The sequence below is a fragment of the Pantoea sp. CFCC18179 genome, assembly GCF_059412405.1.
Window position 1 is genome coordinate 573,697 of record NZ_JBNBPM010000001.1, and the last position, 115,343, is coordinate 689,039.

The following is a 115,343-nucleotide window of genomic DNA, read 5'->3' on the forward strand; positions in this document are numbered from 1 at the left end:
GTGACGCCCTCATTAAATGCGCTGTACGCATAATATTGCATCCGCATAATTTGCGCAACACGCTTTGCGAGTGACGCATAAATGATTTCAAATGTGCTCATGAATGTTGGAGACAAAATTCGCCAGATCCGCAAGGCGAAAAAGATGACCCTAAATGAACTGGCATTGCTGGCGGATAGCGATGTAGGGAACCTGTCGCGCTTAGAGCGTGGAATGCAGGGGTACAGTGACGCTCAAATCAAGAAAATCGCGGCTGCGCTTGAAGTGCCGCCTTCCGAACTGTTTTCTTCTAATGACATAAGTGATACTGTGGATTCATACAGTGTTGGTTCGCTTGTCGAAGCGAGGAGGAAAGATGTGTATCGGGTTGATGTACTTGAAGTATCTGCAAGCGCCGGTAATGGCTCTCCATCAAGGGATGTTGTGGAAGTCATTAGATCCATTGAATATGAGCCAGAGCAAGCGAAGTTAATTTTCGGCTCTGCACCTCAAGATATGGTCAAGCTAATTAACGTTCGTGGAGACAGCATGCAGGGAACCATTGAACCCGGCGACCTGATATTTGTGGATCAACGAGTAAATCATTTTGATGGTGATGGTATCTATGTTTTCGACTTTAACGGAGATACCTACGTTAAGCGCCTGCAAAAAGTAAAAACGGATTTGATCGTCATCTCCGACAACACCAAATATCGTGAATGGACAATAAATCCTGAGGAAGCAGATATGCTTCACGTCTCAGGCCGTGTGATGCTTAGCCAATCGCAGCAATTCCGCCGCCACGGATAACCTCCCCGCTCCAACATCATAGCCCGCTTATGCGGGCTTTTTTGTTTCTACCGCAAAAAATTATCAATTTTTAATCTGAGACAATTCAGAAAGTTAAACCACTTTTCACTTCTCCTTCCCCTAAAACCCCAGGATATGCGCTTGACGCATATGCGTTTCACGCAATATATTTATCTCACAGCACGACGCAGCCCACCGCAGAAAGCTGAATCGCTCTTTAACAATCAGGTAGTCGCACACCGGGTACTCAATCGCATCCCTGGCAAACTGAATTTAGCGGCCATCCCTAACCGACCTGGGATGAGTCAACGAGGCGCAATGCGAGCGACGGACCGGTGTACAGGCCAGCGACATATGTCGGCCTGATTTGAATGTTCCGGGCGACCGGCGCGGCCACTGCGACAGTGTGGCAACAGTTTCTTTTGAGCTGCGCCCATAACCAGCGAGGCAGTCATAGCCGGACGGCTCCGCCGGGACTTAGGCTGATAGAGTGGAGGGCGCAGCATCAAAACGAACTGGCGGCATGGCGCCGCAATGGAATGAGGTAAACGCATGTCTGACAGTAATGAAACTCCAGATCAACCAGTTGAGCTTTTAGCAAACTCAACACTTGCAGAAGTCCTTACGTCACGTATCCAGCATATTTCCACCAGCCCTAAAATGCTGGAAATCATCGACAAAAAAATCGAAACCTGTCTTAGCGGGGTTGTTGATGAAGCTTTCGGGCGCTGGAGTGATTTCAGTAAGAGTGCTGAGAAAGCTTTCAAATCGGCCCTACCCGGCAACATTGAAAGCGTAATTGAGCTTGGTCGTTACAACGAAATGATCCAGCAGCGCCTGCGCGAAACCTTCGCGAGCAGCGGCATAGCAAATGACATGATTGCTAAAGCTGAAGCCGCGTTGAAAGAAGCGATGGATGATCAGTTGGTTCCACCAGTCATCAAGTTGAGCAACCTGTTGGAAGCTTTCATTGAATGTCACGCAAGCGAAGCGCGTGAAAATGGTTGGGAATACCCTGATTTCCGGCTGATTGAGAGTGAGAGCTGTCTTGGTACTGATTATCAGCATTTCTATTTTGATGAAAATCGAGAGGAAAGCTCCCGATACAGCAGCGGTCGCAGCCAATATGAATTGGCCAATTGTCTGGACATGCGAGCCATCAAAGGTGAAAAAATCGAGGGTAATCAGGTCTATGACGTTTATAGCGCGAAACTTAAAAGTGAATTTATTCAACGACTGATCAGCAGCGGGCGTCTCTATTCCAAGTGGGAAAAGATGGTGTTCGCTCTCTACTACGGTCAGTCGAAAATATGTATCGACTGTGATCCGGATGATTATTGCTATCCAGGTTACGACTAATTACGCCTCACCAGGGCGGGCCCGGAGTACCGCAGCAGCACGTTGGGCTTAAAAGTAAAGGCGGTGGATAAGCCGGGCATCATCCCGGCGCGCTGTAAGGAGCGGTTAATCCTTCAATCTCGTTCCGGGCGAGTTCAACCCGGATGACAGCCGGAAGAGACGGCACGCAATGGTGAGAGCTCTGAGCGGTGAATGACAGATGACGCCGCACGCCTGGTAAGCCAGAGCTCTCAGCCATTGTGGTGAATTGCAGTCCATCGAGGCAACCAGAAGATAAGCACCTGGCGCCACAATCCCATAAATGCTGTGTGTAGTCGTTGGCCCCCTTCAATGGGGGCATTTTTTTGGCTGCAATCCAGCGCACCGAGGAGTTCCCATGCAAATCATTCCCAAATTAACGCGGCAGCGCCTCGGCGAACTGCCAGCTGGCACGCCGATCCGCATTGGTAGCCGGGTAGTAATTTTCGACGGTTGCAGCATTGACCCCGACTACAAGGGCAACGACGAGACGTTCGTCAATTACATCGATGAGCGTGGCGATCGCCAGCGTTACTGCGAGTGGACGGTGCTGCAATCCGCTACCGAATTCACCGATTCAGAGCTGTGCAGCTACTGCGGTCGTTTCCGCCATCCCAACGACACGAAGGTGGGATGCATCCGCTTCTGGAACCGCTACGAAAACAAAACTTTCTGCGCTGATAACGAATGCGAACTTCGTTACCAGCAATCATTCCGCGTTCGGGCGGCCAGCCAGAGCAAATCAAGGAGACGCGCCTCATGAGCCCTATCGACCGTATGCAGTTCCGCCACCGCCTGACAGGTGCCGACTTCCACCCGCGCCGCCGCCACTGGCTGGCACCCGTAATCGTGGCCGCGCTTGTCGTGGCGGGGATGTGTGCCGGATGGATGTAGACACCATTATCCCGACCGAATTTGCGCTGAACGAAGCGATGCGAACATTGGCGCTAAACACCGTCCTCGCGATTTGCGAGCAAAACCAACTCAGTCCGGCAGATCTGCATCAGCTGGCAAACCAACTAGCGCAGCGCGAAGCAAACGCTGACGCCAAAACAGGAGCCCTGAATGTCCACAATCATTCGCGTGATCGACACTGAGACCACCAGCTTTGAAGGTGGCATCTGTGAGCTGGCAAGCATCGACATTGTCGATGGCAAACTGTGCAACCCCATGAGCGACTTCGTTAAGCCGCCTGAGCCAATCACTGTTGGCGCCATGGCGGTACACCATATCACCAATGAAATGGTCGCCGACGCGCCGCCGATTGATGATGTGATAGACCGTTATCAAGGCGCCTCTGTTTATGTCGCACACAACGCCGCGTTCGACCGCCCCAAACTACCTCAAATCACCGCGCCGTGGATCTGCACGCTAAAGCTGGCGCGCAAGCTCTATCCAGAGCTGGAAAGCCATTCGAACCAGTTCCTGCGCTATCACTTCATGCTCGACGTTGATGTGCCGGAAGGTCTCCATGCGCACCGCGCGCTTTATGACTGTTACGTCACCGCGGCGCTGCTGCTTCGCCTTAATCGTGATGCGCGATTCACCATAGCGCAGATGCGTGATATCTCCTCGCGCCCTTCCCTGCTACACGCTATGCGTTTTGGGAAATATAAGGGCATTCCGTTTGAAGAATGGGTTTTGGCTGATTTCAAATATCGGCGGTGGTGTTTTGACAACCTGACCGACGATGAAGATATCCAGTTCACCATCAGACATCACATGCAACAGACCGGAGGGTGATATGGGAACTCCAGTTCTGATTCTGGGGGACAGCGGCGCGGGAAAAACGTATAGCCTGCGCAACGTTAAGCCCGACAACACCATTTTGTTGCAGTGCATACCTAAATTGCTGCCATTCAAAGCCACCGGCTGGAAGCTGCACGGCAAGGTGCTGGATGACGGTTCACGCCAGCAGGGAAACATTTTCCGCTTTGATGACTGGAACCGGATCGGTGAACTGATCACCCGGTTTGGAAAACATCCCACAAAGCGCGTGCTGATAATTGACGATTTTCAGGTGGTCATGCAGCACGAAAACATGATGCGCGCCTATCAGACCGGCTTTCAAAAGTTCACGGAAATGGCCGATCACGTATGGCAGCTCATTACCGCAGCTACCGTGTTACCCGATGATTTCCGCGTTTACTTCCTCTGCCACACAGAGGAGAGCGACGGGAAAGTTCGCATGAAGACAATCGGCAAAATGCTGAATGAGAAATTAACGCCCGAAGGCTATTTCTCAATCGTGCTTCGCTGCATCAAGAAAGACGGGAAACACGTATTTCTGATCAAAGGCGATGACCACGACACCGCTAAAGCGCCGCCCGATATGTTCCCTGCTCTCACCGAAATGGATAACGACCTTCACGCGGTAGATACCGCCATCACCGAATTCATGACCGATTTATAAGGGGTTTATCAATGAATCAGCAACCTACGCCGATGGGCTTCGTGTGGAATGCCGAAGCCGCAGAGCTGGCTAAAACCGCAGGCTCGGCCGGCGGTATTTCCGAAACCGGCGCTTATGAGGGGGTAATCGCCTCCGCTGTGTACCAGTTCGGCAAAGACGGTAGCCAGTCGCAAGCGCTGGAACTCAGTCTGGACAGTAATGGCGCAAAAGCCAATTACCTCCGTATTAATTACTTCGGCAAGGATGGCGCGCCAACGTTCGGGCTTGGCCTGGTGAGCTCTCTGCTGTGGGCATGTCAGGTGAAAGACGCGCAACCAATGCAACAGCAGACCCCGGAGGGCATCGTTTGGACTAACCCTGCTCTCGTGGGTAAGAAAGTGGGCCTGATGTTGCAAAAGGTTCTCTACACCAAAAACGATGGCAGCGACGGCTATAAATTCGAAGTCCGCCATGTATTCCAACCTGGCACCCGCAAAACTTATTCAGAATATGCTGCCAACGAACCGGCCAATGTTATCGATCATCTGTGTGAAACGATGAAAGACAAGGACGATCGCCAGCCAAGTGCTGGAGCCACGATGAATCGTGGCTGGGGCCAGCCACAACAACCGACTCACACTGGAAACGTATCAAGGCTTGCTCAGAACGCTGGCAGTAATGGCGCTCAACAGCAGTCGGAGCCAGCTTGGGACGACGACATCCCGTTCTAACAAATAACCGGTCATCACAACCGCCTCGCCTGAGGCGGTTTTCATTTCTGGAGCGCCTCCATGAATAAATCCTACGCGTCACTTTCTGCCGAGGCGGTGAGCCTGGAAAAGAGCGGCGAATTCTTTAAGGCAACGCAGCTATGGCGCCAGGCTGAAAAACTTGCGCGCGGAGCGAACACCGAATGGTCGAATCAGCGTGCCAGCTTTTGTCATTGCGCTTACAAGCGCAGCAAACAGGAAAAAAAATCATGAGCTGGATCATCACTCAATCGGGCAAACACTTCGACTTCCTCGACATCTCGCCCGATGCGATTTGCATAGAAGACATTGCCTGCGCGCTGTCGAACCTTTGCCGCTTCACCGGCCAGCTGCAGGAATTTTACAGCGTGGCTCAGCATTCGGTGCACGTGAGCTACTTAGTGCCGCCGTCGTTCGCCCTTGATGCCCTGCTGCATGATGCGGCTGAAGCATACATTGGCGACTGCTCGTCACCGTTAAAGGCGCTGCTACCTGATTATCAGGAAATCGAAAAACGCGTTGAGCTGGCGATAGCGCGTAAGTTCGGGATCAGGACGTTAGGCAAGTGGCCGGAGGTGAAGCATGCGGACCTGGTGATGCTGGCGACTGAGCGGCGCGACCTTGATCTGGACGACGGCACGCCATGGCCGATGCTCGAGGACATTGAGCCAGCACCTATGCTCCTCGCCCCATTGAATCCACGACAAGCGCGCGTGGCATTCCTTCATCGCTATAACGAACTTAAAGGTGATCGCCATGGCTGCGCAGCGCGCGCCGTGGCGCGAGAACGGGGGCACTAATGTTTACTAAATGTGATTGTTTGGAAAAAGCGAAAGTTAAGCTTCATGAGCATCTTATGGAAGGTGTTCCTGAGGGTAGCGAACTCGGTAGTCGTTGGGATGGTTGCGGTTGGGATAACGAAGTTCTGATGTTTGGCAAAAATAGCGGCATAGCGGTGATGCTGAAGTACAAACTGGCTTTCCGTGCAAGAAAGAAAAATGGCGAGTTAGCCAAGAATTACACCCGAAAAGAATGCTCTCTGAAAATGACTTACTGCCCGCTGTGCGGTACCAAGCTGGAGGATGCATCATGAGTCAAAATCAGCAGCTGATTGAGCACTGCCGTGAAATTCTGGCGGAAACAGAGAACCACGAACAGTGGGCGGTTGATATGGCGATCGCTGCGTTGGCTCACCTCGAAGGTGACCAAAGTACCCGCATCCCTCCACCGATCACCGAAGAGGAAGGCTATCGCCTCAATACGTCGTGGCATGCAGGCGCTATTTTCCGTGATGGCGCGAACTGGATGCGTGATCGCGTAATTAAGTGGCCAGCTGGTGAGCAGGAGGATTCATGCTAATCGGCTTCGTTCTGCTTCTCGCCTCAGCAACCGTTGAGCTAATGCCAATCAACGAGCGCATTTATCCCGACAAGGTCTCTTGCGAGCGAATAAAAAAGCGATTGCTCGAGCGCCGGCCGATGGCTCAACTCGAGTGCTCCCCTGTTTACCGATAGCCGCGAAAGCGGTTTTTTTTACGCCTGTTTATAGAGACTTACTGCAAAAAAAATTATTTGAGAGGCCCACATGCCAAACCACGTTACAAACGAAGTGACCGTCATTGGTGGCACCAACAAACAGCGCGCGGCGTTCATTCGCGCAATCACCAATAAGCATGGCCGTATTGATTTCAATAACATCACTCGTATGCCAAAAAGCATGCTGATTGATGAAAGTTCCGATGTCGAAAACTTAGCCTCTGCCTTGTTGGGGAAACCTGCCGGTCGTTTTTTCTTCGGCGATATCGAAAACCCTAAAGAAGTTATTCGCAAAATGCGTGAGCGAGGTGCAAAACCTTCACACATCAAAAAGACCAAAGCGCATGCTTTACTACGTATCGAAAACATGCAGCGGCACGGCTATTGGTCTTGGTATGACTGGTCTTGTGATAAATGGGGAACAAAATGGAATGCATACGATGTTGAGATGCCTGTTCCAGCAGTTAAGGAGCGCGTTAAACATGGCTATCGTTACCGAAAAACTCATGTCACAGCTTATGCAAAACGCCTGTTTAAAAAGCGTCTAAATCGTCACGCTGAATCAGGTGCTGAATTGAAGATCCGCTTCGATACTGCATGGGCTAGCCCCGACCCAATTTTCGAAGAGATGGCGAAGCGCTTCCCTCACCTTGAATTCAGCATCCGGTACGCAGATGAAGATACCGGTTCGAATTGCGGGCAGTACCACATTAAAGGCGACCTCATTCACTCCAGCGAAATTGCGCCAAGATGGGGAGACCAATCGCCAGATGAAAAGCGCAAATGGACTGAATTTGCCTTCAGGCTTAGCAGACCAGATGTCGATCCCAAAGAGTATGGTTACGACGCTAACTGGAATTACATCGAAGACTAGCCCGCACCAAGCGGGTTAATTTTGGTTACCACTCCATGAAAAATCGAATCCGCGCGCATTACGCGCGCCACCAACCTTTCTATGACGTCGCCGCCATTGGTGGCGCGTGGATCCTGCTGCTCATCGCGGCGTTAAGTGCAGATCTCTATCTCAGCTGAGGTGATGTTATGGAAACTCAATTGCCAGCGGGAAAGCCTACTGGAGCGGCAGCCAGGTTACCTGCTGCTGTTCCGCATATGACTTTCCGCACCGGTTCAGCGGTGGCCGGTGCAATGGGTATCACATGGCTAAAAACTGCTTCGAAAACCGGCTTGGTTGCCTGAACTGCAATTGCCTTCATGAAGGCGGCTGCGATGTCATCAACGGAACTGAAAGCCCCGCCGAATGCCCCTACGTACTTGATTTTTGTACGTACTATCAAATCGATATCACCCAAACGAAAAAGTGCTGATCTGAGGTGCCAATATAATGACCGGTCATACAATTAACCCCTACTGCGCGGCGCTTGAAGCGCTTCGTGCGCAGCCAACTCACCAGCTCAAGAAAATCGGCGACCAGTGGCGATCACCAGACCGGCTTTGGTGGGGAATCAATTCGCTGTTCGGTCCGTTCGTGCTCGACCTATTTGCCGACCGCGACAACGCCAAGTGCGAGGCATATTACAGCGCTGAAGATAACGCATTAACCAAGAATTGGTCTGAACGCTTGGCAGTACTGAACGGCGCGGCGTTCGCCAATCCGCCATACAGCCGCGCCAGCATGCACGATGGTGTTCACATCACTGGTATGCGCCAAATCATGGCTCACACGCTAGCAATGCGCGAATTAGGCGGGCGTTATGTGTTTCTGATCAAGGCCGCAACTGGCGAGGTGTGGTGGCCGGAAGGTGCGGATCACATCGCCTTCGTACGTGGCCGCGTCAGTTTTGATTTGCCGATCTGGTATCGCCCTGAAGACGGGCAGCCTGCTGAATCATCCGCCGGGTTCGGCGCGGCGATCGCGGTGTTCGATAAAACGTGGCGCGGGCAAAAGTTTGATTACATCAGCCGCGACCATCTGGAAGCACGTGGCGACGGGTTCATGGCGCAGATTGAGCGCGCTGCAGCCAAGTTGGCACAACAGATTCAACCGCAAATTATTCCAGAAAATATTCCTGAAACCTCGAATGCGGTTTGGCCGGCTGAAGTAACACTCATCGCAGATCAGATTCCAGGCCTTCCCGCTATAAAACAAGACCACCAGCGTAAGGTTATGCACCACATAAACCGCATGCTGCTGGAGCGCCAGCCATCTGCCGAAATCATTGCTTCTGCCCTATCACTTACCGCCACCTTTGGAGTGCACGCCCAATGAGGGAAATCATCGTTGATAATTTTGCCGGTGGCGGCGGCGCCAGCACCGGCATTGAAATGGCTACCGGTCGCAGCGTGGACATTGCCATTAACCACGACCCAAACGCAATCGCCATGCACACCACTAATCACCCCGACACGCTGCACTACTGCGAATCGGTGTTTGATATTGACCCGGTGGCGGCGACCTGTGGCGCGCCGGTGGGCCTAGCCTGGTTCTCGCCAGACTGCCGCCACTTTAGTAAGGCTAAAGGCAGCAAACCGGTAAAAAAGGAAATTCGCGGTTTAGCGTGGATTGTCATTCGGTGGGCGCTGGCGAAGCGCCCGCGCGTTGTGATGCTGGAAAACGTGGAAGAGTTTAAAACGTGGGGGCCGCTGCTGGCGGATGAAGACAGGCCAGACACATCGCGCTCAGGCGAAACGTTCGCCGCGTTCGTGGGCATGCTCAGCACTGGCGTAGCAGATGATCACCCCGCGCTGGATGAAGTGTGCGAGTTCTTGCAGATTAACCGGCACAGCGCTGACGCTCGCCGCCTTACCACCGGTCTCGGCTACGCTGTTGAGTTTCGCGAGCTGCGCGCCTGCGATTATGGCGCGCCGACAATTCGCAAACGCTTCTTCATGGTGATGCGCTGCGATGATCAGCCGATTGAGTGGCCGCAACCTACACACGCTGATCCAAAAAGCCTGGCTGTTCAATCCGGGCATCTAAAACCGTGGCGCACCGCAGCGGAATGTATCGATTGGTCAATTCCCTGCCCCAGCATTTTCGAACGCAGCAAGCCGTTAGCAGAGAATACGCTTAAGCGCATCGCGCGCGGCATTCAGCGTTTCGTGATCGATAACCCAACGCCGTTCATCGTGAAGTGCAACCACACCAGCAACCAAACTAAATATGATTGCTTCCGGGGACAGTCGCTTGATGATCCGCTTCAGACGATCACTAAAACGCACGGTTATGCAGTTGTCGCGCCAGTGTTTGCCGGTACCGGCGGTTCAACATTTCAGATGAAGCCGCGCCCGGTCGACAAACCTTTCTTCACGCTGCTGACGCAGAACCGCACCAACGTGATCTGCCCAACGTTGATTCAGGTTGGATACGGTGAGCGACCTGGGCAGGCACCACGCATCCTTAATTTGCACAAACCAGTGGGCACTGTAACGGCTGGCGGTAACAAGTTTGCCCTCGTATCTGCATTCTTGGCTAAACACTTCGGCGGCAATTACACCGGACCCGGCGCCGAGATGGATGCGCCAGCGCATACGGTTACTACTACCGACCACCATGCGTTGGTCACGTCGAACCTGATTAAGTTTCGCGGTACCAACACCGGACAGCCTACAGATACGCCGCTGCACACTGTCACGGCCAGCGGCACGCATTTAGGCGAGGTGCGCGCGTTCCTGATGAAGTATTACGGGAATGAAAAAGGCGGCGTTGGCCTAACTGAACCGCTCGGCACCGTTACAACGAATGATCGCTTTGGTTTGGTCACGGTCGATGGTGCCGATTATCAAATCGTTGATATTGGAATGCGCATGCTACAGCCGCATGAGCTTTACGCGGCGCAGGGCTTCCCTTCCTGGTATGTCATCGACCGCGATTACCGCGGCAATAAATACGCCAAAGATAAGCAAGTGGCGCGGTGTGGCAATGCGGTACCGCCGCCGTTCGCAGAAGCGCTAGTGCGCGCCAACCTTCCTGAAATGTGCTTACCGCTGTCTCAAGAGAAAATTGCTTAACAAAACGCCCCTGATTGTTGCTATATGATAACAATCAGGCGTTATGGAGAGCTTTGTTGCTATATACCGACAAATTAGAGGAAATAACAATGACTGACTCTGCGCTGATCAAAGAAGAAGAAGTGATGAACAAATTGGACATCACGTCTCGAACCACGATGTGGAAATACTGCAAAAAGCACAATTTCCCGAAACCCGTTAGAACTCACCCAAAATCTTATCTGCGCCGCGATGTTGATGCGTGGATCCTCAACGGTGGAATCAACCAGCAGATTTCCTGATGTGCCAGAAAAGCTTATCAGCATGCAACTCATATGCCCTTCTCTGGTCCTCAATCCAATCATGTTTGTTATACACCGCCATCACGCCGCCCAATTCGTGCCCCAGCATTCTCTCTGTAACATGGGGCGCGATTCCTTCCTCTGACAACCTCGTCACCAACGTTCGCCGGAAATCATGCGCGCGCCAATAGCCAAGGTCGACTCCCTCGCGGATTCGGATGATGTAGCGGTTAGCTGCTGCGATGGTTATTGGCGCTTCTGTAATCGCACCGGGGAACAGTATTTGATCATACGTTTCCATCGCTTTTTCCAGCAGCGGTTTAATCTGTTCGAAGATTGGCCGCCGGATAACGTTTTTCATCTTGCTGTGCTCTTTCGGCACCGTCCAGACCCACTCTGATAAATCAAACTCAGCCCTTTCAGACAAACGCAACTCAGATACCCTAGCACCCCATAACATTAGCATCTGGTGCAAAAGTTTATTTGACGTGGCCGCCCTGCTTCTATCAATCGCAATCCAGATCTTAGCCAGTTCGCTGTAGGTCATTACCCGGCTGCCTGTTTCAGCGCGCACACCAACATCGCGCGGAGCTATACGCATTACAGACGCGCTGTCGATAACCTGCCGGCGAATGCACCATCCGATCGCAGTTCTGGTTTGTGACAGCAATTGCCTGGCGCGCCTGGGATTGATCTTCTCTTCCTTTGCAAAGAAATCGATCCATTGTTTAACGGTAATGTCACCGATCGCCCGTCCGGGAAATGCGCCGGATATGTTTTTAATTACGGTAGATTTGTATAGCTCACGCGTTTTTGGTCGCAGAACGACATCAACATATTGCTCTTGCCAGTAGGCCAGGCAATCGCCGACGGTCATTTGCGATTCACCAGTGACTTTTTCGAAATAACTGCGCGGATCTTTGTTACCGTCGTACAGAAGTCGCAGCTCTCCGGTAAGTGCTCGAGCGTCTTTAAGCGCCATCGCCGGATAGCGACCGAGGCCAAGCCTTTGAGGTTTACCGTTCCAGCGGTACCGGAACTGAAAGGTGATCACGCCCTTCGGAGAAATGCGCGCGCTGAGCCCATCAGCATCTGAAACTTCTGACGGGCCTGAATATGGTTTACCATGTATGGAACGTAGTTTCGTGTCGCTCAAGGCCATAATATTTTCTGTACGCAGCAAAAAGTGGGTTTTGTACCAACTGTGTACGCAATATTACATGGACAAGCGTGAACATCAATGAACACATGTGAACATATACAGTAGTTTTTAGGCGGGAGTTTAGAGGTTAATGCTTCTGATTCAGTGGGTTAATGAACAAATATGAACGGAAATAAACTTTGAAGAACGATCCCGAACAACCTACCTTCCTCTTCCACGATTATGAAACCTTCGGTAAAAGTCCATCGCTGGACCGTCCGGCGCAGTTTGCTGGCCTAAGAACCGATAAAGAATTCAATGCAGTAGGTGAACCGCAGGTGTTTTATTGCCAACCTGCTGACGACTATTTACCGCAGCCAGAAGCGGTGATGATCACCGGCATTACGCCGCAAACTGCCAAAGCGCGCGGCGTGACGGAAGCGGCGTTTGCTGAGCGCATTCACGGCCTGTTTAGCGAGCCGCAAACCTGTGTGATTGGTTACAACAATGTGCGTTTCGATGATGAAGTGACGCGCAATATCTTCTATCGCAACTTCTTCGATCCGTATGGCTGGAGCTGGCAAAACGGCAATTCCCGCTGGGATTTGCTGGACGTGATGCGTGCCTGTTACGCGCTGCGCCCGGAAGGCATTGAATGGCCGGAGAACGACGATGGTTTCCCAAGCTTCAAGCTGGAGCATCTCACCAAAGCCAACGGCGTGGCGCACGAACAGGCGCACGATGCGATGTCTGACGTGTATGCCACGTTAGCGATGGCAAAGCTGGTGAAAGAGAAGCAGCCGAAGTTGTTTGAGTTTCTGTTTACCCATCGCAACAAACAGAAACTGATGACATTGATTGATATCCCGCAGATGAAACCGCTGGTGCATGTTTCTGGCATGTTTGGTGCGGCACGCGGCAACACCAGCTGGATTGTGCCGTTGGCGTGGCATCCCGATAACCGTAATGCGCTGATTGTCGCCGATCTGGCTGGCGATATGTCGCCGCTGCTGGAGCTGGAACCCGATGAACTGCGCGAGCGTTTATATACGCGTCACAACGAGTTGGGCGACCGCACCGCGGTGCCGATTAAGCTGGTGCACATCAATAAGTGTCCGGTGCTGGCACCGGCGAATACCTTGCGCCCGGAAGATGCCGACCGGCTGAATATTGATCGCCAACACTGTCTCGCCAACCTCGCGCTATTGCGCGCGCATGCCGAAGTGCGCGAGAAAGTGGTGACGCTGTTTGCCGAAGCCGAGCCGTTTACGCCATCAGATGATGTGGATGCGCAGTTGTATGACGGCTTCTTTAGCGATGCTGACCGCGCGGGCATGAACATTGTGCGCCAGACGCCGCCGCAGAATTTGCCGGCGCTGGATTTGACCTTCGAGGATAAACGTATTGCCAAGCTGCTGTTCCGCTATCGTGCGCGTAATTTCCCCGGCACGCTGGATGATAAAGAGCAGCAGCGCTGGTTGCAGCATCGCCGCGAAGCGTTGAACGCCGAGCGCGTGCAGGCGTTTCTGTTGGAATTGGAGTCGCTGGCAAGTTTGCATGAAGAGAATGCCGAGAAGATGGCGCAGTTGAAGACGCTGTATTTGTATGCGCAGGAGCTGGTGTCGTAATTGAAAAAAGGTCGCCAAAAATAGCGACCCTACGGGTGAATGGTTTTGTAGGGTCACCATTTATGGTGACCCGGCAACCTTAAATCATCGCCCACACTGCCCACGTCAGGGCGAAACCGCTCAAGCCCATCACCGTGGTCAGCACCGTCCAGGTCTTCAAACCATCGGCAACAGACAAGCCCAGATAGCGTGTCACCACCCAGAAACCAGCGTCATTAACGTGCGACAAGCCTAACCCGCCGAAACACGCCGCCAGGGTAACCAGCACGCGCTGCATATCCGTCACATCGCCCACCGCCTGGCTTAGTAATCCGCTGGTAGTCAAAATCGCGACCGTGGCCGAACCCTGCGAGGCACGCAGCGCCAGCGACAGGATAAACGCGGCTGGAATCAGCGGCAGATGCAAGGTTTCCAGCGTCAGCGCCAGCGCTTTGCCCACGCCGGATTCCACCAGCACTTTACCAAACGCGCCACCGGCACCAGCGACCAGAATCACGCTCGCAGAACTCGGAATCGCACGACCGGTAAGATCTTCTAGCTTCTCTTTGCTCCAGCCACGGCGCACGCCCAGCAGCCACGCCGCCAAACCCAACGCAATCAGCAGCGCAATCGGCGGCGTACCAATTACCGTCATCACCGAGCGCAGCACGCTATCTTCCGGCAGCATGCTGTGCGACAGCGTACCCAGCACAATCAGCAGAATCGGTACAATAATCAAACCGGTAATGGTCATCGCGCCTGGCGCTGGCGCATCGTTTTTTGCCGCGCCTTCTGGCTTCGCCAACTGCAATTGCTCCAGCACATCAACCGAAAGATGGTACTGACGCAGGTTCATCGCTTTGGCCACGAAATAGCCCACCACGCCCACCGGGATGGAGATCAGGATGCCGAGCATCATCAGCCAACCCATATCGGTATGCAGAATACCGGCCGCCGCAGCAGCACCCGGATGCGTCGGCAACGCCACGTGCACCGTCAGCATCACACCGGCCATCGGCAGGCCAAATTTCAGCGGCGATACGCGCGCCACTTTGGTGAAGCCGTAAATCAGTGGGATCACGATGATAAAGCCGACTTCGAAGAACACCGGAATACCCAGGATAAACGCCGCCATGGTCAGCGCTGCAACCGTGCGCTTGATGCCCAGCGATTTGCTGAAGTGCTGCGCCAGCGATTCGGCACCGCCCGAGGCTTCAATCACCGCACCTAACATCGCGCCCAGCACGATGATAATCGTGATGTGACCCAGCAAATTGCCCATCCCGCTAAAGATGGTTTCCATGATTTTGTCGGCCGGAATGCCGGTCGCAATCGCCACCAGCAAACTCACGATCAGTAAAGCAACAAACGGGTGAACTTTGGTTTTAATCACCAGCAACAGCAAGATCACAATGCTGGCGGTAGCTATAGCAAGCAACAACGCAGTTGACATCATAAACCTCTATTTTATAAGTATTTTCGGGTACAGCTTTCTCTGGTATTGGCGAAATTAGGTAAGACTTCACCGGCACAGCGCAAAGTGCACTGTGCGGGGCACAACAAAATCACTTATTTAGCGTACGGCGCGAACCAGCCCAGACCGGCTTCGGTGCGGCCGCGCGGGATGTATTCGCATCCCACCCAACCGTCGTAGCCCACTTCATCCAGCAGATTGAAAATGTAGGCGTAATTCACTTCACCTTCGTCCGGTTCATGACGATGTGGCGCAGAGGCGATTTGGATGTGACGATAGCGTCCAGAATATTCCCGAATCAGGTGGGTGAGATTGCCATCCACCAGTTGCGCATGGAACAGATCGAGCTGCGTGAACACGTTCGGGCGATCAATACGTTCCATCATCGCCAGCGTTTGGTATTGGCTTGAGTACAGGTAATTCGGCTTGGTCACCGGATTAAGCGCTTCCAGCAGCAAGCGAATGCCGTGCGGCGCAAACTGCTCGCTGGCATAATGCATATTGCGCACAAAAGTGGCTTCATATTCGGCACGATCGGCACCGTTCGGCACCGTTGCCGCCATCACGTGCACCTGCTTCACATTCAGCGCCAGCGCATATTCCAGCGCACGGTCGATATCGGCACGCGCATCCGCTTCGCGCCCCGGAATGGCCGAAACGCCCCACTCGCCCGCTTGCACGTTGCCCGCGGCGGTGTTGAACAGCACCAGTTCCAGTTGATGTTGTTCCAGCTCGGCTTTGATCACGTCTGCTGGATAATCATAAGGAAACAGGAACTCCACCGCGCGGAAACCGGCATTCGCCGCCGCGGCAAAGCGTTCGATAAACGGCAGCTCACCGAACTGCGTGGATAAATTGGCTGCAAACTTTGGCATTAGAAATTCCTCAATTCCGCAACTTCGCTATCGGTGAGATAACGGATCGAGCGGTCGCCGAGCGTAAACATCAAACGCGCGGTCTCTTCCAGTTCTTCGGTGTTATTGGCGGCTTCACGCAGCGATTTCCCCACCACCACCGGACCGTGATTCGCCAGCAGGAAAGCGTTGTAGCGCGACGCCAGATTGGCTAAATCATCCGCCAGACGCTGATCGCCGGGCTTGTAATACGGCACCACCGGCACATCACCGACGCGCATCACCACGTACGGCGTGAACGGGCGAATGCAGTTTTCGCTGTCGAGATCGTTGAGGCAGGAGAGCGCAGTCAAATAGTGGCTGTGCAGATGCACCACCGCTTTGCACTCGGGATTATTCAGGTACAGCGCACGGTGAAACGCCACTTCTTTCGACGGTTTGTCGCCAGAGATCCACTCGCCTTGCAAGGTCACTTTTGACAGGCGATCGGCCTGCAATTCGCCGAGGCAGGAGCCGGTTGGTGTTGCAAGCAGGTTGCCATCTTCCAGCAGCAACGACAGATTGCCCGCCGAACCGGTGGCGTAGCCGCGCTGGAAAAACGAGGCGCCGAGTTGCACCATCTCTTCGCGTGCTTGTTGTTCGGTCATGCTGAAAACTCCGTTTGTGCGCGGGCAAAGAACTGTTCGTCGCCAAAGTTGCCGGATTTCAGGGCCAGCGACAGCGGTTGATGGATATCACGCACCCACGGCACGCCGGGCGAAATCATCGGCCCGATATGAAAAGCGGTCACGCCGAGACTCTGCGCCACCACGCCGGAGGTTTCACCACCTGCCACAATAAAGCGCTGCCAGCCGCGTTTTTGCAGTTCACGCGTCACGTTGGCAAACAGTTGCTCAACCGCCTCGCTGCTGCGCGCCGCGCCATATTGTTGCTGAATCGCCTGCAACTGTTGCGCATCGGCGGTAGCAAACAGCAGCGGAGCCAGGGCCGGTTGATGATGGGCTTCCACCCAATCGCACAGTTGTTGTGCGTAACCGGCCGCATCTTCAAGGCAACGTTCCACTAACACTTCATGTGATGGCGCTTGTTGGCGATATGCCGCCACCTGGCGATTGGTCATTTGCGAGCAGGAACCGGAAATCACCACCGCACGTTCGCCCTGCGGGCGTCCAGCTTGTTCAGCATCGCTATTCTGCTGCTGCGTGGCCCACGCGCGCGCAATGCCAATCGCCAAACCGGAACCGCCGGTCACCAAACGCATGGCTTTCAACGCTTCACCTTGAGTCAGCAAATGCTGTTCATGCAGCGCATCAAGTACCACATAGTTGATGCCCTGCACTTTCAATGCGTCCAGCTGCTCACGTACCGCGTCGGCACCTTTATCCAATTGCGCAGCATTGATCACCGCGGCCTGACCTTGGGCCTGGCGCGTCATCAAACGCACCAGATTGCTGTCGTTCATTGGCGTCACTGGATGGTGGCGCATGCCTGATTCGGACAGCAGCTGGTCGGCGACAAACAGATAGCCCTGATACACAGTGCGACCGTTGACCGGCAGCGACGGCGAGATCACCGTTTGCGTTTCGCCCAGTGCCGCCAGCAGCGCATCGGTAACTGGGCCGATGTTGCCCTGTTCGGTGCTGTCGAAAGTCGAGCAATATTTGAAGTAGAAACGGTCGCAGCCCTGCTGTTGCAGCCATTTTAATGCCGCCAGCGATTGATCAATCGCCTGTTGTGCCGGGCAAGAACGAGACTTCAGGCTGATGACAATCGCCTGCGCGCTCAGTTCATCGTGCTCGGCAGGTACGCCGTTGAACTGAATGGTCGGCAACCCGTTTTGCACCAGAAAACTGGCGATGTCGGTCGCGCCGGTAAAGTCGTCTGCAATTACGCCTAAACGCATAATTACTTCTCCTTGCCCTGCGGCAGCGTGATGCCGCTGAAAATCTTGATCACCGCGCTGTCGTCTTCACGGCCGTGACCGGCGTTGCTGGCTTCGGTAAACATGTTGAGTGCGGTTGAGGCCAGCGGCAGCGGGAAATGCAGCGACTTGGCGGTATCCGCCACCAGATTGAGATCCTTAACGAAGATATCCACCGCGGATTTTGGTGAGTAATCACCATCGACGACGTGACGCATGCGGTTCTCAAACATCCACGAGTTGCCCGCCGCGTTGGTCACCACGTCATACATGGTGTCGAGCGGAATGCCCGCGCGCGCCGCCAGCGCCATCGCTTCCGCACCAACGGCGATATGCACGCCCGCCAGCAACTGGTGGATGATTTTGACGGTGGAACCGAGGCCGATTTCACTGCCAACGCGATAAACCTTCGCGGCGACCGCATCCAGCACCGGCTTGAGCAACGCAAAGGCTTCATCGCTACCCGAAGCCATCACCGTCATCTCGCCCACCGCCGCTTTCGCTGCGCCGCCAGAAACCGGAGCATCCAGCATCAACAACTGGTGTTGTGTAAGCTGTTGTTCAATCGCCTGCGCATCTTGTGAAGAAATGGTAGAGGACACCATCACCACTGTGCCCGGCTTCAGTTGCGCGGCAACACCGTTTTCACCAAACAGAATCGCTTTCACTTGCGCGGCATTCACCACCAGCAGCAATACGGCATCGAGCTCTGCGGCAAAGTTGGCTGCGGAGGTCTGTGCATCACGCGCACCGGCCTGACGCAAGGTTTCCAGCGCCTGCGGATTGAGATCAACACCCCAGGTATTTAATCCAGCGCGGATACAAGACTGCGCTGCGCCCATGCCCATGGAACCTAAACCAATCACGCCGATGTTATTCACGGTTGCTGACACAGCAAACCTCCATTGTTAATTAAAGTGATAATTTGTTCATTGGTGTTAAGTCTGCCGCAGAAACTGGTCAGGAAACGTGCGTGACATCACAAAAATTAACTTATCCAATGAACATTTAACATCCTTTCACACCTTGAGTTGTTAGCAACAACCTCAGCATTGACGGGATTTTTGCTTAGTTTACGGCAAGATAAATTGTGCTGCGGCCTGTGAATCGATGATCTACAATGTGAAAAAATGATAATTCAGGGAGAGCATCATGATTCCGGTTGAACGTCATCAACAGATTCTAGCGTTGGTTGCTGAGCGCGGCGTGGTGAGCATTGCCGAGTTGACGGAAAGATTAGGCGTGTCGCATATGACGATTCGCCGCGACGTGCAGAAGCTGGAGGAACAAGGCGCGGTGTTGTCGGTTTCGGGCGGCGTGCGTTCAGCAGATCGGTTGGCGGCGGAGCCTTCACATCTGGCGAAAACCAGCATGTACAGCGGCGAGAAGATGGCAATCGGGCAATATGCCGCGCGCCATATTCCGCGTAACAGTTGTATTTACATTGATGCCGGCACCACCACATTGGCGCTGGCGCGAGAGTTAGTGGAGCGCGACGATTTGCTGGTCGTGACCAATGATTTCGTGATTGCCCGCCTATTGATGGAGAGCAGCGGCTGCAAGCTGATTCACACTGGCGGCACGGTGTGTCGTGAGAACCGATCCAGCGTCGGTGAAGCCGCAGCGCGCAGTTTGCGCCAGTTGGCGATCGATATCGCGTTTATCTCAGCGTCATGTTGGGGCCCGCGCGGCTTGTTTACGCCGGATGAAGATAAGGTGCCGGTGAAGCTGGCGGCGAGCGATGTCAGCAGCAAGCGCGTATTGCTGAGTGATAGTTCGAAGTACAACAAAATTGCTACGCATCTGGCGTTGCCGCTAGAGCGCTTTGATACTTTGATTACCGATGCCGAGTTAAGTAAAGCCGGGCGTGAGACGTTGAGCGCGGGGAGTTGGGAGTTGGTGTTGGCGGGTTAGTATTTTGCGGTTTTAAACCAGGTCGCCATAAATGGCGACCCTACATTGTAGGGTGCGCGCGATTCGCGCACCTAGTTATTCACATCAAACTTCTTCGCTGAACTGCGGCACTGGATTGCGGAAGGTGCGGGTAACAAACGCGAGGTAAATAATACCAATCGCTGCCCACACCAGGCCGAGCACCATTGAGGTCTCTTCCAGGTTAATCCACAACGCACCCACCGTCAGCGCGCCCATCACCGGCAGCACCAGATAGTTCAGGTGATCTTTCAGCGTCTTGTTACGCTGCTCACGGATCCAGAACTGGGCAATCACCGACAGGTTCACAAAAGTAAACGCCACCAGCGCACCGAAGTTAATCAGCGCGGTTGCCGTGACCAGGTCGAAGTTGATCGCCAGCAGCGCCACACCACCCACCAGCAGCACGTTCAGTGACGGCGTGCGGTAAGTTGGGTGGATGAAGCCGAAGAAACGCTGTGGGAACACGCCATCACGGCCCATCACGTACATCAAGCGCGAAACACCGGCGTGCGCCGCCATGCCCGATGCCAATACCGTCACCACCGAGAAGATCAGGATGCCGATTTGCAGCGCTTTACCCGCAACAAACAGCATGATTTCTGGCTGTGAAGAGTCCGGATTGGTGAAACGTGAGATGTCCGGGAAGTACAGTTGCAGGAAGTAAGAGACACCAATAAAGATCACACCACCAATCAGCGCGGTGAGGAAAATCGCGCGCGGGATAGTGCGTTCAGCATCTTTGGTCTCTTCCGACAGCGAACTGATGCCGTCAAAGCCGAGGAACGAGAAGCAGAGAATGGTCGCGCCGGTAATCATCGGCACCACATGTGCGTTCTCAGACCAGAACGGTTTCGTGCTGGTCAGGGTTCCTGCGCCAACACCGTGTGCCACACCGTAAACCACCATGCCGGTAATCACGACCATCACCACCACTTGCAGCACCACGATCACGCTGTTGAAGTTGGCAACGGTTTTGATTCCGCGCAAGTTGGAGATGGTCATAAAGGCCACCAGCAACACCACGAAAATCCACGACGGAATGCCCGGCACCAGCGTTTCAAAATAGCTTTTCGCCAGCAGGATGTTGATCATCGGCATGAACAGGTAGTCCAGCAGTGATGACCAGCCAACCATAAAGCCGACGTGCGGACTGATAGCCTTCTGAGCATAGGTGTAAGCGGAGCCCGCAGATGGGAAGCGGCGTACCAGCTTGCCGTAGCTCACGGCAGTAAACAGAATCGCAATCAGGGCGAAAGCATAAGCGGTGGCGACGTGGCCGTCGGTCAATCCTGACACGATGCCGAAAGTATCAAACAGGGTCATTGGCTGCATATACGCCAGGCCCATCATGACAACCGGGATCAGGGTCAGAGATTTTTTCAGGTGTGCACGCTGAGGTGCGGCAGAGGTATTAAGCGACATGCTTCAGGCCCTCGTTGAAAAGGACGCTGCGCACTGTGTTGCAGTGAGAAGTGGTATAAGTGTTTGCGATTGTTGCGGCGCCGTAGTCGTCACGGAAGCGCGCGCCAGCCTGAGCTGGTGCAATGGTAAACAGTCCCATCTTTGTTTTCCTCAAATCTCACGCACAACGCGTGTTATCAGTATCTATCTATCCGGATGCGTGTCCGGCCTCGTTTGAATGTCAGTGAGTACATCATGCAAAAAAATAACCGACGGGATAAGCGTCGGTTATGTTTCTCATTTTGCAGGGCGCGTATTTTGCCCCAAATTAGGCCATCGGCACAAGACGTTAGATCAAATCTCTCCGCACTTAAGCGTTCTTCAGCATCCAATCAATCTCAGTGGCGGTGATTAAGCGCTCAAACTGCATTAATTCATACTGTTTGCAGCTGTGCCACACGCCGCTGAAACGCTCGCCCAACAGCTTTTGCAGCGGATAGCTATTCTCGAATTCGTACAGCGCATCGCTCTGCCGAATCGGTAGTGCTAGCCCTTCCGCCTCATGTCCGTTGCCCTTTACTGCATGCGGTAAGGGTAGCTGATTATCCAAACCATGCAAAATTCCGGCAAGAATTGTTGACACCACCAGATAAGGATTTGCATCCGCACCGGCCACGCGATACTCGATGCGATGATTATCGGCATCGCCGCAAGGAATACGTAAGGCTACCGTACGATTATTATGTCCCCATGACGCTTGCAGCGGCACATAGGATTCCGGCACAAAGCGGCGATAAGCATTTACATTCGGCGCCAGCAACGCCATCGAAGCCGGCATCAGATCGATCATTCCCGCCAGCGCACGCTTCATCAGCGGCGAATCACTGCCATCATCCAATGAAAACGCGTTGTGGTCGGCGGCATCCATCATGCTGATATGCACGTGCATGCCGCTGCCGGCGTACTCTTCATACGGCTTGGCCATAAAGGTGGCGGTCATTCCGTGATTTTCCGCTACCTGACGGATCAAGCGTTTCAGCTGAATCGCGTGATCGCAGGCTTTCAGCACATCGCGGGTGTGATGTAGGTTGATTTCGAACTGGCCGGGCGACGCTTCCGCCAATGCGCCATCCGCCGGAATGCCCTGCTGCTTGGCAAGATTATCGATATCACGCAGAACGTCGGCGAAATGGTCGAGATTATCCACCGAATATACTTGGCTCTGCATATTACGTTCATCGCTACCCGGCGCACATGGCGGTTGGATGTACCCTTCCGCATCTCGATGCTTATCCACCAGATAGAACTCCAGCTCTACCGCTACCACCGGGAATAATCCTCGATTGCGCAGCTGTTGCCACAAGCGATTGAGGACATTACGGGGTTCAACGTCAAAGGGAGTGCCATCTTGGTTACACATGGTCAGCAGCAGCTGGGCGATGTGAGTGGGATCCGCAGCGGAAGGTATCAAGGTGCCGGGAACCGGCGTGCAGAGGTGGTCGGGTTCGCCAAGTGACTGTCCTAGTCCCGCTTCTTCGACCGTGTTACCGAGAATATCCATGGCAAAAACCGAAGCCGGGAAATAACAGCCTTTTTCCAGTTTGGCTAATGCGGAGATGGGAATGCGCTTACCGCGAAATACCCCATTTAAATCATTAAGAAGAATATCGACATACTGCGTTTCAGGATGGCGTTCCAGCCAGGTTTTCACCTCCAGCTGGAACGCGCTTGTTCGTTTTTCTTCACTGTGTCGCGTGAAGTCTTCTACTTCTACGAGGTTCGTCATGTTCCCACCCGCCCTTTACCGTTTAAATTTGGTGCGCGCAATGCTCAAAATAACAGCCACTCTTCTAACATAGCTCTAACGCAAAAAGTGTGCAAATGTAACAAATCTGTTTGAAGAACGAACATGTGGTTGCTAGATTGACAAAATATTGCACACTTTTAAGTCTAGCCGCGCAATTTCGGTGAAAATATTGAACAGCAACGTGGAGACGTTATGGGCATTATTTTTGACAAGCCCTTGATTGGTGTAGTGATGTGCCAAAACTTCATCGGCAGCCATGTAGGGCAAACGGTTCACAACAAATATCTCGACGCTATTGTCCTGGCTGGCGGCGTGCCGCTGCCTTTGCCACATCAATTGATGCACGCACCTCATCTATTAGAAAACAGTATGACCTTGCTGGATGGCATTTTGCTGACCGGCAGCCCCAGCAACATCGAGCCATGGCATTACGGTGAAGATGGTAAAGAAGCGCATGCCGATCCAGCGCGCGATCGCCTTGCCTTTGGCTTGATCACTCACGCGATTGGCAAAAAGATGCCGATGTTTGGCATTTGTCGCGGCTTACAAGAAATGGTGGTAGCCAACGGCGGCGCGCTGCATCGCCAACTGCACATGACCCATCTTTATCAGGAACATCGCGAAGACGACTCCTTACCGTTAGATCAGCAGTACGCGCCGGTGCACGACGTGCAACCGGAAAGCGATGGCATGTTGCGTGAACTGCTGGGCAGCGATGCGCCGTTTGCCGTGAATTCTCTGCACGGTCAGGGCATTCGCGAAACTGGCCCGCAGCTGCGCGTAGAAGCGCGTGCAGCGGATGGCTTGGTTGAAGCGGTCAGCCTGCGCCAGCATCCGTTTGCGCTGGCGGTGCAATGGCATCCGGAATGGCATTCTGAAGACGATCCCATCTCACGTCGTTTGTTTGCGGCCTTTATTGCCGCCGCGCGCAGTTATCACAAGGGAAAGCAGCCATGAATGATGCCACTCTGGCACCCGGACGACGTTTGTCGCAGATCCGGCAAGAGTTGGGATTGTCTCAGCGTCGCGTCGCTGAGTTGTCAGGTTTAACGCACAGCGCCATTAGCACCATCGAACAGGACAAAGTCAGCCCGGCAGTCAGCACCTTGCAAAAGTTGCTGAAGGTTTATGGTCTGTCGCTGTCGGAGTTTTTCTCTGAACCGAAAATCAACGCCACGCCGCGCGTGATTGTGCGTCCGGAAGAGTGCGTGGAGATCGGCAGCCTCGGCGTCTCGCTGCTGTTGGTGGATAACGGTGCCGCACGCCGCGCGCTGGCGATGCTGCTGGAGAGCTATGAACCGGGCGCCAGCACCGGCGAGAAGATCCGCCATCCCGGCGAAGAGACCGGCACGGTGCTGGAAGGCGAAATTACCCTGGTGGTGAATGGTCAGAGCTACCATTTGTATCGCGGTGAAAGCTACGTGATTGATACCGGTTTACCGCACAGTTTTACCAATACCTCAGATCAACCGTGTCGCATTGTTAGCGCGCATACGCCCGCCAATTTCTAGGTTTCGCGCTTAAGGAGGCTTTGATGCAACATGTGGGAAGTTTTTACGCCGCAACCGCCAACGCTCATGCACCGTGGCCAGAATTGCAGGAATCGGTGCAGTGCGATGTCTGCATCATCGGCGGCGGCTTTACCGGACTCTCTTCGGCGTTGTTTCTCACTGAAGCCGGTTACGACGTGGTGGTTTTGGAGGCCGCGAAAATCGGCTTTGGCGCCAGCGGCCGCAACGGCGGTCAGGTAGTGAACTCGTATAGCCGTGACGTGGATGTGATTGAGCAGCGCTACGGTAAGCAAACCGCGCAGATGCTAGGCAGCATGATGTTTGAAGGCGCGGAAATTATCCGCGATCGCATCGATCGTTATGCTATCGCCTGTGATTATCGTCCCGGTGGCATTTTCGCCGCGCTCAATCAGCGCCAAATGGGCCATTTACGCAGCCAGAAAGCGCTGTGGACGCGTTATGGTAATCACGATTTAGAACTGCTGGATGAACGCGGCATTCGTCGTGAAGTGGCTACCGACCGCTATGTTGGTGGATTGCTGGATAAGCGTGGCGGGCATTTGCATCCGCTCAATCTGGCGCTGGGCGAAGCCGAAGCCATTCGTCGTCACGGCGGCCGTATTTACGAACAATCGGCGGCGCTGGAAGTGAAGTATGGCGCGCCGCATCGGGTAAAAACCGCCAAAGGCGAGGTGACAGCCACCTTTGTGATTTTTGCGGGCAACGCCTATTTACCGTCACAACTTGAACCGCGTCTGAGCCGCAAAAGCATGCCGTGTGGCTCGCAAATCGTGACCACCGAACCGTTAACGCGCGATCAGGCGCTGGGTTTGCTGCCGAACAATCATTGCGTTGAAGATTGTAACTATCTGCTCGACTACTTCCGCCTCACCGCCGATAACCGCCTGCTGTATGGCGGCGGCGTAGTGTACGGTGCGCGCGAACCGGATGATATCGAAGCGCTGATTCGCCCTAAATTGCTGCGCACCTTCCCACAGCTGCGTGATATTAAAATCAGCCATCGCTGGAGCGGCAACTTCCTGCTGACGCTATCGCGCATGCCGCAGTTTGGTCAGGTGGAGAAGAATGCGTTCTTTATGCAAGGCGATAGCGGGCACGGCGTCACTTGTACGCACCTTTCCGGGAAATTGATTGCGGAAGTGCTACGCGGGCAGGCGGAACGGTTTGACGCGTTTGCTAAGTTGCCGCACTTGCCGTTTCCCGGCGGGAGAAGGTTTAAAGTGCCGCTGACGGCGATGGGCGCGGCGTGGTATGCGTTGCGGGATCGATTGGGGGTTTAAGATTGACCAGGTCGCCATAAATGGCGACCCTACGGAGCATTCCCGGTAGCAGGGAAATCACTCCAGCGGCATTTTCATCGGGTCGTCATACGTATACTCAAACCCCAACTCGTTGGCGATCTTCGAGCCATCGATCACCTTCCCCGCTGAACGCTCAACTTCGTTAGCAAACGTCGGCGGCTCCAAACCCAACTGTTTCGACACGCTCGGATAGAAACTGTCGCGTGACGGATGTTTCGAAGCGCACAGGTTGTAAACGTGCCCGCCTTTAGGCGTTTGTAGCAGCAGCACAATCGCATCCACCACGTCATCAAGATGCACCAGATTCACTGCGTGCCCGCCATTCTCCAGCCCGGTTTTTCCGGCGAGGAAACGGCCGGGATGGCGGTTAGGCCCGACTAATCCGGCCAAACGCACGATATCCACGCTGGTGCCCGGCAGATCGTGCAGCCAGTTTTCCAATTCCACCAGCGTTTTGCCGGCGACGGTTTCTGGTTGCAGCGGGCTGCTCTCTTTCATCACGCCATTGCCGCTGCCGTACACCGATGACGAGCTGGTGAAAATAATGCGCGGCACTTTTTTCGCCAGCGCGGTATCCACCACGTTTTGCACCGCTTGCAGATAGGCTTCGCCGCCTTGTACCGTGCGGCTGGCGGGCAAAGTCACCACCAGCGCGTCCACCGCCATCAGCCGCTCTAAATCTTCCGCTTCACACTCCAGTTCTGGCGTGAGCACCAGTTGAAACGCATCAATGCCGCAGCGACGTGCCGCGTCCACACCATCCGGCGAGGTTTTGCTGCCGGTCACTTGCCAACCGCGTGCCGTTAGCGCCATCGCCAGCGGCATCCCCAGCCATCCCAGACCTACAATCGCGACCTTTTTCATATCGACTCCTGATACACGGCTCGTTGAAACTTCATCTTAGTGCCGGGAGATGTGGCAAACCAGCGCAAACTGTTTCGGGAGATTCCGGAAATTGACGGTTAAAAAAGGGTTGCCAAATTTCATCATCTTGGTTAGGTTAATCAGCACGCAAATGAATACTCATTCAGCAACGGAATTTACTATGACACGCGTTCAGTTCAACCACCATCATCACCATCATCCTGACTAGTCTTTCAGGCGATGTGTGCTGGGAGACGATTAGGATCTTCCAGTGGTGCGAACGCAAAGAGAGCCCCCGGAAGATCATCTTCCGGGGGTTTTTTTATGGGCGAACGCAACCCGACAAGTTCAAACAGGATTGAATAAGAGGATAGGAACCATGTTAGATAACACCCGTATTCGCATAGCTATGCAGAAATCAGGCCGTTTAAGCGATGAATCACGCGAATTGCTGGCGCGCTGCGGTATCAAAATCAACCTTCAGCAGCAGCGTCTGATTGCGTTTGCGGAGAACATGCCTATCGACATCCTGCGTGTACGTGATGACGATATTCCTGGCCTGGTGATGGATGGCGTGGTGGATCTCGGTATCGTCGGCGAAAACGTGCTGGAAGAAGAGCTGCTGAACCGCCGTGCACAAGGCGAAGATCCGCGCTACTTCACGCTGCGTCGTTTGGATTTCGGCGGTTGCCGCCTGTCGCTGGCGATGCCGGTTGATGAAGAGTACACCGGCCCGCAATGCCTGAATAACGCCCGCATCGCTACCTCTTATCCACACCTGCTGAAGAAATACCTCGATAAACAAGGCGTCGCTTTCAAATCTTGCCTGCTGAACGGTTCTGTCGAAGTGGCACCGCGCGCCGGTTTGGCCGATGCGATTTGTGACCTGGTTTCTACCGGCGCAACGCTGGAAGCCAACGGCCTGCGCGAAGTAGAAGTGATTTATCGTTCGAAAGCGGTGCTGATTCAGCGCGATGGTGAGCTGCCTGCCGCCAAGCAAGAACTGGTCGACAAAATGATGACGCGTATTCAGGGCGTAATTAAAGCGCGTGAATCCAAATACATCATGCTGCACGCGCCAAGCGAGCGTCTGGAAGAAGTGATCGCCCTATTGCCGGGTGCTGAGCGTCCAACCGTGCTGCCGCTGGCGGGTGATGTGAGCCGCGTGGCGATGCACATGGTCAGCACTGAGACGCTGTTCTGGGAAACCATGGAAAAACTGAAAGCGCTGGGCGCCAGCTCAATCCTCGTATTGCCAATCGAAAAAATGTTGGAGTAATACGATGAACAAGCTGATGACGCCGATTGATTGGCAGCAGTGTAATGAAGAACAGCAGCAAGCGCTGCTGATGCGTCCGGCGATTTCAGCCTCGGAAAGCATCAGCCAGATCGTGCGTGACGTGCTGGTTAAAGTGAAGAATGAAGGCGATGCGGCGCTGCGTGAATTCAGCGCGCGCTTCGACAAAGCGCAGGTGGACAATCTGCGCGTTAGCGCCGAAGAGATGCAAGCCGCCAGCGATCGTCTGAGCGACACGCTGAAGCAGGCGATGGCGGTGGCTGTTGGCAATATCGAAACCTTCCACAACGCGCAAATTCTGCGTGAAGTGGATGTGGAAACCCAGCCTGGCGTGCGCTGCCAACAGATTACCCGTCCAGTGAAATCGGTTGGACTTTACATTCCTGGCGGTTCCGCCCCGCTGTTCTCCACCGTGTTGATGCTGGCGACGCCTGCGCGCATTGCTGGTTGTGGACGCGTGGTGCTGTGCTCGCCGCCGCCGATTGCCGATGAAATTCTCTACGCTGCGCAACTGTGCGGCGTGAAGGAAGTGTTTCAGGTTGGCGGTTCACAAGCGATTGCCGCCCTCGCCTTTGGCACCGAAACCGTGCCGAAAGTGGACAAGATTTTTGGCCCAGGCAACGCTTATGTCACCGAAGCCAAACGTCAGGTCAGCCAACGTCTCGATGGCGCAGCAATTGATATGCCCGCCGGTCCATCCGAAGTGCTGGTGATTGCCGATGAAGGCGCAACGCCAGCATTCGTGGCATCAGATTTACTGTCGCAGGCTGAACACGGCCCGGATTCACAGGTGATCCTGTTGACGCCTTCTTTAAAGCTGGCTGAAGGCGTGGCGCAAGCGGTGGAAGAACAATTGGCGCAACTGCCACGCGCGGTGACTGCACGCCAGGCGCTGGAAAGTAGCCGCCTGATTGTGCTGCGTGATTTGGCGCAATGCGTGGAGATTTCCAATCTGTACGGCCCAGAGCATCTGATCATCCAGACGCGTCAGCCGCGCGAATTAGTGGATGACATCACCAGCGCCGGTTCGGTGTTCCTCGGCGATTGGTCACCGGAATCGGCGGGCGATTACGCCTCCGGCACCAACCATGTGTTGCCAACTTACGGTTACACCGCCACCTGTTCCAGCCTCGGATTGGCCGATTTCCAGAAACGTATGACGGTGCAAGAATTGACGCCACAAGGCTTCATGAATCTGGCCGCAACCATTGAAACGCTGGCCGCCGCCGAGCAGTTAGAAGCCCACAAAAACGCCGTGACCCTGCGCGTTGCCGCATTGAAGGAGCAAGCATGAGCCTGAATATTGAAGATTTGGCGCGCGCCAACGTGCGAGCCTTGACGCCGTATCAATCGGCGCGTCGTTTGGGTGGCAACGGCGATGTGTGGCTGAATGCCAACGAATTTCCGCTGCCGGTGCCGTTTGAATTGTCGCAGCAAACCCTGAACCGCTATCCAGAATGCCAGCCAAAATTGGTGATTGAACGTTACGCCGCTTACACCGGTTTATCGCCAGAGCAGGTGTTGGTCAGTCGCGGTGCCGATGAAGGTATCGAACTGCTGATGCGCGCGTTCTGCGAGCCGGGTAAAGATGCGATTCTGTTCTGCCCGCCAACCTACGGCATGTACAGCGTCAGCGCCGAAACCATCGGCATTGAATATCGCACCGTGGCCGCGCTGGAGGATTGGCAGCTCAATTTACCGGCTATCGCTGATCAACTCGACGGCGTGAAAGTGGTGTATATGTGCAGCCCGAACAATCCCACCGGCAATCTGATCAATCCCGACGATATCCGCAATCTGCTGGAGATGACCGCCGGTAAAGCGCTGTTAGTCGCCGATGAAGCCTATATTGAGTTTTGCCCGGAAGCGACGCTGGCGGGTTGGCTGAAGGATTATCCGCACTTGGTGATTCTGCGTACGCTGTCGAAAGCCTTTGCGCTGGCGGGTTTGCGCTGCGGCTTCACTCTGGCGAACAAACCGGTGATCGATCTGCTGATGAAGGTGATTGCGCCCTATCCGCTCGCCACGCCGGTTGCCGATGTGGCCGGACAAGCGTTGAGCGAGCAAGGTATTGCCTTAATGCGTCAACATGTGGCGCAACTGAATGCCAATCGCGCCTGGCTGTTTGAGCAGTTGCCGCAGCTGGATGTGGTGCAGCAAGTGTTCCCGAGCGAAACCAACTATATTCTGGCGCGTTTCACTGATTCGCCAAAAGTGTTTAAAACGCTGTGGGATCAAGGCATTATTCTGCGCGACCAAAACAAAAACCCCGGCCTTGCGGGATGCCTGCGCATCTCCATCGGCACCCGTGAAGAGTGCGAGCGCCTGATCGCCGCGCTGCAAGCCTTATCAGTGGAGTAAGCATGAGTCAGAAGATCCTTTTTATTGACCGCGACGGCACCATCATCTCTGAGCCACCTACCGATTATCAGGTGGATCGCATGGAGAAGCTGGCGTTTGAGAAGAACGCGATCCCGGCGCTGCTGGCGTTGCAAGCTGCGGGTTATCAGTTGGTGATGATCACCAACCAGGATGGCCTCGGCACCGATAGCTTCCCGCAGGCGGATTTTGATGGCCCGCATAATCTGATGATGCAGATCCTCAGCTCGCAAGGTATCAACTTCAGCGACATCCTGATTTGCCCGCACATGCCGGATGACAACTGTGATTGCCGCAAGCCAAAAACCAAAATGGTTGAAGCCTGGCTGGCCGAAGGCGCGCTGGATACCGCCAACAGCTATGTGATCGGCGATCGTCTGACCGATATTCAGCTGGCGCAAAACATGGGTATTCAGGGCCTGCGCTACGGTAAAGAAGGCGAAGATTGGGATGCTATTCAGGCGCGTTTAACCAAGCGCGATCGCTATGCGCTGGTGCAGCGCAATACCAAAGAGACGCAGATCAAAGTCGAAGTGTGGCTGGATCGCGAAGGCGGCAGCAAAATTAATACCGGCGTCGGTTTCTTCGATCACATGCTGGATCAGATTGCGGTGCACGGCGGTTTCCGCATGAACATCGACGTTAAAGGCGATCTGTATATCGACGATCACCACACCGTGGAAGATACCGGTTTGGCGCTCGGCGAAGCATTATTGAAAGCGCTGGGCGACAAGCGCGGCATCGGCCGTTTCGGCTTTATGCTGCCAATGGACGAATGTCTGGCACGCTGCGCGCTGGATATTTCTGGCCGCCCGCACATCGAATTCAAAGCCGAATTCAGCTACCAGCGCGTTGGCGATCTCAGCACCGAAATGGTTGAGCACTTTTTCAGCTCCCTCTCCTACGCCATGATGAGCACGCTGCACCTGAAAACCAAAGGCCGCAACGATCACCATCGCGTCGAAAGCCTGTTCAAAGCCTTTGGCCGCACGCTGCGTCAGGCGATTCGCGTTGACGGCAACACCTTGCCGAGTTCGAAAGGAGTGCTGTAATGAACGTGGTGATCCTCGATACCGGCTGCGCCAATTTGTCGTCGGTGAAGTGGGCGATTGAGCGCCTCGGCTATACGCCGCAGGTGAGTCGCGATCCCGATGTAGTGCTGCATGCCGACAAACTGCTGTTGCCGGGCGTTGGCACCGCGCAAGCCGCGATGAATCAGTTGCAGGAACGCGACCTGATCGATCTGATCAAAGCCTGTACGCAGCCGGTTTTAGGCATTTGCCTTGGCATGCAGCTGCTCGGACGCGGCAGCGATGAGAACGGCGGCGTCACCACGCTTGGCCTGGTGGATGAACCGGTTTCGCTGATGGATACCCAAGGTTTGCCGCTGCCGCACATGGGCTGGAACCAGATCACCGCACAAGCCGGTCATCATCTGTTCCGCGACATTCCCGACGGCAGCTATTTCTACTTCGTGCACAGCTACGCCATGCCAGTGAACGCCGCCACCATCGCCCAGTGCGATTACGGCCATCCGTTCACCGCTGCCTTGCAGAAAGATAACTTCTTCGGCGTGCAGTTCCACCCGGAGCGTTCGGGCAAAGCCGGCGCGCAGTTGCTGAAAAATTTCCTGGAGATGTGATGATTATCCCCGCATTAGATTTAATCGACGGCAAAGTGGTGCGTCTGCATCAGGGCGATTACGGCCAGCAGCGCGACTACGGCAGCGATCCACTGCCACGCTTGCAAGATTACGAACGCCAAGGCGCGGAAGTGCTGCACCTGGTGGATTTAACCGGCGCGAAAGATCCGGCCAAACGTCAGATTCCGCTGCTCACCACCTTACTGCGCGGCGTGAACGTGCCGGTGCAAGTTGGCGGCGGCATCCGCAATCGCGATGATGTCGCGGCATTGCTGGCGGCGGGCGCGACGCGTGTTGTCGTCGGTTCTACTGCTGTTAAGCAACAAGAAGAAGTGAAAAGCTGGTTCAGCGAGTTTGGTGCCGACGCCATTGTGCTGGCGCTGGACGTGCGCATTGACGCCAATAATCGTAAAGAAGTGGCGATCAGCGGCTGGCAAGAAGCGGCGGGCGTGACGCTGGAAGAAGTGATTGGCTGGTATCAACCGGTCGGTCTTAAACACGTGCTGTGCACCGATATTTCGCGCGATGGCACGCTGAGCGGCTCCAACGTCGAGCTGTATCAAGAAGTTTCTGCGGCCTTCCCGGACATTGCGTTCCAGTCTTCTGGCGGCATTGGTTCACTGGATGACATCGCCGCGCTGCGCGGCAGCGGCGCGCAAGGCGTGATTGTGGGTCGCGCCTTATTGGAAGATAAATTCACCGTAGCGGAGGCAATCGCATGCTGGCAAAACGGATAATTCCTTGTCTTGATGTGCGTGACGGACAAGTGGTGAAAGGCGTGCAGTTCCGCAACCACGAAATCATCGGTGATATCGTGCCGTTGGCGCAGCGCTATGCGCAAGAAGGTGCAGATGAATTGGTGTTCTACGATATCACCGCCTCTTCTGATGGTCGCGTAGTGGATAAAAGCTGGGTGTCGCGTGTGGCAGAAGTGATTGATATTCCTTTCTGTGTGGCCGGCGGCATCAAAAGCGAAGAAGATGCCGCGCGCATCCTGCAATTCGGTGCCGACAAGATCTCCATCAACTCGCCAGCATTGGCCGATCCGACGCTGATCACTCGCCTTGCCGATCGTTTTGGCGTGCAGTGCATCGTGGTGGGCATTGATACCTGGTTTGATGAAGCCAGCGGCAAATATCACGTCAATCAGTACACCGGCGACGAAGCGCGTACCAAAGTGACCACGTGGGAAACGCTGGATTGGGTGCAGGAAGTACAGAAACTGGGCGCCGGCGAAATCGTGCTGAATATGATGAACCAGGACGGCGTGCGCAACGGCTACGATCTGGTGCAACTGAAGAAAGTGCGCGACGTCTGCAAGGTTCCACTCATCGCCTCCGGCGGCGCGGGCACCATGCCGCACTTCCTCGAAGCCTTCGAGCAAGCCAATGTTGATGGCGCGCTGGCCGCTTCGGTGTTTCACAAACAAATTATCAATATCGGCGAGTTGAAAAACTTCCTGATCGACAACGGTGTGGAGATTCGCGCGTGTTAACAGCAGAACAACTGACCAAACTGGATTGGGTCAAAACCGCGGGCATGATGCCTGTGATCGTCCAGCACAACGTTTCCGGCGAAGTGCTGATGCACGGTTATATGAATGAGGAAGCGCTGCAAAAAACCCTCAGCGAGGGCAACGTCACCTTCTTCTCGCGCACCAAGAATCGCTTGTGGACCAAAGGCGAAACCTCTGGCCACTTCCTGCAAGTCGCCAGCATTACACCGGATTGTGATAACGATACGCTGCTGATTTTAGCCAACCCGATTGGCCCAACCTGCCATCTCGGCACCTCCAGTTGCTTCTCACCTGCGGCACCAGACTGGACGTTCTTGTATCAGTTGGAGCAACTGCTGGCTTCACGCAAAACCGCCGATCCGGAGAGTTCGTATACCGCGAAACTCTACGCCAGCGGCACCAAGCGCATCGCGCAGAAAGTCGGTGAAGAAGGCGTAGAAACCGCGCTGGCCGCCACGGTCAACGATCGCCACGAACTGACCAATGAAGCGTCAGATCTGCTGTATCACCTGATGGTGCTGTTGCAGGATCAGGAGCTGGATTTGAGCACCATCATCAATAATCTGCGTGCGCGTCATAAATAACGGATTGTGCAACATACTGCTCAAAATTGGCTTCTACGGCTAATTTTGAGCAACATACTTCTCAAAAAATCAAATGCGAACTAGAATTGAGCAAGATACTGCTCAATAGGCTCTCGCATGCTTACCTTACAAATCTATCTTGATGGCCGTTGGCAAGATGCCGCACTGCTCGATTGCAAAGAGCCGCTCAAAGGTCGCGATAGCGAAGCCTTACTGGCTTACGACTTCAATTACGCCGTTGACCATCTGGATCGCAACGATATTGCCAGTTGCAGTATCAATTATCCGGTGATGCTGATTGGCAGCCACTTCGCCAAACCTTGGTTCGGTTTTCTTGACGACATTATTCCCGCCGGGGCAAGCAGACGTTACTGGATTACGCTACTTGGTCTGCAAGGTAAAACCGCCAGTGAGCAGGATTTTGCGCTGTTAAAAGCGGGTACTATCGCGCCCGTTGGCAACCTACGTATTAAGGAATCCTTACCGCAGTTGCCTGCAAACAGTCAGCTTAAAAGTCGGCGCTTCCCCGCTGAATGGGCGATCGAGCGTGATACTGATTTTCTTGAATATGCGCAGCAGATGGGCGCGGCGAGCGGCGGTGCAACGGGCGCTGGCGGTGAAGCACCAAAACTATTGTTGCGCCGGAATAGCAACAGCGAAGTATGGATTGATACCTGGCAGGATGATCCGCTAAATCAAGACACTGCCTATCTGGTTAAATATCCGCGCGGTGCACGTAGCCCGATTGATTGCGATATCCTGCGGGCGGAATACCATTTCTATCATGAGTTACATGCGCTGGGCGTTGAGACTATCGACACCCAACAGATGTTGCTATGCGAAGGTGAACGCTATCCTTCGCTTTGGTTGCCGCGTTTTGACGTGGATTTTAGCTCTGGCCAAAAAGTGCTGTATGGATTGGAATCAGTTTATTCCATCATGCAAAAAGCGCCCGGCAGCTATCTCAACCATTTTGAAGTTCTGCAATCTTTGGTAGATAAGCTGAAACTCGATGCTGAGCAAACTGCTCAACTGATAATCGAGTGGGTTAAACGTGACATGCTGAATATCGCTTTCGGCAATTCAGATAATCATGGCCGCAATAGCGCCATTCTCAAGAAACCCACGGGAATGGGCTTGTCCCCGGTTTATGATTTCGCCCCAATGAAAGCCGATCCCGAAGGCATAGTGCGTACTACACAATGGGGCTCGCCTTTCGAGGAAGGCGGCCATTATCAATGGCAGCTGATTGCCCAACAGCTTAATGACTTGGCTCCCCATGATGTTTTGCTCGCGGAATTGGGTGCGCTGGCGAAAAAACTGAAAGGATTGAAGGCGCGTTTGGCGGCGCGTGGCGTGCCGACGTCAATACTGGAAATGCCGGGCATCGGTTTTAATTATCTGGATGAACGCATCGCAGGATGGCAATTATGAAAAAAAACCTGTCTCCTTTTGAGCGTGAGGCAATGCTGCTAGACCTGTTGCAACAGTTCATCGAAGAGAAATTCACGCAAGGGGCGTTATTGATGCAATTGCGTAAAAAGGTGTTGGGCTTCTCGCAAGATCGCTACGCGGCACTGGCTGGAATCAGTCGTCGCACACTCTCTGACATTGAACAGGATAAAGAGAGCATCACGTTGACGACATTAAACCGGGCATTCAAGCCATTAGGATTAAAGCTGGGTTTATTGCCGCGCCAAACGCATATGATGCAAGCGCTGCTGACCCAACTTGCTAAACAAGGAGACCGCCATGACCACTCATGAAAAACTGCTCGCCCTGCTCGATCAACATCAAGCTCGATATCGTGTGATGGAACATGAAGCGACCGGTAAATGTGAAGCGGTGGCAGCGATTCGTGGTACGGAAGTGGGTCAAGGCGCGAAGGCGCTGGTGTGCCATGTGAAAGGTAACGGCATCAAACAGCATGTATTAGCCGTGCTGCCCGCCGACCAACAAGCCGATCTCAGCAAAGTGGCTGCCGCAGTGGGTGGGCGTCGCGCATCGTTGGCTTCTCCGGCAGAAGTCGATGCGCTGACCGGCTGCGTATTTGGCGCCATTCCCCCGTTCAGTTTCCACGCCGATTTAATGTTGGTGGTCGACCCACTATTGTTCGAGCGCTATGACGAAATCGCCTTCAATGCTGGCCTGCTGGAGCAATCGGTGGTGATGGATGTGGTGGATTATCAAGCACTGCACAATGGTAACGTGATGAAAATAATCCAGTAATTGCCTTGATTAGCCCTGAGCGGTACTCTTCGTGCTTCCACATCACGTAAAAGAAGACCGAATTTATGGCAAGTTCTTGTTTTACCGCCCGCCTGCGTCAAACGCTGGCGCTGGCTGTGCTGGCAGGTTGCGCATTTGGTGCGCAGGCAAAAATTGATCAAGTGCGCTTCGCGGTTGATCCGACCTACCCTCCTTTCGAATCCAAAACCCCACAAGGCAAACTGGTTGGCTTTGATATCGACCTCGGCAATGCGCTGTGCGAGCAGATGCAAGCGAAATGCGTGTGGGTCGAGAGCCAGTTTGACGGCATGATTCCGGCGCTAAAGGCACGTAAATTCGATGCAATTTTGTCCGATATGGGCATCACCGAAGAACGCCTGAAGCAGATTGACTTCACTGTGCCGCTGTACGACACCCACACCCAGCTGATTGCGCGCAAAGGTTCTGGCCTGCTGCCGACCGCCGAATCGCTGAAAGGGAAAACCGTTGGTGTTGAGCAAGGTACAGTGCAGGAACGTTATGCGCTGGCCAAATGGCAGCCGCACGGCGTGCAAGTAGTGCCTTATGGTGACCAGGCACAAGTGGAAAGTGACCTGATTTCTGGTCGTCTTGACGTGGTGTTTACCGATGCGGCGCAAGCAGCAAACGGCTTTCTGAAGCATCCACAAGGCAAGGATTTCGAGTTAGCTGGCCCGATTGTGCAGGATCCGATTATCGGCCCAGGCACGGCGATTGGCCTGCGTAAAGGCGATACCGAGTTGAAAACCGCGCTGGATAACGCCTTCGCTGAAATCAAAAAGAACGGCACTTTCGACAAGATCCAGAAGCAGTATTTCGCGACGGATATCTCCATTCAGAAATAATAGATATTTTGCGGTTCATCAACAACTAATCGACATGATTCCAAATGAAATAGGGCACCATTTAATCGCCCTATTTTATTTCTTAGAAAAGTATATCGATAAATAAACTGATAAATCACAACAATGACGTTTATTGCCTCAGGTAAGCATACCTTGTATAATCGCAAAAAATCATTATCAGGATCGCGCACATGTCATTGTTAGAGAAAATATCAAACAAGCTTGGATATGTTATTCAACCGGCGGATAAACATCACCAAACAATTAGTGAATTAAACTCATTAAAATCGAAGCTCAACGAAAAAAACGATAATAAAACTGAAGACAACACTCAGCACCTGTACCAGATAATAAATGAACGAGATATAGAAATAAAAAACCTGGCACAGGTAATTCACAGGAGAGATGAACTAATTAATCATCTAAGACTTCATCTTCCAATGACTGATGAAACGTACTTGTTGCGTGATGAATTTAAACAGTTGCCCTATTCTGGCGCGGCGGTTCAAAAAGCATTAGATGATTATGATTTTAAAACTGTTCTTGATATTGGGGCTGGCGCGATGGCCCATTCAGAAGCATTTGCTAAGCATGGTAAATCAGTGACAGCAGTCGACTTTGGTGTTTCCATTTATTATCAGAAACACACTTTAAAGTCAGGCATTGAAATAAACCAAATAATTGGTGACTTCAATCTAATTGATTTCCCAGAAAAATACGATTGTGCCTGGGCATCACATGTTTTGGAACATCAGCCTAATGTCGATGGCTTCCTAAAAAAAATGGTTAGTCTGGTAAATGAAAACGGTGTCATTGCTATTACAGTCCCACCCCTCAAGCATGAAATTGTTGGCGGGCATGTTTCATTATGGAATGCAGGCTTAATATTATATCGTTTAGTTCTTGCTGGAGTTGACTGCACTTCTGCATCTGTCCTTTCAACAGGCTATAATATTAGTGTAATTGTCACTAAAAAATCGATAATTCCAGAAGGTATTGAATTCGATAGTGGCGATATTAGAAGAATAAAAAAATATCTCCCTGAAAACTTAGATTTCATTCCCAATGAAAATGATGATCCATTCAATGGCAACATTACTCGATTAAATTGGTAAGCACTCAAAACATCTGGCAATAGACGTGTGCTTGGGTGTTTGCAGTCGAGTTTCAGCTTGCACCATGAGGAACTATACTGCTGTGAACTCGAAAAGATTCTTTGTGCCAATTCATTTAAAGGATAACAACACGGTATGCAACAACAACATCACCCTTTGTTAAGCGCCTCACTGGGTACACAGCGTGAAATTGTGAGCTTCCATTTTGGCACTGATTCCCACCAACGCGTCTACATTCAGGCCGCTTTGCATGGCGATGAACTGCCTGGCATGGCCGTGGCGTGGTACTTGAAGCAGAAACTATTGGCGCTTGAATCGACTGGGTCATTGAAGGCTAAAATAACTTTAGTGCCCGTCGCCAATCCTCTGGCGTTGGGTCAGCATTGGCATGGAACTCATCTTGGACGTTTCCATACCCTTTCTGGACAAGATTTTAATCGCCGCTTCCCGGCTCTGGGTGATATTTTGGCCGCAGAGTTGGTAGATTCGCTCACTCAGAGTGAATTTGAAAACAAAAGACTAATTCGTGATGCCATTGATCGGCATTATCGCGACCTTATCGCACGTACAGAATTGGATGCACAACGCTTTACATTGATGCGAATGGCCAGTCAGGCTGATTTAATGATTGATCTGCATTGCGATTGGGATGCGCTACCGCATCTCTATACCACACCTCACGCATGGACGGATATTGAACCACTGGCACGCTGGTTAGGTAGCGAAGTTCAGCTATTGGCACAAATATCTGGTGGCGAGCCATTTGATGAAGCTTGTTGCGAACCGTGGATCACTTTAGCGGAGCGATTTGGCAAAGAATACCCTATGCCGCGCGGTTTATTGCCAGTGACATTGGAATTACGCGGTGTAGCTGATGTATCGCCTGAGCAGGCAGAGAAAGATGCGGACGCCATTATCAATGCTTTGATTGAAGGTGGATATATTGCAGGTGAATCTAATCAGTCCCCGGCCCTAATCAATCCGGCAACATCGTTAGCGGGATGTGAGTATATTTATGCCCCACATTCTGGACTGCTACTAAACCGTCGGAAATTAGGTGACATTATAAAGGCGGGCGAGGTGGTCGCGGAAGTTGTTGATCCCATCACAGATTTTGTAACGCCGTTGGTTGCAGAGTTTGGTGGGGTGCTTTATGCAAGGAATCTGACGAAATTCGTGACAACTGGGGCGCTTGTGGTACGGCTTGCGGGAGAAAATGCGGGTAGAAGCGGCGAGTTGTTGGTTGGATAAACTATGGAAACATTGAGCATTGTCCTAAATAAATGTTACTATTTGCACCTGTCTATGATTAAAAATAATTGATATGAAACTTGTAGATTCCCCGCTCTGTATTGATCTTGATGGCACTTTAGTGCGTACTGATACTTTAGTTGAAACTGCTATCTTGTTAATCAAGAAAAATCCATTTTACGTATTTAATATATTTTTATGGTTACTAAAAGGCAAAACGGTTCTTAAATATGAAATTGCTTCACGAGTAAAATTAAATGCATCGGCACTACCTTATAATGAGAGTGTTATCGATTATGCAATTAAGGAAAAAGCCAAGGGGAGAGAACTATGGTTAGTTACTGCTGCAAATGAGCTAATTGCTGCACCTGTTGCTCAGCACTTTGGTTTTTTTGATAAAATACTTGCTAGTGATAAAATAATAAACTTATCAGCCAGTAAAAAGGCAAAAAGGCTCATTGAAGAAATTGGTGATAAAAATTTCGATTACATGGGAAATTCAAAAGATGATCTCAAAGTATGGGAGCATGCGCGAAATGCTATTATCGTAGATCTCCCAGAAAAGTATGAGTCTGAAATCACTTGCCCTATAGTTGAAAAAATTCAATCATCAAAACCTTCGATTAAAATATGGTTAAAACAGTTGCGAGTTCATCAATGGGCAAAAAATGCGCTAATTTTTGTTCCATTTATTGCAGCCCATCAATTTTCCAATATAAATGGATTGCTTTTAAGTATTTTAGCATTCATTACTTTTTCACTATGTGCATCTAGTGTTTATATTTTAAATGATCTTTTAGATTTAGAGGCCGATAGGAAACATAATAAGAAAAAGTTTAGGCCATTAGCATCGGGAAATATATCACTAATCAATGGTTCATTAGCTACCATTTTTCTCTTAGCAGGTACGCTGATATTGTGTTTACTTTTACCAACTCAGTTTATCAGCATTCTAGCGGTCTACTATGTATTAACCTTACTCTACTCATTTTGGCTTAAAAAACTAATGGTTTTCGATGTGGCGACTTTGTCACTCCTTTACTCCATTCGAATCTTGGCGGGAGGAGCAGCGTCCAGTATCATTCTATCGAACTGGCTAATAAGCTTTTCAATGTTTTTGTTTTTTAGTCTTGCCATTATAAAACGAGTGGTTGAATTAAGGAGTGCTGGCGACTTGAATTCTAAACTTGCTGGTCGAGGCTATACACCATCAGACCTTCCTATACTGGTTTCAGCAGGGATATCTGCCGGATATATATCTATTCTCGTGTTTACTTTGTATATTGAAAGTGTTAGGCAAACATCCGCGATTGCAAATTATGAGCTTTTATATTTTATATCACCTATGTTATTTATTTGGCTTACTAGAATATGGCTTTTAACATGGCGAGATGAAATGCATGATGATCCTGTTGCTTTTGCCCTGAAAGATCTACCAAGCAAAATCATTGGTTTGATAATTGTAGTTATATTTCTTGTTTCGGCGGGAGTGTTCAATTGAATAATATTAGTCTGTTGCTTTTATTTTTAAGCGCAACATTTAGCGCCCTTGCAAGTGTTGCAATAAAATATACTGATCGTATTTTCAAATTCCAGTTTATAGAAAATGCTTTATTGAACAAGATACCGGCAATATTTCTTTATGGAATAGGTTTTGTTTTATACTCATTAGCATTGAAATATGCCACTGTTTCAAAAGCATACCCAATAATGGTCTCATTCGCAGTGTTGCAGTTGATTGCTCTTGGTGGATATTTCGGTGAGGAGCTCAATGCAAAGTTGTTTGTTGGCGCAGCGCTAATTATTACTGGCATCTTCATTATCAATTACAAATAACATTATGAAAAATAAAACTCTCATTTCAACATTAACTCTTTTGCTGATAATTCCATTACTATTTTTTTACTTTGCTAACAAAAAATACCCTATAACTGGTGATGGCAAAGAATATATTTTAATGTCTCAAGGCATAACCAGCCATTTATCGCCAAAGCTCACTCCAGATGACGCAGCGATGGTGCTCAATAACTTTAAAAAAAATGATAAAAATTTCAATGATTGGTATTTAGAATGTGCAAGTAGTGAAGTCTGCATTGAACAAAAAATAAAAAACTACAATTATTTCGAATCAAAAAATGGTGATTACTTTTCGTGGCATTTCTTTGGCTATTCAATTATTAATGCCCCATCATATTATCTTTATCAAGCACTAGGGAAGTCTCCAACGGCTTCTTTTGCTTTTATTAATAGCATATTCCTTTTTATAGCTTTTATATTAATAGTTATTAAACTAAAAGAAAGTTTTTTCTATAAAACAATATTAATATTAGCAACCTTGACCCCAACGACATTTAAATATTTAAAATGGAACCATCCCGAATCGATTACATTTAGCGCCATAATCATCTCGCTTATATACTTCAAAGAAAAGAAATTTATAACTTCCTCACTAATACTGGCTGTTTGTTCGATGCAAAACCCCCCACTGGCCTTTGCATCATTAATTATTTTTATTTATTCTGTTGTAAAAGAAATAGGTTTTGGTAGGGGGCTTATAACTGGCATTACTACATTATCACCTTCGGTAATTAAACACTTCATCTTTGGTGTAATAATGTCATTTATAATACTTGCACCAAGTATATTTTATTACATAAATTATGGAACAACAAATCTTATAGTATCACATGGTTTTTCAGACAAAAACCTAATTTCTTTTCATCGTCTTTGGGATTTTTATTTTGATTTAAACCAAGGAATGATTTTATTAATACCAGCATGCTTAATTTTTTTACTGTTGTTGCCACTCAACATTTCCAAATTAAAACGTAACAAAAACCTTAAGCTTTCTTTTTTATTCATTTCACTTAGCATTATCACTGCTATTCCATGCCTCACAACACCTAATTGGAACCCCGGGGGTGAAGATGTTCTCAGATATGTTTATTGGAATTCTGTATTCATAGCATTTTCTTTCGCAGAACTATTTAACTCACTTACAAATAAAAAAATAAAGAAAGCGATTTTTTCTTTATACATATTAACCCATCTGGCATTGCTATTAATGGTGAGTCAGGGGAAATGGTTTGCACGTGATGCATTACAGTTGTCGTATCCTGCACAGCTTGTAATCGAAACTCATCCGAGATTATATAACCCGACTCCAGAAATAATCGTTGAACGGTCAATAAATTCCGAAAAGAATTCCGCACAGTATTTTGGTAGTGGAAAAAGCCTCATGGTTATAAATAATGGCAATCTTGTAAAAGAAATGGGTAATACTGCTCAAACAGTGCCCGAATGTTCTGTAAGAAGTTTAATTACAATTGAAAATATCACTTACAAAAATATGGCTGCTGGTTGTTTAGTCTTTCGCGGAAAAATATCAGGATTATTTCCATACCCATTACCCAAAGTATCTAATGGGTTCTCTTTAAATTATGATCTGGAAAACTTAAATTACAGTATTGGTTGGAGCGTGATCGAAAGTGGATTCCGGTGGAGTGATGGTAGTGAATCTTACATACCATTCGACTATAAACTTAAATCAGGTATGCCTAAAAAAATCAGATTGTACGGATTCCCGTACCAAGAAAACACTCCAGCAATTATTACATTAAACGGCGATGAGATTTTTGATGGAAATATAGTACTGGACAATGGTTATTTTGAAATACCAATACCTAAAGTGAAATTATTCAATGAAAATAACATAATGAAATTCACTTGGAAAAACCCATCTAAACCTAACAATGGTGATTTCCGACATATCAGTTTTGCTTTTAAACGTTTAGAGTTCTTAGAGTAACTTCAATTATTTTGGCCCCATATTTATGGGGCCGAATGCAAACGCTTTAATATTATCTTTTAAACGAATTGCATTGACGCCATAAAGCAAAAAAAAAACGCTCCGAAGAGGAGCGTTAATAGTTTTAAAGCAATAAGTATTAATCTAACCACTCAGTATGGAACACGCCGTCTTTATCAATACGCTTATATGTATGCGCACCGAAGTAGTCGCGCTGAGCCTGAATCAGGTTAGCCGGCAGTACTTCTGAACGATAGCTATCGTAATAGGCAATCGCCGCAGAGAAGGTCGGTGTTGGGATACCATTCTGAATTGCGTAAGAAACAACATCACGTAGTGCCTGCTGATATTCGTCTGCAATATTCTTGAAATATGGGTCTAACAGAAGGTTGGCGATGTTTGCATCTGTTGCATAAGCATCGGTGATTTTCTGCAAGAACTGAGCGCGGATAATGCAACCAGCACGGAAGATCTTAGCAATCTCACCATAATGCAGGTCCCAGTTATTCTCTTCTGATGCAGCACGTAACTGAGAGAAGCCTTGAGCATAAGAAACGATTTTGCCCAGATACAGAGCACGACGAACTTTCTCAACGAACTCGGCTTTATCACCAGTGAAGGCTTTAGCCTGCGGGCCACTTAGAACTTTCGAAGCCGCAACGCGCTGGGATTTCAGAGAAGACAGATAGCGAGCAAATACTGATTCAGTGATCAGAGACAGCGGCTCACCGAGATCCAAGGAACTCTGGCTAGTCCATTTACCCGTACCTTTGTTAGCGGCTTCATCGAGAATCACATCAACCAAATATTTACCGTCTTCATCTTTCTTCGTGAAGATGTCTTTGGTAATGTCAATGAGGTAGCTGCTCAGCTCACCGTTGTTCCATTCAGTGAAGGTTTTAGCCAACTCTTCATTGTTCAGACCCAACGCACCTTTCAGTAAAGCGTAGGCTTCAGCAATCAGCTGCATGTCGCCGTATTCGATGCCATTGTGCACCATTTTCACATAGTGACCAGCGCCATTCGGGCCGATGTAAGCAACACAGGCTTCACCATCTTCCGCACGCGCAGCGATTTTATCGAGGATTGGTGCAACCAGCTCATAAGCTTCTTTCTGACCGCCAGGCATGATTGAGGGACCTTTCAATGCGCCCTCCTCACCACCAGAAACGCCGGTGCCGATAAAGTTGAAGCCCTGGTCAGACAATTCCTTGTTACGACGGATGGTGTCTTTGTAGAAGGTATTGCCGCCATCGATCAAGATATCGCCCTTATCTAAGTGTGGCGTCAATGATGCGATAGTTTTATCAGTTGCTTCACCAGCTTGAACCATCAAAAGGATACGACGAGGTTTTTCAAGCGATTCAACAAACTCTTCAACAGTATAGAAAGGAGCCAGTTTCTTACCTTGATTCTCAGCGATGACTTCATCAGTCTTCTCACGCGAACGGTTGAAGATAGAAACAGTGTAACCGCGGCTCTCGATGTTAAGAGCCAGATTACGGCCCATAACTGCCATACCTACAACGCCGATCTGTTGCTTGGACATTACATACTCCTGTCTGTGGTCCCGCATGGTGTTACCAGTAACACCATCCTATAAGTGACCAATATGTTAACTCAGGATAGCTGACAATGGGTAATGATTGGTGCGGTGATAGAATGAAATAATTATAAAAATAATTACTTATTTAACAAGGAATTATAGAGATTTGTGTAACTTTCAATCATCCGGTCTGCTGTAAACAAAGCTTCAAAACGCTCATGTGCGGCTTTGCCATACATTTGTGCTTGCGGTGGATTGTTCCAGATGGAATCCATCGCAGCCCGAAGCGCTGCAGGATTCGAGGGCGGTACGACCAATCCTGTCAACTTATCTATATTGATATAGGTAGTTCCCGTACCGATTTCACTCGAAATCAGAGGCTTGGAATACAATGCTCCTTCGAGTAAAGAAATACCAAATGCTTCTGACCGTAAATGAGAAGGAAAAACCAAACAGGTACAAAGTTGTAACAACGCCGACTTATCTTCATTTTCAAGTGCACCTAAGAAGAATATATTGTTGACGCCTAATTGCTCTGCTTGAGATTTAAGTTCAGCTTCAATCGGACCTGCACCAACAACAACTATCGGATAATCGCTATTTTGCGCGGCTTCGATAAGAATATGAAGCCCTTTGTAATATCTAAAAGTACCAACAAAAAGGAAAAAGCCAGCCCCAAAGCGTGCGCGCCACTTCTCAAGCACAGTTGAAGAAGTGTTTTGATAAAACTTCTTGTCCAAACCATAGGGAATGACATCAACTTTATTTTTAAATTGTTGTAGTGTTGGACTGCTCTCCACATAGTTTGGCGAAGCCGCTACGATTCGGTTAACACTGTTTAAAAACCCATTCATTAATGGAGAATAAATTTTTAATAAAGACTTCTGCTTAACAATATCTGAATGGTAACTCACCACAGAAGGCTTTTTTATGCGTGATGCAAAATGCATAAAATCCATAAACGGATAGGGGAAATGATAATGGATAATATCAGCTTCCGACGCAAGAGCTTTAAAGTCTTTAATGGCTTTAAATGAGAACGGTGTAGAAGCAAATTCACATAACGTTTTAACTCGATAAATAGAGTGGCTGTCGATTTTTTCGTTATTACTTGCACCATGTGGACTATGAGTGAAAACAGTAGACTCAATACCTGCCCTTACCCCTCCCTCAGAAAGTTGATAGATTACCTGCTCAATGCCGCCAAAAGTGTCTGGATAATATGTTTTGTAGCAATGAAGAACTTTGATCATAAGGATTCAGCGACCTGCTTATAGGCTTCAATTGTCTTATCGGCACAGAGTGACCAGGTGAATTGCTTTGCTCTGGCAAGCCCCGAATCTATCATTAATTGTCTTTTATCAATATCTTCAATCATCATTCTTAGATACAAAGAGAGATTTTCAACGTCTTGAGGATCATGTGTTAGTGCTGCATTTCCAACGACTTCTGGTAAGGAACTCACGTTGGAGCATATAACTGGTGTACCTGAAGCCATTGCTTCTAGCACGGGTAAACCGAAGCCTTCATAAATTGAAGGGAAAACAAAACTATTTGCAGCACTATATAATGCTGGAAGATCATTCCCCGGTACAAAGCCGAGATATTTCAACCACCCCTCACTTTGTCCCTTACGAAACAATCTAAAAAGATCCTCATTATCCCAGCCATTAAAACCGCTAATAACCAAGGGGAAGTTTTTCTTTTCAACAGCTGACAAGCAATCATATGCTTTCAGCAGTGTTAATATGTTTTTCCGAGGTTCGATAGTTCCGGTATATAGAAAGTAAGACTTCCACATTAAGTTGTATTTATTTAATACAAATTGCACTTCGTTTTCATTTCTTTGATGAAAATCAGCGTTGCATGCCAATGGCGCAACGACCACTTTATCTTGTTCTAGTCCAAAGAAATTTACCACTTCATCTTTAGTAAAGTGCGAGTCTGTAATAAGTGCATTAGCTCGTTCGACAGTACTGAACAGCTCTTTTTGTAATAACTTGACTCGACCGGCTGGATGAAATTGTGGCCAATGAAATACCGAGAGATCATGGATAGTCGCTACAGAACATTCAATTTTTGGCGGCAAATAATAATTAGGACTATGAAAAATATGGTTATTAAATTTTCTTAATACTAATGACTTAGCATAAGGTATGGTCAACCGATATATTTCACTAGCTATCTTGCTCTTTTTAATTTGTTGCTTTACAGATTGCGCAGCTTTAGACGACTCTTCCGCAACAATTAACTTTGTCTTAATACTAATGCCATTCAAATAAGTTAGTTTCACTTGGTCTTTATTAAACTCAAGCTGTTTAGCAAGCTCGAGAGCGTATCGACCTATCCCTGTCAAGGGATATTTAATGCAGTCTGTAGAAAAAACTATATTTAACTTTTGATTCCCAGCATCCATTTTAATGTTTCTCTTAGTGGAATATTTTCTTGCTGGCAATTAATTACGCTGTTCAACAAACTTATGTCACCGCATAATTCTTTTATTTCATTAGGCCTTACGAAACTAGGATTTACTACAATCTTAATTTTATGACCGGTAAGTTCTTCGCATAAATCAACAACTTCACGCAATGAATACATAACACCTGAGGCAACATTAATTGTTTTACCAAAAGCATCACTCTGTAATAACAATGCATATTTTTTTACTAAATCGCGAACATCTGTGAAATCACGCCATACATCTATATTACCTAACTCAATAAGTTCCTCACGCTCGCGAAAATGTTTGACAATTTTAGGGATAAGGAAATTTTCTGCCTGTCCAATTCCAGTGTAATTAAATGGCCTAACAATAATCAGCGGGAGCTTATCTTTAAATAACCAAGCCATATACTCCATAGCCAGTTTACTAACCGCATAATCATTTGCAGGGTTGACAGAGATATCTTCGCTCAGTTTTCCGGGTGTATTGTTTCCATATACATTTGCACTGCTGGCTAGTAATACCGCTTCAGGGCTTTTTGCAGTTTCAGCCAAAGCAACCAGCAAATTACGTGTCCCCGATACGTTAACATCATAAAATGCATTTGGATTAGCGTGGCCAACGAATGCAATAGCAGCAAGATGAACAACTATGTCAGGGGAAATTGCTTCTATAGCGGCTTTAACCTGCAAATTGTCGGTAAGATCAACCTGAAAATATTTATCTGCATTATCTGAAGCTGAGCCTAGACCATATACATCATATCCGGCAGCGGATAATTCCGCTGCCATATAATGGCCCGTAAAGCCCTTGATGCCAGTGATCAATGCTTTTTTGCCATTAGTCATATTAGAATGAGAATCCTTGTTCGTTACGACGCATATCTTCTGCCACCATCATCGCACAAAGTTCTTCTAACGTGGTTTTTGGTTCCCACCCCAGAACATTTTTAGCTCGTTCTGGATCACCAATTAGCAACTCCACTTCTGCAGGACGATAGAACTTAGGATTGACTTTTACAACGATCTTGCCCGTTGCCACGTCTACAGCAACTTCTTCTTCGTCTTTACCTTCGAAACGTAACTCGATATTTGCAGCTTTAAATGCCATCGATACGAAATCACGTACGGTCTCGGTGCGGTTTGTTGCTAGCACAAAGGTGTCGGGCTGCTCGGCTTGCAGCATCAGCCACATACCTTCAACATATTCTTTTGCAAACCCCCAATCGCGCTTAGCATCCATATTGCCCAATTCAAGAACATCGAGTTTACCAAGCTTAATTTTAGCTACGGAATCAGTAATTTTTCGCGTTACAAACTCTTGCCCACGCAGTGGAGATTCATGGTTGAACAAGATCCCACTCGAAGCAAAGATGTTATAGCTTTCACGATAATTGATCGTCATCCAGTGAGCATATAACTTAGCAACACCGTAAGGGCTGCGCGGATAAAATGGCGTATCTTCCTTTTGCGGTATAGCTTGAACTTTACCAAACATTTCGGAAGTTGATGCCTGATAGAAACGGATCTGCGGATTTACAATGCGGATAGCTTCAAGAAGGTTTACCGGTCCAATGCCAGTAATTTCGGCAGTAGTGAGAGGTTGGTCAAAAGAAACACCAACGAAACTCTGTGCCGCCAGATTATAAACTTCTGTCGCCTTACTTTCCTGCAGCAAGCGAATACTGGACGAGAGATCGGTCAAATCATATTCGACTAAATGTAATTGAGGGTGATTTTTAATACCTAATTCTTCAATACGCCAGAAATTTACAGAGCTTGTGCGTCGGTAAGTACCATAAACATTATAGCCTTTGTTTAGTAAAAGCTCTGCAAGGTAAGCACCATCTTGTCCTGTAATACCAGTGATAACTGCGCTTTTCATTTAATCATAACCTTTTAATCAATGAGTTTTGAAATTAGATTTTTTGCACTTTGTGACCAGCTCAACCAATTTATTAATGATGAGCTAGGATGAGAATTATTCTCATAAAGTTTTGACCACTCCTTAACAGCATCCGCTAATGCTTCTGGGTGGTTGGATCTGAAGTAATACGCACCATCCCCTGCAACCTCACGCAGCACGGGGATATCGCGCGATATGAGTGGTTTATTATGCTGAGATGCCTCAATTAGAGGTAGTCCAAAACCTTCATCTTCGGATGGGTATAATAAACAGTCAGCGTTTTGGTATAGTTTGCTTAATAATTCATCGCTGGCATTATCAAACCAGAATAATTTCTGATTCAAAAGCGGATGATTTTTAATCACGCTAACCATTTCAGGTATGGTTCTCCGTGCATTATCAGGCAATCCTTTCCAGCCTTCTTTGCCTACAATAACCAAATTAGATTGTGAGCCTTCTTTCCATAGCCTATCGAATGCCGCTATCGCTTGTAAGTGCCCTTTGCGAGGCTCAAGGGTCCCAACCATTAAAAAAGAAAGATTCTCATTAATTCGACTGACCTTGTCAAGATCAAGGGGTTCAATTCCTCCTGAAGGCAAGGTGGATGCTATATCCGCACCAAGATGAGAATAATCAAATTTCAATCTTGAGTTCTGCAATTCTTTCTCAAAAATATATTTTTTAATTTCGTTTGCAACTGCATTTGTGTCGCACACAATTTGATCTGAATATTCAATAACTATATCAAGCCATTTCGAAAAGCCTTCATTACTTCCTGGTGGGAAGAAATGAGTTTTAGTTACTGGCAAGATATCATGAATTATAAATGCTATTTTTACGTTTTGTTTTATTAGTGACTCATAAAAACCACACATCTCAGCTTCGATGACTAAATCACACGCTAATTCAGATGAAAGATAAATATCGCCATCATTAATATCAACGCATCTATCCGGCCCTAAATAAGGAGTTATATTCGGATAAAGCTTAACCATGAAACTATTAGCTTCACGCATTGCAAAAAGATCATTTTCTTTTTGCAAATAAACCGGAACAATATCAAAATTACTATCTGCCAATTGAATTAGCTCAATTAACAAGCAGCGAGTCACTCGTTCAATTCCGGTCCACAAATCAGAATTTTTGATTAATGAAACATCAAAATAAACTCTCTTTTTAGACTTGAGCCGTGGGAAGTTATTTGTTAGCAAACCCGCGTAGTGTGCATACTCCTTTTCATTCAGGTCTAGTTTTTCAATCACATGGTTTATAGTAACATTGACAGCGTTATAACCAGCTTCTATGTGGTTAAAGCATGATTCTGCACTACTTGAAGGACTATGTATATCTTCGATAAATTGCATTGAAAGCTTCCCTAATTTCTCTCTCAATGTTTCATCGGAAATTAAACTTTCTAAAGCTAACACAAGATCATTGATATCAAACTGATCATTAAGCTTTATGATTTTGTCGTCAGGTAATTCAACCATTGAACCATTAGCATTAACAATTGTGGCTAGACCATAGTTCATACAATCTAGGACGGCCGCCGAGGTTTCACCTCGCGATAAGGAACGAAGTTGCACACCTATGTCAGCTGCCGCCAAGTATTGACAATATAGCAAATCTGACGCCCAACCAGTTACCTCAATAACAGGTCTAAGTTTCAGCTTATCAATTAATGCTTCAATTGTTATTTTATAATCACCACCTAATTCGCCAACAAATACCATCTTTATTTTTTTATTTTCATTTTTTAATGCTATTGCTAGGGCTTCAATTAGAGTGTGATTAAGTTTTGATTGATCGAGAAGACCAAATGAACAAATTAAAATTGTATCATCATCAATATTTAGTGCTTTACGTACATTTTTTTTATTACGAGATAAAGGCGCTGCGCGTAATAAAGGAATATGTTCCCAATCAAGGAACATACTGTTTTTATACCATTTTCTCGCTAGATGCTTTGCATGGTCAGAATGGACTATTACGGCAATGGCATTGCTCAAAACGTTAAAGTTTGATGGATACTGAAACATTATTTGTTCATCATCATTTATTTCAGCCCTTTCAATTAGGGCTTTATAACCATGAGATGATATTAATTGCTCACACCAAATACGTTCTAGGCCAGCATGGGTTTCTTTGTAGCGATAATAGTTGCTAAGATAGAAATCATGCATACAAACAACACCGGGATAAATCTCAAGGATCTCATGCATATAATCATGAAATATTGAATTCCCCATTTGGTAAAGAATTCGCTCATAGTCATAAGCATTATCTAAAAACTCTTTTGTAGTAATAATTGAGTAATTGTCGGTTATCCGGAAATCAGATTGTGTCTCATCAATTACCACATCTATTTTATAATATTTAGATAATGCGGGTAACAACTCTTCGCTATAAAGGGCAATTCCTGATCGAGCTGGGCTTAACGGTGTAAAAAAGGCTAATCTTTTTTTAACGCTGCTTGTAGTATTGTTTGTAACAATCGGGTTTTCTTTTACTACTTTTTCAAGAGTGCTAAGCGCAACCTCTGCAGATGTTTCCCAAGAAAATGCTTGAGCGCGAGACAACCCCTTATCTTTAAGATCTTGGTACAGAATATCATCTGTCAGAACATTGAGGATTTTCTCCTTAATATCAGAGATATTGAATGGATCAAATAAAGCTTCATCATTACCAATCACCTCTGGCAAGCTGGTATTGCCTGCACCAATTACCACAGCACCACAAGCTAATGCTTCAAGCGCTGGCAAGCCAAAACCTTCATGTTTGCTAGGGAATACAAATATCTTACAAAGGTTATATAATTTGACTAGTTCTTCATCTGAAACGTAGCCAGTTATAATCATTGACATATGTTCTAATTTGTATTTTTTGGCATGATAACTTAAATTATCGATGTCAAATTGTGATAATTTACCTGCTAGCAAGAAGTCATATTTATTTCGGATTTCTGCAGGTAACTCACTTAACGCCTTTAGCAGTGCTGGAAGATTTTTGCGCTCATCAGCCCCACCTGAATACATAACATAGGGCTTGCTAATATTAAATTTCATTTTTAATGAATCAATTTCAGAGGCACTTAAATCAATAACTCTAAAAATATCATCACATGCTGTTGAAATGTTAATGATGTCATCAGCTTTATCTTTGAAATATTCCTCACCCTCTTGCTTTGAAAAAGCAGAAATGGATAATAATTTTTTACATGCTTTTAAATATGCAATCTTTTCAAGATAAAATTTTCTATAGTTCGGATTAGGGTCTAAATATTGTTCAGGATTATGTAATGGTATTAGATCATATAACGTTGTCACAACAGGAGTGGTATTATCAAACTCACCGACACTTAATACACTATCGTCCTGATACCCCTCAAACATAGCAGGAACATAAATGACATCAGGTTTATGGCTTTTGATAAAAGCCTCTCTGATTATTTTTGCATTATTATTATTAAGGTGGTTTGAGATTTGTTCATAAGCACAAGGACCTGCAGGATGCCAGAATTTTAATGAAGATCGCCCTACTAAAGGCGTGAATTCATTCACTAAGCCCATAGCTGGAAACGCACCATTAGCTATCAAAATAATTTCATGGTCTTTACTTATTGCTAACTTAATCAGAGATTTGATAATCGCACGCGTATAACGACCTATTCCGCGAAATCGACTCTCTGATTGTAATCCTTGCATATCAATAGCTATGCGCATCACTCGTTCCCTCTTTGCTTTTTGAGCATTTTGATCTTTTTCATATTGATCAAAGTATCTCTGGAGTTATCATTTTCATCCCTGACACTGATCACTGACGATTTGTTATTATTCACCCCGTGTAAATAGAGTGACTTTAACTTACCATATAGACCGAATTTCTTTGAAACAAATACTACAAGCTTTCTAATTTGATAATTAGAGAGTAATTTTTTTGCTACAGCTAATATTAATCTCATTATTTTTTGTTTGAATTGGATAGGTTTACACCATTTTATCTTCAAACTATTTATTGATCGTAATGGTTTAGTAAGTCTCCATGATTTACTTTCGTAAACATTACTCAACACGTGCTGATGGTACCACAACTGATCTGTCAATTCTTTATTCTTACTTTTAAGATCTAATACTTCATTTTCAATTACTGATGATTTAATATCATCGTGAAGTTTCTTTAATTCTTTATCCTGTTTCTCAAGTTTAATTTTTAATTTTTCTTCAATATCTTTAAATTGCAAACTTAGATTTCTGAAATAGATGTTTTCTAATTCAGTTGCCATTTCAGAAAGTTTGATATTATCTTTTTTCCAGCCGTGTTTATGTTCAGCATACAAAAATAGATTTTTCTCCGCAATACTGTCCTCATCTGGGACAGTAATACGCCAATCATAGTATTCTTTGTTAAATAAAAATTCGAACGGAACTAAATAATTTAACAATGAAAATCTAAGTTTCTCAATAAATAAATCGTCATCTTTTTTAATGAAGGCAAAAGGAGAGTCACCAATAATTTCACTTGGCTTCCCCCAAAGCATTGCTTCGAGTCCCATACTTGAATTAATGGTTATGATTTTTTTACACAGAGCAATGAATTCCTGAGGTGAATAATTTTCACTCCCAGTAACTATATCTTTGTATTCAATACGTCCGAATGGATGCTTTCTAACTAATACATCGCTGTACTTGCTTTTCGAATAATTGATAACTTCTGTATTATCAAAACCATTGCTAAATGCAATTATATTTGAGTCATCTTCAACCTGAAGAGGCACACCGATTTCATACTCATCAAAATTTCGAATAGGTTTAACATCTTTTAAAAAAAGACTTAAGAGGGCGGTTCGCCCTAACTTTGAATAGTTATCTTTAGCAGATTTGTAATTTTCAAATCTGCTCGCAGACTCAGTATTTCCATTTACACCACTAAAGTCAAAATAACAGGTTGGTAGATAAGTCGGCCCTCTTAAAGGGCCCATCTCATTGTGGATGACAGGAATATTATGTTTTTTTGCAATCGCTTTAATTGAGGGGCAGTTCGACCATAAAACTATCGCTTTAACATCACAATCATTACGTATTTCTTGCAATTGTTCATTAAATTGCTTCATGAGTGGTTCATATTCTTTAGTCAGAATATGTTCCCATACAAGATTTTTAGATTTAAGTTCTTGTTCAAGTGTTGTAAATACTTCACTAGTCCAAATAAGCTTATCTAAACTTTTCAACTCTTCATCAGTTGGTAGCGTTGAATTGAAGTCCTGCAACCAGTTGTTAGGTATATGTGCGGGTACACTTTGAAATATTTTTTCATGCCCTATGTGCAGTGCATGTTCACTCGGGAAGCGTTTAACACTTAAATAAAATGCAGTTAGGAAAGTTTCATAGGAATATTTAACATCATACGGAAGCCAAAAGAAAAGATACTTTGATTTCTTACTTACCATTACTAACGCTCGCCTCAAGTTGTTGATGTTTTTCCATTACCAAATGCTTTATTTTTTTATTATTTTCATGTCTGCTGGAATATGTAACATGCCACCAAAATTTTCTTTTAAAAGTTCAACTGGCGTGTTCACAGTAAAGACTTTTGCACAAAATATTCTGTCATAAAATTCAGTTGAATAGACATCAGGCTTTATACCAATATCAATGCGATATTCCCCCATATAAAAAGGCATATCAAAGTCCCAACTGATAATTACATGCTCGCCAGATTTGAGATTATCTAGCCGAGTATCATAATAATTTGAATTCATACTCAAAATTGGAAAACCGTTTTTGTCTCCAATTAACATGCCTACACATGCTCCAGATGACACATCACTATTACATCTAATGACTGCTTGTACGGTTACTTTATCTTTCGCATAGAGAGTCGCAATCTCTTCACCAACACTGTTCAACAACTTGAAGTCAAGAAATTCAAGTTCAAGACTTCCAGCACTTTCTTGTAATGAGTTTTGCCTTAACGATGGATTAATCGATATATCGGGATCTAGTTTATGGTTAAATATCAATCCAGTATTTTCTTGTTCTTTGATAGAAACTTTATTTTCAACTAGTGAGTTTTGATATAGATCACACACTTTTCCCGCAGGGCCAAAGGCTTTAACTTCACCATCTGCGATATAAACAGCCCGTGAGCAAAATTGACGCACCTGAAAGAGCGCGTGACTTACAAAAAGTATCGTCACATTATCTTCAAGCATTTTATTCATGCGCTGCATACATTTGGCCTGAAACGCCAGATCACCGACACTCAAAGCTTCGTCAACAATAAGAATGTCGGCTTTTACAGCTGTTGCCACTGAAAAGGCCACGCGTGCTTGCATACCGCTGGAATATGTGCGGACAGGAGAGTCAAAGTAATCACCGATACCAGCGAAATTTTCAACATCGCGAATCATCTCATCCATATCATCTTCAGCGATTCCCAATAATTGACCTGCGATTATTGCATTTTGGCGTCCGGTAAAATCGGGATGAAATCCCATCCCTAATTCAAGTAACGCAGCGATTCGCCCTTGTGATTTGACCTGCCCTGATGATGCGGTTGTAGTCCCTGTAATAATTTTCAGTAATGTACTTTTGCCAGCACCATTCACACCAATGATGCCAACTGCTTCACCTTTCTCTATTTCAAATGAAACATTGTTTAATACATTTTTTTCGTGGTAGCGCTGCCGTTTGCTTGGTGAAATCCATTCGATTAATCGGTCTATTTTTCGAGGGTATTGTTTATAGCTTTTACTGACATTCTCAACTTTTATGCTATACATTACAGTTCGTCCACCATATCTGCTGCATGTTTCCTAAATAGATATAATCCTAAAACACAGAAAACAATAGCAATTAATGCCGTCCATTTCATCGCGTAAAAACCTGGCATTGTATTGTGAACAAACACATCATGATATCCATTAATAATTGATGTCATGGGATTAAATCCTAACCAGCCTTGAGCCCAAACTGGGAGTGTATTATAAACGTAAACTACAGGGGTGAACCAAAACCAAAACTGCAAAAGTACAGTTACGAATTGACCAACATCCCTAAAAAACACATTTAATACACCTAATGTTATTCCTAAGCCGCTTGCGAATAATATTTGCACAACCAAAATAGGCACTATGTAAATGACATTTTCTAGAGGGAAGTTACCTGTAAATATTAAAAAAACAAGAAACAAGGAAAAAATAATCAAAAAATTAAGTATACAAGATATTATTACAATAACTGGTAAACAAATCCTTGGGAAGGTGACTTTTTTTATCAGATTAGCGTTTTCAATGAAGACCACTTGCATGCGAGATAGAATCTCTGCAAACAGCCCCCATGTTAATATCCCTGAACATAAATAAATACTGTATGCGAAAGGCCCTGTTGCCTGGGGTAATCTTGCCTGCATTAATTGTGAAAAAATCACCGTGTAAACAGTGATCATCGCTAGTGGTTGTAGTACAAGCCAGGTTGCGCCTAATATGCTCATCTGATAACGTGATTGAAAATCTCGCTTAACACTACTCCAGACAAACCCGCGGTAGTTATAAAGTGCAATTAGGTTATTTCTCACTACTTAGCTCCATTGATCACACCTAGCAGTTCATCAGTTTTTTCTTTCATTAGCGTAGGATTGTTTTTTGCCTCAACGTTAAGCCGCATTAATGGCTCTGTGTTAGAGGAACGAATATTAAAACGCCAATCACCGTAATCAATGCTAATACCATCCGTTGAATCAATAACACACTCTGCTGTTGAGTAACGACTTTTGATGGAATTAATTTTAGAAGCTGCATCTACAACTTTTGAATTAATTTCTCCACTACAAGGAAAAGCCTTCGTTCTTTCTTCAACTTGCTGAGATAGTGTTTGCCCTTTAACCGCCAGCAATTCAGCCACCAGTAACCACGGGATCATTCCACTATCACAATAAGCGAAATCACGGAAGTAATGGTGGGCACTCATCTCGCCGCCATAGATCGCATCTTCTTCACGCATACGCTCTTTGATAAACGCATGTCCAGTTTTAGACATCACCGGAATTCCGCCGGCTTTGGTCACGACATCAATTGTGTTCCAGGTTAAACGTGGGTCATGAATGATTTTCGCACCCTGCTCTTTCTTTAAGAAAGCTTCTGCCAAAAGGCCGACAATATAGTAGCCTTCAATAAATTCGGCATTTTCGTCAAATAAGAAGCAGCGGTCAAAATCGCCGTCAAAGGCAATGCCCATATCTGCCCGATGCTCACGCACAGCATCTGAGGTATCTTTGCGGCATTCAGGCAGAAGTGGATTAGGAATTCCGTTAGGGAAGTTGCCATCGGCCTGATGATGCACCTTGATAAAACTTACAGGTGTATTTGCTTGCTGGAATCTTTTCTCGATCTCATCAATGACATGTCCCGCCGCGCCATTTCCGGAATTGATCACCAGTTTCATCGGTTGTTTGAAGTTGGCTAAATCGATATACCCCATCAAATGGTCGACGTAAGCATCCAATACTGAAATTTGTTTGTACGAACCGCGCTTAACACTATCAACATCACCAAACTGATTAGCTTCAGCTAAATGCTGCACATCACGCAAACCGGTATCGCCGCTAATTGGACGCGCGCCTTCGCGTACCAGCTTCATGCCGTTGTAATTCATGGGATTGTGGCTTGCGGTGACTTCAATGCCACCATCGATGCCTAAATGAAAAGTGGCGAAGTAAATCTCTTCGGTACCGCTCATACCGATATCCAGCACATCAGTACCGGCATCCATCAACCCTTCCGCCAGCGCCATCTTTAATGCTTCGCTAGTCAGGCGAACATCACCGCCTAAGACAATCGTTTTCGGTTTTAAAAATTCGCCATAAGCGCGGCCAATGCGATAAGCAATATCTTCGTTTAGCTCTTTGCCCAGTTCACCACGAATGTCATACGCTTTAAAACAAGTTAGTGCTTCCATTTTTATCGGGTGTCCTTATTTTCCAGCAAATTGCTCTTTAATCATAATGAGGTCGTCATCACCTAAATACGAACCTGACTGAATTTCCAGCAATTCCAACGGAATTTTACCTGGATTTTCTAACGTATGTTGATGGCCGATTGGAATGAAAGTGGATTGGTTTTCAGTCAGCAATAAAGTTTTATCCTGAATGGTGACTTTTGCCGTGCCTGAAAGAATAACCCAGTGTTCAGTACGGTGATAATGCATCTGCAATTCAAATGACTCGCCCGGTTTGACCGTAATACGATTTACGTTAAAGCGGCCGGTATTAACGATTAAATCGCAACGTCCCCACGGCCAATAGGTTTCGCGATGGCGGCGATACTCACTACGGCATTCACTTTTTAGGAATTCAACGACGCGTTTGACATCTTGTACCTGATCTTTACGCGCCACCAAAACTGCATCTTTAGTATTAACGATGACTAAATCTTCCACGCCAATCGCTGCAACGAGCTGGTCTTCACTATTGATATAGCAATTTTTAGTGTTGTGCAGGAAGGTGTCGCCTTTAAGTGAGTTGCCAGCTGCATCTTTTTCATTCACTTCCCACAACGCAGACCATGATCCAACATCGCTCCAGCCAGCATCTAACGGTACAACTACTGCAGCATCCGTTTGTTCCATCACCGCGTAATCAACCGATTCATCAGGGCATGCGATGAAGTCGTCTTTATCAATGCTAATGAAGTCACTGCCCTCTTTTACATTGGCCATTGCACGGTGGCAGGCTTCAAGAATATCAGGACGGAATTTCTCCAGCTCTTGTAAATACCGTTTAGCGCGGAACATAAACATCCCGCTGTTCCAGTAATACTCACCTGAAGCGAGGTAATCTTCCGCGGTTTTCAGATTTGGTTTTTCTACAAAACGCTGCACGCCAAAAGGTGCGTCAGTCGCATCAGCAATTTGGGCTCCACGATGAATATAGCCATACCCCGTTTCAGGGCCAGTTGGGACAATGCCAAAAGTAACTAAATGGCCTGCTTTAGCATATTTAGTAGCGGTGGTAATCGCCTGGTGGAATGCGGCGCGATTTTCGATTACATGGTCAGCCGCAAGCACCAACAGAACCGGATCATCGCCCTGCTCAATCGCATTAATCGCCGCGAGAGCAATCGCCGGCGCGGTGTTACGACCAACCGGTTCCAGAATGATGTTGTGGGAGAGTTTATTAATTTGGCGAAGTTGCTCAGCCACCAAAAAGCGGTGCTCTTCGTTGCAGATAACCAGCGGAGCACGTGCTTCTACGCCGGTCAAACGATTGACGGTTTCCTGCAGCATCGAGTGCTGTCCGTGCAGACTAATGAACTGCTTAGGATAGAGTTCGCGTGAAAGGGGCCACAAACGACTGCCGGTTCCTCCGGCCATGATTACGGGAAGTAACATTCCACAACCTCTAATGTGTCTTTTATAGACTGCTATATCATTTACCAGCGGGTTATTTTTTCATCAAAATTGAAAATAGCCACGCTACCGCCCTTGGCTTGCAGCAACCACTATGCTGTGTAACAAGTCAAAACTGTCTTTTCTCTCAGAAATACATAATCGTTCAATAACGCAGCAGGAAACGACCTATTTCGAGAGCACCGCAAATAATACATTTTGTGCTGGCGAATTAACATGGTTATTGTCCGATGACTTAGCGACAAATCTTAACATCAACTTATCGGTACGCTTAAATACAACTGCTTGACGCATAAGAATATAGTCGTTTTTTTAAACAATTAAAGTTGGCGCTTTTCCCATGCTAAAACAGCAAGATAAATGACTTACACCGTATTCTATCAAGTCATGCGTTTAGGATTTATCCTTAGCCTTCGCACATATATTTGAATAAATAACGCACAACCCATACAAAAGATAAAATATTCAGGCATAAAAAAACCCGGCAGAAGCCGGGTTTTAGCAAATCAGTATCAGTTACTCAAACCCATTCGGGTTCTTTGACTGCCAGTTCCAGGTATCACGCATCATGGCATCAATCCCACGCGTCACACGCCAGTCCAGCTCGTTGTTCGCCAGAGTCGCATCGGCCCAGAACGCAGGCAGGTCGCCAGCACGGCGTGGTTTGAACTCGAACGGAATCGGCTTGCCAGAGGCCTTCTCAAACGCCTTGATCATCTCCAGTACGGAGAAACCAACACCGCCGCCGAGATTGTACGCCTTGTAGCCTTCAATCTTAGATAAATGGTCGAGCGCCTTCAGGTGCCCTTCAGCCAGATCAACCACATGAATGTAGTCGCGCTGCGCGGTGCCATCTGGCGTGTCGTAATCATCACCAAACACGCCCAGCTTGTCCAAACGACCAATCGCTACCTGCGCAATGTACGGCAGCAGGTTGTTAGGAATGCCGCTTGGATCTTCACCGATTTCGCCTGATTCATGCGCGCCAACCGGGTTGAAGTAGCGCAGTGCGATGGCTTTGAAATTCGGGTCGGCTTTCGCAAAGTCACGCATCACCAATTCGATCATGAACTTCGAGGTGCCGTACGGGCTAGTGGTGCCGCCGATTGGCGTGGTTTCCACGTAAGGAACCGGCGCATCTGCACCATACACGGTGGCGGACGAGCTGAAAATGAAGTTCCACACGCCCGCAGCGCGCATCTCTTCCAGCAGTACTACGGTGCCTGAGAAGTTGTTGTCGTAGTATTCCAGCGGCATGCGCGTGGATTCGCCAACGGCTTTCAGCGCGGCAAAGTGGATTACTGCGTTGATGTCGTTGCTGGCAAACAGGTCGCGCAAGCACGCACGATCGCGGATGTCGCCTTCAACGAACACCGCTTTTTTGCCAGACAGCTTTTCCACACGATTGATGGCTTCGCGGGAAGCATTGCAAAGGTTATCCAGGACCACAACGTCGTCGCCACGCTCTAACAGCGCCAGCACCGTATGGGAGCCGATGTACCCTGCTCCGCCCGTTACCAAAATAGCCATGTGTACTCCTTTAAACCGCGCGCAATGCGCGGCAGAGAATGAGGAAGCTTATTTCGCCAGGATTTTCTGGATGGATTCGCGGAAATCACGGCCTTGTGCGTTGTTACGCAAGCCGTAAGAAACGAATGCCTGCATGTAACCGAGTTTACGACCGCAGTCGAAGCTGGTGCCAGTCAGCAGTTGCACATCAACCGGTTTTTTCTTGCTGAGTGCGGCAATAGCATCAGTCAGCTGGATACGGCCCCATGCGCCGGGTTCGGTGCGCTCAAGTTCTTCCCAGATATCCGCAGACAGCACATAACGGCCCACCGCGGTCAGGTCAGAATCGGTTGAACCGGCTTCTGGCTTCTCGATGAAGCTGGTGATGGTGCTGATCTCGCCTGGATTATCAATTGGCTCTTCGGTGGTCAGAACACCATATTCGGTCAGATCTGCGCCCGGCATGTGTTTCGCCAACACTTGGCTATGGCCAGTGTCTTCAAAGCGCGCAACCATCGATGCGAGGTTATAACGTAGGTGGTCAGCGGTAGAATCATCCAGCAGCACGTCTGGCAGCACCACCACGAACGGGTTGTCGCCGATCATTGGACGCGCGCACAGTACGGAGTGGCCCAGACCCAGCGGGTTAGCCTGACGTACGTTCATGATGGTCACGCCCGGCGGGCAGATTGACTGCACTTCGCTCAGCAGTTGACGCTTAACGCGCGCTTCAAGCAGCGCTTCCAGCTCATAAGTGGTATCGAAGTGGTTTTCCACTGCATTTTTGGAAGCATGGGTGACCAGCACAATCTCCTTGATGCCAGCCGCGACGCATTCGTCAACAATGTATTGAATCATTGGTTTGTCGACGATTGGCAGCATCTCTTTCGGAATGGCTTTTGTCGCAGGAAGCATATGCATACCGAGGCCCGCAACGGGGATTACTGCTTTAAGCTTGGTCATATTTATTCCATTTCATGAAGTGAATACGTGGGCTCGATTATGCAGGATCGGCCAGTTGAGCAAGTATAATCTTTATCTGAAAAACCGGCACTAACTCTCTGTCACACCATCAAAAATCGCTTTTCACCGACAAAACCGAAGCGTGATTACAGCGTGAATTGAATGCGCTAAACCGCTGAAAAGTGGTGGAAGGATCACAGAAGTGTTTGTGCTGATGGTGCCAGGTATTTTCAGAATCGGGCGGCGTAAAAAGAAGCCAATAAATTCGCAGAATGAATCGGGCGACCCTAAGGCCGCCCGCTAAATTACAACCAGCCTTCAAACCATTCCGGCATGATGAACAGGTTGAAGTGATTCACTAACATCATCAGGCCGACAAACACCACCGACACCGAAACCCACTGGCGGGCGTACGGCATAAAGCGGATGCCAATCACCGGTTTGATGAAGAACGGATGCGCAAAGGCCGAGATCAGCACCTGCGAGATCGACAGCGTCAACGCCACATACAGCACGTTTGGCCAGATGTAGGTGGTTGCCAACACCACCACTACCACCAGACTCGCCACAATATTCCAGTAGAACTCGACATTGGTGCGACCGTTAGCCTGCGAAATCGCGCCGGTTAAGCCGCCCATCGGACGCAGCATGCCAAACAGCAGCATCAGCGGAATCAGATGGTAAACCTGCTCATGCGAAGCGCCGTACAGCACGCGCACAATCACCGGTGACATGATGCCAATCGCCAGATACATCGCGCTGCTGAACAGCATGATGACGAAAGTGCCTTTCAGGAACAGCTTCTTCAACTGCTCTGGATCATGCTGTTTCTCGGCAAAACGTGGCAGCGCCAAACGGTTAATCACCGGCGAAACCAGCTTCAATGGTTGCAGAATCAGCTCTTTGGCCAGCGAGTAAATACCTAGCATTTCCGCGCCCATCACTTTACCGACGATCAAGGCATCCGCTTGAGTACGCAGCTGGTTAATGGTCTGCGATCCGAGTTGATAAACGCCGTAACGCACCGCGCTGACAAAGGTTTTGCCATCGAATTCCCAGGTCGGTCGCCACGATTTCTCACCGAAGTAGATCATGCAGAGAATACGCGTGAAGGCGTTAATGAACAGCCCAAGAATCGCCGCCGCTACCGTGAGCGAGGTGAAATAAAGCATCGCCACCGTGCACAGGAACGCAAACAACTTGGTTGCCATCTCAATCTTCGCCAGCGTCACCATGCGTTTGGTTTTCACATAGTGCGCCTGATACTGCGACAGATGTCCCAGCACCAGGAAGTTGAGGCTGGTGAGCATGATTAAGCCCACCAGCTCCGGCAAGTGATAGAACCACGCCACTGGATAGGCAATCGCCAGCATAATCAAGCCGGTACAGAAACTGAGCGACACGTTAACCCAGTAAATGGTGCTTTGTTCCCGACGATTAATATCCTGGCGATGCACGATGTAGCTGCTCATGCCCATATCTTGCAGCACGGTCGCCACCGCCAGAATCGCATTGATGATTGCCAGCAAACCCAATTCATGGGTTTCCAATTTGCGCGCCAGAACGGCGAGCTGTAACACCTGAAGCAATGCGGCAAAACAGGTACTACCAAACAGCCAAACGGCCTGTTTTTTTAATCCGCTCACACCATGCGCTCCAGAATTTTCGCCAGCTCACCGTAAGCGATGTGCTGATTGAACTCGGTTTCCACTTTATGCCGTGCCGCTGCGACAACCGGCGCGACATCGATATCACCGCGTGACAAACGCAGCAGCGTCGCCGCCAGTTCTTCGGCATCGTCTTCTGGCACCAGCCAGCCGCTGACATCGTTCTCAATCAGCTCAGGAATGCCGCTGTGATAGGTAGAAACCACCGGCAAGCCCACCGCCATCGCTTCCATCAGCGCGACCGGAATACCTTCCATATCGCCATCTGCTGCGGTTTTTGACGGCAGCAGGAAGATATCCGCCTCGTTTAACGCCTGGCGAATCTCCTCCTGCGGCTTGAAGCCCGGCATGGTGACGCAATCTTCCAGACCCGCGCGGGCAATGTGCTCGCGCATCATGCCGTCCTGCTCACCGTTACCGATAATGGTGAACTGGAACTGACCGCCGTTATTACGCAGGATTTCGCTGGCTTTCACCGCCACATCCAGGCCTTTTTTCTCGGTCAGACGCGCCACCGAAACGATGCGCAACGGTTGATGGAAGGCCGCACGCGGTTTGAAGTTAAACTTCTCCGGCTCGATGCCCATGCGCGTAACATGCACTTTCTCGCGCGGGCAGCCCATCTCAATCAGTTTGTTCTCCCACAAATGGCTGATGGGCAGCATCAGCTCACTCTGTTTGAACAAGTTGACGTAATCGAGTTTGTGCTCCTCGAGAATGTGACGACGCGAGATATCCGCGCCGTGGAACACCGTGGCCTGCTTGCCTTTCAGCACGCCCAATTCGCGCAGTTTGTTCGCCAGCGCACCGGCATAACCGAAATGCACGAGGAAAACATCCGCGGTGAAGGTCTGTTTGGCATTGGCGACAATCGCCGGCAGCAGCAGCTTTTTCGCTTGCGCGCCATAGCGTCCGACGTTAAGCGATTTGAGCAACGCCGGCTTGGCGATTTTCGGCAGCATCAGCGCGATACGTTGCGTCAGCTTATCGAGATTCGAGACTTTCTCTTCCGGCAGTAAATAGTGGGTTTTCGCTGCCAAATTGTAGTCATCGAACGCGGCGTGACGATTGATCATATCGCCTGGAAACACGGAGATAATCTCCACGTCGTAGCCTGCGTCGATGAAATGCGTTACCTGATTGAGCACAAACGTCTCAGAGGCAACAGGGAAACGCATGGTGAAAAAGGTCAGCTTCATCACTTCACCCCAGGACGTTGAGAATTTCGGCGGTAATGCGGTTTCCAATCTCACGCTCCTGCGCCACCGCGGTATCAACTTTGTGTTTTACGTTGTCGTAATCAGCCAGCACCGTCTGCACTTTATCGATCAGCGAACCGTCCATTAGGCTCTGCACATCGGTCGCCATTTGCGGCAAGCCAAGTTGCTTCATCACGCCGAGCGATTTGTGCTCGTAGTTGATGGCCACAGCGGGTGTGCCGAAGTTCATGGAGATAATGGCGGAGTGCAGGCGGGTGCCGATTGTCAGATGACAATGGCTTAGCAGGATGCCGAGTTCGAGGTCGTTGAACTCGTCCATGATGACATGGTAATGCTCAGGTTGCTCAACGTGGTCGCGCAGCGTCAGCGCTACCATGCGGTCATCTTTCGCGTAGCTGTCGATGCCGGTACAGGTTGAGAACGCAACAACTTGATAGCCTTCGGCAATCATCGCGTTGATCACGCGGCCAAAGGCGGCTTCATACTCTTTCTGCGTCACGCCGAGACGTTTATCGAACGGCGCCAGTTCACGCACGGTAATGGCGATAGTTTTGCGTGCGCTGATAATTGCCTGCCAGTGCAGCAGGTTATGGCTTGGATTTTCCACCTCACGCGCCTGCACCAGAAACGCGGTATCAACGCCCTTCTTCACTTTGCTGGTGGTCACGCCATCTTGCTTCAGACGATCGTGGCTGACCTCTTCACGCAGCACCAGGCTGTCGACGCGATCAAACACGAAGTTCGCCAGCGCATTAACGCGCGGGTTCTCAAACGGTCCAACTGAATGCCCGACCATGTGCAGCGGCTTCTTCGCCATCAGCGCACACAGCGCGTGATCGAATTGGGTTACCCCATACAGATCGACGAAGAACGAACCGCCAACCTGAATGATTGCATCATATTGCGCCAAACTTTTGGTGAACGCCGCAAGATGCGGTGGCACCGAAAACGATTTGTACAGGCCACCTTTGCCGAGGTGCGCCATCATGATGTCCGGCATCAGGCGATTCGCAACTTTACGCTTCAGGCTGCCAACTAAGCCTTTGCCCGATTTGCTGTTGTGCAGGAACAGGGAATCCTGCTGGATATGCTGCTGCAACAGGTAACCCGAACTGGTCGGATAGCGGCTAATTACATCGATATCTAAATCTTCGCGCGCAGATTTAAGTGAATCAATCAGCCCACGTAAAATCGCGCCATCCCCACGATTTCCACAGGTATGGTTTCCTACCAATAAAATCTTCATAAAAAAACTCCGGAAAAATTTTTGTAATTTTTACAAGCCGCCAAAGCTAACTGGCAAAATGAACTCTGTTTGAAATGACTGCAATGGGAGTAAGCCCCAAAAGTACTTCCTAATTAAAATCAACCTCTTTACTGCATGCCGACGTGCAAGAATGCGCGCCCTACAAATGTAGGGTCGCCATTCATGGCGACCGGTTTAACAAAGATGACTTACGACTTCACAGCGAAATACGGCATGGCAACTTGCTCGCCATTAATCACCACAGAAACAAAACCTTTCGGCTCGCGGGTATCTACCTGCTCCGGCTTGAGCGCGCGCGATGCCATCAGCAAATCGCCCTGCTCATTGCCGCCGATCCCGGCTTTACCGTTATGCAAACTGAAACGTTGCGGCGCTTGCTGCGCCCCGCTGCCCGGCGTGCCTTTGTCCATCACCGCATCTACGCGTGCACACTGGCCGGTGAGGAAGCGGTCTTTCGCCGTGCTCTTGATCAGCACCACGCTGGTTGGTGTCCAACCCGCCAGCTTGACGAACACTTTGGTGTCGGTGTCAGTACGCGGTTCGATGCGCACATCCACTACCGGCGAACTGCCTTCTGCCGACCAACTGGCTTCCGCTTTGTTCTTCTTGCGCTGCACGTGGATCACCGCGCGGCCGCCGGTGCCTTTGCCATCGAGCAAATTCATCAACGGCGCATTGGCGGTGCCGTTATTGAACTGCGACTGACCAAACACTTCGATTTCCCAGCTATCGCCCACCGTTGGCGAATAGAGATTGCCGAGCTCAAACCAGACTTGCTGATCGCTGTTGTTGGTCAGACGGAAACGTGACGTGATGTAGTTGTATTTCAGGCTGCCATCAATCGCCACGCCGTACGATTCCACGCGCGTGGAACCCATTTCCCAGATGTTGAGCCAGCGCTCGCCTTCCAGCGAGTTATCAATCCAACTGCCTGACTGCAAATTGGTCTGACGCATATTCAAACGCGAGTTGCGCGCGTTGAGCGGGTTCTTACAATCCTCAATGCTCAGCGCATCGACAATCCACTGGCCGTTGGAGATATCGCCAGGATAATCACTGTGCTCAATCCAGCCGTTATGAATGATCGATTGGCTGCAACGCGGCAGATTCAACACCATGCCGCCTTTACAGTGCTGCGCGTTGAAGTTCGACAGCTCAATCGCGGTGCTGTGATCCCACGCGCCCGCCTTTTGGCCCGACCAACTGGCTTTGATCACATCACCGGTACAAGCGTTGGCGTACCACTGGTCTATTTTGCAGTCCAGCGTGTCCAGCAGGCTAAGCGAAACGCCGCCGACATAATTGAAGCGCAGGCAAGCGCCACGGAAGAACTGGCCACCCGGACAGGTATTGCGGAACAAACCTTGCTTGTTTGGATGCTTGTCGTTGTTGCCGTTAAAGTTCAGGTTGGAGATTTCGGTCCAGCGCGCGTTGACCTGGAACAGGAATTCGGAGCGGCCATCAGACACCAATGTGGTGGCTGGGAAATAGCCGAAGTTGACCATCGCGCCAGAAATGCGGAAGAAGCGGCGGCCTTCATCGCCGAAATCACATTCGGAGACGAAGAAGGTGCCTGCCGGGAACTGCACGCAGATCTGTTGGCTGGCATCAATCGACCATTGATACATCGCTTTGATTGCCGGTGCAGTGTCGGTTTTGCCATCGGCAATGGCGCCGAAATCAAACAAGGTTAAGCGGTTGAAATCTTCCACCACGCGACGCCAGTGGAAGCCTTTCCCGGCAAAAATCACGCCTTCGTCGTCTTTAGCATCATCGAAGGTGCCAACGAACTCGCCACCGCCCACTTCAAAGCCTTCGTGCCAGCTTTTCAGCTTCACTTTGGCCCCGGCAAACAGCGGACGCGTTTTACGCAACTCTTCCACCGATGGAATTTCACCAATCAACTGATAACCGTTTGGCTGTGCCAGACGCTGACTGAAATTACTGGCGTTGGGGCGTGACACATCATCGATAGAGAACAGCGTATTGCCTTGCTGATCTTCCACCACCATAGAATGTGACGGATTAGCAATTAACGCCGCATTATCGTGAATGAATTGCGCAAAGTTGCCCTTGTTCAAAGCAATTGGCTGGCTGATTTGCGAGACCTTTCCGTTGGCATCACGCAGGAAAACCGGAATCTGGTTACCGTTTTGGCTGGCATCGCTGCCCGCCTTACCAATCCACAGTTTGCCTTCAAAGTTCTGCCAGAATTGCGGCGGCATGGTGTAGACATTTTCCGGCGTCAAAATCGGTACATCGCCCGGCGGTACGCTGGAAGGATCAACCGCTTTCAATGCAGGCTGACCACTTTTTGCGGCGTAGCTGGAAAATGCGCTCACCGAGAGCGCGGCAACAATGGAGGAGGCTGCTGTCTGCAAGACTTCTCTTCTTTTCATGCTTCAATTCCCGTGATTAAGCGGCCAAAAAGGATTCCCGAGGCACGATAATTGTCGCTAGACAAGGGCGAGCCAGCTCTGTTTGATCTGATTACCGTCAAACTTAAGCGCTGTTTCTTTGGTCTTGGCACTCATGGCGTAGAACAGGCTGTCATCGCTGGCGAGCTGTTCCATACGCTTGATAAAGGTGGCTTTGTCGTTCATCGGCACCAGGAAGCCATCTTCACCATGATTGATGATCTCCTGCGGACCGGTTGGGCAATCGTAGGCCACCACTGGCAGCGACCAGGATTTGGCTTCCAGCAGCACCAGCGGCAAACCTTCATAGCGCGAGGTCATCAGCGCCATGTCACTTTCGCGGTAGTAATCGTTGATGTTGCTGACTTTGCCGACGAAGTTAACGCTGTTGGTGATGCCCAATGCAGCTGCCTGATCGTGCAATTGTTGGCGCAGTTCGCCATCACCAGCAATCACCAGCTTCCATTCAGGATGGGTTTTGCTGAAATCGGCCCAGACATCCAGCATCAGGTCGAAGCCTTTCTGGTTATCCAAACGCCCTACCGCTAATGCCTGGCGGCTGCGCGTTTGACGCTGAAACGCCTTGTACACCACCGGATTAGGGATTTGCTGGCTGGGAATGTTCCAGCGGCTGAATACCTGATGATCTTTGTCAGTTAACACGATCACCTGGTCGTAATAACGCAGCAGCAGCCATTTCAACAACTTGATTGGCTTGCTGAAGGAGTTAATCGCAATGTGTTCGCAGGCGTAGGCTTTGAAGCGTTTTTTCTTCATCGCCATCAGATTCCAGAAGGCGAACATCACGCTCAAGCGACCCATGCTGATCAGAAATACGCTGTCGAAGCCTTCCTGATGGATGCTGGCAACGGCGCTTTTAATGGGGTTGCTGTGGCCTTCAAAGCTGACAATCTTCTTCACCCGTTCAAACGGATAGAAGGTTTTGCCGCTGCCTTCCAGCGAGTAAATGGTGACTTCGTGCTGCTCGCCGAGGCACTCCGACATAAAGTTGCAGATGTTCTCGGTACCCGCATACGAGTAAGCATCTTTAATGACTAAAACAATCTTTTTCATAAAACGCTTTCCACCTCAAAAGAATCAAAAACACCCATTACGCCGCTGACGCTTACCGATGCTTTAAGGCGAAGAGAACGCCATTAACCATATACCATGTGTAATAGTAATATACTTTTAACGGATTGTTTTTATAGATAATTCTTAATAATTCGAGGTGCCACTTGGCCGCTTTATTTTTGTTACGCGACAGCGAATCACCCAACTCGTAATAGTTGACCAGGATCTTCTGGATCACGCGGGCTTGTTTGTAGCGGAGGAACAATTCGTAGAGGAACAGGAAATCTTCGTGGCCTTTGCGCTGGAAGAAGATGCCCTGAGGAGGACGGCGGAAACACACCGAAGAGAAGCAGACGCGATACTGCTTCTTCACGAAGTTTTCCTGTTGCAGATAGGGTTTGCTGTAGATGATGTCGTGGTCGGCAGTTCGGGTTTTGTAGTGATATTGCGTAATCACAAAATCGTCGCCGGCGGCCATCGCTGCCGCCTGCTCTGCCAGCTTTTCCACATGCCATTCGTCATCGCTATCAAGAAACGCAATGATCTCTTCTTTGGCGGCGCGTAAGCCCACATTACGGGTTTCGGCTGCACCTTGATTCACTTCGTTGTCCAAAATGGTGATGCGCGCGTCCTGGCAATGCTCACGCACAAAAGCGAGTGAATCATCGGTGGATTTATCGTTGATCAGGTAAAGATGCCAGTCGCTGTAGGTTTGGTTGATGATCGACTCAACCGCGCGCAGCACCGTGTTCCGCGCGTTATACATCGGCATCACAATACCGATGGTGCCAACATGATTTGTCATTTTTATACCCGGAGTTACAGGAACCAAAAAATTGCCCCCGTTTGGGAGCAAGTGAAAGACGAAAAAGTTAAATCAGGAGACGGCTCTGCCGCCTAAGCGCGACTTCACCTTATCGAGCAGGCGATTCATGAAGTAGGCGCGATTGTCACGATTGGTGAGGAAGAAGTAGCGCGCAAAGCTCAGGCTGGCTTGCAGCGATTTACCGTCCATTTTGTAGCGCAGCGGCAACTTGAAGGCTTTGTAGGTATGAATATCGCGCGTGGTCAGGTGCGGCTTCATGGTATCGAGCCAGAAGAAGGAGTATTTCACCGACTCACCTTTGTGCTTGGAACCAAATTTGGTTACCAGATGATAAGTTGCCAAAGGTTTGTCGATCATCACGAACGCGTATCCCATGCGGTCAGCACGGATGCAGAAATCATAATCCTGATGGCGGATATAGCGCGCATCAAACTTGATCTGCGCTGCATCTTCGCGCTTCAGCACAATGGTGCTGGTCTGAATAAAGCCATAACAACCAAACAGATATTCCGCCACGGTTTCATTTTTGCCCGGCGGCTGCATTGGCATCACTTTGAGGAAGCTGCCATCCTGATGGATGTTGACCTGGCTGAAAATCACGTAACGCGATTTGCCCTGCGCTTCCAGCTTGTTGATGGTGTCGCTGACGGTTAACAGCTTATCCGGATGCCACTCATCGTCGGCGTCGAGAAAGCTGATAAAGTCGCCTGTCGCCAATTCGATGCCTTTGTTACGCGCGCCGGCACCGTTGAGTTTGACTTCGGACAGCTCCAGTTTGATGGCCAAATCCTGGTAGCGCTCACTGCGAACCACTTCGGCCAGCTCGGCGGCATCGGCCGATTTGTCATCCACAATGATGACTTCAAAATTGCGATAGCTTTGCGCTTTGACACAATCCAGCGTGGTAATAATCGATTTCGACGCGTTATACGCGGGTATGACAATTGAGAAGCGAATGTCCTGCATTACCAGCACCTCATTAAAAAGTTACAAAATCAATGATATAACTCGTGGGCTCAAAAGAATAATGGGTGATGTCCTAATTTGTTGGCGAAGTCTTCATCGCCACTTTCTTCTTGCTGCTGCTGCCAATAAACGGTTTTTCGACGAACAAGTAAGTCAATTTCGCCACATAGAACGAGGCAACAAAGAACAGCGTAGAAAGTAAGGTGTAGAACAGGAAGGAATGCGGATAGAGCGTTTCCGGGATCTGTTTGATGAAATAGAGCACCACGCCGTGAATCAGGTACAGGCTGTAGCTCACCTCACCAATCGACATCAGGGTTTTATTCTCCAGAATGCCAAACACCGAATTGCCGCTGCTAACAATAAAGAAGATCACCGTCAGGCAGCAGAGGAAAATCAGATACCAGAAGGTGTTGCTGGTGAAGGAGAGCGCGAACAGCGACAGCAGAATCACTGCGCCACCGGCGAGGCTTGAGGTTTTGTAGCGCGCAAACAGATCGCGATATTTATAGGCCATATAACCCATGGCGAAGCCCAGCACCGGGCGCGGATCGGTGTAGGTTTTACCCCACAAGCGCAAGCCGACAGCAACGCAGAAAATCGCGCCGATCGAGCCGAGAATCAGCCAGGTTTTGTATTTACCTTGGGTCGCGCGGTTGATGACGTAAATCAGCGGAATCGACAGATACAGCAGCCATTCCAGGCGAAGCGTCCATTCGACACCGGCGTTGACGTCGGCGGTCATGAAATCGCCAATACGATAGCTGCCGACGAACAGCAACCACATCACCGCGTCTTTGATCGACGTACCGTTAATCGCCAGATCGCCCTGCACCAAACCGACCACAATGATCACCAAGCCGGAGAACCAGAACATCGGCACGATACGGCGAATACGCCCTTTCAGCAGCTTGCTGGTCAGTTGTCCCGGCGTCATGCCTTCATTGTCCAGCCAACGATAGAACAGGAACGCGGAGATCATGAAGAACAGCAGCACACCAAACTTGCCGGAGTTGACGAAGAAATTGCCTTCCGAGAACCAGGCAAAATAGTCTTTATCGAACACCCACTGTCCATTCTGAGAATAGATGTAGTGCGCGAAATGTGAAAACGCCACGATGCTGGCCAGCAACGCACGCATTCCAGAGATACTTTTAATTCCGCTACTGTTATAAACCCCTTTGTGGAAGGAGAATACGCGGAGAATGATTAGCGCCAGACAAAATGACAGCACCATGATTAATACATACATGTCAGCTCCTGAATCTGAGTTGGGTTAGCTGCTGTGCTGCGAAAAGACGTGATCAAAATTGCTGCTCAAGACTTCGAAGGTTCTTTCTGCTTTCTGTTTATAAAGCATCTCATTCGGGTGAATGCAATCAGGCGACATCTCAGATTGCCAGTCGCGATTTTGTTTAATCACGCTGAATTGCTTCACGATCGGAACCTGTTGCTCTTTAGCCACTTCATTTAATTGATAAACATACGGCCAGACGTTCCATTGCTCGGCTTTACCGCAAATCGGATTCGGTTCCTGCAACACCACCAGCTTGTTATGTGCTTTGGCGCCCTGCACCAGCTCGGTCATGATGCGTTTGTACTCTTGTGGCGTTTCAATGCGCGCACCTTTGTCTTTGAAAAAGTTAATGCGCGCATCGTTAATCGCGTAGTTAATCAGAATCATATCGGCATCGGACTTCGCCATGCGATCGGACCAATCCATTGGCGTGTTGTCTTCCTTGTAGACCAGCACCGATACCTGCGCGCCCGGCATGCCGTGGTTTTTCACTTCGATATTGTTGCCATATTTGGCGCGCAACATCTGCTGCAAAAAGCTCACTTCATTGTTCTGGCTGATGATGTTGCGCCCGCCGGAGCCGGTTACACCCGCGGTGGTGGAATCGCCGTAGGCCGCGATAACAAAGGGATGATTGTCAGCCTGCGCCAGTAACGGCGCAGCGCTCAACAAAACTGCCATCAATGTCTTCCGCATATTTCCTCTCAAGGCTTAATGGAACAATTTGAATTCACGAGCAACTTCATAGCCAACAACGGCTTGCTTCAGTGAGATCGTGTTGTAATAGAGGTAATAAACAAGGAAGAAAGCAAACATCGCAAACATCGCGGGTTTCAGTACGCGCTTCGACTGATAAATCAGCGAGGTCAAAATAATCGGCTCAACTTGCAGCAGATAGTTCGACAGACGTGCACCCGACGAGTAGTTATAGAAGAAGATCCTGATACCGCCGCCAATCGAAAAGGTGAGGATTAACAGATAGTTAAGGCGCCAAACGTCATACTGTTCACGCTTAAGCTGATTGCTGAGCATGAAGTAGACGAAGATGAACACCAGCATGATGTTTTTCAGGTTCGAAACCGACACTACGCTGCCGTCACCGGCATTCGAGGCTTCGTTGCTGTAACCAGCGGCCCTTTCACCCATCGATCCCAGATGTCCGGCAATCAAGGCAATAAACCCGGTTCCGCCCACCACCGACAACGGCACACTCATGACGATAATCGCCACCGGCCACCAGCGTGATTCGCGGATGAACAGGAACGGAATAATGGTAACCACCATGACAGCGGTGTTGTGGCTGAGGAACGACAGAATAAAGAAGGCAAACGCCCACCAATACTGCTTCAGGTAAATCGTCCAAATCACGCCAAGAAACAGCGCAGAACTCAAACCAAAACGGATCTGGTTAACGTCTTTGTTGATAAAGATGTGCGCGGAGTACAGCGCCATCGCCAATACCGGGTATGGCGACATCTTTTTGAAGAACACGGCGTTGGTCGATACCGCGAGGATACTGAACACAAACAGGAAAATACTCGCGTTGTGCGAGAACAAACTGGTGATCCAGGCAATCGCAAAAATCAGCGGTTCGTAACGGAAGAACGCCACGGTGTTGAAGAAGCCATTGACCTCAATACGGCGGACGAAGTCGGCAAAGAAGCTGCGATATTGGTAATCGTCCATACCGGTGCCCAGCCCGCGAATACCGGAGAAGACAATCAGCGTCACGGTGGCGATGCACAGCAGGTAAAACAGAATGTGTGTGGTGCGTTCGTCTTTTTTCAACAGGAGTTCAACTAACGCGAGCAGCAGTAAAAACCCTGATAAATACCAATATGGAGCCATGGTGTGATTCCTTAATTCCACAAGTTCTCATGCCAACAGTGGCTGGCGCTGAAGTGCTTCCCTTTCAGCGTGTCGCGCAAATTCGCCACCTTAAGTCGCGTGCGGACATTAGCTATGTTGATGATGAATTCTGCTGATTAACGCGCGCATTAGTGGCTTTTTTTGGCGTCACAGAGAGAATCACCTGTGCAAATCGTTGCGTGTCGTCATTCAAACGGTGCCATAAAAAGGGGCGGTAAACCGCCCCTCTTCCACCGGATTACCCAGCGTCATTAATGATGCTCAATGACGGGTAAATTAACTTTTGGTTGGTTTGCCATACTCGTAATCGTAATAGTCGTAACCATAACCATAAGCATTGGCAGCTTTACGTACTACGGCGTTAAGAATCACACCTTTGATTTCAATGCCGTTTTGCGCAAAGCGCTTGTAGCTCACATCCAGCTCTTTCGGCGTGTTGGTTTCGAAACGCGCCACCATCAACGAGGTGCCGGCCAGTTTACCGATGATGGATGCATCGGTTACTGCCAGAATTGGAGGCGTATCGATTAACACCAGGTCATAGTTCTTGCTCGCCCAATCCAGCAGCTCACCCATGCGACGATGCATCAGTAACTCAGATGGGTTTGGTGGCACCTGGCCGCGTGGCAGGAAGTCAAAACCGTAAGCCCCTTTCTGAATCAGCGCTGGGCTAAATTCAGTTTTGCCGGACAGCACATTTGACAGACCGGATTTGTTCTCGGCGGCCAACAGTTCGTGGGTATAACCACGACGCATGTCACCATCGATGAACAGCACGCGTTGACCGGCTTTTGCCACCAACGTTGCCAGGTTGGCACAGATAAAGGTTTTACCAATTCCTGGGCTTGCACCGGTAATCATCAGGATGTTGTTTTTGGCTTCCATCATGGCGAAGTGCAGGCTGGTACGCAGGCTACGAATCGCTTCGATGGACAAGTCAGTTGGGTTACCCAATGCCAGCAGCGTATCGTGCGGATCGGTTTTCAACTTGTTGCCGCGACGCGCCAGCGCTTCGGTATCTTTCTTACGCTGCCACTCTGACAACGGTACGCTGGCGTAGACGTTCATGCCCAGCTCTTCCAGCTGATCCGGGTTCTCAATACCGTGATGCATCAGCGCTTTCAGCAGCACCACACCGACAGAGATCATCAGACCCAGAATGAAGCTGGCAGCAATGATCAGCAGTTTTTTCGGTGCGACCGGGCTGTTGCCAGTTTCTGCGGTATCGATGATACGCACATCACCGACGGTACTGGCTTTACTGATACCCAGCTCTTGCTGACGATTCAGCAATTGCATGTAGATTTCCTGACCAGACTGCACATCACGCGTCAGACGTAAGATCTCTTGCTGCGTTTGCGGCATCTGAGAAATCTTTTTGTTCAGCTGAGCCTGCTCACCTTCCAACGTTTTACGTTTTTCCAGCAAGGCGCGATAAGTCGGGTGATCTTTGGTGAACAACTGAGACACTTCAGCTTCACGGAAGGTCAGTTCGTTCAACTGACTCTGTACGCTGACGGAAGAATCCAGCGCAGATTTCGCTTCCAGTGACAGGTCAACCGATTCGTTCTGGCGACGGTAGGTATTCAGCTTATCTTCTGCTTCATCCAACTTGCCGCGTACCATTGGCAGCTGATTGCGCAGGAACTCGAGGCTCTTCTCTGCCTGCTCAGATTTACGTTGCACGTTCTGCAGCAGATAGTTGTCGACGATTTGGTTCAGCACTTTGCTGACCTGCACCTGGTCTTCACCCAGATATTCCAGGCCTAATACGCCAGTGTCTTTACCTTTATCGGCCACGGTAAGATTCGCTAATACCGAGTTGATCGCTTGCAGATCGTTCAGTTTGGTGACGCTGAAGCTGGTACCGGTATCGGCGTTAATGCCGCTCACCAGCATGGTGACTTCACCGTGCGTTTCCAACTGGCCGACTTTACCTTTGAACAGCTCATCGCCATCCGCTGACACGGTATACGAATCCGGGCCGGTGACTTCCAGTTGAACGGTACGCTTATCAATAGTGCGTGGAATTTCCAGGCGTGAGATCGCCACGTCTGACGGCTTATTGCCCATCAGGCGCGACAAACCTTTACCAATCACCGGGAAGTAGTTCTGCGTTACCACGGTATCCAGACCGAGGTCGTTCACGGTTTTGCCGATAACCATACGTGATTCCAGAATCTGGATCTCGGTATCGGAAGCTGGCGTAGCCGGGATAATGCTATCCAACTCGTTCAGTACCGAGCTGGTATTTTTCTGCTCAACCTGTACTAACGCATCAGAGCTGTAGATCGGGGTAGCGAACAGTGTGTAGAGCGTCCCCACCAACATGAAGAAGGCGGTAACGGCAACAATGATCCAGCGATGATCAATCAGCTGTCCCACAAGATGCGCCAGATCCCATCCATTCGAATCTTCTTTTGGCGCGGTCATAACCTTGTTTTTGATATTCATGGATATTCCCAACTATCGGCTTAATACGTTGACCCATTTCTGGGTAGCGTTTTCCAGTAACCCGTAGACCTCTTCAAAGGCCTCGCGACTTTTTTTGTACGGATCCGCAATTTCCTGTTGGTTGAGCCAGTGCCCAAGCAGCATGGTTTTCCCGCGTGCGGCTGGGTCGATGCGATTTACCTGCTCAACGTGACGCTTTTCCATTACCAGAATCAGGTCATAGTCACGGCACATGCTGGCCGTTAACTGTTGCGCCTGATGGCCTTCGAGCGACACGCCGTGTTCGGCGGCCACATCCAGGGCAGTTTGATCCGCCGGATAACCTTTCAGAGCGCCAAGCCCTGCCGAGGCAATCCGGGTTTCTGGTAGTGAACGCTGAAACAGACGCTCCCCGGTTGGGGAGCGGCAAATGTTGCCAACGCAGACGACTAACACGGACTTAATCATGGCTAAACCTTAGTTCGACCAGTTACGGAAACGAAGCGCCGCGGAGCTGGCATCGTCAATTCCGACGATGGTCGGCAGCAGGCTTGAAATCACACGGTTCCAACGGGTAAGAGGCGTTGCGGTGACGTAGACAATGTCGTACGGCTCCAGTTGGAATTCAGTACCCATCACCATTGACGCCGCATCTTTAGTATTCAACTGATAGATGTTGGCAATCTTAGTGCGGTTCGCGCCGCGAATCGGACGAATGACGAACACACCGGTGGCATCAGAGGTGGTTTGATCCATACCCTGCGAATTGCCCAGTGCTTCGGCCAGCGTCATGCCGCTACGGTCCATCTTCAGCGTTGACTGCTGTTTCACTTCGCCCATGACGAAGACTTTCAGATCATCGTTACGTGGCACGTAAAGGATATCGCCCGGATAGAGCAGATGGTTCTGGCTCAGGTCGCCGTTTTGCATCAGCGCCTGCAGCGAGAGACGGTTTTCTTTGCCGTTGTGCGTCAGTACCACGTTGCGCCAGTCAGCGTCGGCCGCTAAACCACCGGCGGCGTTGACGGCATCAAGCACGGTCAACGGTACGTTGGTGATTGCCTGCTGGCCGGAGGTGGTCACCGATCCGGTCACGTAGGCTTTCTGCGAACGGAACGCGGCAACGTTGACATCAACCTGCGGGCTCTCAATGAACTGTGCGAGGCGACGCGCAACTTCGGTACGGATCTCGGTCACGGTACGACCGGCGACGCGTACTTTACCAATGTATGGATAGAAGATAGTGCCATCGGCCTGAACCCAGTTACCGGTGTCACTGGCGCTGCGATACTGACCGGCTGGCGTGGTCAACTCTGGGTGATCCCAGACGGTAACGTTCAATACGTCACCCACGCCAACGCGGTATTCGTAGCTTTGAATTTCGGTTTGCAGCGCAGGGTTAGCTTGCGCGATTAATGGCTTCGGACGCATCTGCTCGACCAGACGCGGCGTCAGCGGGAAGACGTTTACATATTTGTCGATGTCATAGTTGCTATCCTGTTGCTCTATAACATCTTTTCCACTGGTGGAAAGACTCGAACCCGGTTCAATGGTACATCCGGAGAGAAAGGCTGCGGATACCAATAAAGGTATCAATTTAATTTTCATTATCATCTGATTCTTCGCTATCAGTTAATGATTGATAGAGGCGAAATCGCCCGCTGTGTAAGCGTCTTACAAAAAATATTGTGACGGGTTAAACACTGAAACTGTGGGTCATTATTATGCGCTCCCTTGGTTTTATGTTGTCACCGTGTCAAAAGACGACATCAAGTAAAGTGGGTGATTCATTCGTCGGCAAATACCCCACTCTATTTAGGCTCAGGGCAGTTGTTATCACCACCTACCCAGCACCGGCGTTTTCAGGCGGGGACAACATTCCGTCCCCTACCCTGCGGTCTATCAATAGGCGCCGTCACGTTTAAGCACAACGCCAACCGTCTTAAATAGAATCGCGATGTCATTCCACAGCGACCAATTCTTCACATACCACGAGTCGAAATAGACGCGCGTTTCATAGTCAACGTCATTACGACCGCTAACCTGCCACAATCCCGTCATGCCTGGTTTCGCCATCAGGTAATAATCGACATCACCAGCATAACGGCAGAGTTCATCTTCAATCACCGGACGTGGGCCAACCAGGCTCATGTCGCCACGTACCACGTTCCACAGCTGCGGCAGCTCATCCAGACTGGTTTTACGGATGAAGTGGCCGACTTTGGTGATGCGCGGATCGTTTTTCAGTTTGAAGTCTTTATCCCACTCGGCGCGTGCCACCGGATCGGTGCGCAGCACCTCTTCCAGCATCTCTTTCGAGTTAACGGCCATTGAGCGGAATTTAAGGCATTTAAATTTGCGGCCGCTGAGGCCAACACGTTCGTGTCCGTAGATTGGCGGTCCACCGTCGCGTCCAACCATAAAACCGAGCACCAGTAATGCCGGTGACAACGCCAGGATAATGCTCAAGGCGCCAACAATATCGAATGCGCGTTTCAGGAAGCGTGAGGTGCGTTTCGCCAGATTGTTGTTAACGCGCAGAATCATCACTTCGTGGCTAAAGATGTAGGCCATGTCAGTACCGTACAGCGGTACGCCACGCAGCGTGGGGATTACCGAAACGGAACGGCAATTGTGCATCGCCAACATTTTTAGCCAGTTATCGCGGTGTTGGCTCTGTTCGAACTCGACCGCCACGATGAATTGGGTTTCGCTGTTGGTCAGCTGCCACAACTCTTGTTCATTGTGCAGCACCGGTACACCCGAAATACTGGCTTGCGGGCAACTGCCATCGACATCGAAAAAGGCGATCACATCAAAACCCATCACCTCTTCGCTTTGCAGTGCCTGCCAGGCTTCCTGTGCGTTACGGCTGCTGCCGATGATGATGGTTTGCTTCTTCCACATGCCGTAATGATTGAGTACGCGTTTGGAGATGGCGCGTGCCAGCGGCAACATAATCAACGCTAAAATCCAGGTGGTTACCCAAACAAAACGCGACATCTGCCATTGTGAAAGTGCTGAAATTGACAAATCAATGACAGAGAAAATAAGAATGGTACGAAAGATCTCTTTGAGCTCGAACCAGAATGGTTTGCGATAAGTATAATGACGCAGACGAACCCAGAACCAGCCTACGCAAATAACCGATAGAGCAATGTGTGTGGCTATTTTTAAATGCAGGTATTTTTCAGATATATCTGCCAATGGAGAAGCGGTGAAGGAATTAATCAGCGACATAGCAATAAATAATGCCGCGTTGAAACAAATTAAATCCGAGCACGCCAGTAAAATTTTGGTCAGAAGACTTTTATATGTAATTTCGTTATCGCGCATATTTAACTCTTTTATATTATTTCCCTAATCCCTAACGCCTCGGCCCTGTTTAATAAATGAGCGTTATATTCGCTGCATTTTTTGAGGCTATCTGCGGCAAATTCTCTGGAGGAAAAACCAATTCTCGCTTTAGTAAGCAAGATAATTACGATTAATACCAACAGATAAGTCTGACTTCCCTTGCCACAGTGACAGACGTGTTAACCCAGAAAAAAGCGCTTCAGGCACGCTACCGCCCTTGGCTGTCGCTGCCAATACCGCTTTCGTCATCCTATTTACAGCCTGTTTTATGCGGCATTTCTGAGCTAATTACTGGCCGTGGTCCGCGTGCGATCACAATTCACAACATTAAAAGGCTTAGGAGCACGCTATTAACAACGTTGGCGCAGACATTTACTAACACGTTGCTATACTAGTTATTACTGGCTTGTTTACAAGTAGGCCCCGTCTTCCCTGCACTATTTTAGGAAAAAGACTACCAGCCATAAGTATTGATGCCAGCCCTTTCAGGTCTTTCCGCCGCAAAATTCAGATTTATTCGATACTCAGCTTGTCATTACTTTGCATTAAAAACGCACGTCTAAACTGCCTGATTACAATTAATCGCGTTTTCCAGCTTGATGAGTTGTTTATCCATACTTTCATGTTATTGGTATCCATACGCAGAGCAGATTATTCCTAACGCCTAATTTTCTCCGCGCTCTCAGTGGGGCGGGCGACATTTGTACCCTGTTAGTCGATTCACTATCATCAGATTAAGCTCAATTGATAGACATTAAGGTGATTAACGCATGTTCGAATGGATCGCGGATCCGTCACTCTGGGCAGGATTAGTAACGCTAATCGTTCTGGAATTGGTCTTGGGCATTGATAACCTGGTTTTCATTGCCATCCTCGTCGAAAAGTTACCGCCGACCCAACGCGACCGCGCGCGCGTGATCGGATTGTTGTTGGCGCTTTTCTCACGTTTAGCGCTGCTAGCCTCGCTTTCCTGGCTGGTTACGCTGACGCAGCCGCTGTTTACGCTGTGGCAACACAGTTTCAGTGCGCGCGATCTGCTGCTGTTATGCGGCGGCTTGTTTCTTCTTTATAAAGCCACCACCGAACTGAACAGTCGCCTTGAAGGCGGCGACGAAGATGATGGTCAAAATAAGAACGGTGCTAAATTCTGGCCAGTGGTTGCGCAAATTGTGGTGCTGGATGCCATCTTCTCGCTGGATGCGGTGATCACCGCCGTTGGCATGGTCAATGAATTACCGGTGATGATGGCGGCGGTGACCATCGCCATTCTGTTGATGCTGCTGGCGAGTAAGCCATTAACGCGCTTCGTCAACGGTCATCCCACCATTGTGATTCTTTGCCTCAGCTTCTTACTGATGATTGGTTTCAGCCTTGTGGCTGAAGGCTTGGGCTTCATTATCCCGAAAGGCTATCTGTATGCGGCGATTGGCTTCTCCATTCTGATTGAGATACTGAATCAGTTGGCGATGTTTAACCGTCGCCGCTTCCTGACCGCAGGCCGCCCGCTGCGCCAGCGCACCTCTGAAGCGGTGCTGCGTATTTTGCGCGGTGAAGCGCAGCGTGCTGAGCTGGATTCGGATACCGCCTCGCTGGTGAGCGACAATGAGGAAGGCGCGCTGTTTAATCGCCAGGAGCGCCGCATGATTGCGCGCGTGCTGGGCTTAGGTCAGCGGCAGATTAACAGCATCATGACGTCGCGCCACGACGTCGAGCATATCGATTTAAGCGAAGATCCCGCGGACATCATGGCGAAGCTCGATCGCAATCAGCACACACGCATTTTGGTGACCGAACAAGGCCGCGATCCACTGGGTGTGGTGCATGTCATCGATCTACTGCACCAATCGCTGCACAGTAACTCGCTCGATTTGCGCGCCTTAATTCGTCAGCCACTGATATTCCCGGAACGCGTCACCTTACTGCAAGCGCTGGAGCAATTCCGCAATGCGCGTACCCACTTCGCCTTTGTGGTGGATGAATTTGGTTCGGTGGAAGGGGTGGTGACACTCAGCGACCTGATGGAAACCATCGCCGGTAATCTGCCGATTGAAGGAGAAAAAGTGGATGCGCGCTATGATATTCAGCCGCTGCCCGATGGCGGTTGGATAGCCAATGGGCATATGCCGCTGGAGGATCTGGCGGTGTATGTGCGATTGCCACTCGATGAGAAGCGCAATTACCACACGTTGGCGGGATTGTTGATGGATAGCCTGCAACATGTGCCGCAGGAAGGCGAGGAATTGCAGATAGGCGATTATTTGCTGCGCACCTTGCAGGTGGAGAACCATCGCGTGCAGAAGGTGGAGATTTTGCCGCTTGCCTCAATGTAACTTGGTCGCCATTTATGGTGACCTTATGAAAGCGAACCGGGTCGCCGAATTGACGACCCGGTTCGCATCAGGGCTGTTTAGCGGGCTGCTGGCGATCCAGCCAATCATTCAACCGCGACTTCGCCTCACTTTGCAGTTGCTGACGCACCACATCATCAATCGGCAACGAATACTGCAAATTATCCCAGTCACCGTACATACGCAGCGGAATGGTTTGCTGATTCAGCAGGCCCGCTAATTTACTGTCGCCCTGCCAACCGCGCAGCATCATATTGATGGTGACATCAAGCTGCTGCTTGACCATGTCGATATTGCCTTTGGTTTGCACCGCCATACGACTGTTGCCACCTTGCAGGTCCGGCAAACTGATGTTGCCCTGCTTCAGGCTGACGCGGCCGCTGAGTTGCTGAATGCCCTGATCGTCGGGCTGATCGTTGCTCACGCGATTACTCACGCGCGCCACCGCACGACGTACCATTTGTTGCAGATTAAGCTGCGCCAGTTGCAGATTAGCGGCTTCCAAATCGGCACTGCCCTGCCAGTTACGTTTGGCTTCTTCCACGCTCAATCCCGCGCCGCTCAAATCGCCTTTGAGCGAAACGGTACCTTGCAGCGTCTGTGGCAACTCCAGCGCTTTCAATAATGGCGCAATCGCAATGTTATCGATTTCAGGTTGCAACGCCACTTGCGTCACCGGCTGGCGAATATCTACCGAACCGGGAATTGAGAAGTGACCGTCGCCGAATTTGCCTTGCAGTTTAGTCACCGTCATCAAGCCTTGCTGATTACTGGCGTCAATCTGCAAATTATTCAGCGTCAAACCGCGCCACACGCTGCTATCGGCAGTGAGATTGAGTGACAAATCCATCTGATTGAGCGGCGAATCACTGTTGTCGTGATTACGCGGTTCAGCAATCACCGGCGTGCGTGCCACACTGGCATGTTGTGTTGCGCTGCTATCGTTAATCGGCGCGCTCGCCATCAAATTGTCGATATTGAGTGTAGTGGCATGCAAAGCCAGATTCAGCTGTTGCGGCAAGGCGAGACGCCCCGACGCGCTGCCATCCAGCGTGCTGTCGTTGGCGCTGAGCTGCATCTTTTGCAGCGAGAATTGCTGATTATCCGCATTCCATTCACCCTGCGCACTCAACGTTCCTTTAATGCCTTGCGGCGGCAGGTTGGCGCCATCTAACGCGTAGTTGAACTCACTGATATCGCCGACCAGACGATGCGGATATTGGGCCACATTCATCTGCCCTTTGAGATTCACGCTGAGGTTACGCTGATTGCGGGAAACACGCGTGGCGAGGTCAAAATTCGCCTGCTTGCTGGCATCTTGATCGAGGTTGAGATTGAGATCGCGGAAATTGTACTCGTCACCGTCCTGCTGCTGCCAAATCAGCAGGCTATCTGCCAGACGCAGTTTGCCGATGTTGAATGTCCAGCCTTTATCGATGCTGTTTCCGGCATCGGCATCGCCTGGTCCCACCGGCGCGCCGCTCGGTTTCTGTGGCGCGCTGTCTGGCGTAGCGCGGATGATGGCGTTTTTCAGCATCACCTGGCTGACGCTAAGCTGATGGGAAAGCAGTGGCCATAGATTGACATCCAGGCGCATATTTTCCGCTGTCACCATCGGCTGTGCCGCGCCGGGCGCCGTCAAACTCATGCGACCCGCCAAAATGCTGAGCTGCGGCCAGACATGCCAACGCAGATCGCCGCTGACCTGAAGCTGATAACCACTGCGCTGTTCCACCTGCTGTACCATGTAGGTACGAAAGTCGTTGGGATTGACCAGCAATACCAATGCCGTCATGCCCGCTACGACCACCACTAACAGGATGGCCAGCGTTGTTATCACTCTTCTCATCAAATCCTCTTCAGTCTTTGTCGATACGGCTGGCGTCAGCGCCCTGTTGACCACGATATTTTGCATCTTCACGGCGGTTATAAGGACGTGCAGCCGGACCCGACAACGGCTCAAAACTCAATGCGCCAATCAACATGCCAGGGCGCAGCGCCAGCGGCAGTTTGCCCGAATTATAGAATTCCAACACAATGCGACCTTGCCAGCCCGGATCGATACGGTGCGCGGTTACGTGCACCATCAAACCCAAACGCGCCAGCGATGAACGTCCATCCAGCCAGCCGACTAAATCATCGGGAATGGTCACCGATTCCAGCGTCACCGCCAGCGCCAATTCGCCTGGATGCAGGAAAAACGCTTCACCTTCCGGCAGCACAATTTCATCGCTCATCACGCGATCCAATGCGGCACTGACTTCGTGTTTTGGACCACTCAAATCAATAAAAGGTGCGGTATGGCCGCTGAAGGTGCGGAACTGATTGCCGAGACGCACATCCACCGTGGCGCCATTAATACGTTCCACTGGCGGGCGCGGATCAATCGCCAGTTTTCCGTTATCCAGCCAGGCTTCAATATCGCGATCGCATAATCTCATCGCTGGTACTCCATGTGTTAAGTGTAGCGAAAGGCGACAACAGCGCGTCACGACTACGCGGACGCGCTGTTGTTAAAGATACTGATTAATCTTGGCCTTAAGAATATCAATCGCGATACGGTTTTTCCCGCCGCGCGGCACAATGATGTCAGCGTATTGCTTGGAAGGTTCGATAAATTGCAGGAACATCGGGCGTACCGTCTTTTGGTACTGACTCATCACAGAATCCATGGAACGGCCACGCTCATTCACATCGCGCTTCATGCGACGCATCAAACAGATATCCAGCGGCGTATCGACGAAGATCGAGAAGTTCATCTCCTGACGCAGACGTGCATCGGTTAACAGCAGAATACCTTCGAGGATAATCACTTTCTTCGATTGCAGACGAATGCAGTCATTGGTGCGCGTGTGCTCAACGTAGCTGTAAACCGGCAGCTCGATTTCCTGGCCGGCTTTGATGGCGCGCAGATGTTGCAGCAGCAAATCATGATCCATCGCGCTCGGATGGTCATAGTTGGTTTTCACCCTCTCTTCCATGGTGAGGTGGCTCTGATCTTTGTAGTAGGCATCTTCGGGGATCACACCGATATGCTCGTCACCGACCTGGTCACGGATTTCACGATAGAGCGTGCTGGCAATAAGACTTTTTCCGGATGCGGATGCACCTGCGATGCCAACGATCACGCACTGATGAGACTTGTCAGTCATACTTTTTTAAGACCTGATAACTGGAGCCTGCCTAAGCCGAAGCTGCAACGGGCCGAATGAGAGGGTTAGTTGGCGGCAATTATAGGTATTTCACCGGTTTGATGCCAGAGAAATGGGCCTGCGGCTTTTCAGAATATCCCCTTTTGCAGCCAGACGCTTAATCGATACACTGTTCATCTGCCAACACTGTAGCGGGCGTTGGTACTCTGATTGTAGCCACAAGGAAAAGTATGAGCTGGAAAACCCTCACCTATTTTGGCGACAGCATGTTGCTGATCCCCACCGCGGTGATTATCGCGCTGGTGTTGCCATGGAAAAGCGACAACCGCCAAACGGTATGGTATTGGCTGCTGGCGTTTGGTCTGGCGGGCCTGATCGTTAGCGTCTCAAAAATCCTGTTCCTTGGTTTTGGCATTGGTAGCGCCAGATTTAACTTCACCGGCTTCAGCGGCCACAGCGCCATGTCTGCCACCCTTTGGCCAGTGATGATGTGGCTGATATCAGGACGCTGGTCGCCGCGCTGGCGCATCGTCACCATCGGCATCGGTTACGTTATTCCGCTGATGGTTGGCTTCTCACGCCTGGTGATTCACGCGCACTCCAAAAGCGAAGTGCTGGCGGGCTTGATGCTCGGCTTCACCCTGAGCACCGCATTTCTGCTCACGCAGCGTCGCACCGCGCTGAAAGGCTTTAGTTTGCCGCAGGTCGGCGTGGCGTTTTTGGTGCCGCTGTTGCTGCTGGGCCACGGCCGCGTTGCCACCACGCAGCAGTTCCTCGAGCGTTTCTCGGCCAATCTCGCCGGATTAGAAAAACCCTTCACCCGCGCCGATTTATTACGCCGTTTATAATTGCGCAGCGAAGCAAAGTGCCAATCAATTCAGCGAATAAAGGGGAAAATAGATTTCTGCGCAGACATCTTAAATAGATGTGCTAGCATGCAAAACAGAGATTGATTGGCGCATTTTTCAATGTGTAATAGATGCGCGCTGCTGGATTCGTGCATGACCCTCGAAATATTGACTTCACAGGATCGACCACAAAGAACATGGCTCAATGCCCTGCTCATTGGCGGGCTGGCCTTTCTGCTGACGCTGTTTTGCCTGGAACTGATCGTTGTCAGCGGCCGTATTTCCCCACTTTGGTACTCCACCGCCTTAATGACGGTGGTGGTGTTTCGTGCGCCCTCGAAACAGGTTCCTCTGTTGCTGTTTTGTTGTGTGTTGGGAACGGCGCTGGCGAATCTGCTGATCATCGGCCCGGCCCTTAGCAATATCAAATTTGCCATCTTAAATATGGTGCAAGCGGTACTGGGCGGATTGATGTTGCGCGCCTTGCTCAATCGCCGCGCGCCACTTAATTCATTGCTGGATTGGGTGCGTTTTGCACTGTGCGCCGGTTTAATCGCACCGTTACTTGGCGGCGTGGTCGCATTGTGGATGTTACACGTTGGCAGCAATGCGTCGTTGCCGTTCTTCTTTACGTGGGTGATTTCCGAAGTGATTGGCGTGCTGGCGTTTGGCCCGGTTTTACTGCTATGGCCGAACAAACCGCTGCGCGAGATTATTACGCCCGGCCGCCAAATCGAAACTTGTCTGACGGTGATTGCTACGCTGCTCGCCAGCTATTTATCGCTGCGTTTTCTGCCGTGGCCGTTCACCTTTATCGTGGTGATTCTGTTCTGGTGCGCGGTGCGCCTGCCCAAGTTTGAAGCCTTTTTGTTGTTTTTCATCAATGCCAGCTTCATCTCAACTCTGCTGGCGTTTAACTGGGTCAATCTGGCGCAAAATGGCCTGCTGCTCGGACAGATCAGCACCTGGTTGCCGTTCCTGCTGGTGTTGCTGCCAAGTCACGTTATGGCGCTGGTGATGGATGCCTTCCAGCGCGAGAAACTGCATATCAGTGAGAGTGAAACCCGCTTTCGTAACGCGATGGAATATTCGGCGATTGGTATGGCGTTGGTATCACCGAACGGCGGCTGGCAGCAAGTTAACCAATCGCTATGCCAAACACTGGGTTTCCCGGCGGATGAACTGAAAAAACTCACGTTCCAGCAGATCACCCATCCCGACGATCTCAACAGCGATTTGCAGCAGTTGGAGCGTCTGGTGGCCGGCGACATCATGACTTACACCATGGAAAAGCGTTATTTCCGCAAAGATGGCGAGATTGTCTGGGCGCGCTTAACAGTTTCGATGGTGCGCGATGCAGCGGCACAGCCGCACTATTTCATCGCGCAGATTGTCGATATCTCCGAACTGAAGCAGAGCGAACAGGTTAATCGCCGCTTGATGGAGCGTATCACGCTGGCGAACGAAGCCGGCGGCATTGGCGTCTGGGAATGGAATTTGTTGTCTGGCGAAATGCTGTGGGACAAACGCATGTATGAGCTGTTTGGCTTCAATCCGCATCAAGCGCCCTCTTATGATTTGTGGCTGCATCTGCTGGATGAATCGGAGCGTGAACGCTGTGCGTTGATCATTCAGCAGGCGATTGAACGTCGCAGCGCCTTCCATCTTGAATACCGCATCAACCTGCCCGATGGCCCGCGCTATGTGCGTTCAGAAGCCAATCGCATTTTGAGTCAGGATGGCCAGATTGAACGTATGCTGGGCATTTGCCAGGACATCACGCCGCTGCGCATGCTGAATGAAGCGCTGTTCCAGGAAAAAGAGCGCATGGCGATCACCCTGGATTCCATCGGCGAAGCGGTGATCAGTACCGATGATGAAATGCGCGTCACCTTTATGAATCCGGTGGCAGAAACCTTAAGCGGTTGGTCACAAGAGAAAGCGGCGGGCGTGCCGATTACCGAACTGCTCCATATCACACGTGGCACCAGCGGGCCGCGCGTGGAAAACCTCTTGCTGTGCCAGCTGCCAGGTGAAAAAACCTCGCCGAATCTGGACGAGGAGTTGGTGCTGCATACGCCGGATGGCGCGCGCGTCGAGATTCACTACAGCATCACGCCGCTGAAAACCTTAACCGGCAGCAACATTGGCGCGGTGATGGTTATTCAGGACGTCAGTGAATCGCGCAAGATGATGAAGCGTCTGAGCTACAGTGCCTCGCACGATATGTTGACGCGGCTGCCGAACCGCCACAGCTTCGAGCAGCTCCTCAAACGCCTGGTGAATGACGCTGCGGCTAACAAAACTCAGCACGTGTTGGTGTTTATCGATCTCGACAAATTTAAAGCGGTCAACGACACCGCCGGACACGCCGCGGGCGACGCCTTGCTGCGCGAGCTGGCTGAATTGATGCCGCATCATCTGCGCACCAGCGATATGCTGGCGCGTTTAGGCGGCGACGAATTTGGTGTACTGCTGCCGAATTGCGAAGTTGATCAAGTACGCGACGTGGTGCAAAACATTGTTACTGCGGTAAGCGAATACCGCTTTGTCTGGCAGAATGAGTTGTATCACGTGGGCGCGAGCGCCGGCATCACGCAAATTGATCAACACAACTGCATCAGTAATGTGGTGATGTCACAGGCCGATGTTGCCTGTTACAGCGCAAAACATGCTGGTCGTGGTCAGTATCACGTTTATCAGGAAGTGCAGATGTAATCTGCCGCTTCTGCGTATTGCCAGCCTGCGCGAGCTGCGCTAAAGTCGCCCCCTTTTTTCCGGCATGGGGGATAAATATGTTTATCGGATTCGATTACGGCACGGCCAACTGTTCAATTGCAGTAAGTGATAATGGCACGCCGCGCCTGCTGACACTGGAGAATGGTCAGCGCCTGCTTCCCTCCATGATTTGTGCCCCGACGCGTGAAGCGATCAGCGAATGGCTGCATCGCCATCATCAAGTGCCGACGCCAGATAGCGAAGGCACCGCCCTGTTGCAGCGTGCGCTGCGTTATAACCGCGAAGAAGACATCGATGTCACGCCAGGCAGCGTGCAGTTCGGTTTGACTGCGCTCCAGCAATATATGGTTGATCCGGAAGAAGTGTGGTTCGTGAAATCACCGAAATCCTTCCTTGGCGCTAATGGCCTGAAGCCGCAGCAAATCGCCTTTTTCGAAGATTTGGTGTGCGCGATGATGCTGCACATTCGCCAGCAAGGTGAAACCCAGCTGGATCGTCCAATTGAGCAAGCGGTGATTGGTCGTCCGATCAACTTCCAGGGCTTAGGTGGCGAAGAGGCCAACCAGCAAGCGCAAGGCATTCTGCTGCGTGCAGCCCAGCGTGCCGGTTTCCGCGATGTGGAGTTTCAGTTTGAGCCGGTTGCCGCCGGCCTGGACTTCGAAGCGAGTTTAGAGAAAGAGACGCGCGTTTTAGTGGTTGATATCGGCGGCGGTACCACCGACTGTTCGATGCTGCTGATGGGCCCGGAATGGCGTCACAAAACTGACCGCCGCGAAAGTCTGCTCGGCCACAGTGGTTGCCGCGTTGGCGGAAACGATCTCGACATCATGCTGGCTTTTAAAACCTTGATGCCGCTGCTCGGTCTCGGCGGCAACACGCAGAAAGGCACCGCGCTGCCTGCGCTGCCGTGGTGGAATGCGGTAGCGATTAACGATGTTCCGGCGCAAAGTGATTTTTACTCTGCGGCCAGCGGCAAATTGCTGCGCGATTTGATTCGTGACGCGGAACAGGCCGACAAAGTGACACATCTGCTGAAAGTGTGGCAGCAGAAGTTGAGCTATCGCTTGGTGCGCGCGGCGGAGGAGAGCAAAATTGCGCTGTCGGATGTGGCTGAAACTGACGCTTCGCTGGCATTTATCGCCGCACAATTGCAGGCAAACATCAGCGCAACCCAGTTAGAAGAAGCGATTAATCAACCGCTGGAACGTATTCTTGAGCAAGTGCATCTGGCACTCGCCACCTGCGAGACCAAGCCGGAAGTGATTTATCTCACAGGCGGTAGCGCCCGTTCACCGGTGCTACGTGCGGCATTACAGCAGGCGCTGCCCGATACGCCAATTGCCAGCGGCGATGATTTCGCCTCCGTCACCGCCGGCCTGGCGCGTTGGGCCGAGGTGATGTTCAGATAATTGACTTCGCTCCGTACAATTTCCTCTCCCACTTGTGGGAGAGGGTTAGGGTGAGGGGAACCACGCTCGATCTAAAACTCAACCCAATCAGAAGTTAATATTTGCCGCAATCCCGCCAACAAACGCATCTTTCACTTCGCTCACTGCACCCGGCGCCACCACATATTGCAGGTTCGGACGCAGTTGCAGCCACTTGGTCAGCTGAGCGTTGTAATAGATTTCGTAGTTGTACTCTGAACCATCCTGAATCGGCAGATAGGTTGGGCTATTGAAGTCGGTTTCACCGTTGGCATCGTTCTGCTGACGCAGCGAGCGCGTATAGGCGCTGTTAACGTGGATACGCGCAGCACCGACACCAATTTCATCCTGCGGACGTGCATCGAACGGCCCTTTCCAGGTAAAGCTGACAGACTGATAGTTGTCAGTTTTCGAGGTTTTGTGGTCGTTCATCACCGCCTGTACCGTCACACCCAAGCCACGACTCACATCGCCGCCCTGCGCGGTCAGCTGCTGTTGCAACAGCACGTAGCCGCCATAGGCATGGTCTTTGCTCTGATAAGCGCCATCACGCCAGCTGCCGTAGTTATCGCCATTAGCTGATGAGTAGTAATAACCAATGCGGTAATTACCCGGCAATTTGTCCGCGCCTAACGTTGGTTTCCAACCCAATTCCACCGGCACCATGTTGCCTTCAGAATTGCTGGTATCCAGACGGAAGCCGTCGCCGCGATCGTAGTTAGAGCTGTTTTGGTTATAGAAGCCGACCTGAAAGAACACTTCCGGCGTGATGTTCACCTTCACGCGTCCGCCCCATTGGGAAACCGGCCAGTTAAACCAGCGATCGCCACGCCAGTTACCTGCCTGGCCGCTACCAAATGCCAGGTTCTGGAACTTACTGTCAAAGTTATCGAAATCTTCACCAACGGTTACACGACCCGCTTTCAGATTAACGGTGTTATCAAACAAGCCCTGGCTTAACCAGAATTGGGTTAAGCGCCAGGTTTGACCACGACCGTACACTTCCTGGGTGGATGACAGCATGCCAGTGCGCGAATCGGCAACCTGATCGGAGATGTTGCGGCCATTACGATCGGTAATCGTCATCTGGAATTGGGCATCTTTCCAATTCAATAACTTATCCAAATCGAAGTTAGCACCAAACGCCCACTGATCGCTGTAACGCATCGAGGTGTTGGTATCCGCACCACCGGCCAGATTTGAGGCGCTTTCCATGGTGTAATTGACGTCGAATTTGATGCCGTCATTTTCCAGCTGCGTTCGGTAACCGCCCCAATCGCCGAACATATACGGTGAATCGTAACTGAAGGCATCAGCGGCCATCGCTGAGGCACTCAGCATCGCAAACATCAAGGTTCCCGCTGCCAGGCGGGGTAACTGCTGCACTGCTTCTTTTCTGTTCATGATGGTTATTCTTATATGAAGTTACTGGAAAGGATCGAAAAGAGGATAGTGCTGGCCATAAGGCAACTTTTGCAAATAAGTGCGTAGTTTAGCGGATGTTTACGGTGCGATTGCACAATTGTGACCGTGATCGATGAATGAATATTTTCTGGCGGGAATCACATTTTTTGTGAGGCGAAAACGCAGAAAGGCGACCTTAAGGTCGCCCGCTTTCTGATTACAACTTGCTGGCACCGGCAAGTTCTTCAATTTCCTGCTTGCTCAGTTGCAGCTCCGTGGCTTTTACCAGTTCATCTAACTGTTGCAGCGACGTCGCACTGACAATCGGCGCAGTAATACTAGGACGCGCAATCTGCCATGCCAGTGCCACTTGCGTTGCCGACACATCATGAGACGCCGCGACATCTTCTAGCGCTTCAATGATGCGTTTGCCGCGTTCATTGAGGTATTTATCGACAATGCCCTGTCCACGCTTACTCTTGCTGGCGTCTTCCGGCTTTTTGTATTTGCCGCTGAGGAAGCCGCTGGCTAGCGAATAGTAGTTAATCACCCCGAGGCCATTCTTCACCGCAACCTGCTCCAGCCCACTTTCGTACTCCTGACGATCGTACAAGTTGTACTCGGGCTGCAAGGTTTCATAACGCGCGATACCGGCTTGTTTGCTGACATCCAGCGCTTCCTGCAAGCGTTTGGCATTGTAGTTAGAGGCACCAATCGCGCGAACCTTGCCCTCTTTAATCAGCGAATCAAAGGCTTTAAGCGTGTCCAGCAGCGGCGTGGTTTCGTCATCGCGGTGCGCCTGATAGAGATCGATGACGTCGGTTTGCAAACGACGCAGCGAATCTTCCACCGCCTGCCGAATATACGCCGGTTTCAAACCGGTTTTTTCCGGCGACAGTTCCATGCCGACTTTGGTTGCCAGCACGATGCTGTCGCGCTTGCCGCTTTTCTTTAGCCATTTACCGATGATGGTTTCCGATTCGCCACCGGCGTTGCCTGGTGCCCAGCGCGAATAGACGTCGGCGGTATCAATAAAGAACAATCCTTTCTCCACCAGCGCATCAAGCAGTGAAAATGAGGTCTTTTCATCTACCGTCCAGCCAAACACATTGCCGCCAAACGTGAGACGGGGAACTTCAATACCACTGTCGCCAAGTTGGCGGAGTTTCTGTTGACTCATTTTGTTCTCCTTATTCAAACGAGACAGGTCTGCTATTGAGCTTAGCAAAGGAAATCGTCGCGCTTATGCCTATTCCTGCCAGAATATTTACAGAATATGAATACTTAGCGTCGTTGGGGCGATATTCTTATTTCCTTCAATTTTTGCCCGGTCCGGGCGACTACAATCATTTCGTTTGCGATACCGCTTTTTAGGCATCGCACTTTGGGAAAACGAACCGCTGGAGAGCACACACATTGAAAAACCGTCGACTAAAAACAAGTTTGCTGATCGTAGCCGCAATTGCCGTCGTGGCAGGCGGATATTACTGGTGGCAACATCCAGCGGAACCCAATAAAGCAGCGCAGGCCGAAGGCCAGCAACATCGCGGACGCGGAGCGGGCGGCAAACGTCCGTTAGCGCCAGTACAAGCTGCCGCCGCTACTACCGAAAGCGTGCCTTACTTCCTTAGCGGCCTGGGCACGGTTACCGCCGCCAATACCGTCACGGTGCGCAGCCGGGTTGATGGTCAATTAATGGCGTTGCACTTCCAGGAAGGTCAGCAAGTGGCCGCCGGTGCGCTACTGGCCGAAATCGATCCGCGTCCTTATCAAGTGGCATTAACCCAGGCGCAAGGCCAACTGGCGAAAGACCAGGCCACGCTGGCCAATGCCCGCCGCGATCTCAGCCGTTATGAAAAACTGGCGAAAACGTCGCTAGTTTCGCAGCAAGAACTCGATACGCAACGCTCGCTGGTGAGTGAAACGCTCGGCACCATCAAAGCCGATGAAGGCAACGTCGCCAGCGCGCAACTCAATCTGACCTACAGCCGCATTACCGCACCGATCAGCGGACGTGTCGGTTTGAAGCAGGTTGATGTCGGCAACTACATCACCTCCGGCGATACCACCGGTTTAGTAGTGATCACCGAAACGCACCCGATTGACGTGGTATTCAGCGTGGCGGAGAACAACATCAGCCAGATCCTTAAGGCGCAGAAAAGCGGTCAGCCGTTGATCGTCGAAGCCTGGGATCGCAGCAACAAAACGTTGCTCACCAGCGGTAACTTGCTGAGTATTGATAACCAAATCGACGCCACCACCGGCACCATCAAGCTGAAAGCGCGCTTCAACAATCAAGACGATGCGCTGTTCCCTAACCAGTTCGTCAACGCGCGTCTCAAGGTCGATACCTTGCAGGATGCGGTGGTGATTCCAACCGCTGCCTTGCAGATGAGCAACGACGGGCACTTTGTTTGGGTCGTAAACAGCGATAACAAAGTAAGCAAAAAACGCGTCACCGCCGGTTTGCAGGATAGCCAGAAAGTGGTGATCAGCGCCGGTCTGGAAGCCGGTGATCGCGTCGTCACCGATGGTCTGGATCGTTTGACTGAAGGCGCCACGGTTGAAATCGTTGCCCCACAAAGCACCGCCACGCACAGCACGCGCGCTGCACAACCGGCACGCGGAGAGCGTCAATAATGCAGGTGATGCCTCCTGATACCAGTGGCGGGCCATCACGCCAGTTTATTCTGCGCCCGGTCGCGACCACCTTATTAATGATTGCCATCTTGTTGGCGGGTGTCCTTGGCTACCGTTTTCTGCCGGTCTCGGCATTGCCGGAAGTCGATTATCCGACCATTCAGGTAGTGACGCTGTATCCCGGCGCCAGCCCGGATGTGGTCACCTCATCGATCACCGCGCCGCTTGAGCGCCAGTTTGGCCAGATGTCCGGCCTGAAACAGATGTCATCGCAGAGTTCCGGCGGCGCTTCAGTAGTGACGCTGCAATTCCAGCTGACGCTGTCGCTGGATGTCGCCGAGCAGGAAGTGCAAGCGGCGATTAACTCCGCCACTAACTTATTGCCCAACGATCTGCCGAATCCGCCGGTTTACAGCAAAGTTAATCCAGCCGATCCACCGATCATGACCCTGGCCGTCACCACCACCAGCATGCCGTTGACGCAAGTGCAGGACATGGTGGAAACCCGCGTGGCGCAGAAAATTTCGCAGGTTTCCGGTGTCGGTTTGGTCACGCTGTCGGGCGGGCAACGTCCAGCGGTACGCGTGAAGATGAATGCACAAGCGCTGGCAGCGTTAGGTTTAACCAGCGAATCGGTACGCACCGCTATCACCAATGCCAACGTCAACTCGGCGAAAGGTAGCCTTGACGGCCCAACGCGCTCAATTACCTTGTCCGCCAACGATCAGATGACCTCAGCGGAAGATTATCGCAAGCTGATCATCAGCTATAACAACGGCGCGCCGGTACGTTTGGGTGACGTCGCCACCATCGAGCAAGGTGCTGAAAACAGTTGGCTCGGCGCATGGGCCAACCGCCAACCGGCGATTGTGCTCAACGTGCAGCGTCAGCCTGGCGCCAATATCATCGCTACCGCCGATAACATCCGCGCCATGCTGCCCGCGCTCACCGCCACGCTGCCGAAATCGGTGGATGTGAAGTTGCTGACCGACCGCACCACCAACATCCGCGCCTCGGTCAGCGATACGCAACACGAACTGATTTTGGCGATGGGACTGGTGGTAATGATCATCTACCTGTTCCTGCGTAACGTACCGGCCACGATTATTCCGGCGGTTGCCGTGCCGCTGTCGCTGGTGGGTACTTTCGCCGCGATGTATTTCCTCGGCTTCTCGATCAATAACCTCACATTAATGGCACTGACCATCGCCACCGGTTTTGTGGTGGATGACGCCATCGTGGTGATCGAGAACATTTCGCGCTACATCGAAAAAGGCGAGAAGCCAATGATAGCGGCGCTGAAAGGCGCAGGCGAGATTGGCTTTACCATTATCTCCCTCACCTTCTCGCTGATCGCGGTACTGATTCCGTTGCTGTTCATGGGCGATGTGATTGGTCGCCTGTTCCGCGAATTTGCCGTGACGCTGGCGGTGGCGATTCTGATTTCTGCCGTGGTGTCATTAACGCTGACGCCAATGATGTGCGCGCGCATGCTGAGTGCCGAATCGCTGCGTAAACAGAACCGCTTCTCACGCGCCAGCGAAGCGATGTTTGATCGCATCATTGCGGTGTATGGTCGAGGCTTAACCCGCGTATTGCTGCATCCGTGGATCACGCTGTCAGTGGCGCTCGGCACCTTACTGATCACCGTGTTGCTGTGGATTATGATTCCGAAAGGCTTCTTCCCGCAGCAGGACAACAGCATCATTCAGGGCACCTTGCAGGCACCGCAGTCGGTTTCCTACGCCAATATGGCGGAACGTACGCGCGATGTGGCGTCGATCATCATGAAAGATCCGGCGGTGCAGAGCATGACGTCGTTCGTGGGCGTCGATGGCACTAACTCCGCACTGAATAGCGCCCGCCTGCAAATCAACCTCAAGCCGTTAGATCAACGTGATGACCGCATTCCAGTGGTGCAAAAACGTCTGCAACAGGCGATTGATCGCGTGCCGGGCGTCAGCATGTGGCTGCAACCGGTACAGGATCTGACTATTGATACCCAAGCCAGCCGCACGCCGTATCAATTCACCTTGCAATCCGGTTCACTGGAATCACTCAGCTTGTGGGTACCGAAACTGCTGGAGCAACTTGGCAACTCACCCGAATTGCGCGATGTCAGCAGCGATTGGCAGGATCAAGGTTTGGAAGCCTTTGTGCGCGTCGATCGTGACAGCGCCAGCCGCCTCGGCATTAGCATGGCCGACGTGGATAACGCGCTGTATAACGCCTTTGGTCAGCGTCTGATTTCCACTATTTACACCCAAGCCAACCAATATCGCGTGGTGCTGGAACAGAACAACGATGCCACGCCGGGTTTGGCGAGCCTCGATGGCATTCGCCTCAATAGCAGCGACGGCGGCAGCGTACCGCTGAGCGCAATTGCGCAGATCGAAGAACGCCACGCCGCACTAAGCATCAACCATCTCGACCAGTTCCCGTCGGCCACCTTCTCGTTTGACGTGGCTGAAGGCTACTCGCTGGGCGAGGCGGTGAAAGCAGTCAGCGCCGCGGAAGATCAGGTTGGTATGCCTGCCGAAATGATGACGCAATTCCAGGGCAGCACGCTGGCGTTCGAAGCAGCGTTATCCAGCACCGTGTGGCTGATTGTCGCGGCGGTAGTGGCGATGTATATCGTGCTCGGCGTGCTGTATGAGAGCTTTATCCACCCGATCACCATTCTCTCGACGCTGCCGACCGCCGGTGTCGGCGCGCTGCTGGCATTAATGCTGAGCGGCAACGAGCTGGATATCATCGCCATCATCGGCATCATCCTACTGATCGGTATCGTGAAGAAAAACGCCATCATGATGATCGACTTCGCGCTGGCGGCGGAACGTGAGCAAGGTATGCCGCCACGTGATGCGATTTATCAGGCCTGTTTATTACGTTTCCGCCCGATTCTGATGACCACGCTAGCCGCACTGCTCGGTGCACTGCCGCTGATGCTGAGTACCGGCGTCGGCGCGGAATTGCGTCGTCCGCTGGGTATCGCGATGGTCGGCGGTTTGGTGGTCAGCCAGGTGCTGACGCTGTTTACCACGCCGGTGATCTATCTGCTGTTTGATCGTTTGTCTCACGCCACGCGCCGTCGCTTTAAGCGCTCGGAGGCGCAGCCGTGAAGTTCTTCGCCCTGTTCATCCATCGTCCAGTAGCGACAACGCTGCTCACCATCGCCATTGCGTTGGCCGGGATTCTCGGCTTCCGTCTGCTGCCGGTTGCGCCGCTGCCGCAGTTGGATTTCCCGGTGATTTTAATTTCTGCCTCGTTACCCGGCGCGTCACCAGAAACCATGGCGGCTTCGGTTGCCACGCCGCTGGAGCGTTCATTGGGCCGCATTGCGGGCGTTAGCGAAATGACCTCGACCAGTTCGCTGGGCAGCACGCGCATTATTCTGGTGTTCGATTTTGATCGCGACATCAACGGTGCGGCGCGTGATGTGCAGGCGGCGATCAACGCGGCGCAAAGTCTATTACCCACCGGCATGCCGAGTCGTCCGAGCTACCGCAAAGCCAACCCGTCCGATGCGCCCATCATGATCCTGACGCTAACTTCGGACATTTATAATCCCGGTCAGCTGTATGATTACGCCTCAACGCAACTGGCGCAGAAACTTTCGCAAATTGAAGGGGTTGGCGATGTCACGGTTGGCGGCAGTTCGCTACCGGCGGTGCGTGTCGATCTCAACCCACAGGCGCTGTTCAATCAGGGCGTGTCGCTGGATGCGGTGCGCACCGCGATCAGCAATGCCAACCAGCGCCGCCCACAAGGCGCAATTGATGATGTGAAGCAGCGCTGGCAGGTTCGCACCAACGATGAATTGCAGACCGCCAGCGAATATCAGCCGCTGGTGGTGCATTACAACAACGGCGCAGCGGTGCGGCTCAGCGATGTTGCCAACGTGCAGGATTCGGTGCAGGACGTGCGCAATGCCGGGATGACTAACGGCAAAGCGGCGGTGTTGTTGGTGGTGCGTAAGTCACCGGAAGCCAACATTATTGATACAGTGGATCGCATTCGTAGCGAACTGCCAGAACTGCATGACGTGATTCCTGCCGCGATCGATCTGCAAATCGCTCAGGATCGTTCGCCGACCATTCGAGCTTCACTGCATGAAGTCGAGCAGTCGCTGATCATCGCCGTCGCGCTGGTGATTCTGGTGGTGTTTGCCTTCTTGCGTGACTGGCGCGCAACGCTGATTCCTGCTGCTGCAGTGCCGGTTTCATTGATTGGTACTTTCGCCGCGATGTATTTGTGCGGTTTTAGCCTGAATAACCTGTCGCTGATGGCGCTCACCATCGCCACCGGTTTTGTGGTGGATGACGCGATTGTGGTGCTGGAAAACATTGCGCGCCATGTCGAAGCCGGAATGAAACCGTTGCAAGCGGCGTTAACCGGCGTGCGCGAAGTGGGTTTTACCGTGCTGTCGATGAGTTTGTCGCTGATTGCCGTGTTCCTGCCACTGTTGATGCTCGGCGGCATTATTGGGCGCTTCTTCTCGGAATTTGCCATCACGCTATCGGTGGCGATCCTGATTTCGCTGTTCATCTCGGTAACGCTGACACCAATGATGTGCGCCTATTTGCTCAAGCCGCAGGTTAAGCGCAGCCAGCCGCGCACCCGCGGTTTTGGCAAGCTGTTGATGAAAGTGCAAAACGGCTATGGGCGATCGCTTGGCTGGGTGCTGAATCACGCCATTTGGGTGTTAATGCTGCTGCTTGGCACCGTGGCGCTCACCGTTTGGCTGTTTATCTCAATTCCCAAAACCTTTATGCCGGAACAAGATACCGGCCGACTGCAAGGCTTTATCTCGGCGGATCAGAGCATTTCCTTCCAGGCGATGCGCGGCAAGTTGCAAGATTTCATGAACATCATCAAAGCCGACCCGGCGGTGGATAACGTTACCGGCTTTACCGGCGGTTCACGCACCAACAGCGGTTCGATGTTTGTGTCACTTAAACCGCTTTCTGAGCGCAGCGAAAGTGCGCAGGAAGTGATTGCGCGACTGCGCATAAAGCTGGCGAAGGAACCGGGCGCTAATCTGTATCTCAACGCGGTACAGGATATTCGCATCGGCGGCCGTGAATCCAACGCCAGCTATCAATACAGTTTGCTGTCGGACAACCTTGCAGATTTACGTGAATGGGAACCGAAAATCCGTCAGGCATTTGCCGCCCTGCCCGAGCTGGCCGACGTCAACTCGGATCAGCAGGACAACGGCAGCGAAATGAATCTGACTTACGATCGTGAAAGCATGGCACGGCTTGGTATCGACGTCTCCGCCGCCAACGCCTTGCTGAATAACGCGTTTGGTCAGCGCCAAATCTCCACCATTTACCAGCCGCTCAATCAGTACAAAGTGGTGATGGAAGTGGATCCGCGTTACACGCAAGACATCAGCTCGTTGGATCAGATGTTCGTGATTAACAGCGATGGCAAAGCGATTCCGCTCAGTTGGTTTGCCAAATGGCAGCCGGCCAATGCGCCGCTGGCGGTGAATCATCAAGGCTTGTCTGCCGCGTCAACCATCTCGTTCAACCTGCCGGAAGGCGTGTCGTTGTCGCAAGCGTCGGATGCGATTGATCGTACCGTCACCGCGATTGGCGTGCCTTCAACGGTGCGCGGCAGTTTTGCCGGTACCGCGCAGGTGTTCCAGCAATCACAATCCAACCAGCTGTATCTGATGCTGGCGGCGATTGCGGCGGTATACATCGTGCTGGGGATTTTGTACGAGAGTTACGTTCATCCGCTGACCATTCTCTCCACGCTGCCGTCGGCAGGCGTGGGTGCCTTACTGGCGCTGGAACTGTTCAATACGCCGTTTAGCCTGATTGCGTTGATCGGCATTTTGCTGCTGATTGGTATCGTGAAGAAGAACGCCATCATGATGGTCGATTTCGCCTTAGATGCTGAGCGTAACGGCAATCTGTCAGCGCGCGACGCCATTTTCCAGGCGTGTCAGCTGCGCTTCCGCCCGATTCTGATGACCACCTTAGCGGCACTGTTTGGCGCGCTGCCGTTAGTACTGACCAGCGGCGACGGTGCTGAACTGCGCCAACCGCTCGGCATCACCATCGCTGGCGGTTTAGTGATGAGCCAACTGCTGACGCTCTACACCACGCCGGTGGTGTATTTGATGATGGATAAACTGCGGCGCAAGAAGAAAACGGCGCAACTTGCTACAGAATGACCTGCTATATACCATTGCTATATAGCAAGGAAGGCGTAAACTTTAACCAGTGTTTCACTGAGGAGGTTTATATGTCGAGAGGTACGGTATTTACCAGTAATAGAACACAGAACGTGCGAATTCCAGCAGATGTTCGATTCCCTGATGATGTAAAAAACGTCTTCGTCAGGGCCGTTGGCAATGAACGTATCTTGGTTCCAATTGAAAATGCCTGGGACAGTTTTTTCCAAGATGGTCCAACGGTTAGCGAAGACTTTATGGACGAGCGTGCATCACAAGAACAAACGGAAAGGGAAGACTTTTAATGCATCGCTATATGCTGGATACCAACATGGTTATTTACGTTATCAAGCGGCGGCCAATCGAGGTGTTAGAGCGTTTTAACGCCAATGTTGGCCGCATAGTAATTTCATCCATCACGTTGGCAGAACTGTTTCATGGTTCAGAAAAGAGCGCGTTTCCCGAACGAAACTTGCGCGTGGTTGAAGATTTTGTCTCACGTCTGGATGTGCTCAATTACGATGCCAGAGCCGCATTCCACTATGGCGCAATTCGCGCAGAACTGGAGAAAAATGGCACGCCTATCGGCCTCAATGACCTTCATATCGCCGGTCACGCTCGCAGTGCTGCACTCACGCTGGTATCAAATAACTTACGCGAATTCTCACGCGTAAACGGATTGATTTGCGAAAACTGGTTTTGAAATAACAGGTACTTTCATGTCACCTCAAAACGCCACTGTGCGCTGGCAGTTGTGGATCGTCGCCTTTGGCTTCTTTATGCAGGCGTTGGATACCACCATCGTCAACACCGCGATCCCGTCAATGGCGCGCGACCTCAACGTTAGCCCGCTGAATATGCACTCGGTGATTGTCTCGTATGTACTCACCGTGGCGGTGACGCTGCCAATCAGCGGCTGGTTGGCGGATCGTTTTGGTGTGCGCAACATCTTCTTTTGCGCCATTGTGCTGTTCAGCATCGGTTCGCTGCTGTGCGCCTTCTCCACCACGCTGGATGAATTGATCATGGCGCGCGTGGTGCAAGGGATTGGTGGCGCGATGATGGTGCCGGTTGGGCGTTTAACGGTGATGAAAATCGTGCCGCGTGAGCAATATATGTCGGCGATGACCTTTGTCACCACGCCGGGACAAATTGGCCCGCTGCTTGGTCCGGCGCTGGGCGGGATTCTGGTGCAATACGCCAGTTGGCACTGGATCTTCCTGATCAATATTCCGGTGGGCATTATCGGCGCGATTGCCACGCTGACGTTGATGCCCAATTACACCATGCAAACGCGGCGCTTTGATTTCCTTGGCTTCGTGCTGTTAGCGGTTGGCATGGCAACGTTGACGCTGGCGCTGGATGGCCAACGCAGCTCTGGCGGTTCGCCGCTGCTGCTCGGGGTGCTGATCTTGCTGGGCGTATTTTCACTGCTGTTCTATCTAATGCATGGCCGCAACAATGACAACGCGCTGTTTAGCCTGAAACTGTTCGACAACCGCATCTATTCGATTGGCCTGCTCGGCAGTTTTACCGGGCGCATTGGTAGCGGCATGCTGCCGTTTATGACGCCGATTTTTCTGCAAGTTGGCCTCGGTTATAGCCCATTCCACGCCGGTTTAATGATGATTCCGATGGTGCTGGGCAATATGGGCACCAAACGCGTAGTGGTGCGCATCGTCAATCTGTTTGGTTATCGGAATGCGCTGGTTGGCGCGACCATCGCGCTGGCGGCGGTGGTGCTGCTGTTCCCCGTCGTCGCGCTGCTCGGTTGGTTCTGGCTGTTGCCGCTGGTGTTGCTGCTGCAAGGCATGGTCAACGCCATTCGCTTCTCCTCAATGAACACCTTAACGCTGAAAGAGTTGCCGGATGATTTAGCGTCGAGCGGCAACAGCTTGCTGTCGATGATCATGCAATTGTCGATGAGTATCGGCGTCACCGTAGCCGGTTTGCTGCTGGGTGCGTTTGGTCATGGCGTCGTCACCGATAGCGCGGCAGCGCATCAAACCTTTATTTACACCTATTTGTGCATGGCGCTGGTGATTGTACTGCCTGCGTTGGTGTTCTGGCGCGTCCCCAAGGATGTGAGTAAAAACGTCGATCTGCGAGGCAGGAGAAAAGGATGAAACGGCCGGTCAAACTGGGCATTGGCGCCAAACTGTTTATGGCGATTTTTTCTACCTGCATGTTAGTGATCATCACCATGCATTGGGGCGTACGTCTCAGCTTCGAGCATGGCTTTGTCGATTACATCAAGAAAGGTAATGAGCAGCGCCTCACTTTATTAAGCGATGCATTGGCAGATCAGTATGAGCAGCACGGTAGCTGGGATTTTTTGCGGGCTAACGATCGTCTGATCTTCTCGATTTTGCGATCGCTGGAGCAAAATCCTGGCAGCGTCAATCAGTTGCCGCCGCACGGCTGGCGCACCCAGTTCTGGATTATTGATCAGCAATACAAAGTGCTGTCTGGCCCACGCGCGCCAGTGCCGCCGGAAGGGACGCGACGAAACATCACCACCAGCAATGGCAAGATTGTCGGCTGGGTAATCGCCTCGCCAGCCGAACGATTGACGCGCAGCACCGACATCAATTTCGATCAACAACAGCGGCGCACCAGTTGGATGATTGTGGCACTCACCGGTTTGCTGGCGGCGCTGGTCACCTGGTTGCTGGCGCGCGGTTTGCTAGCCCCGGTAAAACGTCTGGTTGATGGCACACATCATTTGGCGGCGGGTAATTTCGCCACGCGTGTTGAAGTCGGCAGCAGCGACGAGCTGGGCCAGTTGGGACGCGACTTCAATTTGCTGGCGCGCTCGCTGGAGAAAAACGAGAGCAATCGCCGCGCCTTTATGGCCGATATTTCCCATGAACTGCGCACGCCGTTGGCGATCATGCGTGGTGAGCTGGAAGCCATGCAGGACGGTGTGCGCAAGTTGACGCCAGAAGCAATCAGTTCGCTGCAAAGTGAAGTGGTGGTGCTAACCAAACTGGTGGATGATTTGCATCAACTATCGCTGTCGGATGCTGGCGCCCTCGCCTATCGCATGCAACCGGTAGATCTGGTGAACTTACTGGAAGTGGTGGCGGGCAGCTTTAACGAACGTTATCGCAGCCGTGAGCTGATGCTGAATCTGGCGCTGCCAACACAAGCCGAAAGTTTTGGCGATCCCGATCGCCTGATGCAGTTATTCACTAATCTGTTAGAAAACAGTCTGCGTTACACCGATGCGGGTGGCGCGGTGCAGGTTAGCGTGCAGCAGAAAGACGAATTCTGGCTGCTGACCTTTGCCGACAGCGCGCCTGGCGTTGATCCCACCCATCAGGCACAAATATTCGAACGTTTTTTCCGTACCGAAAGTTCGCGCAATCGCGCCAGCGGCGGCTCGGGACTTGGCCTGGCGATTTGCAAAAACATCGCCGAAGCACATAACGGCAGCATAAGTGCAGATCACTCTGATTTAGGTGGCCTGCAAATCACGCTAAACTTGCCGTATGTTCCTCACTAGACGCCACTTATGAGCCCGGAAAATAGCGATCCCCTGATTCTTGTTGTAGAAGATGAGCCGAAACTGGCGCAGTTGATGATTGATTATCTGCAAGCGTCCAACTATCGCACGCACCACATTGCGGATGGCAACGAGGTGTTGAATTACGTGCAGCAAACGCCGCCGGATCTGATGTTGCTGGATTTAATGCTGCCCGGCCGCGACGGTTTAACGCTGTGCCGCGAAATTCGTCGCTTCTCCGAGCTGCCAATCATTATGGTCACCGCGCGCACTGAAGAAATTGATCGCCTATTGGGGCTGGAAATTGGTGCGGATGACTATATCTGTAAGCCGTTCAGCCCGCGCGAAGTGGTGGCACGTGTCAAAACCATTCTGCGCCGCGTGAAACGTTCGCCGGAAGAGGCGCAGCAAGCATCGCATCTGCAAATCGATGAAAGCCGTTTTCAGGCCAGCTGGCGTGAACAGCAGTTAGAGCTGACGCCCGCCGAGTTCCGTTTGCTGAAAACCCTGGCGCTGGAACCGGGCAAAGTGTTCTCGCGCGAACAGTTGCTAAATCATCTGTACGACGATTACCGCGTGGTCACCGACCGCACCATCGATAGCCACATCAAAAACCTGCGACGTAAGCTGGAAAGCCTCGATGCCGAGCAGCCGTTTATTCGTGCCGTTTATGGTATGGGATATCGCTGGGAAGCGGATGTCTGTCGTTTGCTGTAGCCGCTTAGATTGATCTGAATCAATTTTTCTCCCTGCCGGCCTGCCTACAATTCCCCACCTTTTGCCGGGCCGTTTAATGCGGCTGCGGCACCTGCCATCGACGATGGCATGCTGACCTGACATCAGTGAGAAAATCCATGTTAAAACCTGAACTGCTTTCTCCAGCGGGATCGCTGAAGAATATGCGCTATGCCTTTGCCTACGGCGCTGACGCGGTGTATGCCGGACAACCGCGCTACAGCCTGCGCGTGCGTAACAACGAATTTACCCACGAAGTGCTGGCCAAGGGCATCAATGAAGCCCATGAACTCGGCAAAAAATTCTACGTGGTGGTGAATATCGCGCCGCACAACGCCAAACTGAAAACCTTTATCCGCGATTTAACGCCGGTCGTTGCCATGCAACCGGATGCGCTAATCATGTCCGATCCCGGCTTGATTATGCTGGTGCGCGAAGCCTTCCCGGAAATGCCGGTTCATCTCTCAGTGCAGGCCAACGCGGTAAACTGGGCGACGGTAAAGTTTTGGCAGCAAATGGGGCTGACGCGCGTGATTCTGTCACGAGAATTGTCGCTGGATGAAATTGCCGAAATTCGCCAACAGGTGCCGGAAATGGAGATTGAAATCTTCGTGCACGGCGCGTTGTGTATGGCGTATTCCGGTCGCTGCCTGCTTTCTGGTTACCTCAACAAGCGCGATCCCAACCAGGGCACCTGCACCAACGCCTGCCGCTGGGAATACAAAGTGGAAGAAGGCAAGCAGGATGACGTCGGCAACATTGTCGGTTTCCATCAGCCGGTTCAGGTACAGCAACCGACACTTGGCGTCGGCGACACCACCGATCGTCTGTTCCTGCTGGAAGAGAAGATGAAACCGGGCGAAATGATGAGCGCGTTCGAAGACGAACACGGCACTTACATCATGAACTCCAAAGATCTGCGCGCCGTGGCGCACGTGGAACGTTTAAGCCAAATGGGCGTGCACTCACTGAAAATCGAAGGCCGCACCAAATCCTTCTATTACTGCGCGCGCACCGCTCAAGTTTATCGCCGTGCCATCGACGATGCAGCAGAAGGCAAACCATTTGATCCGGCGCTGCTGGAAACGCTGGAAGGTCTGGCGCATCGCGGCTACACCGAAGGTTTCCTGCGTCGTCATACCCATGACAGCTACCAGAATTACGAGCAAAGTTTTTCTATTTCCGAACGCCAGCAATTTGTCGGTGAATTCACCGGTGAACGCCGCGGTGATTGGGCGCAGATTGCGGTGAAAAACAAATTCATCATCGGTGATTCAGTGGAGATCATGACGCCTGAAGGCAACCTCAACTGTACGCTGGAAACCATGCAGAACGACAAAGGCGTGGCGGTGGATGTCGCGCCAGGCGACGGACATCGCGTGTGGATCCCAGTACCGGAAGCGGTGAAGCTGGATTTTGCCCTGCTACTGCGTAATTTTGTCGATGGCAACACAACGCGCGATCCGCATAGCAAAGATCGCACTTAAAGAAAAGAAAATGGCGAAGTTAGATTAGGATCACAGACCGTCGCTGCGCCTCGCTTTAGAATCGCGCCTGCTGCTAACGAGTAACAATAAAAGCAGGTTTTAACAGGAACCACCTCATTCACCCGCCCGGCTCCCCCGTGCGGGTTTTCTTTTTTCATCCCCCGCCGATAAAGTTCTCTCTCCAGCTATGCTATAACCTGTGCTCTGTCTCTCGCGTCAAGGAACTGATAATGCAAAATAAACCGCTCACATTGCTGATCCTCAATGGCAAAGGCGCCGGTAATGAAGCGTTGCGCGCCGCCGTCAACACGCTGCGTGACGAAGGCTTTAATTTGGCGGTACGTGTGACCTGGGAGAAAGGTGACGGCGACCGTTATGTGCGAGAAGCCGTGGAATTGCAGGCAGAAACCGTAGTCGCGGGTGGCGGCGATGGCACCATCAATGAGATTGCGACCGCGTTGGCGGCGTTGCCAGAGCAGACACGTCCAGCGTTAGGCATCTTGCCGCTCGGCACCGCCAATGATTTCGCCACCAGCGCTGGCATTCCAGAAGAAATGGAACCGGCACTGCGTTTGGCATTGCTCGGCAAAGCCACCGCTATCGATTTAGCGCGCGTGAATGGCGAACGCTACTTTATCAATATGGCGACCGGCGGATTTGGCACGCGCATCACCACTGAAACGCCGGAAAAGCTGAAGTCGGCGCTGGGCGGCGTATCGTATTTTATTCACGGATTGATGCGCGTGGATGCGCTGAAACCGGATAGCTGCGAAATCAGCGGACCCGGTTTTAACTGGCAGGGCGATGCGTTGGTGATCGGCATTGGTAATGGACGCCAGGCGGGCGGCGGGCAAAAACTGTGCCCTGAAGCGCTGATTAATGATGGTCAGCTCAATCTCAGCATTGTTACCGCACAAGAGTTGCTGCCAACGCTGCTGCATTCGCTGACACGCGATGATGAAAACCCAAATATCGTCAAAGCACAGTTGCAGTCGCTGACCATTCGTTCACCGCATCAGATGACGTTTAATCTCGATGGCGAGCCGCTGACCGGCAGTGAATTCAAGATTGAAGTGATGCCAGGCGCGCTAAGCTGCCGCTTGCCGCCGCAGTGCCAGTTGTTGGCCTAATCACGTAGGGTCGCCATTTATGGTGACCTGTTTCAGGTGCGCAAAGATGCGCACCTGAATACCGATTACACCTTCATCCAACGGCGTTCCAGCGCGGAAACCGCCACCGCTTCCAACACTTTCTGCACCTGCAAACCTTCGGCGAAATCCGGCCACATGCGATCGCCTGCGGCAATGCCGTTAATCAAATCCCGAATCTCCACGGTTTTCTGATCGTTAAAACCAATGCCATGTCCGGCAGAAACGCAGAAGTTCGCGTAATCCGGATGCGCTGGGCCGGTCAGAATGGTTTTGAAACCTTGACGTCCCGCCGGTTCATCGTGGATATACAACTCCAGCTCCGCCATGCGTTCTTGGGTGTAACGCAGCGTGCCTTTGGTGCCGGTCACCACATAGGTCAGACCCATTTTGCTGCCGCAGGCGATGCGTGACGTTTCGAACACGCCGTGCGCACCATTCTTGAAGCGCAACAACGCGCTGGCCTGATCTTCGTTTTCCACTGGCAGCAAGCGTGATGCATCTTTCGGATCGGGACGCTGCTGAATCACCGTCATCATATCGCCGCTGACTTCTTCGATATCGCCGACCAAATAGTGCGCCATATTGACAATGTGCGCAGCCAAATCGCCCAACGCACCTAAACCCGCCAGCGCTTTCTGGCAGTGCCAATCCAGCGGCGTTTCCGGGCGTGCCAGATAATCTTCGTTGTGCGTACCGTAGAAGTGAATCACTTCGCCGATTTCGCCACGTGCAATGATTTCGCGCGCCAGTTGGCTGGTGGGGTTTTTCATGTAGTTGAAACCCACCAAGGTTTTCACGCCCGCTTGCTGTGCCGCTTGCACCATCTCTTCGGCATCAGCCACCGACAGCGACAGCGGTTTCTCAGAGTAAACGTGTTTGCCGTTGCGAATCGCTTCCAGCGCCATCTCTTTATGCAGGAAATTCGGCGCGCAGATATCGACCACATCAATGTTGGGATCGCGTACCAGTTCATGCCAATCGCCAGTGGAGCGGGCAAAACCAAACGTCGCCGCCTGCTTCGCTGCCAGCTCAGGATTCACTTCCGCCAGCATTTCCCGCACGATTTCGCCTTTTAGGGCAAACACCGTTGGCGCTTGCGCGTAGGCAATCGCGTGACAACGACCAATGTAACCACTGCCGATCATACCGATTCTGACTTTATTCATGACTAATCCCTGGATGCGAGTAAGAAGTGATCTGGAATATATGTTTCGCTTTTTGGCTCGACAACGGCGAAATGAAATATCTGTGATCATGCATGCGAGGTATCTGACAAAAACGACAAATCAGAATGTAATTTTGCATAGAGAAGGTGATATTCATCACAATTGGCGGCGATTTTGGCGCCATTTAGCGCTATGACGCTAGGCGGAAAGGCTGAATTGACGCTTTATTCAGCAGTCAGTAATAATTGTGAAAAAGTGCTTTGACAAGGTCGGGCTCGCTCGTTAATATGCGCCCCGTTCAAACGATTCCTCTGTAGTTCAGTCGGTAGAACGGCGGACTGTTAATCCGTATGTCACTGGTTCGAGTCCAGTCAGAGGAGCCAAATTTAAAGAACCCGCTCAGGGAAACCTGAGCGGGTTTTTGTCTTTTGTAGGGTCGTCTTTCGTAGGGTCGCCATTTATGGTGACCTTCTCAACCCCCTTGTCCATGTTTATAAGGTCACCATAAATGGCGACCCTACAAACCAGCGGTTCCTACCACCCATTTCATGCGCTCTGTGATTGTGTTCACAACTCTGCAACGTCAACTTGTATGGTAGTATTAACGCGCGTATTTTTTCATCATTGATTCCCGTTAATGCCCGATCCTTCGTTGAGATAGGTATCAGGTCAGGAGTAGATGATGAAAAGTGTGGTGATTGAACAACCCGGCGAGTTGGTATTAGCTGAGCGTCCGCTGCCGCAACCCGCTGCCAATGAAGTGCGTGTCAAAGTGCGCTATGCCAGCATCTGCGGTTCCGACGTGCATATCTGGCACGGTCACAATCCTTTTGCTAAATATCCACGCGTGATTGGTCATGAATTCTTTGGTGTGATTGATGCGGTCGGCGCTGACATCGCCGCCAGCCGTATTGGCGAGCGCGTGGCGGTTGATCCAGTAGTAAGCTGCGGCCATTGCTATCCCTGCTCAATCGGTCGCCCCAACGTCTGCAAAGAGTTGCAGGTGATTGGCGTGCATCGTGATGGCGGCTTCAGCGAATACGCCGTCGCACCCGCCAAAAACGCCTTCCGTTTGCCAGAAAGCGTACCGGATAAACTCGCCAGCATGGTTGAGCCGTTCACCATCGCCGCTAACATCACCGCCTTCCTCAAACCGCAACCCAACGATGTGGCGCTGATTTACGGTGCCGGTCCGATGGGTTTGACCGCAATTCAGGTGCTAAAAGGCGTGTACGGCGTCGAGCAGGTTTTGGTGGTGGATCGTTTACCTGAACGCCTGGCTCTGGCGCAGGAAAACGGCGCCGATCGCGTATTCAATAACAGTGAAATCCCGCTCGCCGCGCAGCTGGAAGGCGTGCAGCCTACGCTTATCATTGATGCCGCTTGCCATCCTTCTATCCTGGCTGAAGCCGCCGCCCTCGCCTCTCCAGCCGCGCGCATTGGTTTGCTCGGCTTCTCTGGCGAACAGTGCAGCATCACGCAGCAAAGTCTCACCAGCAAAGAGCTGTCGCTGTTCACCTCACGCCTTAACAGCAATCGCTTCCCGCAGGTGATTGAGTGGATTGAGCAAGGCCAGATTCAACCCGAAAAGCTGGTGACGCACTATTTCCCACTGGCGGACGTGGAACAAGCCATGACGTTGTTCGAAAAAGATCCCCGCACCTGCTGCAAAGTAATTCTACAAATGCGTTAAGTTAACGCTCACACCAGGTGTCCTGCTGCCGGTGCGTACCCGCCGGCATAACGATTATAAAAATGATAAATGACGGAGTTTCTATGTTTAAGAATCTGCGCTGGATCCTCGTACTGCTGTTATTCCTGGTCTTTATGATCAACTACCTCGATCGTATTGCCCTGTCGCTGACCGTACCGCTGGTGGAAAAAGACCTGATGATCAATGCCGAACAGTTCGGCATGATTTTCGGCAGCTTCTTCTTCGGCTACGCCCTGTTCAACTTTGTCGGCGGGTTAGCCACCGACAAATTCGGCCCGACCATTGTGCTCGGCACCGCCGTCGGCATGTGGTCGCTATTCTGCGGATTAACGGCTCTGGCAACCGGCTTCTGGTCAATGATGATTCTGCGCGTGCTATTTGGCATGGCAGAAGGCCCGATTTCCGCCTCCGCCAACAAAGCCATTAACGGCTGGTTCCCGAAAAAACAGGCGGCGACCGCGATGGGCTTGCTCAGCTCCGGTTCACCTCTGGGCGGCGCAGTGGCCGGTCCGATTGTCGGCTATCTGGCGTTGTCCTTTGGCTGGCGTCCAGCGTTTATCGTCATTGCGGCGATTGGCTTTATCTGGTTAGCACTGTGGTTCTTCTTCGCTGCGGACAATCCGGCCAAGAGCAAACGCGTGTCGCAGGAAGAGCGCGCGCTGGTTGAAAAATTAAAAGCCGAACAACCCGCCGATGTCATCGATCCCAGTGGTCAAGCGCACGGCCTGGGCTTCTACCTGCGTCAACCGATTATCCTGGTTACCGCTTTCGCCTTCTTCTGCTACAACTACATTCTGTTCTTCTTCCTTAGCTGGTTCCCGGCATATCTGGTGCAGGCGCATGGCCTCGACATCAAATCGATGAGCTACACCACCATGATTCCGTGGATTGTCGGCTTCGTCGGCCTGGCATTGGGTGGCTGGATTTCGGATAAAATCTTCAATATCACCGGCAAACTGCTGCTTTCTCGCAAGATCGTGTTAGTGGTTTCACTGGCAGCTGCGGCGATTTGCGTGGCGATGGCCGGCACCATTAAAGAGGTCAACTCGGCGGTGATCATGATGTCGATCTCGATCTTCTTCCTCTACATCACCGGCGCCATTTACTGGGCAATCGTGCAGGACGTGGTGCACAAAAGCCGCGTCGGCAGCATCAGCGGCTTTATCCACCTGATTGGTAGCTTGTCGGGTGTGATTGGCCCGGTAGTGACCGGCTTCATCGTGCAGCATTCTGGCAAGTTCGACAGCGCCTTCATCCTTGCAGGTGCGGTCGCCGGACTTGGCGCATTGCTGGTGTTAGTGGTAATTCGCGAACCGAAAACCAGCGATAAACCGGTTTCTGTATAACTATCATGGGGCGCTTAGCGCCCCATTTGCTTAAAGGACTGACTATGTTACAGCTCGACCGTCTTCCCGCCGATGTACAACGCCCCGCTTATGATCGTAAACAGCTTAAAACCCGCATGGTGCACATCGGCTTTGGCGCTTTTCATCGTGCCCATCAAGCGTTAGCCAGCGATAAACTGGCCGAACAGGGTAGCGATTGGGGCTATTGCGAAGTGAATCTGAACAGCGGCGAACTGATTCAGGCGCTGCGCCAACAGGACTTGCTGTATACATTGACCGAAATGGCGGATAGCAGCTTGCACACGCGCGTTATCGGCGTCATCACGCAAGCCTTGCACGGCAAAGGCGACGGCATTGAAGCGGTGATTGAAGCGATGAGCCAGCCGGATGTGGCGATTGTCTCGATGACCGTGACCGAAAAGGGTTACTGCTATATGCCATCAAGCGGCAAACTCAATCCGGATCATCCCGATATCGTGTACGATCTCGCCAACCCTCACGCGCCACGTTCGCTGCCGGGTTTAATTCTGGCAGCGATTGTGCGCCGTCGTGAACGCAACTTGCCGCCGTTTAGCGTGATGTCATGCGATAACATGCCGGAAAACGGCCACGTGACGCGCAACGTCATCACTCAACTCGCTGAGCGCCACGATCCGGCATTGGCAGATTACATTCAGACCCACATCACCTTCCCCTCGACCATGGTGGATCGCATTGTCCCGGCGATGACCGATGCCGCATTCGACACGCTCACCGCACGTTTAGGCAGTCACGATCCGGTCGCGGTTGAAGCCGAACCGTTCTTCCAGTGGGTGATTGAGGACAACTTCGTTAATGGTCGCCCAGCATGGGAAAACGCCGGTGCGGAATTGGTCAGCGATGTATTGCCGTTTGAGGAGATGAAGCTGCGCATGCTTAACGGCAGCCACTCGTTCCTCGCCTACCTCGGCTTCCTGGCTGGGTATGAACACATCAGTGATTGCATGGCCGATGCCGATTATCGCCAGGCGGCACGCGCGTTAATGTTGCAGGATCAAGCGCCGACGCTGCGCACTCAAGGTGTCGATTTAACGGCTTACGCCGATTCGCTGATTGCGCGTTACGAGAACCTCGCGATTAAACATCGCACCTATCAAATCGCCACCGACGGCACGCAAAAACTGCCGCAGCGTCTGCTGGATAGCGTGCGCTGGCATCTGCGTAACGGCACATCTTGTGATTTTCTGCTGCTGGGCGTGGCGGGCTGGATGCGTTACGTCACTGGCGTGGATGAACAGGGCAATACGTTTGAGATTCGCGATCCGCTGAAAGATCAGCTGGCAACGATCGTGGCCAACAACACTGAAGGCGCAGAGCGCGTGCAGGCATTGCTGAGCTTGCAGGCAGTATTTGGCGACGATCTGCCGCAACAACCCGTGTTTGTCTCACGCGTCACCGAACTCTATCAACAACTGGTAAAACAGGGCGCGCGCGCCACGGTGCAGGCACTGGTCACACAAGCGTAAGCGCCTTGTCAAAATGTGTAGCGCAGACGCAGCGTGCTGATTAGACTGACTCTTTCTCATCGGGCTGGCATTGGTCAGCCGTAATACGGATATTGCTGCATGTCGACTGCCTACACCATAACCACCAGCGAACCGGTAAATCAGCAGATCTATCGCTATCTGCGCAAAGATATTGTGACCTGCGTTATTCATCCGGGCTCGCTGCTGTCGGAAAAGGAAGTATCGGCGCGCTTTAATGTGTCACGCCAGCCGGTACGCGAAGCCTTTATTAAGCTGGCAGAAGCCGGATTGGTGCAGGTGTTACCGCAGCGCGGCACCTTCGTGCGCAAGATCTCCGCCCAGCGCGTGGCTGATGGCCGTTTTATTCGTGAAGCGGTTGAAATTGCCGTGGTGCGCCGCGCCGCGCAGGAGATTGGCGCGCAGGGCTTGATGGCGCTGGAGCACAACTTGCAGTTACAGCGTTTAGCGGCAGAACGTCACGACAGCCAGGCGTTTTTAGCGCTGGACGATGAGTTCCACCGCTTGATTGCCGAAGGGATTAATTGCCTGCTGGCGTGGGAAACGGTGGAGAACATCAAAGCCACCATGGACCGCGTGCGCTTTCTGACATTAAGCGAAGTGTCGCCGCCAGAAAGTTTGATTCAGCAGCATCAAAACATCTATAACGCGTTGAAAGCACAAGATGTTGAGGCCGCCGAAAGCGCGATGCGCCGTCATTTGCAGGAGATGATTCTCACCATCACGCCGATTGCCGAACGCAACAGCGAATGGTTTGAAGCGCCTTAAATAATAAGGTCGCCAGAAGTGGCGACCTACGACATCTTTTTAGCCAGCTGAATAACATTCAACCGTTGGCGGCGATGGCAGTTCGTGGACGGCCAGCGCACAGGCCTTGGGAGCATACATTAGTATGTGACCAAGGACGAGCACTGCCCGAACACGAAATGGCGAGTGAGCCAGGTTGAATCAAGCTATCGTCACATCCTTCGACAAATAAACATCCTGCACCGCATTAATCAGCTGCACGCCCTCTTTCAGCGACTTCTTAAACGCCTTACGACCCAGAATCAATCCCATGCCGCCCGCGCGTTTGTTGATTACCGCTGTACGCACTGACTCGGCCACATCGGTGGCACCGGCCGCCGCGCCGCCGGAGTTAATCAACCCTGCGCGACCCATATAGCAGTTCGCCAGCTGATAGCGCACCA

The 115,343-nt window shown here is 50.7% G+C and carries 100 protein-coding genes, 1 tRNA gene and 1 other annotated feature (1 of these 102 running past the window's edge); of the genes, 57 read left to right on the forward strand and 44 right to left on the reverse strand.

The genetic code is table 11. From position 1 onward, the window contains the following. The first annotated feature begins 99 nt into the window (after positions 1-99). The 12 genes from ACPUC7_RS02785 (at position 100) to ACPUC7_RS02840 (ending at position 7,874) form a co-directional block, all read left to right on the forward strand. Positions 100-789 (forward strand): XRE family transcriptional regulator, encoded by a 690-nt coding sequence (locus tag ACPUC7_RS02785; protein ID WP_494921940.1) that lies wholly within the window; start codon positions 100-102, stop codon positions 787-789. Positions 790-1,341: 552 nt separating this feature from the next. Next, positions 1,342-2,148, forward strand: a complete 807-nt coding sequence (locus tag ACPUC7_RS02790; RefSeq protein ID WP_494921676.1) for a hypothetical protein — start codon at positions 1,342-1,344, stop codon at positions 2,146-2,148. 376 nt (positions 2,149-2,524) lie between these two features. After that, the gene (locus ACPUC7_RS02795; protein WP_494921677.1) at positions 2,525-2,929 is read left to right on the forward strand and encodes a hypothetical protein; all 405 of its coding nucleotides are present in this window, start codon (positions 2,525-2,527) and stop codon (positions 2,927-2,929) included. A gap of 302 nt (positions 2,930-3,231) precedes the next feature. After that, positions 3,232-3,909 carry an exodeoxyribonuclease X gene (gene exoX / locus ACPUC7_RS02800; RefSeq protein ID WP_494921678.1) on the forward strand — a complete coding sequence of 226 codons (678 nt, stop codon included), beginning with the start codon at positions 3,232-3,234 and terminating at the stop codon, positions 3,907-3,909. 1 nt (position 3,910) lies between these two features. Further along, a complete protein-coding gene (locus ACPUC7_RS02805; protein ID WP_494921679.1) occupies positions 3,911-4,579 on the forward strand; it encodes an ATP-binding protein in 669 nt (222 codons plus the stop codon). An 11-nt stretch (positions 4,580-4,590) separates the two neighbouring features. Beyond that, positions 4,591-5,289 (forward strand): hypothetical protein, encoded by a 699-nt coding sequence (locus ACPUC7_RS02810; protein WP_494921680.1) that lies wholly within the window; start codon positions 4,591-4,593, stop codon positions 5,287-5,289. A gap of 60 nt (positions 5,290-5,349) precedes the next feature. Further along, positions 5,350-5,541 (forward strand): ANR family transcriptional regulator, encoded by a 192-nt coding sequence (locus ACPUC7_RS02815; RefSeq protein WP_293797286.1) that lies wholly within the window; start codon positions 5,350-5,352, stop codon positions 5,539-5,541. After that, positions 5,538-6,107: an HD family hydrolase gene (locus ACPUC7_RS02820; RefSeq protein WP_494921681.1), complete on the forward strand. Its 570-nt coding sequence runs from the start codon at positions 5,538-5,540 to the stop codon at positions 6,105-6,107. Before ACPUC7_RS02815 ends, ACPUC7_RS02820 begins: the two co-directional genes overlap by 4 nt. Continuing rightward, positions 6,107-6,400: a hypothetical protein gene (locus tag ACPUC7_RS02825; RefSeq protein ID WP_494921682.1), complete on the forward strand. Its 294-nt coding sequence runs from the start codon at positions 6,107-6,109 to the stop codon at positions 6,398-6,400. Before ACPUC7_RS02820 ends, ACPUC7_RS02825 begins: the two co-directional genes overlap by 1 nt. Continuing rightward, on the forward strand, positions 6,397-6,666 hold the full coding sequence (locus ACPUC7_RS02830) for a hypothetical protein (protein ID WP_494921683.1): 270 nt from the start codon (positions 6,397-6,399) through the stop codon (positions 6,664-6,666). Before ACPUC7_RS02825 ends, ACPUC7_RS02830 begins: the two co-directional genes overlap by 4 nt. A gap of 225 nt (positions 6,667-6,891) precedes the next feature. After that, positions 6,892-7,716: a DUF1281 family ferredoxin-like fold protein gene (locus ACPUC7_RS02835; RefSeq protein ID WP_494921684.1), complete on the forward strand. Its 825-nt coding sequence runs from the start codon at positions 6,892-6,894 to the stop codon at positions 7,714-7,716. 35 nt (positions 7,717-7,751) lie between these two features. Then, positions 7,752-7,874 (forward strand): hypothetical protein, encoded by a 123-nt coding sequence (locus ACPUC7_RS02840; protein WP_494921685.1) that lies wholly within the window; start codon positions 7,752-7,754, stop codon positions 7,872-7,874. A gap of 17 nt (positions 7,875-7,891) precedes the next feature. Here ACPUC7_RS02840 and ACPUC7_RS02845 read toward each other — a convergent pair whose 3' ends face one another. Continuing rightward, positions 7,892-8,152 carry a hypothetical protein gene (locus ACPUC7_RS02845; RefSeq protein ID WP_494921686.1) on the reverse strand — a complete coding sequence of 87 codons (261 nt, stop codon included), beginning with the start codon at positions 8,150-8,152 and terminating at the stop codon, positions 7,892-7,894. Positions 8,153-8,184: 32 nt separating this feature from the next. On the opposite strand from ACPUC7_RS02845, the gene ACPUC7_RS02850 reads away from it, so the two are divergent. The 3 genes from ACPUC7_RS02850 to ACPUC7_RS02860 all read left to right on the forward strand — a co-directional run bounded on the left by ACPUC7_RS02850 (position 8,185) and on the right by ACPUC7_RS02860 (position 11,092). Beyond that, on the forward strand, positions 8,185-9,069 hold the full coding sequence (locus ACPUC7_RS02850; RefSeq protein WP_494921687.1) for a phage N-6-adenine-methyltransferase: 885 nt from the start codon (positions 8,185-8,187) through the stop codon (positions 9,067-9,069). Continuing rightward, positions 9,066-10,811, forward strand: a complete 1,746-nt coding sequence (locus ACPUC7_RS02855; protein ID WP_494921688.1) for a DNA cytosine methyltransferase — start codon at positions 9,066-9,068, stop codon at positions 10,809-10,811. The genes ACPUC7_RS02850 and ACPUC7_RS02855 overlap by 4 nt, the downstream gene beginning before the upstream one ends. A gap of 89 nt (positions 10,812-10,900) precedes the next feature. After that, on the forward strand, positions 10,901-11,092 hold the full coding sequence (locus ACPUC7_RS02860; RefSeq protein ID WP_494921689.1) for a helix-turn-helix transcriptional regulator: 192 nt from the start codon (positions 10,901-10,903) through the stop codon (positions 11,090-11,092). Here ACPUC7_RS02860 and ACPUC7_RS02865 read toward each other — a convergent pair. Then, positions 11,073-12,254 carry a tyrosine-type recombinase/integrase gene (locus ACPUC7_RS02865; RefSeq protein ID WP_494921690.1) on the reverse strand — a complete coding sequence of 394 codons (1,182 nt, stop codon included), beginning with the start codon at positions 12,252-12,254 and terminating at the stop codon, positions 11,073-11,075. The two genes, ACPUC7_RS02860 and ACPUC7_RS02865, sit on opposite strands and share 20 nt — an antisense overlap. Positions 12,255-12,433: 179 nt before the next feature. Between ACPUC7_RS02865 and sbcB the strand changes: the two genes are divergently transcribed. Beyond that, positions 12,434-13,861, forward strand: a complete 1,428-nt coding sequence (gene sbcB / locus ACPUC7_RS02870) for an exodeoxyribonuclease I (RefSeq protein ID WP_494921691.1) — start codon at positions 12,434-12,436, stop codon at positions 13,859-13,861. Between the two features lie 79 nt (positions 13,862-13,940). Here sbcB and ACPUC7_RS02875 read toward each other — a convergent pair whose 3' ends face one another. The 5 genes from ACPUC7_RS02875 to ltnD form a co-directional block, all read right to left on the reverse strand. Then, the gene (locus ACPUC7_RS02875; RefSeq protein WP_494921941.1) at positions 13,941-15,293 is read right to left on the reverse strand and encodes a GntP family transporter; all 1,353 of its coding nucleotides are present in this window, start codon (positions 15,291-15,293) and stop codon (positions 13,941-13,943) included. Positions 15,294-15,409: 116 nt separating this feature from the next. Beyond that, positions 15,410-16,189 carry an HPr family phosphocarrier protein gene (locus ACPUC7_RS02880; protein WP_494921692.1) on the reverse strand — a complete coding sequence of 260 codons (780 nt, stop codon included), beginning with the start codon at positions 16,187-16,189 and terminating at the stop codon, positions 15,410-15,412. Beyond that, positions 16,189-16,815 (reverse strand): 3-oxo-tetronate 4-phosphate decarboxylase, encoded by a 627-nt coding sequence (gene otnC / locus ACPUC7_RS02885; protein WP_343551251.1) that lies wholly within the window; start codon positions 16,813-16,815, stop codon positions 16,189-16,191. Before otnC ends, ACPUC7_RS02880 begins: the two co-directional genes overlap by 1 nt. After that, on the reverse strand, positions 16,812-18,071 hold the full coding sequence (gene otnK / locus ACPUC7_RS02890; protein WP_494921693.1) for a 3-oxo-tetronate kinase: 1,260 nt from the start codon (positions 18,069-18,071) through the stop codon (positions 16,812-16,814). Before otnK ends, otnC begins: the two co-directional genes overlap by 4 nt. Positions 18,072-18,073: 2 nt before the next feature. After that, positions 18,074-18,982, reverse strand: coding sequence for an L-threonate dehydrogenase (gene ltnD / locus ACPUC7_RS02895; protein WP_494921694.1), 909 nt, complete (start codon positions 18,980-18,982; stop codon positions 18,074-18,076). A gap of 259 nt (positions 18,983-19,241) precedes the next feature. Here ltnD and ygbI point away from each other — a divergent pair, with 259 nt between their 5' ends. Beyond that, the gene (gene ygbI, locus ACPUC7_RS02900) at positions 19,242-20,003 is read left to right on the forward strand and encodes a DNA-binding transcriptional repressor YgbI (RefSeq protein WP_494921695.1); all 762 of its coding nucleotides are present in this window, start codon (positions 19,242-19,244) and stop codon (positions 20,001-20,003) included. An 84-nt stretch (positions 20,004-20,087) separates the two neighbouring features. Here the strand turns inward: ygbI and ACPUC7_RS02905 are convergent, their stop codons facing one another. Both ACPUC7_RS02905 and ACPUC7_RS02910 read right to left on the reverse strand, forming a co-directional pair. Beyond that, positions 20,088-21,446 carry an APC family permease gene (locus tag ACPUC7_RS02905; RefSeq protein ID WP_343551246.1) on the reverse strand — a complete coding sequence of 453 codons (1,359 nt, stop codon included), beginning with the start codon at positions 21,444-21,446 and terminating at the stop codon, positions 20,088-20,090. A 349-nt stretch (positions 21,447-21,795) separates the two neighbouring features. Next, the gene (locus ACPUC7_RS02910; protein WP_494921696.1) at positions 21,796-23,211 is read right to left on the reverse strand and encodes a glutamine synthetase family protein; all 1,416 of its coding nucleotides are present in this window, start codon (positions 23,209-23,211) and stop codon (positions 21,796-21,798) included. 213 nt (positions 23,212-23,424) lie between these two features. Here ACPUC7_RS02910 and puuD point away from each other — a divergent pair, with 213 nt between their 5' ends. Genes puuD through ACPUC7_RS02925 form a run of 3 tightly spaced genes read left to right on the forward strand, consistent with a single transcriptional unit; the run spans position 23,425 to position 26,044 of the window. After that, on the forward strand, positions 23,425-24,189 hold the full coding sequence (gene puuD / locus ACPUC7_RS02915; protein WP_494921697.1) for a gamma-glutamyl-gamma-aminobutyrate hydrolase: 765 nt from the start codon (positions 23,425-23,427) through the stop codon (positions 24,187-24,189). Beyond that, complete coding sequence (gene puuR / locus ACPUC7_RS02920) at positions 24,186-24,743, forward strand: HTH-type transcriptional regulator PuuR (protein WP_494921698.1); 558 nt, start codon at positions 24,186-24,188, stop codon at positions 24,741-24,743. The genes puuD and puuR overlap by 4 nt, the downstream gene beginning before the upstream one ends. A 23-nt stretch (positions 24,744-24,766) precedes the next feature. Then, positions 24,767-26,044, forward strand: coding sequence for an NAD(P)/FAD-dependent oxidoreductase (locus tag ACPUC7_RS02925; RefSeq protein WP_494921699.1), 1,278 nt, complete (start codon positions 24,767-24,769; stop codon positions 26,042-26,044). Between the two features lie 57 nt (positions 26,045-26,101). Here ACPUC7_RS02925 and ACPUC7_RS02930 read toward each other — a convergent pair whose 3' ends face one another. Beyond that, the gene (locus tag ACPUC7_RS02930; RefSeq protein WP_494921700.1) at positions 26,102-26,929 is read right to left on the reverse strand and encodes an SDR family oxidoreductase; all 828 of its coding nucleotides are present in this window, start codon (positions 26,927-26,929) and stop codon (positions 26,102-26,104) included. A gap of 181 nt (positions 26,930-27,110) precedes the next feature. Here ACPUC7_RS02930 and hisL point away from each other — a divergent pair, with 181 nt between their 5' ends. From hisL to ACPUC7_RS03020, 18 genes are all read left to right on the forward strand, one after another. Next, the gene (gene hisL / locus ACPUC7_RS02935; protein WP_100396937.1) at positions 27,111-27,158 is read left to right on the forward strand and encodes a his operon leader peptide; all 48 of its coding nucleotides are present in this window, start codon (positions 27,111-27,113) and stop codon (positions 27,156-27,158) included. After that, positions 27,134-27,255, forward strand: a sequence feature (His leader region). Its footprint overlaps the gene before it by 25 nt. A gap of 53 nt (positions 27,256-27,308) precedes the next feature. After that, complete coding sequence (gene hisG / locus ACPUC7_RS02940; RefSeq protein WP_097096747.1) at positions 27,309-28,208, forward strand: ATP phosphoribosyltransferase; 900 nt, start codon at positions 27,309-27,311, stop codon at positions 28,206-28,208. A gap of 4 nt (positions 28,209-28,212) precedes the next feature. Continuing rightward, positions 28,213-29,520, forward strand: a complete 1,308-nt coding sequence (hisD, locus tag ACPUC7_RS02945) for a histidinol dehydrogenase (protein ID WP_494921701.1) — start codon at positions 28,213-28,215, stop codon at positions 29,518-29,520. Then, positions 29,517-30,587 (forward strand): histidinol-phosphate transaminase, encoded by a 1,071-nt coding sequence (gene hisC / locus ACPUC7_RS02950; protein ID WP_494921702.1) that lies wholly within the window; start codon positions 29,517-29,519, stop codon positions 30,585-30,587. Before hisD ends, hisC begins: the two co-directional genes overlap by 4 nt. A gap of 2 nt (positions 30,588-30,589) precedes the next feature. Next, entirely contained in the window at positions 30,590-31,657 is a 1,068-nt protein-coding gene (hisB, locus tag ACPUC7_RS02955; protein WP_494921703.1) for a bifunctional histidinol-phosphatase/imidazoleglycerol-phosphate dehydratase HisB, read from the forward strand. Continuing rightward, entirely contained in the window at positions 31,657-32,247 is a 591-nt protein-coding gene (gene hisH / locus ACPUC7_RS02960) for an imidazole glycerol phosphate synthase subunit HisH (protein WP_494921704.1), read from the forward strand. Before hisB ends, hisH begins: the two co-directional genes overlap by 1 nt. Further along, positions 32,247-32,984 carry a 1-(5-phosphoribosyl)-5-[(5-phosphoribosylamino)methylideneamino]imidazole-4-carboxamide isomerase gene (gene hisA, locus ACPUC7_RS02965; protein WP_494921705.1) on the forward strand — a complete coding sequence of 246 codons (738 nt, stop codon included), beginning with the start codon at positions 32,247-32,249 and terminating at the stop codon, positions 32,982-32,984. The genes hisH and hisA overlap by 1 nt, the downstream gene beginning before the upstream one ends. After that, positions 32,966-33,742 (forward strand): imidazole glycerol phosphate synthase subunit HisF, encoded by a 777-nt coding sequence (gene hisF / locus ACPUC7_RS02970; protein ID WP_007888882.1) that lies wholly within the window; start codon positions 32,966-32,968, stop codon positions 33,740-33,742. The genes hisA and hisF overlap by 19 nt, the downstream gene beginning before the upstream one ends. Next, positions 33,736-34,347, forward strand: a complete 612-nt coding sequence (hisIE, locus tag ACPUC7_RS02975; protein WP_343551233.1) for a bifunctional phosphoribosyl-AMP cyclohydrolase/phosphoribosyl-ATP diphosphatase HisIE — start codon at positions 33,736-33,738, stop codon at positions 34,345-34,347. Before hisF ends, hisIE begins: the two co-directional genes overlap by 7 nt. Before the next feature lie 117 nt (positions 34,348-34,464). Beyond that, positions 34,465-35,781, forward strand: coding sequence for a type II toxin-antitoxin system HipA family toxin (locus ACPUC7_RS02980; RefSeq protein WP_494921706.1), 1,317 nt, complete (start codon positions 34,465-34,467; stop codon positions 35,779-35,781). Further along, the gene (locus ACPUC7_RS02985) at positions 35,778-36,113 is read left to right on the forward strand and encodes a helix-turn-helix domain-containing protein (protein ID WP_494921707.1); all 336 of its coding nucleotides are present in this window, start codon (positions 35,778-35,780) and stop codon (positions 36,111-36,113) included. The genes ACPUC7_RS02980 and ACPUC7_RS02985 overlap by 4 nt, the downstream gene beginning before the upstream one ends. Next, positions 36,100-36,576, forward strand: coding sequence for a YbaK/prolyl-tRNA synthetase associated domain-containing protein (locus ACPUC7_RS02990; RefSeq protein ID WP_494921708.1), 477 nt, complete (start codon positions 36,100-36,102; stop codon positions 36,574-36,576). The genes ACPUC7_RS02985 and ACPUC7_RS02990 overlap by 14 nt, the downstream gene beginning before the upstream one ends. Positions 36,577-36,641: 65 nt before the next feature. Continuing rightward, positions 36,642-37,439 (forward strand): ABC transporter substrate-binding protein, encoded by a 798-nt coding sequence (locus tag ACPUC7_RS02995; protein ID WP_494921709.1) that lies wholly within the window; start codon positions 36,642-36,644, stop codon positions 37,437-37,439. Between the two features lie 191 nt (positions 37,440-37,630). Beyond that, complete coding sequence (locus ACPUC7_RS03000) at positions 37,631-38,554, forward strand: methyltransferase domain-containing protein (protein ID WP_494921710.1); 924 nt, start codon at positions 37,631-37,633, stop codon at positions 38,552-38,554. Positions 38,555-38,689: 135 nt separating this feature from the next. Further along, positions 38,690-39,805 carry a succinylglutamate desuccinylase/aspartoacylase family protein gene (locus tag ACPUC7_RS03005; protein ID WP_494921711.1) on the forward strand — a complete coding sequence of 372 codons (1,116 nt, stop codon included), beginning with the start codon at positions 38,690-38,692 and terminating at the stop codon, positions 39,803-39,805. A gap of 73 nt (positions 39,806-39,878) precedes the next feature. After that, positions 39,879-41,306 carry a UbiA family prenyltransferase gene (locus ACPUC7_RS03010; RefSeq protein ID WP_494921712.1) on the forward strand — a complete coding sequence of 476 codons (1,428 nt, stop codon included), beginning with the start codon at positions 39,879-39,881 and terminating at the stop codon, positions 41,304-41,306. After that, complete coding sequence (locus tag ACPUC7_RS03015) at positions 41,303-41,641, forward strand: EamA family transporter (protein WP_494921713.1); 339 nt, start codon at positions 41,303-41,305, stop codon at positions 41,639-41,641. Before ACPUC7_RS03010 ends, ACPUC7_RS03015 begins: the two co-directional genes overlap by 4 nt. 4 nt (positions 41,642-41,645) lie before the next feature. Further along, a complete protein-coding gene (locus ACPUC7_RS03020) occupies positions 41,646-43,613 on the forward strand; it encodes a hypothetical protein (protein ID WP_494921714.1) in 1,968 nt (655 codons plus the stop codon). A 139-nt stretch (positions 43,614-43,752) separates the two neighbouring features. Here the strand turns inward: ACPUC7_RS03020 and gnd are convergent, their stop codons facing one another. The 27 genes from gnd to wbaP form a co-directional block, all read right to left on the reverse strand. Continuing rightward, positions 43,753-45,162 (reverse strand): NADP-dependent phosphogluconate dehydrogenase, encoded by a 1,410-nt coding sequence (gene gnd / locus ACPUC7_RS03025; protein WP_494921715.1) that lies wholly within the window; start codon positions 45,160-45,162, stop codon positions 43,753-43,755. 134 nt (positions 45,163-45,296) lie between these two features. After that, positions 45,297-46,412: a glycosyltransferase family 4 protein gene (locus tag ACPUC7_RS03030; RefSeq protein ID WP_494921716.1), complete on the reverse strand. Its 1,116-nt coding sequence runs from the start codon at positions 46,410-46,412 to the stop codon at positions 45,297-45,299. After that, complete coding sequence (locus ACPUC7_RS03035; RefSeq protein ID WP_494921717.1) at positions 46,409-47,575, reverse strand: glycosyltransferase family 4 protein; 1,167 nt, start codon at positions 47,573-47,575, stop codon at positions 46,409-46,411. The genes ACPUC7_RS03030 and ACPUC7_RS03035 overlap by 4 nt, the downstream gene beginning before the upstream one ends. Beyond that, entirely contained in the window at positions 47,551-48,450 is a 900-nt protein-coding gene (locus ACPUC7_RS03040) for a GDP-mannose 4,6-dehydratase (protein WP_494921718.1), read from the reverse strand. Before ACPUC7_RS03040 ends, ACPUC7_RS03035 begins: the two co-directional genes overlap by 25 nt. 1 nt (position 48,451) lies before the next feature. Beyond that, positions 48,452-49,486, reverse strand: coding sequence for a GDP-mannose 4,6-dehydratase (gene gmd / locus ACPUC7_RS03045; RefSeq protein ID WP_494921719.1), 1,035 nt, complete (start codon positions 49,484-49,486; stop codon positions 48,452-48,454). Between the two features lie 14 nt (positions 49,487-49,500). Beyond that, positions 49,501-53,229: a glycosyltransferase gene (locus ACPUC7_RS03050; RefSeq protein ID WP_494921720.1), complete on the reverse strand. Its 3,729-nt coding sequence runs from the start codon at positions 53,227-53,229 to the stop codon at positions 49,501-49,503. Then, positions 53,229-54,953, reverse strand: a complete 1,725-nt coding sequence (locus tag ACPUC7_RS03055; protein ID WP_494921721.1) for a GT99 family glycosyltransferase N-terminal domain-containing protein — start codon at positions 54,951-54,953, stop codon at positions 53,229-53,231. Before ACPUC7_RS03055 ends, ACPUC7_RS03050 begins: the two co-directional genes overlap by 1 nt. Before the next feature lie 48 nt (positions 54,954-55,001). Then, positions 55,002-56,288: an ABC transporter ATP-binding protein gene (locus ACPUC7_RS03060; protein ID WP_494921722.1), complete on the reverse strand. Its 1,287-nt coding sequence runs from the start codon at positions 56,286-56,288 to the stop codon at positions 55,002-55,004. Continuing rightward, positions 56,288-57,082, reverse strand: coding sequence for an ABC transporter permease (locus ACPUC7_RS03065; protein WP_494921723.1), 795 nt, complete (start codon positions 57,080-57,082; stop codon positions 56,288-56,290). Before ACPUC7_RS03065 ends, ACPUC7_RS03060 begins: the two co-directional genes overlap by 1 nt. Continuing rightward, positions 57,082-58,461: a phosphomannomutase CpsG gene (cpsG, locus tag ACPUC7_RS03070; protein WP_494921724.1), complete on the reverse strand. Its 1,380-nt coding sequence runs from the start codon at positions 58,459-58,461 to the stop codon at positions 57,082-57,084. Before cpsG ends, ACPUC7_RS03065 begins: the two co-directional genes overlap by 1 nt. 15 nt (positions 58,462-58,476) lie before the next feature. Continuing rightward, a complete protein-coding gene (locus ACPUC7_RS03075) occupies positions 58,477-59,892 on the reverse strand; it encodes a mannose-1-phosphate guanylyltransferase/mannose-6-phosphate isomerase (RefSeq protein ID WP_494921725.1) in 1,416 nt (471 codons plus the stop codon). A 534-nt stretch (positions 59,893-60,426) separates the two neighbouring features. Beyond that, entirely contained in the window at positions 60,427-61,440 is a 1,014-nt protein-coding gene (galE, locus tag ACPUC7_RS03080; protein WP_494921726.1) for a UDP-glucose 4-epimerase GalE, read from the reverse strand. A 48-nt stretch (positions 61,441-61,488) separates the two neighbouring features. After that, positions 61,489-62,382 carry a UTP--glucose-1-phosphate uridylyltransferase GalF gene (gene galF / locus ACPUC7_RS03085; RefSeq protein ID WP_494921727.1) on the reverse strand — a complete coding sequence of 298 codons (894 nt, stop codon included), beginning with the start codon at positions 62,380-62,382 and terminating at the stop codon, positions 61,489-61,491. A gap of 305 nt (positions 62,383-62,687) precedes the next feature. Next, positions 62,688-64,028 carry an MOP flippase family protein gene (locus ACPUC7_RS03090; RefSeq protein ID WP_343551214.1) on the reverse strand — a complete coding sequence of 447 codons (1,341 nt, stop codon included), beginning with the start codon at positions 64,026-64,028 and terminating at the stop codon, positions 62,688-62,690. Next, a complete protein-coding gene (locus ACPUC7_RS03095; RefSeq protein ID WP_343554199.1) occupies positions 64,025-65,248 on the reverse strand; it encodes a glycosyltransferase in 1,224 nt (407 codons plus the stop codon). The genes ACPUC7_RS03090 and ACPUC7_RS03095 overlap by 4 nt, the downstream gene beginning before the upstream one ends. Positions 65,249-65,252: 4 nt before the next feature. Continuing rightward, the gene (wcaK, locus tag ACPUC7_RS03100; protein WP_343554198.1) at positions 65,253-66,515 is read right to left on the reverse strand and encodes a colanic acid biosynthesis pyruvyl transferase WcaK; all 1,263 of its coding nucleotides are present in this window, start codon (positions 66,513-66,515) and stop codon (positions 65,253-65,255) included. A gap of 209 nt (positions 66,516-66,724) precedes the next feature. Further along, on the reverse strand, positions 66,725-68,935 hold the full coding sequence (locus ACPUC7_RS03105) for a phage tailspike protein (RefSeq protein ID WP_494921728.1): 2,211 nt from the start codon (positions 68,933-68,935) through the stop codon (positions 66,725-66,727). A 57-nt stretch (positions 68,936-68,992) separates the two neighbouring features. Beyond that, a complete protein-coding gene (locus tag ACPUC7_RS03110) occupies positions 68,993-70,027 on the reverse strand; it encodes a glycosyltransferase (RefSeq protein WP_494921729.1) in 1,035 nt (344 codons plus the stop codon). Between the two features lie 52 nt (positions 70,028-70,079). Continuing rightward, positions 70,080-70,832 carry a glycosyltransferase family 2 protein gene (locus ACPUC7_RS03115; RefSeq protein WP_494921730.1) on the reverse strand — a complete coding sequence of 251 codons (753 nt, stop codon included), beginning with the start codon at positions 70,830-70,832 and terminating at the stop codon, positions 70,080-70,082. A gap of 72 nt (positions 70,833-70,904) precedes the next feature. Beyond that, positions 70,905-71,819: a glycosyltransferase family 2 protein gene (locus tag ACPUC7_RS03120; protein WP_343554194.1), complete on the reverse strand. Its 915-nt coding sequence runs from the start codon at positions 71,817-71,819 to the stop codon at positions 70,905-70,907. Between the two features lie 73 nt (positions 71,820-71,892). Further along, positions 71,893-73,071 carry an acyltransferase family protein gene (locus ACPUC7_RS03125; protein ID WP_494921731.1) on the reverse strand — a complete coding sequence of 393 codons (1,179 nt, stop codon included), beginning with the start codon at positions 73,069-73,071 and terminating at the stop codon, positions 71,893-71,895. A 24-nt stretch (positions 73,072-73,095) separates the two neighbouring features. Continuing rightward, positions 73,096-73,797, reverse strand: coding sequence for an SGNH/GDSL hydrolase family protein (locus ACPUC7_RS03130; RefSeq protein WP_343554192.1), 702 nt, complete (start codon positions 73,795-73,797; stop codon positions 73,096-73,098). Between the two features lie 30 nt (positions 73,798-73,827). Next, positions 73,828-74,964, reverse strand: a complete 1,137-nt coding sequence (locus ACPUC7_RS03135; protein ID WP_494921732.1) for an EpsG family protein — start codon at positions 74,962-74,964, stop codon at positions 73,828-73,830. A 297-nt stretch (positions 74,965-75,261) separates the two neighbouring features. Beyond that, complete coding sequence (wzc, locus tag ACPUC7_RS03140; RefSeq protein WP_494921733.1) at positions 75,262-77,439, reverse strand: tyrosine-protein kinase Wzc; 2,178 nt, start codon at positions 77,437-77,439, stop codon at positions 75,262-75,264. Between the two features lie 12 nt (positions 77,440-77,451). Further along, on the reverse strand, positions 77,452-77,886 hold the full coding sequence (locus ACPUC7_RS03145; RefSeq protein WP_343554189.1) for an arsenate reductase/protein-tyrosine-phosphatase family protein: 435 nt from the start codon (positions 77,884-77,886) through the stop codon (positions 77,452-77,454). A 9-nt stretch (positions 77,887-77,895) separates the two neighbouring features. Further along, positions 77,896-79,026, reverse strand: coding sequence for a polysaccharide export protein (locus ACPUC7_RS03150; protein WP_343554188.1), 1,131 nt, complete (start codon positions 79,024-79,026; stop codon positions 77,896-77,898). A 294-nt stretch (positions 79,027-79,320) separates the two neighbouring features. Continuing rightward, positions 79,321-80,754: an undecaprenyl-phosphate galactose phosphotransferase WbaP gene (gene wbaP / locus ACPUC7_RS03155; RefSeq protein ID WP_494921734.1), complete on the reverse strand. Its 1,434-nt coding sequence runs from the start codon at positions 80,752-80,754 to the stop codon at positions 79,321-79,323. A gap of 791 nt (positions 80,755-81,545) precedes the next feature. On the opposite strand from wbaP, the gene ACPUC7_RS03160 reads away from it, so the two are divergent. Continuing rightward, complete coding sequence (locus ACPUC7_RS03160; RefSeq protein WP_494921735.1) at positions 81,546-83,105, forward strand: TerC family protein; 1,560 nt, start codon at positions 81,546-81,548, stop codon at positions 83,103-83,105. Between the two features lie 67 nt (positions 83,106-83,172). Here ACPUC7_RS03160 and asmA read toward each other — a convergent pair whose 3' ends face one another. The 3 genes from asmA to udk form a co-directional block, all read right to left on the reverse strand. After that, a complete protein-coding gene (gene asmA / locus ACPUC7_RS03165) occupies positions 83,173-84,972 on the reverse strand; it encodes an outer membrane assembly protein AsmA (protein WP_494921736.1) in 1,800 nt (599 codons plus the stop codon). A 10-nt stretch (positions 84,973-84,982) separates the two neighbouring features. Next, on the reverse strand, positions 84,983-85,564 hold the full coding sequence (gene dcd / locus ACPUC7_RS03170) for a dCTP deaminase (protein WP_034824828.1): 582 nt from the start codon (positions 85,562-85,564) through the stop codon (positions 84,983-84,985). Between the two features lie 72 nt (positions 85,565-85,636). Beyond that, the gene (gene udk, locus ACPUC7_RS03175) at positions 85,637-86,275 is read right to left on the reverse strand and encodes a uridine kinase (RefSeq protein WP_343554184.1); all 639 of its coding nucleotides are present in this window, start codon (positions 86,273-86,275) and stop codon (positions 85,637-85,639) included. 230 nt (positions 86,276-86,505) lie between these two features. On the opposite strand from udk, the gene ACPUC7_RS03180 reads away from it, so the two are divergent. The 3 genes from ACPUC7_RS03180 (at position 86,506) to yegD (ending at position 91,271) form a co-directional block, all read left to right on the forward strand. Further along, a complete protein-coding gene (locus ACPUC7_RS03180; RefSeq protein ID WP_494921737.1) occupies positions 86,506-87,123 on the forward strand; it encodes a phosphatase PAP2 family protein in 618 nt (205 codons plus the stop codon). A gap of 153 nt (positions 87,124-87,276) precedes the next feature. After that, positions 87,277-89,841 (forward strand): diguanylate cyclase, encoded by a 2,565-nt coding sequence (locus tag ACPUC7_RS03185; protein WP_494921738.1) that lies wholly within the window; start codon positions 87,277-87,279, stop codon positions 89,839-89,841. A 77-nt stretch (positions 89,842-89,918) separates the two neighbouring features. Next, the gene (yegD, locus tag ACPUC7_RS03190) at positions 89,919-91,271 is read left to right on the forward strand and encodes a molecular chaperone (RefSeq protein WP_494921739.1); all 1,353 of its coding nucleotides are present in this window, start codon (positions 89,919-89,921) and stop codon (positions 91,269-91,271) included. An 87-nt stretch (positions 91,272-91,358) separates the two neighbouring features. Here the strand turns inward: yegD and ACPUC7_RS03195 are convergent, their stop codons facing one another. Together ACPUC7_RS03195 and ACPUC7_RS03200 are read right to left on the reverse strand one after the other, a co-directional pair. Continuing rightward, on the reverse strand, positions 91,359-92,693 hold the full coding sequence (locus ACPUC7_RS03195; protein WP_494921740.1) for a carbohydrate porin: 1,335 nt from the start codon (positions 92,691-92,693) through the stop codon (positions 91,359-91,361). Positions 92,694-92,910: 217 nt separating this feature from the next. After that, complete coding sequence (locus ACPUC7_RS03200) at positions 92,911-93,873, reverse strand: aldo/keto reductase (RefSeq protein ID WP_494921741.1); 963 nt, start codon at positions 93,871-93,873, stop codon at positions 92,911-92,913. Between the two features lie 236 nt (positions 93,874-94,109). Between ACPUC7_RS03200 and ACPUC7_RS03205 the strand changes: the two genes are divergently transcribed. The 10 genes from ACPUC7_RS03205 (at position 94,110) to yegS (ending at position 108,383) form a co-directional block, all read left to right on the forward strand. After that, positions 94,110-95,333 carry an MdtA/MuxA family multidrug efflux RND transporter periplasmic adaptor subunit gene (locus tag ACPUC7_RS03205; RefSeq protein WP_494921742.1) on the forward strand — a complete coding sequence of 408 codons (1,224 nt, stop codon included), beginning with the start codon at positions 94,110-94,112 and terminating at the stop codon, positions 95,331-95,333. After that, the gene (locus ACPUC7_RS03210; protein ID WP_494921743.1) at positions 95,333-98,455 is read left to right on the forward strand and encodes an MdtB/MuxB family multidrug efflux RND transporter permease subunit; all 3,123 of its coding nucleotides are present in this window, start codon (positions 95,333-95,335) and stop codon (positions 98,453-98,455) included. The genes ACPUC7_RS03205 and ACPUC7_RS03210 overlap by 1 nt, the downstream gene beginning before the upstream one ends. After that, the gene (gene mdtC, locus ACPUC7_RS03215) at positions 98,452-101,523 is read left to right on the forward strand and encodes a multidrug efflux RND transporter permease subunit MdtC (protein WP_494921744.1); all 3,072 of its coding nucleotides are present in this window, start codon (positions 98,452-98,454) and stop codon (positions 101,521-101,523) included. Before ACPUC7_RS03210 ends, mdtC begins: the two co-directional genes overlap by 4 nt. Positions 101,524-101,594: 71 nt before the next feature. Continuing rightward, a complete protein-coding gene (gene vapB / locus ACPUC7_RS03220; protein ID WP_494921745.1) occupies positions 101,595-101,828 on the forward strand; it encodes a type II toxin-antitoxin system VapB family antitoxin in 234 nt (77 codons plus the stop codon). Next, positions 101,828-102,226, forward strand: a complete 399-nt coding sequence (vapC, locus tag ACPUC7_RS03225; RefSeq protein WP_494921746.1) for a type II toxin-antitoxin system tRNA(fMet)-specific endonuclease VapC — start codon at positions 101,828-101,830, stop codon at positions 102,224-102,226. Before vapB ends, vapC begins: the two co-directional genes overlap by 1 nt. Positions 102,227-102,242: 16 nt before the next feature. Then, on the forward strand, positions 102,243-103,649 hold the full coding sequence (gene mdtD, locus ACPUC7_RS03230) for a multidrug transporter subunit MdtD (RefSeq protein WP_494921747.1): 1,407 nt from the start codon (positions 102,243-102,245) through the stop codon (positions 103,647-103,649). After that, entirely contained in the window at positions 103,646-105,031 is a 1,386-nt protein-coding gene (gene baeS, locus ACPUC7_RS03235; protein WP_494921748.1) for an envelope stress sensor histidine kinase BaeS, read from the forward strand. The genes mdtD and baeS overlap by 4 nt, the downstream gene beginning before the upstream one ends. Positions 105,032-105,040: 9 nt before the next feature. Then, entirely contained in the window at positions 105,041-105,748 is a 708-nt protein-coding gene (gene baeR, locus ACPUC7_RS03240; protein ID WP_494921749.1) for an envelope stress response regulator BaeR, read from the forward strand. A gap of 137 nt (positions 105,749-105,885) precedes the next feature. Next, positions 105,886-107,253, forward strand: coding sequence for a prephenate-dependent tRNA uridine(34) hydroxylase TrhP (gene trhP, locus ACPUC7_RS03245; protein ID WP_494921750.1), 1,368 nt, complete (start codon positions 105,886-105,888; stop codon positions 107,251-107,253). A 230-nt stretch (positions 107,254-107,483) separates the two neighbouring features. Then, positions 107,484-108,383, forward strand: a complete 900-nt coding sequence (gene yegS / locus ACPUC7_RS03250; protein ID WP_494921751.1) for a lipid kinase YegS — start codon at positions 107,484-107,486, stop codon at positions 108,381-108,383. A 65-nt stretch (positions 108,384-108,448) separates the two neighbouring features. On the opposite strand, the gene ACPUC7_RS03255 is transcribed toward yegS, so the two are convergent. Then, positions 108,449-109,570, reverse strand: a complete 1,122-nt coding sequence (locus ACPUC7_RS03255) for a Gfo/Idh/MocA family protein (RefSeq protein ID WP_494921752.1) — start codon at positions 109,568-109,570, stop codon at positions 108,449-108,451. A gap of 307 nt (positions 109,571-109,877) precedes the next feature. On the opposite strand from ACPUC7_RS03255, the gene ACPUC7_RS03260 reads away from it, so the two are divergent. The 5 genes from ACPUC7_RS03260 (at position 109,878) to ACPUC7_RS03280 (ending at position 114,921) form a co-directional block, all read left to right on the forward strand. After that, positions 109,878-109,953, forward strand: a tRNA-Asn gene (locus ACPUC7_RS03260). A 299-nt stretch (positions 109,954-110,252) separates the two neighbouring features. Next, the gene (locus ACPUC7_RS03265; protein WP_494921942.1) at positions 110,253-111,263 is read left to right on the forward strand and encodes a Zn-dependent oxidoreductase; all 1,011 of its coding nucleotides are present in this window, start codon (positions 110,253-110,255) and stop codon (positions 111,261-111,263) included. A gap of 83 nt (positions 111,264-111,346) precedes the next feature. Continuing rightward, entirely contained in the window at positions 111,347-112,630 is a 1,284-nt protein-coding gene (locus ACPUC7_RS03270; RefSeq protein ID WP_343552822.1) for an MFS transporter, read from the forward strand. Between the two features lie 44 nt (positions 112,631-112,674). Continuing rightward, a complete protein-coding gene (locus ACPUC7_RS03275; RefSeq protein ID WP_494921753.1) occupies positions 112,675-114,135 on the forward strand; it encodes a mannitol dehydrogenase family protein in 1,461 nt (486 codons plus the stop codon). Positions 114,136-114,234: 99 nt separating this feature from the next. After that, positions 114,235-114,921 (forward strand): GntR family transcriptional regulator, encoded by a 687-nt coding sequence (locus ACPUC7_RS03280; protein ID WP_494921754.1) that lies wholly within the window; start codon positions 114,235-114,237, stop codon positions 114,919-114,921. A gap of 180 nt (positions 114,922-115,101) precedes the next feature. Here ACPUC7_RS03280 and fbaB read toward each other — a convergent pair whose 3' ends face one another. Next, positions 115,102-115,343, reverse strand: partial view of a class I fructose-bisphosphate aldolase gene (gene fbaB / locus ACPUC7_RS03285; protein WP_343552826.1) — the end only. It continues 811 nt past the right edge of the window; the window shows 242 of its 1,053 coding nt (coding positions 812-1,053); the start codon falls outside the window, past its right edge; its stop codon occupies positions 115,102-115,104.

What these genes read in the sequence shown, in the direction of transcription:
- ACPUC7_RS02785 (WP_494921940.1), top strand. Translation starts at nt 100, where the DNA reads ATGAATGTTGGAGACAAAATTCGCCAGATCCGCAAGGCGAAAAAGATG.
- ACPUC7_RS02790 (WP_494921676.1), top strand. Translation starts at nt 1,342, where the DNA reads ATGTCTGACAGTAATGAAACTCCAGATCAACCAGTTGAGCTTTTAGCA.
- ACPUC7_RS02795 (WP_494921677.1), top strand. Translation starts at nt 2,525, where the DNA reads ATGCAAATCATTCCCAAATTAACGCGGCAGCGCCTCGGCGAACTGCCA.
- exoX (WP_494921678.1), top strand. Translation starts at nt 3,232, where the DNA reads ATGTCCACAATCATTCGCGTGATCGACACTGAGACCACCAGCTTTGAA.
- ACPUC7_RS02805 (WP_494921679.1), top strand. Translation starts at nt 3,911, where the DNA reads ATGGGAACTCCAGTTCTGATTCTGGGGGACAGCGGCGCGGGAAAAACG.
- ACPUC7_RS02810 (WP_494921680.1), top strand. Translation starts at nt 4,591, where the DNA reads ATGAATCAGCAACCTACGCCGATGGGCTTCGTGTGGAATGCCGAAGCC.
- ACPUC7_RS02815 (WP_293797286.1), top strand. Translation starts at nt 5,350, where the DNA reads ATGAATAAATCCTACGCGTCACTTTCTGCCGAGGCGGTGAGCCTGGAA.
- ACPUC7_RS02820 (WP_494921681.1), top strand. Translation starts at nt 5,538, where the DNA reads ATGAGCTGGATCATCACTCAATCGGGCAAACACTTCGACTTCCTCGAC.
- ACPUC7_RS02825 (WP_494921682.1), top strand. Translation starts at nt 6,107, where the DNA reads ATGTTTACTAAATGTGATTGTTTGGAAAAAGCGAAAGTTAAGCTTCAT.
- ACPUC7_RS02830 (WP_494921683.1), top strand. Translation starts at nt 6,397, where the DNA reads ATGAGTCAAAATCAGCAGCTGATTGAGCACTGCCGTGAAATTCTGGCG.
- ACPUC7_RS02835 (WP_494921684.1), top strand. Translation starts at nt 6,892, where the DNA reads ATGCCAAACCACGTTACAAACGAAGTGACCGTCATTGGTGGCACCAAC.
- ACPUC7_RS02840 (WP_494921685.1), top strand. Translation starts at nt 7,752, where the DNA reads ATGAAAAATCGAATCCGCGCGCATTACGCGCGCCACCAACCTTTCTAT.
- ACPUC7_RS02850 (WP_494921687.1), top strand. Translation starts at nt 8,185, where the DNA reads ATGACCGGTCATACAATTAACCCCTACTGCGCGGCGCTTGAAGCGCTT.
- ACPUC7_RS02855 (WP_494921688.1), top strand. Translation starts at nt 9,066, where the DNA reads ATGAGGGAAATCATCGTTGATAATTTTGCCGGTGGCGGCGGCGCCAGC.
- ACPUC7_RS02860 (WP_494921689.1), top strand. Translation starts at nt 10,901, where the DNA reads ATGACTGACTCTGCGCTGATCAAAGAAGAAGAAGTGATGAACAAATTG.
- ACPUC7_RS02865 (WP_494921690.1), bottom strand. Translation starts at nt 12,254, where the DNA reads ATGGCCTTGAGCGACACGAAACTACGTTCCATACATGGTAAACCATAT.
- ACPUC7_RS02875 (WP_494921941.1), bottom strand. Translation starts at nt 15,293, where the DNA reads ATGTCAACTGCGTTGTTGCTTGCTATAGCTACCGCCAGCATTGTGATC.
- ACPUC7_RS02880 (WP_494921692.1), bottom strand. Translation starts at nt 16,189, where the DNA reads ATGCCAAAGTTTGCAGCCAATTTATCCACGCAGTTCGGTGAGCTGCCG.
- otnC (WP_343551251.1), bottom strand. Translation starts at nt 16,815, where the DNA reads ATGACCGAACAACAAGCACGCGAAGAGATGGTGCAACTCGGCGCCTCG.
- otnK (WP_494921693.1), bottom strand. Translation starts at nt 18,071, where the DNA reads ATGCGTTTAGGCGTAATTGCAGACGACTTTACCGGCGCGACCGACATC.
- ygbI (WP_494921695.1), top strand. Translation starts at nt 19,242, where the DNA reads ATGATTCCGGTTGAACGTCATCAACAGATTCTAGCGTTGGTTGCTGAG.
- ACPUC7_RS02905 (WP_343551246.1), bottom strand. Translation starts at nt 21,446, where the DNA reads ATGTCGCTTAATACCTCTGCCGCACCTCAGCGTGCACACCTGAAAAAA.
- ACPUC7_RS02910 (WP_494921696.1), bottom strand. Translation starts at nt 23,211, where the DNA reads ATGACGAACCTCGTAGAAGTAGAAGACTTCACGCGACACAGTGAAGAA.
- puuD (WP_494921697.1), top strand. Translation starts at nt 23,425, where the DNA reads ATGGGCATTATTTTTGACAAGCCCTTGATTGGTGTAGTGATGTGCCAA.
- puuR (WP_494921698.1), top strand. Translation starts at nt 24,186, where the DNA reads ATGAATGATGCCACTCTGGCACCCGGACGACGTTTGTCGCAGATCCGG.
- ACPUC7_RS02925 (WP_494921699.1), top strand. Translation starts at nt 24,767, where the DNA reads ATGCAACATGTGGGAAGTTTTTACGCCGCAACCGCCAACGCTCATGCA.
- ACPUC7_RS02930 (WP_494921700.1), bottom strand. Translation starts at nt 26,929, where the DNA reads ATGAAAAAGGTCGCGATTGTAGGTCTGGGATGGCTGGGGATGCCGCTG.
- hisG (WP_097096747.1), top strand. Translation starts at nt 27,309, where the DNA reads ATGTTAGATAACACCCGTATTCGCATAGCTATGCAGAAATCAGGCCGT.
- hisD (WP_494921701.1), top strand. Translation starts at nt 28,213, where the DNA reads ATGAACAAGCTGATGACGCCGATTGATTGGCAGCAGTGTAATGAAGAA.
- hisC (WP_494921702.1), top strand. Translation starts at nt 29,517, where the DNA reads ATGAGCCTGAATATTGAAGATTTGGCGCGCGCCAACGTGCGAGCCTTG.
- hisB (WP_494921703.1), top strand. Translation starts at nt 30,590, where the DNA reads ATGAGTCAGAAGATCCTTTTTATTGACCGCGACGGCACCATCATCTCT.
- hisH (WP_494921704.1), top strand. Translation starts at nt 31,657, where the DNA reads ATGAACGTGGTGATCCTCGATACCGGCTGCGCCAATTTGTCGTCGGTG.
- hisA (WP_494921705.1), top strand. Translation starts at nt 32,247, where the DNA reads ATGATTATCCCCGCATTAGATTTAATCGACGGCAAAGTGGTGCGTCTG.
- hisF (WP_007888882.1), top strand. Translation starts at nt 32,966, where the DNA reads ATGCTGGCAAAACGGATAATTCCTTGTCTTGATGTGCGTGACGGACAA.
- ACPUC7_RS02980 (WP_494921706.1), top strand. Translation starts at nt 34,465, where the DNA reads ATGCTTACCTTACAAATCTATCTTGATGGCCGTTGGCAAGATGCCGCA.
- ACPUC7_RS02985 (WP_494921707.1), top strand. Translation starts at nt 35,778, where the DNA reads ATGAAAAAAAACCTGTCTCCTTTTGAGCGTGAGGCAATGCTGCTAGAC.
- ACPUC7_RS02990 (WP_494921708.1), top strand. Translation starts at nt 36,100, where the DNA reads ATGACCACTCATGAAAAACTGCTCGCCCTGCTCGATCAACATCAAGCT.
- ACPUC7_RS02995 (WP_494921709.1), top strand. Translation starts at nt 36,642, where the DNA reads ATGGCAAGTTCTTGTTTTACCGCCCGCCTGCGTCAAACGCTGGCGCTG.
- ACPUC7_RS03000 (WP_494921710.1), top strand. Translation starts at nt 37,631, where the DNA reads ATGTCATTGTTAGAGAAAATATCAAACAAGCTTGGATATGTTATTCAA.
- ACPUC7_RS03005 (WP_494921711.1), top strand. Translation starts at nt 38,690, where the DNA reads ATGCAACAACAACATCACCCTTTGTTAAGCGCCTCACTGGGTACACAG.
- ACPUC7_RS03010 (WP_494921712.1), top strand. Translation starts at nt 39,879, where the DNA reads ATGAAACTTGTAGATTCCCCGCTCTGTATTGATCTTGATGGCACTTTA.
- ACPUC7_RS03020 (WP_494921714.1), top strand. Translation starts at nt 41,646, where the DNA reads ATGAAAAATAAAACTCTCATTTCAACATTAACTCTTTTGCTGATAATT.
- gnd (WP_494921715.1), bottom strand. Translation starts at nt 45,162, where the DNA reads ATGTCCAAGCAACAGATCGGCGTTGTAGGTATGGCAGTTATGGGCCGT.
- ACPUC7_RS03030 (WP_494921716.1), bottom strand. Translation starts at nt 46,412, where the DNA reads ATGATCAAAGTTCTTCATTGCTACAAAACATATTATCCAGACACTTTT.
- ACPUC7_RS03035 (WP_494921717.1), bottom strand. Translation starts at nt 47,575, where the DNA reads ATGGATGCTGGGAATCAAAAGTTAAATATAGTTTTTTCTACAGACTGC.
- ACPUC7_RS03040 (WP_494921718.1), bottom strand. Translation starts at nt 48,450, where the DNA reads ATGACTAATGGCAAAAAAGCATTGATCACTGGCATCAAGGGCTTTACG.
- gmd (WP_494921719.1), bottom strand. Translation starts at nt 49,486, where the DNA reads ATGAAAAGCGCAGTTATCACTGGTATTACAGGACAAGATGGTGCTTAC.
- ACPUC7_RS03050 (WP_494921720.1), bottom strand. Translation starts at nt 53,229, where the DNA reads ATGCGCATAGCTATTGATATGCAAGGATTACAATCAGAGAGTCGATTT.
- ACPUC7_RS03055 (WP_494921721.1), bottom strand. Translation starts at nt 54,953, where the DNA reads ATGGTAAGTAAGAAATCAAAGTATCTTTTCTTTTGGCTTCCGTATGAT.
- ACPUC7_RS03060 (WP_494921722.1), bottom strand. Translation starts at nt 56,288, where the DNA reads ATGTATAGCATAAAAGTTGAGAATGTCAGTAAAAGCTATAAACAATAC.
- cpsG (WP_494921724.1), bottom strand. Translation starts at nt 58,461, where the DNA reads ATGGAAGCACTAACTTGTTTTAAAGCGTATGACATTCGTGGTGAACTG.
- ACPUC7_RS03075 (WP_494921725.1), bottom strand. Translation starts at nt 59,892, where the DNA reads ATGTTACTTCCCGTAATCATGGCCGGAGGAACCGGCAGTCGTTTGTGG.
- galE (WP_494921726.1), bottom strand. Translation starts at nt 61,440, where the DNA reads ATGGCTATTTTGGTAACGGGCGGAGCAGGGTACATCGGCTCCCATACG.
- galF (WP_494921727.1), bottom strand. Translation starts at nt 62,382, where the DNA reads ATGACCAAGCTTAAAGCAGTAATCCCCGTTGCGGGCCTCGGTATGCAT.
- ACPUC7_RS03095 (WP_343554199.1), bottom strand. Translation starts at nt 65,248, where the DNA reads ATGAAGCTGACCTTTTTCACCATGCGTTTCCCTGTTGCCTCTGAGACG.
- wcaK (WP_343554198.1), bottom strand. Translation starts at nt 66,515, where the DNA reads ATGAAGATTTTATTGGTAGGAAACCATACCTGTGGAAATCGTGGGGAT.
- ACPUC7_RS03105 (WP_494921728.1), bottom strand. Translation starts at nt 68,935, where the DNA reads ATGAAAAGAAGAGAAGTCTTGCAGACAGCAGCCTCCTCCATTGTTGCC.
- ACPUC7_RS03110 (WP_494921729.1), bottom strand. Translation starts at nt 70,027, where the DNA reads ATGAAAAAGATTGTTTTAGTCATTAAAGATGCTTACTCGTATGCGGGT.
- ACPUC7_RS03115 (WP_494921730.1), bottom strand. Translation starts at nt 70,832, where the DNA reads ATGACAAATCATGTTGGCACCATCGGTATTGTGATGCCGATGTATAAC.
- ACPUC7_RS03120 (WP_343554194.1), bottom strand. Translation starts at nt 71,819, where the DNA reads ATGCAGGACATTCGCTTCTCAATTGTCATACCCGCGTATAACGCGTCG.
- ACPUC7_RS03125 (WP_494921731.1), bottom strand. Translation starts at nt 73,071, where the DNA reads ATGTATGTATTAATCATGGTGCTGTCATTTTGTCTGGCGCTAATCATT.
- ACPUC7_RS03130 (WP_343554192.1), bottom strand. Translation starts at nt 73,797, where the DNA reads ATGGCAGTTTTGTTGAGCGCTGCGCCGTTACTGGCGCAGGCTGACAAT.
- ACPUC7_RS03135 (WP_494921732.1), bottom strand. Translation starts at nt 74,964, where the DNA reads ATGGCTCCATATTGGTATTTATCAGGGTTTTTACTGCTGCTCGCGTTA.
- wzc (WP_494921733.1), bottom strand. Translation starts at nt 77,439, where the DNA reads ATGAATATCAAAAACAAGGTTATGACCGCGCCAAAAGAAGATTCGAAT.
- ACPUC7_RS03145 (WP_343554189.1), bottom strand. Translation starts at nt 77,886, where the DNA reads ATGATTAAGTCCGTGTTAGTCGTCTGCGTTGGCAACATTTGCCGCTCC.
- ACPUC7_RS03150 (WP_343554188.1), bottom strand. Translation starts at nt 79,026, where the DNA reads ATGAAAATTAAATTGATACCTTTATTGGTATCCGCAGCCTTTCTCTCC.
- wbaP (WP_494921734.1), bottom strand. Translation starts at nt 80,754, where the DNA reads ATGCGCGATAACGAAATTACATATAAAAGTCTTCTGACCAAAATTTTA.
- ACPUC7_RS03160 (WP_494921735.1), top strand. Translation starts at nt 81,546, where the DNA reads ATGTTCGAATGGATCGCGGATCCGTCACTCTGGGCAGGATTAGTAACG.
- asmA (WP_494921736.1), bottom strand. Translation starts at nt 84,972, where the DNA reads ATGAGAAGAGTGATAACAACGCTGGCCATCCTGTTAGTGGTGGTCGTA.
- dcd (WP_034824828.1), bottom strand. Translation starts at nt 85,564, where the DNA reads ATGAGATTATGCGATCGCGATATTGAAGCCTGGCTGGATAACGGAAAA.
- udk (WP_343554184.1), bottom strand. Translation starts at nt 86,275, where the DNA reads ATGACTGACAAGTCTCATCAGTGCGTGATCGTTGGCATCGCAGGTGCA.
- ACPUC7_RS03180 (WP_494921737.1), top strand. Translation starts at nt 86,506, where the DNA reads ATGAGCTGGAAAACCCTCACCTATTTTGGCGACAGCATGTTGCTGATC.
- ACPUC7_RS03185 (WP_494921738.1), top strand. Translation starts at nt 87,277, where the DNA reads ATGACCCTCGAAATATTGACTTCACAGGATCGACCACAAAGAACATGG.
- yegD (WP_494921739.1), top strand. Translation starts at nt 89,919, where the DNA reads ATGTTTATCGGATTCGATTACGGCACGGCCAACTGTTCAATTGCAGTA.
- ACPUC7_RS03195 (WP_494921740.1), bottom strand. Translation starts at nt 92,693, where the DNA reads ATGAACAGAAAAGAAGCAGTGCAGCAGTTACCCCGCCTGGCAGCGGGA.
- ACPUC7_RS03200 (WP_494921741.1), bottom strand. Translation starts at nt 93,873, where the DNA reads ATGAGTCAACAGAAACTCCGCCAACTTGGCGACAGTGGTATTGAAGTT.
- ACPUC7_RS03210 (WP_494921743.1), top strand. Translation starts at nt 95,333, where the DNA reads ATGCAGGTGATGCCTCCTGATACCAGTGGCGGGCCATCACGCCAGTTT.
- vapB (WP_494921745.1), top strand. Translation starts at nt 101,595, where the DNA reads ATGTCGAGAGGTACGGTATTTACCAGTAATAGAACACAGAACGTGCGA.
- vapC (WP_494921746.1), top strand. Translation starts at nt 101,828, where the DNA reads ATGCATCGCTATATGCTGGATACCAACATGGTTATTTACGTTATCAAG.
- mdtD (WP_494921747.1), top strand. Translation starts at nt 102,243, where the DNA reads ATGTCACCTCAAAACGCCACTGTGCGCTGGCAGTTGTGGATCGTCGCC.
- baeS (WP_494921748.1), top strand. Translation starts at nt 103,646, where the DNA reads ATGAAACGGCCGGTCAAACTGGGCATTGGCGCCAAACTGTTTATGGCG.
- baeR (WP_494921749.1), top strand. Translation starts at nt 105,041, where the DNA reads ATGAGCCCGGAAAATAGCGATCCCCTGATTCTTGTTGTAGAAGATGAG.
- trhP (WP_494921750.1), top strand. Translation starts at nt 105,886, where the DNA reads ATGTTAAAACCTGAACTGCTTTCTCCAGCGGGATCGCTGAAGAATATG.
- yegS (WP_494921751.1), top strand. Translation starts at nt 107,484, where the DNA reads ATGCAAAATAAACCGCTCACATTGCTGATCCTCAATGGCAAAGGCGCC.
- ACPUC7_RS03255 (WP_494921752.1), bottom strand. Translation starts at nt 109,570, where the DNA reads ATGAATAAAGTCAGAATCGGTATGATCGGCAGTGGTTACATTGGTCGT.
- ACPUC7_RS03265 (WP_494921942.1), top strand. Translation starts at nt 110,253, where the DNA reads ATGAAAAGTGTGGTGATTGAACAACCCGGCGAGTTGGTATTAGCTGAG.
- ACPUC7_RS03270 (WP_343552822.1), top strand. Translation starts at nt 111,347, where the DNA reads ATGTTTAAGAATCTGCGCTGGATCCTCGTACTGCTGTTATTCCTGGTC.
- ACPUC7_RS03275 (WP_494921753.1), top strand. Translation starts at nt 112,675, where the DNA reads ATGTTACAGCTCGACCGTCTTCCCGCCGATGTACAACGCCCCGCTTAT.
- ACPUC7_RS03280 (WP_494921754.1), top strand. Translation starts at nt 114,235, where the DNA reads ATGTCGACTGCCTACACCATAACCACCAGCGAACCGGTAAATCAGCAG.